This window comes from Vibrio mangrovi (assembly GCF_024346955.1).
Taxonomy (GTDB): domain Bacteria; phylum Pseudomonadota; class Gammaproteobacteria; order Enterobacterales; family Vibrionaceae; genus Vibrio; species Vibrio mangrovi.
Genome location: NZ_AP024883.1, coordinates 634,388 through 749,730 on the forward strand (window position 1 = coordinate 634,388; position 115,343 = coordinate 749,730).

The 115,343-nt window shown below is 44.5% G+C and carries 114 protein-coding genes, 1 tRNA gene and 1 pseudogene (2 of these 116 running past the window's edge); 58 read left to right on the plus strand and 58 right to left on the minus strand.

Annotated features, from left to right (window positions below; genetic code table 11):
• Positions 1-320, minus strand: the 5' portion of a protein-coding gene (locus tag OCU74_RS02755; protein ID WP_087480144.1) for a LysE/ArgO family amino acid transporter. It extends 295 nt beyond the left edge of the window; only the first 320 of its 615 coding nucleotides appear in the window; the start codon lies at positions 318-320; its stop codon lies beyond the left edge, outside the window.
• A gap of 111 nt (positions 321-431) precedes the next feature.
• Here OCU74_RS02755 and OCU74_RS02760 point away from each other — a divergent pair, with 111 nt between their 5' ends.
• Both OCU74_RS02760 and OCU74_RS02765 read left to right on the plus strand, forming a co-directional pair.
• Entirely contained in the window at positions 432-1,328 is an 897-nt protein-coding gene (locus OCU74_RS02760; RefSeq protein WP_087480145.1) for a LysR family transcriptional regulator ArgP, read from the plus strand.
• Positions 1,329-1,430: 102 nt separating this feature from the next.
• Positions 1,431-2,111, plus strand: coding sequence for an oxidative stress defense protein (locus OCU74_RS02765; protein WP_234993554.1), 681 nt, complete (start codon positions 1,431-1,433; stop codon positions 2,109-2,111).
• A 408-nt stretch (positions 2,112-2,519) separates the two neighbouring features.
• Here the strand turns inward: OCU74_RS02765 and pykF are convergent, their stop codons facing one another.
• On the minus strand, positions 2,520-3,932 hold the full coding sequence (gene pykF, locus OCU74_RS02770) for a pyruvate kinase PykF (protein WP_087480147.1): 1,413 nt from the start codon (positions 3,930-3,932) through the stop codon (positions 2,520-2,522).
• Between the two features lie 438 nt (positions 3,933-4,370).
• On the opposite strand from pykF, the gene OCU74_RS02775 reads away from it, so the two are divergent.
• Together OCU74_RS02775 and glmS are read left to right on the plus strand one after the other, a co-directional pair.
• Entirely contained in the window at positions 4,371-5,141 is a 771-nt protein-coding gene (locus OCU74_RS02775) for a DeoR/GlpR family DNA-binding transcription regulator (RefSeq protein WP_087480148.1), read from the plus strand.
• Between the two features lie 82 nt (positions 5,142-5,223).
• Positions 5,224-7,056: a glutamine--fructose-6-phosphate transaminase (isomerizing) gene (gene glmS / locus OCU74_RS02780; protein ID WP_087480149.1), complete on the plus strand. Its 1,833-nt coding sequence runs from the start codon at positions 5,224-5,226 to the stop codon at positions 7,054-7,056.
• A gap of 226 nt (positions 7,057-7,282) precedes the next feature.
• On the opposite strand, the gene OCU74_RS02785 is transcribed toward glmS, so the two are convergent.
• Positions 7,283-8,242, minus strand: coding sequence for an NmrA family NAD(P)-binding protein (locus tag OCU74_RS02785; protein ID WP_087480150.1), 960 nt, complete (start codon positions 8,240-8,242; stop codon positions 7,283-7,285).
• Positions 8,243-8,787: 545 nt separating this feature from the next.
• A complete protein-coding gene (locus OCU74_RS02790; RefSeq protein ID WP_087480151.1) occupies positions 8,788-9,747 on the minus strand; it encodes an NmrA family NAD(P)-binding protein in 960 nt (319 codons plus the stop codon).
• Positions 9,748-10,036: 289 nt separating this feature from the next.
• Here OCU74_RS02790 and OCU74_RS02795 point away from each other — a divergent pair, with 289 nt between their 5' ends.
• Positions 10,037-10,216, plus strand: coding sequence for a hypothetical protein (locus OCU74_RS02795; protein ID WP_143693150.1), 180 nt, complete (start codon positions 10,037-10,039; stop codon positions 10,214-10,216).
• Between the two features lie 53 nt (positions 10,217-10,269).
• Here the strand turns inward: OCU74_RS02795 and OCU74_RS02800 are convergent, their stop codons facing one another.
• Together OCU74_RS02800 and OCU74_RS02805 are read right to left on the minus strand one after the other, a co-directional pair.
• A complete protein-coding gene (locus tag OCU74_RS02800) occupies positions 10,270-10,743 on the minus strand; it encodes an ankyrin repeat domain-containing protein (protein WP_087480152.1) in 474 nt (157 codons plus the stop codon).
• Positions 10,744-10,910: 167 nt separating this feature from the next.
• The gene (locus tag OCU74_RS02805) at positions 10,911-12,425 is read right to left on the minus strand and encodes a catalase (protein ID WP_087480153.1); all 1,515 of its coding nucleotides are present in this window, start codon (positions 12,423-12,425) and stop codon (positions 10,911-10,913) included.
• Positions 12,426-12,898: 473 nt separating this feature from the next.
• Here OCU74_RS02805 and OCU74_RS02810 point away from each other — a divergent pair, with 473 nt between their 5' ends.
• The 11 genes from OCU74_RS02810 to OCU74_RS02860 all read left to right on the plus strand — a co-directional run bounded on the left by OCU74_RS02810 (position 12,899) and on the right by OCU74_RS02860 (position 17,491).
• On the plus strand, positions 12,899-14,077 hold the full coding sequence (locus OCU74_RS02810) for an AraC family transcriptional regulator (protein WP_159457396.1): 1,179 nt from the start codon (positions 12,899-12,901) through the stop codon (positions 14,075-14,077).
• Between the two features lie 104 nt (positions 14,078-14,181).
• A complete protein-coding gene (locus tag OCU74_RS02815) occupies positions 14,182-14,388 on the plus strand; it encodes a RebB family R body protein (protein WP_087480155.1) in 207 nt (68 codons plus the stop codon).
• A gap of 52 nt (positions 14,389-14,440) precedes the next feature.
• Complete coding sequence (locus OCU74_RS02820) at positions 14,441-14,710, plus strand: RebB family R body protein (protein ID WP_087480156.1); 270 nt, start codon at positions 14,441-14,443, stop codon at positions 14,708-14,710.
• Between the two features lie 22 nt (positions 14,711-14,732).
• Positions 14,733-14,993, plus strand: a complete 261-nt coding sequence (locus OCU74_RS02825; RefSeq protein ID WP_006960109.1) for a RebB family R body protein — start codon at positions 14,733-14,735, stop codon at positions 14,991-14,993.
• A 137-nt stretch (positions 14,994-15,130) separates the two neighbouring features.
• On the plus strand, positions 15,131-15,391 hold the full coding sequence (locus tag OCU74_RS02830) for a RebB family R body protein (RefSeq protein ID WP_021019359.1): 261 nt from the start codon (positions 15,131-15,133) through the stop codon (positions 15,389-15,391).
• Between the two features lie 63 nt (positions 15,392-15,454).
• Positions 15,455-15,748 carry a RebB family R body protein gene (locus tag OCU74_RS02835; RefSeq protein WP_087480157.1) on the plus strand — a complete coding sequence of 98 codons (294 nt, stop codon included), beginning with the start codon at positions 15,455-15,457 and terminating at the stop codon, positions 15,746-15,748.
• A gap of 147 nt (positions 15,749-15,895) precedes the next feature.
• Positions 15,896-16,318, plus strand: a complete 423-nt coding sequence (locus OCU74_RS02840) for a RebB family R body protein (RefSeq protein ID WP_087480158.1) — start codon at positions 15,896-15,898, stop codon at positions 16,316-16,318.
• Complete coding sequence (locus OCU74_RS02845) at positions 16,315-16,578, plus strand: hypothetical protein (protein ID WP_087480159.1); 264 nt, start codon at positions 16,315-16,317, stop codon at positions 16,576-16,578. The genes OCU74_RS02840 and OCU74_RS02845 overlap by 4 nt, the downstream gene beginning before the upstream one ends.
• Positions 16,579-16,589: 11 nt before the next feature.
• Positions 16,590-16,856, plus strand: a complete 267-nt coding sequence (locus OCU74_RS02850) for a RebB family R body protein (protein WP_087480160.1) — start codon at positions 16,590-16,592, stop codon at positions 16,854-16,856.
• A 104-nt stretch (positions 16,857-16,960) separates the two neighbouring features.
• On the plus strand, positions 16,961-17,149 hold the full coding sequence (locus OCU74_RS02855; RefSeq protein WP_234993555.1) for a RebB family R body protein: 189 nt from the start codon (positions 16,961-16,963) through the stop codon (positions 17,147-17,149).
• A 75-nt stretch (positions 17,150-17,224) separates the two neighbouring features.
• Positions 17,225-17,491 carry a hypothetical protein gene (locus OCU74_RS02860; protein WP_087480162.1) on the plus strand — a complete coding sequence of 89 codons (267 nt, stop codon included), beginning with the start codon at positions 17,225-17,227 and terminating at the stop codon, positions 17,489-17,491.
• Between the two features lie 135 nt (positions 17,492-17,626).
• Here the strand turns inward: OCU74_RS02860 and OCU74_RS02865 are convergent, their stop codons facing one another.
• Positions 17,627-18,229 carry a hypothetical protein gene (locus tag OCU74_RS02865; protein ID WP_087480163.1) on the minus strand — a complete coding sequence of 201 codons (603 nt, stop codon included), beginning with the start codon at positions 18,227-18,229 and terminating at the stop codon, positions 17,627-17,629.
• Between the two features lie 263 nt (positions 18,230-18,492).
• On the opposite strand from OCU74_RS02865, the gene OCU74_RS02870 reads away from it, so the two are divergent.
• The 5 genes from OCU74_RS02870 (at position 18,493) to OCU74_RS02890 (ending at position 24,565) form a co-directional block, all read left to right on the plus strand.
• Positions 18,493-19,557, plus strand: a complete 1,065-nt coding sequence (locus tag OCU74_RS02870) for an NAD(P)-dependent oxidoreductase (RefSeq protein WP_087480164.1) — start codon at positions 18,493-18,495, stop codon at positions 19,555-19,557.
• Positions 19,554-20,201, plus strand: coding sequence for an HD domain-containing protein (locus tag OCU74_RS02875; RefSeq protein WP_087480165.1), 648 nt, complete (start codon positions 19,554-19,556; stop codon positions 20,199-20,201). Before OCU74_RS02870 ends, OCU74_RS02875 begins: the two co-directional genes overlap by 4 nt.
• A gap of 845 nt (positions 20,202-21,046) precedes the next feature.
• Entirely contained in the window at positions 21,047-22,669 is a 1,623-nt protein-coding gene (locus OCU74_RS02880; RefSeq protein WP_159457397.1) for an NAD(P)/FAD-dependent oxidoreductase, read from the plus strand.
• Positions 22,670-22,683: 14 nt separating this feature from the next.
• Positions 22,684-23,481: a TauD/TfdA family dioxygenase gene (locus OCU74_RS02885; RefSeq protein WP_087480167.1), complete on the plus strand. Its 798-nt coding sequence runs from the start codon at positions 22,684-22,686 to the stop codon at positions 23,479-23,481.
• A 124-nt stretch (positions 23,482-23,605) separates the two neighbouring features.
• Positions 23,606-24,565 carry a sulfite exporter TauE/SafE family protein gene (locus tag OCU74_RS02890; RefSeq protein ID WP_087480168.1) on the plus strand — a complete coding sequence of 320 codons (960 nt, stop codon included), beginning with the start codon at positions 23,606-23,608 and terminating at the stop codon, positions 24,563-24,565.
• 329 nt (positions 24,566-24,894) lie between these two features.
• On the opposite strand, the gene OCU74_RS02895 is transcribed toward OCU74_RS02890, so the two are convergent.
• The 4 genes from OCU74_RS02895 to OCU74_RS02910 are packed head-to-tail and all read right to left on the minus strand — an operon-like array spanning position 24,895 to position 28,249.
• The gene (locus tag OCU74_RS02895) at positions 24,895-25,812 is read right to left on the minus strand and encodes a hypothetical protein (RefSeq protein ID WP_087480169.1); all 918 of its coding nucleotides are present in this window, start codon (positions 25,810-25,812) and stop codon (positions 24,895-24,897) included.
• Positions 25,813-25,826: 14 nt separating this feature from the next.
• Positions 25,827-27,440: a hypothetical protein gene (locus OCU74_RS02900; protein ID WP_234993556.1), complete on the minus strand. Its 1,614-nt coding sequence runs from the start codon at positions 27,438-27,440 to the stop codon at positions 25,827-25,829.
• Between the two features lie 43 nt (positions 27,441-27,483).
• Positions 27,484-27,783, minus strand: coding sequence for a hypothetical protein (locus tag OCU74_RS02905; protein ID WP_087480170.1), 300 nt, complete (start codon positions 27,781-27,783; stop codon positions 27,484-27,486).
• 31 nt (positions 27,784-27,814) lie between these two features.
• Positions 27,815-28,249 carry a hypothetical protein gene (locus tag OCU74_RS02910; protein ID WP_087480171.1) on the minus strand — a complete coding sequence of 145 codons (435 nt, stop codon included), beginning with the start codon at positions 28,247-28,249 and terminating at the stop codon, positions 27,815-27,817.
• 152 nt (positions 28,250-28,401) lie between these two features.
• Here OCU74_RS02910 and OCU74_RS02915 point away from each other — a divergent pair, with 152 nt between their 5' ends.
• A complete protein-coding gene (locus OCU74_RS02915) occupies positions 28,402-28,767 on the plus strand; it encodes a hypothetical protein (RefSeq protein WP_087480172.1) in 366 nt (121 codons plus the stop codon).
• A 250-nt stretch (positions 28,768-29,017) separates the two neighbouring features.
• A complete protein-coding gene (locus OCU74_RS02920; RefSeq protein WP_087480173.1) occupies positions 29,018-30,139 on the plus strand; it encodes an NAD(P)-dependent oxidoreductase in 1,122 nt (373 codons plus the stop codon).
• A 549-nt stretch (positions 30,140-30,688) separates the two neighbouring features.
• Here OCU74_RS02920 and OCU74_RS02925 read toward each other — a convergent pair.
• The 3 genes from OCU74_RS02925 to OCU74_RS02935 all read right to left on the minus strand — a co-directional run bounded on the left by OCU74_RS02925 (position 30,689) and on the right by OCU74_RS02935 (position 32,976).
• Positions 30,689-31,300 (minus strand): HNH endonuclease, encoded by a 612-nt coding sequence (locus OCU74_RS02925; RefSeq protein ID WP_087480715.1) that lies wholly within the window; start codon positions 31,298-31,300, stop codon positions 30,689-30,691.
• Between the two features lie 123 nt (positions 31,301-31,423).
• Entirely contained in the window at positions 31,424-32,146 is a 723-nt protein-coding gene (locus OCU74_RS02930) for a hypothetical protein (RefSeq protein ID WP_087480174.1), read from the minus strand.
• A gap of 206 nt (positions 32,147-32,352) precedes the next feature.
• Positions 32,353-32,976, minus strand: a complete 624-nt coding sequence (locus tag OCU74_RS02935; RefSeq protein WP_087480175.1) for a hypothetical protein — start codon at positions 32,974-32,976, stop codon at positions 32,353-32,355.
• 572 nt (positions 32,977-33,548) lie between these two features.
• Between OCU74_RS02935 and tssI the strand changes: the two genes are divergently transcribed.
• The 3 genes from tssI (at position 33,549) to OCU74_RS02950 (ending at position 37,829) form a co-directional block, all read left to right on the plus strand.
• Positions 33,549-36,377 (plus strand): type VI secretion system Vgr family protein, encoded by a 2,829-nt coding sequence (tssI, locus tag OCU74_RS02940; RefSeq protein WP_087480716.1) that lies wholly within the window; start codon positions 33,549-33,551, stop codon positions 36,375-36,377.
• Positions 36,374-36,817, plus strand: coding sequence for a DUF1240 domain-containing protein (locus OCU74_RS02945; protein ID WP_087480176.1), 444 nt, complete (start codon positions 36,374-36,376; stop codon positions 36,815-36,817). The genes tssI and OCU74_RS02945 overlap by 4 nt, the downstream gene beginning before the upstream one ends.
• Positions 36,818-36,908: 91 nt before the next feature.
• A complete protein-coding gene (locus tag OCU74_RS02950) occupies positions 36,909-37,829 on the plus strand; it encodes a HEPN domain-containing protein (RefSeq protein WP_087480177.1) in 921 nt (306 codons plus the stop codon).
• Between the two features lie 128 nt (positions 37,830-37,957).
• Here the strand turns inward: OCU74_RS02950 and OCU74_RS02955 are convergent, their stop codons facing one another.
• A complete protein-coding gene (locus OCU74_RS02955) occupies positions 37,958-38,422 on the minus strand; it encodes a MarR family winged helix-turn-helix transcriptional regulator (RefSeq protein ID WP_087480178.1) in 465 nt (154 codons plus the stop codon).
• The gene (locus OCU74_RS02960; protein WP_087480179.1) at positions 38,409-38,834 is read right to left on the minus strand and encodes an SRPBCC family protein; all 426 of its coding nucleotides are present in this window, start codon (positions 38,832-38,834) and stop codon (positions 38,409-38,411) included. Before OCU74_RS02960 ends, OCU74_RS02955 begins: the two co-directional genes overlap by 14 nt.
• 176 nt (positions 38,835-39,010) lie before the next feature.
• On the opposite strand from OCU74_RS02960, the pseudogene OCU74_RS02965 reads away from it, so the two are divergent.
• A pseudogene (locus OCU74_RS02965) lies at positions 39,011-39,154 on the plus strand (type II toxin-antitoxin system mRNA interferase toxin, RelE/StbE family); the annotation flags it as partial.
• Between the two features lie 37 nt (positions 39,155-39,191).
• Here the strand turns inward: OCU74_RS02965 and OCU74_RS02970 are convergent.
• From OCU74_RS02970 to OCU74_RS02990, 5 genes are all read right to left on the minus strand, one after another.
• Positions 39,192-40,211, minus strand: a complete 1,020-nt coding sequence (locus OCU74_RS02970; RefSeq protein ID WP_234993557.1) for a hypothetical protein — start codon at positions 40,209-40,211, stop codon at positions 39,192-39,194.
• A 12-nt stretch (positions 40,212-40,223) separates the two neighbouring features.
• Positions 40,224-40,979 carry a lamin tail domain-containing protein gene (locus OCU74_RS02975; RefSeq protein ID WP_087480180.1) on the minus strand — a complete coding sequence of 252 codons (756 nt, stop codon included), beginning with the start codon at positions 40,977-40,979 and terminating at the stop codon, positions 40,224-40,226.
• A 166-nt stretch (positions 40,980-41,145) separates the two neighbouring features.
• Positions 41,146-42,036: an N-acetylmuramidase family protein gene (locus tag OCU74_RS02980; protein ID WP_087480181.1), complete on the minus strand. Its 891-nt coding sequence runs from the start codon at positions 42,034-42,036 to the stop codon at positions 41,146-41,148.
• 168 nt (positions 42,037-42,204) lie between these two features.
• Positions 42,205-42,597 (minus strand): hypothetical protein, encoded by a 393-nt coding sequence (locus OCU74_RS02985; protein ID WP_087480182.1) that lies wholly within the window; start codon positions 42,595-42,597, stop codon positions 42,205-42,207.
• A 106-nt stretch (positions 42,598-42,703) separates the two neighbouring features.
• Complete coding sequence (locus OCU74_RS02990) at positions 42,704-43,807, minus strand: hypothetical protein (protein ID WP_087480183.1); 1,104 nt, start codon at positions 43,805-43,807, stop codon at positions 42,704-42,706.
• Positions 43,808-43,825: 18 nt separating this feature from the next.
• Here OCU74_RS02990 and OCU74_RS02995 point away from each other — a divergent pair, with 18 nt between their 5' ends.
• The 5 genes from OCU74_RS02995 to OCU74_RS03015 all read left to right on the plus strand — a co-directional run bounded on the left by OCU74_RS02995 (position 43,826) and on the right by OCU74_RS03015 (position 46,318).
• Entirely contained in the window at positions 43,826-43,978 is a 153-nt protein-coding gene (locus OCU74_RS02995) for a hypothetical protein (protein WP_159457398.1), read from the plus strand.
• Between the two features lie 78 nt (positions 43,979-44,056).
• Entirely contained in the window at positions 44,057-44,674 is a 618-nt protein-coding gene (locus tag OCU74_RS03000; RefSeq protein WP_087480184.1) for a DUF2589 domain-containing protein, read from the plus strand.
• Between the two features lie 166 nt (positions 44,675-44,840).
• The gene (locus tag OCU74_RS03005) at positions 44,841-45,542 is read left to right on the plus strand and encodes a DUF2589 domain-containing protein (RefSeq protein ID WP_200807682.1); all 702 of its coding nucleotides are present in this window, start codon (positions 44,841-44,843) and stop codon (positions 45,540-45,542) included.
• A gap of 94 nt (positions 45,543-45,636) precedes the next feature.
• On the plus strand, positions 45,637-45,879 hold the full coding sequence (locus OCU74_RS03010; protein WP_143693153.1) for a hypothetical protein: 243 nt from the start codon (positions 45,637-45,639) through the stop codon (positions 45,877-45,879).
• 4 nt (positions 45,880-45,883) lie between these two features.
• Positions 45,884-46,318, plus strand: coding sequence for a hypothetical protein (locus tag OCU74_RS03015; RefSeq protein ID WP_087480186.1), 435 nt, complete (start codon positions 45,884-45,886; stop codon positions 46,316-46,318).
• A gap of 43 nt (positions 46,319-46,361) precedes the next feature.
• Here the strand turns inward: OCU74_RS03015 and OCU74_RS03020 are convergent, their stop codons facing one another.
• From OCU74_RS03020 to OCU74_RS03100, 17 genes are read right to left on the minus strand one after another with little or no spacing between them, the layout of a single operon-like run.
• On the minus strand, positions 46,362-47,588 hold the full coding sequence (locus OCU74_RS03020) for a beta-ketoacyl-ACP synthase (protein ID WP_087480187.1): 1,227 nt from the start codon (positions 47,586-47,588) through the stop codon (positions 46,362-46,364).
• On the minus strand, positions 47,585-48,310 hold the full coding sequence (locus OCU74_RS03025) for a 3-ketoacyl-ACP reductase FabG2 (RefSeq protein ID WP_087480188.1): 726 nt from the start codon (positions 48,308-48,310) through the stop codon (positions 47,585-47,587). The genes OCU74_RS03020 and OCU74_RS03025 overlap by 4 nt, the downstream gene beginning before the upstream one ends.
• On the minus strand, positions 48,307-48,777 hold the full coding sequence (locus OCU74_RS03030; RefSeq protein ID WP_087480189.1) for a hotdog family protein: 471 nt from the start codon (positions 48,775-48,777) through the stop codon (positions 48,307-48,309). Before OCU74_RS03030 ends, OCU74_RS03025 begins: the two co-directional genes overlap by 4 nt.
• A complete protein-coding gene (locus OCU74_RS03035; RefSeq protein ID WP_087480190.1) occupies positions 48,770-49,957 on the minus strand; it encodes a beta-ketoacyl-[acyl-carrier-protein] synthase family protein in 1,188 nt (395 codons plus the stop codon). The genes OCU74_RS03030 and OCU74_RS03035 overlap by 8 nt, the downstream gene beginning before the upstream one ends.
• Before the next feature lie 32 nt (positions 49,958-49,989).
• Positions 49,990-50,661 (minus strand): DUF3261 domain-containing protein, encoded by a 672-nt coding sequence (locus tag OCU74_RS03040; protein ID WP_087480191.1) that lies wholly within the window; start codon positions 50,659-50,661, stop codon positions 49,990-49,992.
• A complete protein-coding gene (locus tag OCU74_RS03045) occupies positions 50,661-53,009 on the minus strand; it encodes an MMPL family transporter (protein WP_087480192.1) in 2,349 nt (782 codons plus the stop codon). Before OCU74_RS03045 ends, OCU74_RS03040 begins: the two co-directional genes overlap by 1 nt.
• Positions 52,981-53,586 (minus strand): LolA family protein, encoded by a 606-nt coding sequence (locus tag OCU74_RS03050; RefSeq protein WP_087480193.1) that lies wholly within the window; start codon positions 53,584-53,586, stop codon positions 52,981-52,983. Before OCU74_RS03050 ends, OCU74_RS03045 begins: the two co-directional genes overlap by 29 nt.
• Positions 53,583-54,029, minus strand: a complete 447-nt coding sequence (locus tag OCU74_RS03055; protein ID WP_087480194.1) for an acyl-CoA thioesterase — start codon at positions 54,027-54,029, stop codon at positions 53,583-53,585. The genes OCU74_RS03050 and OCU74_RS03055 overlap by 4 nt, the downstream gene beginning before the upstream one ends.
• Positions 54,026-55,570: an HAL/PAL/TAL family ammonia-lyase gene (locus tag OCU74_RS03060; RefSeq protein WP_390623638.1), complete on the minus strand. Its 1,545-nt coding sequence runs from the start codon at positions 55,568-55,570 to the stop codon at positions 54,026-54,028. Before OCU74_RS03060 ends, OCU74_RS03055 begins: the two co-directional genes overlap by 4 nt.
• Positions 55,563-57,290 carry a glycosyltransferase family 2 protein gene (locus tag OCU74_RS03065; RefSeq protein ID WP_087480196.1) on the minus strand — a complete coding sequence of 576 codons (1,728 nt, stop codon included), beginning with the start codon at positions 57,288-57,290 and terminating at the stop codon, positions 55,563-55,565. Before OCU74_RS03065 ends, OCU74_RS03060 begins: the two co-directional genes overlap by 8 nt.
• On the minus strand, positions 57,287-57,658 hold the full coding sequence (locus tag OCU74_RS03070) for an ApeI family dehydratase (protein WP_087480197.1): 372 nt from the start codon (positions 57,656-57,658) through the stop codon (positions 57,287-57,289). The genes OCU74_RS03065 and OCU74_RS03070 overlap by 4 nt, the downstream gene beginning before the upstream one ends.
• Positions 57,655-59,067 (minus strand): AMP-binding protein, encoded by a 1,413-nt coding sequence (locus OCU74_RS03075; protein ID WP_234993558.1) that lies wholly within the window; start codon positions 59,065-59,067, stop codon positions 57,655-57,657. The genes OCU74_RS03070 and OCU74_RS03075 overlap by 4 nt, the downstream gene beginning before the upstream one ends.
• 4 nt (positions 59,068-59,071) lie before the next feature.
• Positions 59,072-59,632 (minus strand): COG4648 family protein, encoded by a 561-nt coding sequence (locus tag OCU74_RS03080; protein ID WP_087480198.1) that lies wholly within the window; start codon positions 59,630-59,632, stop codon positions 59,072-59,074.
• Entirely contained in the window at positions 59,632-59,889 is a 258-nt protein-coding gene (locus OCU74_RS03085) for an acyl carrier protein (protein ID WP_087480199.1), read from the minus strand. Before OCU74_RS03085 ends, OCU74_RS03080 begins: the two co-directional genes overlap by 1 nt.
• An 18-nt stretch (positions 59,890-59,907) precedes the next feature.
• Positions 59,908-60,165 carry a phosphopantetheine-binding protein gene (locus OCU74_RS03090; RefSeq protein ID WP_087480200.1) on the minus strand — a complete coding sequence of 86 codons (258 nt, stop codon included), beginning with the start codon at positions 60,163-60,165 and terminating at the stop codon, positions 59,908-59,910.
• Between the two features lie 16 nt (positions 60,166-60,181).
• Positions 60,182-60,949, minus strand: coding sequence for a lysophospholipid acyltransferase family protein (locus OCU74_RS03095; protein WP_234993559.1), 768 nt, complete (start codon positions 60,947-60,949; stop codon positions 60,182-60,184).
• The gene (locus tag OCU74_RS03100; protein WP_087480202.1) at positions 60,937-61,677 is read right to left on the minus strand and encodes a beta-ketoacyl synthase chain length factor; all 741 of its coding nucleotides are present in this window, start codon (positions 61,675-61,677) and stop codon (positions 60,937-60,939) included. Before OCU74_RS03100 ends, OCU74_RS03095 begins: the two co-directional genes overlap by 13 nt.
• Positions 61,678-61,750: 73 nt before the next feature.
• On the opposite strand from OCU74_RS03100, the gene OCU74_RS03105 reads away from it, so the two are divergent.
• Both OCU74_RS03105 and OCU74_RS03110 read left to right on the plus strand, forming a co-directional pair.
• Positions 61,751-62,143, plus strand: a complete 393-nt coding sequence (locus OCU74_RS03105) for a hypothetical protein (protein ID WP_087480203.1) — start codon at positions 61,751-61,753, stop codon at positions 62,141-62,143.
• 30 nt (positions 62,144-62,173) lie between these two features.
• Positions 62,174-63,238 carry a methyltransferase gene (locus tag OCU74_RS03110; RefSeq protein ID WP_200807683.1) on the plus strand — a complete coding sequence of 355 codons (1,065 nt, stop codon included), beginning with the start codon at positions 62,174-62,176 and terminating at the stop codon, positions 63,236-63,238.
• A 120-nt stretch (positions 63,239-63,358) separates the two neighbouring features.
• On the opposite strand, the gene OCU74_RS03115 is transcribed toward OCU74_RS03110, so the two are convergent.
• Positions 63,359-65,116 (minus strand): lysophospholipid acyltransferase family protein, encoded by a 1,758-nt coding sequence (locus OCU74_RS03115; protein WP_087480205.1) that lies wholly within the window; start codon positions 65,114-65,116, stop codon positions 63,359-63,361.
• A 294-nt stretch (positions 65,117-65,410) separates the two neighbouring features.
• Between OCU74_RS03115 and acuI the strand changes: the two genes are divergently transcribed.
• Positions 65,411-66,400, plus strand: coding sequence for an acrylyl-CoA reductase (NADPH) (acuI, locus tag OCU74_RS03120; RefSeq protein WP_087480206.1), 990 nt, complete (start codon positions 65,411-65,413; stop codon positions 66,398-66,400).
• Positions 66,401-66,522: 122 nt separating this feature from the next.
• Here the strand turns inward: acuI and acuR are convergent, their stop codons facing one another.
• Complete coding sequence (gene acuR / locus OCU74_RS03125) at positions 66,523-67,164, minus strand: acrylate utilization transcriptional regulator AcuR (protein WP_234993560.1); 642 nt, start codon at positions 67,162-67,164, stop codon at positions 66,523-66,525.
• Between the two features lie 385 nt (positions 67,165-67,549).
• Here acuR and OCU74_RS03130 point away from each other — a divergent pair, with 385 nt between their 5' ends.
• Positions 67,550-68,002 (plus strand): HPP family protein, encoded by a 453-nt coding sequence (locus tag OCU74_RS03130; protein WP_087480208.1) that lies wholly within the window; start codon positions 67,550-67,552, stop codon positions 68,000-68,002.
• 409 nt (positions 68,003-68,411) lie between these two features.
• A complete protein-coding gene (locus tag OCU74_RS03135; protein ID WP_200807684.1) occupies positions 68,412-70,382 on the plus strand; it encodes an LTA synthase family protein in 1,971 nt (656 codons plus the stop codon).
• Between the two features lie 97 nt (positions 70,383-70,479).
• Here OCU74_RS03135 and OCU74_RS03140 read toward each other — a convergent pair whose 3' ends face one another.
• Positions 70,480-71,397: a LysR family transcriptional regulator gene (locus OCU74_RS03140; protein WP_087480210.1), complete on the minus strand. Its 918-nt coding sequence runs from the start codon at positions 71,395-71,397 to the stop codon at positions 70,480-70,482.
• 169 nt (positions 71,398-71,566) lie between these two features.
• On the opposite strand from OCU74_RS03140, the gene OCU74_RS03145 reads away from it, so the two are divergent.
• Positions 71,567-72,397: a TSUP family transporter gene (locus OCU74_RS03145; protein WP_087480211.1), complete on the plus strand. Its 831-nt coding sequence runs from the start codon at positions 71,567-71,569 to the stop codon at positions 72,395-72,397.
• On the opposite strand, the gene OCU74_RS03150 is transcribed toward OCU74_RS03145, so the two are convergent.
• The gene (locus OCU74_RS03150) at positions 72,383-73,306 is read right to left on the minus strand and encodes a DMT family transporter (RefSeq protein WP_087480212.1); all 924 of its coding nucleotides are present in this window, start codon (positions 73,304-73,306) and stop codon (positions 72,383-72,385) included. The genes OCU74_RS03145 and OCU74_RS03150 overlap by 15 nt on opposite strands.
• A gap of 101 nt (positions 73,307-73,407) precedes the next feature.
• Here OCU74_RS03150 and OCU74_RS03155 point away from each other — a divergent pair, with 101 nt between their 5' ends.
• Entirely contained in the window at positions 73,408-74,340 is a 933-nt protein-coding gene (locus tag OCU74_RS03155; RefSeq protein ID WP_087480213.1) for a LysR family transcriptional regulator, read from the plus strand.
• Positions 74,341-74,401: 61 nt separating this feature from the next.
• Here the strand turns inward: OCU74_RS03155 and OCU74_RS03160 are convergent, their stop codons facing one another.
• Positions 74,402-74,761: a cyclophilin-like fold protein gene (locus OCU74_RS03160; protein ID WP_087480214.1), complete on the minus strand. Its 360-nt coding sequence runs from the start codon at positions 74,759-74,761 to the stop codon at positions 74,402-74,404.
• A 175-nt stretch (positions 74,762-74,936) separates the two neighbouring features.
• Positions 74,937-76,142, minus strand: a complete 1,206-nt coding sequence (locus OCU74_RS03165) for an MFS transporter (protein ID WP_087480215.1) — start codon at positions 76,140-76,142, stop codon at positions 74,937-74,939.
• A gap of 514 nt (positions 76,143-76,656) precedes the next feature.
• Here OCU74_RS03165 and OCU74_RS03170 point away from each other — a divergent pair.
• Complete coding sequence (locus OCU74_RS03170; protein WP_087480216.1) at positions 76,657-77,136, plus strand: hypothetical protein; 480 nt, start codon at positions 76,657-76,659, stop codon at positions 77,134-77,136.
• A gap of 60 nt (positions 77,137-77,196) precedes the next feature.
• Here OCU74_RS03170 and OCU74_RS03175 read toward each other — a convergent pair whose 3' ends face one another.
• Entirely contained in the window at positions 77,197-77,835 is a 639-nt protein-coding gene (locus OCU74_RS03175) for a VOC family protein (RefSeq protein WP_200807685.1), read from the minus strand.
• A gap of 239 nt (positions 77,836-78,074) precedes the next feature.
• Between OCU74_RS03175 and OCU74_RS03180 the strand changes: the two genes are divergently transcribed.
• The gene (locus tag OCU74_RS03180; RefSeq protein ID WP_087480217.1) at positions 78,075-78,383 is read left to right on the plus strand and encodes a hypothetical protein; all 309 of its coding nucleotides are present in this window, start codon (positions 78,075-78,077) and stop codon (positions 78,381-78,383) included.
• Positions 78,384-78,662: 279 nt separating this feature from the next.
• Positions 78,663-80,315: a sensor domain-containing diguanylate cyclase gene (locus OCU74_RS03185; RefSeq protein ID WP_087480219.1), complete on the plus strand. Its 1,653-nt coding sequence runs from the start codon at positions 78,663-78,665 to the stop codon at positions 80,313-80,315.
• A gap of 161 nt (positions 80,316-80,476) precedes the next feature.
• Here OCU74_RS03185 and OCU74_RS03190 read toward each other — a convergent pair whose 3' ends face one another.
• Positions 80,477-82,813, minus strand: coding sequence for a glycoside hydrolase family 9 protein (locus OCU74_RS03190; RefSeq protein WP_200807686.1), 2,337 nt, complete (start codon positions 82,811-82,813; stop codon positions 80,477-80,479).
• Positions 82,814-83,835: 1,022 nt separating this feature from the next.
• Between OCU74_RS03190 and OCU74_RS03195 the strand changes: the two genes are divergently transcribed.
• Positions 83,836-85,656 carry an RICIN domain-containing protein gene (locus OCU74_RS03195; RefSeq protein ID WP_200807687.1) on the plus strand — a complete coding sequence of 607 codons (1,821 nt, stop codon included), beginning with the start codon at positions 83,836-83,838 and terminating at the stop codon, positions 85,654-85,656.
• 252 nt (positions 85,657-85,908) lie between these two features.
• Here OCU74_RS03195 and OCU74_RS03200 read toward each other — a convergent pair.
• The 5 genes from OCU74_RS03200 to rpsU form a co-directional block, all read right to left on the minus strand.
• Positions 85,909-85,985, minus strand: a tRNA-Ile gene (locus OCU74_RS03200).
• A 145-nt stretch (positions 85,986-86,130) separates the two neighbouring features.
• Positions 86,131-88,026 carry an RNA polymerase sigma factor RpoD gene (gene rpoD, locus OCU74_RS03205; protein WP_087480220.1) on the minus strand — a complete coding sequence of 632 codons (1,896 nt, stop codon included), beginning with the start codon at positions 88,024-88,026 and terminating at the stop codon, positions 86,131-86,133.
• A 100-nt stretch (positions 88,027-88,126) separates the two neighbouring features.
• A complete protein-coding gene (dnaG, locus tag OCU74_RS03210) occupies positions 88,127-89,893 on the minus strand; it encodes a DNA primase (RefSeq protein ID WP_087480221.1) in 1,767 nt (588 codons plus the stop codon).
• An 89-nt stretch (positions 89,894-89,982) separates the two neighbouring features.
• The gene (locus tag OCU74_RS03215) at positions 89,983-90,426 is read right to left on the minus strand and encodes a GatB/YqeY domain-containing protein (RefSeq protein WP_087480222.1); all 444 of its coding nucleotides are present in this window, start codon (positions 90,424-90,426) and stop codon (positions 89,983-89,985) included.
• A gap of 25 nt (positions 90,427-90,451) precedes the next feature.
• Positions 90,452-90,667, minus strand: coding sequence for a 30S ribosomal protein S21 (gene rpsU / locus OCU74_RS03220; protein WP_001145625.1), 216 nt, complete (start codon positions 90,665-90,667; stop codon positions 90,452-90,454).
• 223 nt (positions 90,668-90,890) lie between these two features.
• On the opposite strand from rpsU, the gene tsaD reads away from it, so the two are divergent.
• Positions 90,891-91,913, plus strand: coding sequence for a tRNA (adenosine(37)-N6)-threonylcarbamoyltransferase complex transferase subunit TsaD (gene tsaD, locus OCU74_RS03225; RefSeq protein WP_087480722.1), 1,023 nt, complete (start codon positions 90,891-90,893; stop codon positions 91,911-91,913).
• 117 nt (positions 91,914-92,030) lie between these two features.
• Entirely contained in the window at positions 92,031-92,852 is an 822-nt protein-coding gene (locus tag OCU74_RS03230; RefSeq protein ID WP_087480723.1) for an alpha/beta fold hydrolase, read from the plus strand.
• A 50-nt stretch (positions 92,853-92,902) separates the two neighbouring features.
• Here the strand turns inward: OCU74_RS03230 and plsY are convergent, their stop codons facing one another.
• On the minus strand, positions 92,903-93,502 hold the full coding sequence (plsY, locus tag OCU74_RS03235; RefSeq protein ID WP_087480223.1) for a glycerol-3-phosphate 1-O-acyltransferase PlsY: 600 nt from the start codon (positions 93,500-93,502) through the stop codon (positions 92,903-92,905).
• A gap of 168 nt (positions 93,503-93,670) precedes the next feature.
• On the opposite strand from plsY, the gene folB reads away from it, so the two are divergent.
• The 11 genes from folB (at position 93,671) to rpoS (ending at position 101,369) form a co-directional block, all read left to right on the plus strand.
• The gene (gene folB / locus OCU74_RS03240) at positions 93,671-94,024 is read left to right on the plus strand and encodes a bifunctional dihydroneopterin aldolase/7,8-dihydroneopterin epimerase (RefSeq protein ID WP_087480224.1); all 354 of its coding nucleotides are present in this window, start codon (positions 93,671-93,673) and stop codon (positions 94,022-94,024) included.
• A complete protein-coding gene (gene folK, locus OCU74_RS03245; protein ID WP_087480225.1) occupies positions 94,021-94,512 on the plus strand; it encodes a 2-amino-4-hydroxy-6-hydroxymethyldihydropteridine diphosphokinase in 492 nt (163 codons plus the stop codon). The genes folB and folK overlap by 4 nt, the downstream gene beginning before the upstream one ends.
• Before the next feature lie 13 nt (positions 94,513-94,525).
• A complete protein-coding gene (locus OCU74_RS03250) occupies positions 94,526-95,299 on the plus strand; it encodes an undecaprenyl-diphosphate phosphatase (protein WP_087480226.1) in 774 nt (257 codons plus the stop codon).
• Between the two features lie 139 nt (positions 95,300-95,438).
• Positions 95,439-95,720 (plus strand): cell division protein FtsB, encoded by a 282-nt coding sequence (gene ftsB / locus OCU74_RS03255; protein ID WP_087480227.1) that lies wholly within the window; start codon positions 95,439-95,441, stop codon positions 95,718-95,720.
• Positions 95,721-96,416: a 2-C-methyl-D-erythritol 4-phosphate cytidylyltransferase gene (ispD, locus tag OCU74_RS03260; RefSeq protein ID WP_087480228.1), complete on the plus strand. Its 696-nt coding sequence runs from the start codon at positions 95,721-95,723 to the stop codon at positions 96,414-96,416.
• A 16-nt stretch (positions 96,417-96,432) separates the two neighbouring features.
• Positions 96,433-96,906: a 2-C-methyl-D-erythritol 2,4-cyclodiphosphate synthase gene (gene ispF / locus OCU74_RS03265; RefSeq protein WP_087480229.1), complete on the plus strand. Its 474-nt coding sequence runs from the start codon at positions 96,433-96,435 to the stop codon at positions 96,904-96,906.
• A gap of 48 nt (positions 96,907-96,954) precedes the next feature.
• The gene (gene truD, locus OCU74_RS03270; RefSeq protein ID WP_087480230.1) at positions 96,955-98,001 is read left to right on the plus strand and encodes a tRNA pseudouridine(13) synthase TruD; all 1,047 of its coding nucleotides are present in this window, start codon (positions 96,955-96,957) and stop codon (positions 97,999-98,001) included.
• Between the two features lie 3 nt (positions 98,002-98,004).
• The gene (surE, locus tag OCU74_RS03275; protein WP_087480231.1) at positions 98,005-98,745 is read left to right on the plus strand and encodes a 5'/3'-nucleotidase SurE; all 741 of its coding nucleotides are present in this window, start codon (positions 98,005-98,007) and stop codon (positions 98,743-98,745) included.
• A 5-nt stretch (positions 98,746-98,750) separates the two neighbouring features.
• Positions 98,751-99,377, plus strand: a complete 627-nt coding sequence (locus tag OCU74_RS03280; RefSeq protein WP_087480232.1) for a protein-L-isoaspartate(D-aspartate) O-methyltransferase — start codon at positions 98,751-98,753, stop codon at positions 99,375-99,377.
• Between the two features lie 2 nt (positions 99,378-99,379).
• Positions 99,380-100,300 (plus strand): peptidoglycan DD-metalloendopeptidase family protein, encoded by a 921-nt coding sequence (locus OCU74_RS03285; protein WP_087480233.1) that lies wholly within the window; start codon positions 99,380-99,382, stop codon positions 100,298-100,300.
• A gap of 82 nt (positions 100,301-100,382) precedes the next feature.
• Positions 100,383-101,369: an RNA polymerase sigma factor RpoS gene (gene rpoS / locus OCU74_RS03290; protein ID WP_087480234.1), complete on the plus strand. Its 987-nt coding sequence runs from the start codon at positions 100,383-100,385 to the stop codon at positions 101,367-101,369.
• Positions 101,370-101,468: 99 nt separating this feature from the next.
• Here the strand turns inward: rpoS and OCU74_RS03295 are convergent, their stop codons facing one another.
• The gene (locus OCU74_RS03295) at positions 101,469-102,521 is read right to left on the minus strand and encodes a pectate lyase (RefSeq protein ID WP_087480235.1); all 1,053 of its coding nucleotides are present in this window, start codon (positions 102,519-102,521) and stop codon (positions 101,469-101,471) included.
• Between the two features lie 513 nt (positions 102,522-103,034).
• Here OCU74_RS03295 and hpxO point away from each other — a divergent pair.
• Positions 103,035-104,189 carry an FAD-dependent urate hydroxylase HpxO gene (hpxO, locus tag OCU74_RS03300; RefSeq protein WP_087480236.1) on the plus strand — a complete coding sequence of 385 codons (1,155 nt, stop codon included), beginning with the start codon at positions 103,035-103,037 and terminating at the stop codon, positions 104,187-104,189.
• Positions 104,190-104,297: 108 nt separating this feature from the next.
• Here the strand turns inward: hpxO and OCU74_RS03305 are convergent, their stop codons facing one another.
• On the minus strand, positions 104,298-106,313 hold the full coding sequence (locus OCU74_RS03305; protein ID WP_087480237.1) for a HAMP domain-containing sensor histidine kinase: 2,016 nt from the start codon (positions 106,311-106,313) through the stop codon (positions 104,298-104,300).
• Positions 106,314-106,491: 178 nt separating this feature from the next.
• Between OCU74_RS03305 and OCU74_RS03310 the strand changes: the two genes are divergently transcribed.
• A complete protein-coding gene (locus OCU74_RS03310) occupies positions 106,492-108,057 on the plus strand; it encodes an HD domain-containing phosphohydrolase (RefSeq protein WP_087480238.1) in 1,566 nt (521 codons plus the stop codon).
• Positions 108,058-108,122: 65 nt separating this feature from the next.
• On the opposite strand, the gene mutS is transcribed toward OCU74_RS03310, so the two are convergent.
• The 4 genes from mutS to OCU74_RS03330 form a co-directional block, all read right to left on the minus strand.
• Positions 108,123-110,714, minus strand: a complete 2,592-nt coding sequence (gene mutS / locus OCU74_RS03315; RefSeq protein WP_087480239.1) for a DNA mismatch repair protein MutS — start codon at positions 110,712-110,714, stop codon at positions 108,123-108,125.
• A 261-nt stretch (positions 110,715-110,975) separates the two neighbouring features.
• Positions 110,976-112,139 carry an oligogalacturonate lyase family protein gene (locus tag OCU74_RS03320; protein WP_087480240.1) on the minus strand — a complete coding sequence of 388 codons (1,164 nt, stop codon included), beginning with the start codon at positions 112,137-112,139 and terminating at the stop codon, positions 110,976-110,978.
• Between the two features lie 62 nt (positions 112,140-112,201).
• Entirely contained in the window at positions 112,202-113,971 is a 1,770-nt protein-coding gene (locus OCU74_RS03325; protein WP_087480241.1) for a sodium:solute symporter family protein, read from the minus strand.
• A 326-nt stretch (positions 113,972-114,297) separates the two neighbouring features.
• A protein-coding gene (locus OCU74_RS03330) for a right-handed parallel beta-helix repeat-containing protein (protein WP_087480242.1) crosses the window boundary here: on the minus strand, positions 114,298-115,343 show its end. Its footprint extends 1,192 nt past the window's final position; the window shows 1,046 of its 2,238 coding nt (coding positions 1,193-2,238); its start codon lies beyond the right edge, outside the window; the stop codon is at positions 114,298-114,300.

A 115,343-nucleotide genomic window follows, 5' to 3' on the forward strand; every position in this document is an offset into this window, starting at 1 on the left:
TAGGATGTGTCGGGTAGATGACTATCATCGTTTTGCGAGGACAATGCACTCTTCAAACTGCTGCATCCATAGATAGTCAGAAAGCAGATACCACCCAGAGTAATGATGGACAAAAGCTGGGGATGACCTGAGAAAAAAATGCCACCGCCGAACACACCAACAGAAATAAAGATCATGTCGAGTATCGTGCAAATGCTTGCTGTCAGATAATGGTGTTGCCGCTGAATTCCCTGATTCAGTACATAAGCATTTTGAGCACCGATAGGAATGATAATGCTGGCGCCGAGGCTGAATCCTTGTAATACGATCCAGAAATTCATGTCTTACTCCGATCTGTGATGATGATGGGAAGACAAGATAAGGAGAATATTGAAATAAGTATAATTAATGATTTTAATAGATTATTAGTATAACTAATCAAAAAGGTTTGTATGAGAGGATTGGATTATCGGTGGATTGAAGCATTAGATCGGGTCATTCTTCAGGGAAGTTTTGAACGGGCTGCGGATGATCTGTGTATTTCTCAATCGGCTGTATCACAACGGATCAAACAACTGGAACGCTTTCTGGCCCAGCCAGTTTTAGTCCGGGAACAGCCCTTGAGGCTAACCGTGACTGGAACAAAACTCATTGGTTTGTATCGCAAAGTGTGTTTACTGGAACAAGAACTGATCCCGGATTTTATTGATGAAATCCGGCCGGTATCTGTTTCCATTGCTTCCAATGCAGATAGCCTGGCGACTTGGTTATTACCGGCACTCATTCCCGTGATGCAGGCCGGACAGGTAGAACTTAATATTCAGGTTACACTGGAATCCCGGACAATTGATAAGCTGAAAAGTGGTGAAGTGGCCGGGGCGATAAGCCTGGAATCGGAACCACTGAATGGATGTATTGCTGAATATTTAGGACGGGTTGATTACTTATGTGTTGCGACTCCGGCTTTTCACCAACAATATTTCTCATCAGGGGTTTGTGCCGGGACATTAAAAAAAGCACCGGCGATCTGTTTTGATCAACACGATCAGATGCATCAGGAATTCTTAAAGAGACATTTTGGAATCTCAACACATGCCATTATTCATCATACGATTGCGAGCTCTGAAGCTTTCGTGAAGTTGGCTTTGTCCGGGACTGCTTACTGCCTTATTTCTGAGATTCAGATTCAGGATGAGCTGGCCCGTGGTACTTTAATCAATATAACCCCGGATTATGTGTTTACGAATGAAATGTACTGGCATCACTGGCAGTTAGAAACGGGTGTAATGCGGCAGATTTCTCATGCGGTTTTAAATTATGCCCGGCTACATCTGCCTCAGTCTGTTTGAGCTTGCAGTTAGTGTTCTGTAATTTTTGTCACAACCCGATCTAATTACATGGAAACTATCCTATGATTGTATATCCAAATGACTTCGAATGAGGTGAAGATAATGCGGTTTATGATCCTGAGTTTAATGATGTTTTGCTTGCACACTTATGCAGCGGAAGTGAACTTTCCGCATATCTCGGTGACTGGGTTCGGAGAAGTTACAGTGGTGCCGGATAGTGCGGTTTTTTCCGTTCAGGTTGAACAGTCGACTCTGAACGCCGAGCAGGCGAAAGAAAGTGTTGATACAGTTGTTCGCAAATTTTCTGAACGGCTACAGGAACTGGGGGCTGAAGATGAACAAATTTCTAGCTCTAATCTATCGCTTGCTCCTCAATATCACTACCCGGATGAAGGAAAGCCTGAATTAGTTGGCTATCGGGCTAGTCGGAGCGTCACTGTTTCAGTTAAACATCTGGAGAAGCTGAATGAGTTTCTTGATGTTGCTCTGGAGTCTGGAATTAACCGCATTGACCGGATTACGCTTCAGGTGAAGGATCATCGGAAATATCAGGCACAGGCAAGAGATAAAGCGATTCAGGATGCTTCAATGAAGGCGCTTTCCATCGCGAAAGGTTTTAAGCGTTCATTAGGTCCGGTATGGCGTGTGGATTACCACTCACAGCAGTCGAAGCCGATGATGATGCGCTCTGTTTCGATGAATCAGAAAGAGAGCTTTCAGGATTATCAGGATAAAACCATCGTGATCAGTGATAGTGTCGATGTGTTGTACAGGCTGAATTAATCTGACTGGGATATTCTGTGTATATTCGACGAAAGTTCAAATTTGATTAAATCTTGAGCAATCTCTCAAAATAAGTATACTACACACCTGAGATTAACTGCGTCCCAGCGTTGACCGGAACAACAATTTTACCAATCCAAAGAGAAGTAAAAGAAAAACTATAAGGAGATCAGAATACTGGGCAAATGAGGCAAAGTGGTATGGTGAATCATTTTCTGGTGAGATTAACAATTGGCTCTTTAGTAATACTCGGTATCAAGTTGAGTGCACTTTATTTTTTACCGATGGTATTACTGCTAAATACACATAACAAAGAGTTTTTTGGTTGGTAGGTTTGACTTTAGTCGAAAAAAAACGGGGCGATTCAGCCCCGTTTTTGTATTCTGCCGATGGCAAATTGTCCGTAGATTAAAGGACGTGTACTGATGCTGTGTTTGTTGTTCCTGATGCAACTAAGGCACCGGAAACCATCACAACGATATCTCCTTTACGGCCCAGTTCTGTTTCAAGAGCCAGTTTTTTACCTGAGATGTAGAAATCATCAGTACTGTCGATTGAATCAACAACAATCGGAGTTACACCTTTAGTCAACACCAGTTGAGCAGCTGTTTTCTTATTTGTTGTCAACGCAATGATATGAGCTGTCGGGAAATATTTTCTGACAGAGCGGGCTGACTTACCACCTTCAGTTGCAACAATAATCAGAGGTGCTGCAAGTTTCTCTGCTGTGTCTACCGCACCTTTACATACGGCTTCGGTAATTCTCAGACGAGGACTGTCAAGACGAGAACCAAGCTCAGCTTTCAGTGCGCCATCGGTACGACCGGCGATCTGAGCCATGATAGTCACTGCTTCTACCGGATATTTACCTTTTGCAGTTTCACCGGAAAGCATGACGGCATCTGTGCCATCCATAATTGCGTTAGCAACGTCACCTGCTTCTGCGCGGGTTGGACGAGGATTTTTAATCATGGAATCCAGCATCTGAGTTGCAGTGATAACAACTTTTCTTGCCCGGTTACATTTTTCGATCATCATCTTCTGAGCGAAGATAACTTCTTCTGCCGGGATTTCTACACCCAGGTCACCACGGGCAACCATGATACCGTCAGACAGTTCGAGGATTTCATCGAAATTATCAACCCCTTCCTGGTTTTCAATTTTCGAGATAATCTGGATGCTTTCGCCACCGTTTGCATTGAGCAATTCACGGATTTCACGAACATCGTCTGCTTTACGGATAAATGAAGCAGCAACAAAATCAACGCCTTGTTCGCAACCAAATTTCAGATCAGACTTATCTTTTTCTGAAAGCGCTGGCAGTTTGACTGAAACACCTGGTAGGTTTACACCTTTGTTTTCACCCAGAGCACCATTGTTTAGTACCTGACAAGTTACTTCAGTTGCTGTTTTTTCAACGACTTTCATTTCGATCAGGCCGTCATCAACCAGAATTGTATTACCAATTTCCAAATCCTGAGCAAAACCGGAATAAGTGACAGCAACACGGTCTTTATTGCCAATTACAGAAGTGTCAGTTGTAAAAGTAAAAGTTTGTCCTGCAACCAGATCAACGTCTTCACCGTTTTCCAGTTTAATGGTGCGGATTTCCGGTCCTTTGGTATCCAGAAGAATCGCTAATGTTCTGTCGAGGTTTTTCATCACCTGACGGAAGTTTGCAATACGAGTTCCATGCTCTTCGTAATCACCATGAGAGAAGTTGAGACGCATGACGTTCATGCCAGCGTTTACAAGTTCTGTTAGCTTCTCTACGGATTCAGTTTTAGGGCCAATCGTACAAACGATTTTGGTCTTCTTCATGGAAAATACTCTCCGATAATAGTATCAATTTGAAAGATAATGAGTGCCGTAAAGTGTTGTCAGCGGCCCTTGTCTTTTCTCTTGAAGCGCCGGATTTTTTGTCTCTGTCAAATACACTTTAAAGCTGAAACTCTTTCAACAGAACAGTCATTTTATAACTACACATGACGATCTGTTTTGGATAAAAACCGCGCAACATGCCGGTATTTTAGGAGCTGCGAGGTGGTGTTTTAGTAAGTAAACATTCAATTCTGTAATTTTCTTACTTTTACCGGGTGGGATTCTAACACCGAATGAACGGAATATCACGGCCTAAGAATTGTCTTAGGACAATGTTTTAGCATGAAAGATTAATTTTTATTATCGAAATAAATAGACAGGGATGTTTCGAATTGATTATCATGTGTTTCATAACGAAACTTAATTGTTTTTATATTTATGTTGAAACGAAATACACAAGTCAGACGTCACGAAATTGTTCAACTCGTCAATCAGATGGGCGAGGTGAGTGTTGAGCTGCTTTCTGAACGATTTCATACTTCAGAGGTCACGATTAGAAAGGATCTGTCCTCTTTAGAAAAAAACGGGTTGTTGCTCAGACGTTATGGCGGTGCGATCTCTCTTCCGAAAGAAGTTGTTGCAGATGAGTTCGATAAAAATGTTTCGATTCAAAAGGTATCTCTCGCCCGGGAGGCAGCAAAACTGATTCGTGATCATAACCGTATTGTGATTGATAGCGGAGGTACAACCACTGCGTTGATCCAACAGTTAAATGAAAAACGCGGACTGGTTGTGATGACCAACACTCTTCAGATTGCCAATGCACTTCATGAACTGGAAAACGAACCCACATTATTGATGACCGGTGGAACCTGGGATCCTCACTCAGAGTCATTTCAGGGGCAGGTTGCCGAGTCGGTATTACGCTCCTATGATTTTGATCAGTTGTTCATCGGATGTGATGGGATTGACTTGGCTCGGGGAACGACGACATTCAATGAGTTAACCGGTCTGAGCCGGGTGATGGCTGAAGTTTCCCGCGAGGTTATCGTGATGGCTGAATCAGACAAGATTGGCCGGAAGATTCCTAATCTGGAGCTGGATTGGAGCATGATTGATATCTTGGTGACTGATAGCCATATTTCAGATGAGCAGGTTGAGGTGATCGAGTCACATCAGGTCAGAGTCATTCGAAGCAAAGAGAATTAAATCTGTCCGGAGAGGGGGGATTTTAACGGAATACCTCTCTATCAGGTCAGTACATTGTAAGATTTTAGCGGAGTAATAAATTATGTGTGGAATCGTCGGTGCTGTGGCACAGCGTGATATTGCGGAAATCCTGGTTGAAGGACTACGTCGTCTGGAATACCGTGGTTATGATTCAGCAGGCGTAGCCATTGTTGATGCGCAGAATCATTTAACCCGGATTCGCCGTCTCGGTAAGGTTCAGGAACTGGCTGATGCTGTGGACGATGCCAATGTTATCGGTGGCACCGGGATTGCACATACGCGCTGGGCGACTCATGGCGAACCTTCGGAAAGAAATGCCCACCCACATGTCTCAGGTGATATTGCTGTTGTTCACAACGGGATCATCGAAAACCATGAAACATTGCGGGAATTACTCCAGAGCCGGGGGTATGTATTCGAATCTCAGACCGATACCGAAGTCATTGCTCATTTGGTTGAGTGGGAACTACGTCAGAGCGCATCTCTGGTTGAAGCTGTTCAGAAAACAGCAAAGCAGCTTGAAGGGGCATATGGAACGGTTGTGCTTGACCGTCGTGATCCGAGCCGTCTGGTTGTTGCCCGTTCAGGAAGCCCGATAGTGATCGGCTTTGGGGTTGGTGAAAACTTCCTGGCTTCTGATCAACTGGCTTTATTAAGTGTCACGCGTCGTTTCATGTACCTTGAAGAAGGTGATGTCGCAGAAATCACCCGTAGAAGCGTCACCGTTTTTGATGTGCAGGGTAATCAGGTTGAGCGTGACATTACCGAATCGAATGCGGAACATGATGCCGGAGATAAAGGTCAGTACCGGCACTTTATGCAGAAAGAAATTTTTGAACAGCCGAACTCGCTGAAACAGACGATGGAAGGACGGGTAACACATAACTCGGTCATTATTGACAGTATTGGCGGCAATGCAAAAGAGATCCTGAGTAAAGTTGAGCATGTTCAGATCATTGCCTGTGGCACATCATACAACTCTGGTATGGCGGCCCGTTACTGGTTTGAATCTCTGGCCGGCGTCAGTTGTGATGTCGAGATTGCCTCTGAATTCAGATACCGTAACTTCGTTGTTCGTCCGAATAGCTTACTGATTACCTTATCCCAGTCCGGAGAAACCGCAGATACGCTGGCTGCTCTACGCATTGCCAAAGAAAAAGGCTACATGGCCGCTATGACTATCTGTAACGTTTCCGGTTCTTCTCTGGTGCGTGAATCGGATTTTGCCTTCATGACTCGTGCCGGAACTGAGATTGGTGTGGCATCGACGAAAGCCTTCACTACTCAGCTTGCGGCGATGCTGATGCTTGTTGCTGCACTGGGACGTCAGAAAGGCAATATTGATGCAGAAAAAGAAGCCGATATTGTTCAGGCCATTCATGAACTGCCGGTACAGATTGAAAGTGCTTTAGCATTTGATAAAGAAATTGAAGCACTGGCTGAAGACTTCGCCGATAAGCATCATACGCTGTTCCTGGGACGTGGTGAGTATTATCCGATTGCGATGGAAGCGGCCTTAAAGCTAAAAGAAATTTCTTACATTCATGCAGAAGCGTATGCCGCCGGTGAACTGAAGCATGGACCTCTGGCTCTGATTGATGCTGATATGCCTGTCGTGGTGATTGCTCCGAATAATGATCTGCTGGAAAAACTGAAATCCAACGTTGAAGAAGTTCGGGCCCGTGGCGGATTACTCTACGTCTTTGCTGATGAGAAAGCCGGCTTTGAAGCAACGGAAGGCATGAAAATCATCAAGATGCCACATGTACACGAAATCACAGCGCCGATTTTCTACACCGTACCGATGCAGTTGCTCTCGTATCACGTCGCTTTGATCAAAGGAACGGACGTCGATCAGCCACGGAATCTGGCAAAAGCCGTTACGGTGGAGTAATAAAGTATCATATCAAAATGGCAGCGATCGGATCGGGACGCTGCCATTTTTAACACGAAAATAGCTATTTATGTAACCATCCCTGAAAAGTCATCGCTCGGTATAGAAATACTGAAAAATAGCAATAGCTCAGGTTGGATTAATGCATTTTTCATCTTAAATAAAAAATACGTTATTCTAATATATAAATATTTTTATATAGTGCAACGTGTTAATTATGTGTCTATTAACGCATGTTATTCCAGTTAGAGATTTTATCTTCCCAGACATATGCAGAGTTCATCACAATATCTCTGGCAGTTTTAGGTTTTTTACCGGTTAATATTTCAAAGTCATTTGAAGGTCTGTCTAAAAGTCCATCTCTGATTGATGTATCATTGCTCACAAGATCATCGCCGGAAAACGGAACCGGAGATTTCGAAAAGTCTCCTGTAATACGGCGGGGAACGTAAAGGTTTTCCAGATATTGATAGAATGATTCATCATCAAGACCTTGATAAATAAAGTTCCTTCCGGAAACTTCATTAACCAGTTCACACAGTTCCCGAATCGAAACGGATTCCCGGCCGAAAATGTTGTAAGACCTGAAACTTTCGCCTTTACCTAATAATGAAGCTGTTGCAGCAGTAGCAGCGTCGTCTTTTGCGATTAAGGTTGCTTTGCCTTCCTGCGCTGAACTGGCCCAGATATTGTCAGACATCATGGCAAACATAGGATACATGGTTAAATAGTTTTCAAGGTATAAGCTATTTCTCACGGCGGTATAAGGGTGACCTGTACTCTGCAAATATAGCTCGGTTCCGGTATGGTCTGGTGTCACGTCTAAATGCTCATATCCGGGTTCAGTCGCACCGACAAAAGAGCTATACGTGATGTGTTCGACACCCTGATTGATCGCGGCATTGATTGCATTGGTATGCTGTTGAATTCTTTTCCCAATGTCCAGACCCGAAATAATATAAATTCGGTCTCCACCCTTAAATGCTCTATTTAATGAATCAACGTCATCATAGTTTGCTTCAAATACAGAAACACCAGCTTTTTTCCAACGTTCCAGTTTTTCTTTGGGAACATAATTTAGATTCAAACAAGTGAAAGTTAAATTCTCACCACCGACTTCGTTTATCATATTTTCTGCAACACGACCGGATAGTTTTCCATCAGCACCTGTAACAATGTAACGCATAAAAACTCCTTTATTTAAAAGTGATAATTATTAATTATCCGCATATGATTATTGTATCTTATCGGGCGGCGCAGTAAAAATAGAAATATATGATGTTTGCAGTGAAACACTATCCCTGTAATTATTACATCTGATGGTTCAATATTTCGGGAAGGATATATTCTAAAGAGTTAATATTTTCGAAAGTTTGTAGAAATTGAATTTATCGATCTGATTAAAGACTGGTGGCGACTTCAAATTTCTGCCTGAAAGTAATTCTAGAAAATAGTCATGATTGATTAAATATTTATAATTCTATACATATAATTTGTTATTAATGCCTATGGAGTCGAAGAAAGAGAAAGTATTCTGAGGTTATTTGGGGACAAACTCCATTCTGGAAAGCCATCTCAAATATGACACCTGTTGAAAACAGCATATAGGAGACGGCTTAGATTGAACTAGGTTTGTGCATGTTTATGCAAAATACATTACAATTAATATACCGCATTGATATATAACCATTTGATTTTATATCATATGTAATATTTTAAAATTGGTATTTATTAACGCATTTGTTTCCAGTTTGTAACTTTGTTTTCCCAAACGTACGCAGAATCCATAACAATATCTCTGGCTGTCTGTGGTTTTCTTCCGGTTAAAATTTCAAAATCATCAGAAGCGACGTCTAACAGTCCATCCCTGATCGATGCATCGTTACTCACGATGTCATCTCCTGAGAAAGGAATCGGAGATCTGGAAAAATCGCCGGTAATATGACGAGGGACATGCAATTTTTCCAGATACTGGAAGTATGCCTCTTCATCAATACCCTGATATGTGAAGTTCATACCTGAGACTTCATTCACTAGTTCACAAAGTTCTCGGATAGAGACAGATTCCCGGCCAAAGATATTATAAGCCCTGAAATCTTCACCTTTACCCAATAATGATGCAGTTGCGGCGGCGGCGGCATCATCCTTTGCGATTAAAGTTGCTCGGCCTTCCATCGCTGAACTTGCCCAGATATTATCAGCCATCATGGCAAACATAGGATACATCGTCAGGTAGTTTTCAATATATAAGCTATTTCTCACCGCGGTATAAGGGTGGCCTGTACTTTGTAAATATAGCTCTGTCCCTGTGTGGTCAGGCGTCACATCTAAATGGGCATATTCAGGCTGCGTTGCACCGATAAATGAGCTATATGTGATATGTTCGACTCCCTGATTGATGGCTGCATTGATTGCATTGGTATGCTGTTGAATCCTCTTACCAACTTCGAGACCAGAGACAATATAGATTCGGTTTCCACCCTTAAAAGCGGTATTTAATGAGTCGATATCATCATAGTTGGCTTCAAATACTTCTACTCCTGATTTTTTCCATCGTTCCAGCTTTTCTTTTGGAACAAAATTCAAATTCCAGCAGGTAAATATTAAATTTTCTCCACCAACTTCTTGAATCATATTTTCCGCAATACGACCGGCTAATTTGCCATCAGCACCTGTAACAATATAACGCATAAATGCTCCTTGATATCAAAATAATTATTCTAAGTCTATTTGTGCATATGAATACTGTATCAAAGCTTTATTTTCAATAAAAATATAAATTTATTATATGTCTCATGAAATATTTTTGTGATAGCTGTTGCGTTGTTATGCGTAATGTGTGAATTTATATTCTTTAATGGGAAGGGGTAAATGATGGAATACACCAGTTTGATTGCATTTACATTTGCGGCGGTTCTTCTGAATCTCAGTCCCGGACCTGATTCTTTCTGCCGGATATTCAGTCTGGGAAGCATTGCTGGTGAGTCTGATTGTGCCGGCGACCGCATTACCGATTGATATGACGGCTGGTTTGTCTGGCGGGATGCTGGCGACTATGTCTCAGAATAATCGCCGATTAACTGTGAGCCTGAATTATCTATCTGGGCTGGCCTTGTTATTGATAGGTTTATCTCTGATCTATAGTCACCTGTGGGAATAAACTTTCACCGGTTCTCAGAACAAAATCCAACCATAAAAGATCAACACATCCTGCTATGGATGTAAGACCTCTGGCATTCCACCCTGAGTATATTTTTCGGCAAATGCTTCAAGCGTCAGTCCGGCATTGTTGCGGATATTCGCATCGCAGCTTGCCTGATAGAGCTTTCTGGCAATCTGAAATTCTCCTTTGATAATGGCACCCATAATCGCCGTATTACCCCGTTTATCCTGAATACAGGCATTTGCACCCCGTTCAAGTAATAGCTCCGTTGCATCCTTCTGGCCGTTATAGGCAGCAACCATGAGTGCAGTATAGCTTTGAGGATTACGCTGATTAATCGGAAAACCGGCATCAAGGAACGTATTGAGTACTTCGGTTTCACCAATTCTGGCAGCGGCAAAGAAAAGCCGGATGAGTTCATCCGAATCAGTATGCTTTGATGTTGATGGCTGATCTGGTTGTGGACCGGCTGCAAAGCACCAGCAGGGCAGCAGGAGTAAAAAAAGTGATAACAGTTGTTTCATTTTTGGCCTCATATTATCTATATTGATTAATCTGATTCGGATGGAAACATCAATAGAAAGCAATGTGCCGTACACTTGCGCTGAAATGGTATAAGACGGAAATTGGCCCACGAGACTGCTTCTTATTCGGGCAGAAAAGAGCTGTGTTGTCTCGTGGGCCAAACTGATTACATTTGAGTGAGTTTGATTACATCAGCAAGCTTGGCATCTACTGCCTGCGTCAGTCGGGTACCGTAATCCTGATCGGCCCGGTAGAAGTAACTCAGCATCGTGTTCTTGATTTTCTGGTCTTTCACTTTGCCGAGATCTGCTGCCATATTGACGATCAGATCCTGCTGGTCCTGATCGCTGAGGCTGCGGTAAAACACTCCCGCCTGATAGAAATTACGGGGTTTGCTGATCGGCGCCTGCTGTACTGTTCCGTTGAGTTTTGTATTCACAAAACGGTATTGTGTATCTTCAGACCAGTCCAGATTTGAGCTGGGCTCATAATTTACGTCTGATGCTGTGGCGTTGATATTAGTGGCTCCATCCTGATTATGGTTCCTGACCTGTACAAGAGGACGATTGATCGGTAGCTGTGACACATTGGCGCCGACACGATAGAGCTGAGTATCCGCATAGGCGAACAAGCGTCCCTGTAGAAGCCGGTCTTCCGATGGCTCTACTCCCGGAATCAGATTTGAAGGCGCAAAAGCTGCCTGTTCAGTTTCCTGAAAGAAGTTATCCGGAACCCGGTTGAGTGTCATCGTACCGACTTTGGTTTCCGGCACACCCAGCCACTCTTTGGTTGCATCCAGTCCGTTGTAATCCAGTTTGAAGAGTTCCTGCGGCGTCAGTGTCTGAACATAAAGATCCCATTTCGGATAGTTGCCGGCACCGATCTGCTGATACAGATCATTGGTCAGGTGGTTAAAATCTTTCCCCTGAACCTCGGCAACTTCCTGCGGACGCAGGCTCTTTATCCCTTGTTGGCTTTTCCAGTGAAATTTAACGTAGTTGACATCGCCACTGGCGTTAATCCATTTATAAGCGTGGACTCCGAAACCGTCCATTGTGCGATAGCTGGCTGGTGTGCCGAGATTTGAATAAACCCAGGTCAGCATGTTGGTAGAACCAGGTTCATGGCTGAAGAAGTCGAAGAATCGGTTGGGATCCTGAACATTCGTCACCGGAGATGGTTTCAGAGAGTGAACCATATCAGCAAACTTAATGGCATCCCGGATAAAGAAGATAGGTAAGTTATTACCGACCAGATCCCAGTTACCCTGATCCGTATAAAATTTGGTGGCAAATCCGCGGGGATCTCGTAGCGTTTCCGGAGAACCTTTCGGATGGATGACCGTTGAAAAACGGACAAATACCGGGGTTGTTTTGCCTGATTTGGTAAAAGGTGCCGCTGTGGTCAGCGAACTGAAATCGCCACTGGAGACAAATTCACCATGTGCTCCGGTGCCACGGGCATGAACAACACGTTCAGGGATCCGTTCTCTGGCAAACCGTTGTAATTTTTGTATCAGGTGAACATCCTGCAGTAAGACACTGCCATTGCTCCCTGCTGTCAGAGAATTCTGGTTATCACCGACCGGAGCACCATTGTCCCGTGTCAGTGTCTGAGCCTGACTTGTCAGAGTCAGCCCCAATCCCATCGCTATGATTAAAAAGCCTTTTGACGTACGCATAATTGTTTCCTTCGTGTATGACAAAAGCCCTTTTCTGCCCGAAACTGAGTATACACTTATGAAAGTTTATGAATAAAACGAATATTAACGATTAATTTGATGCAAAAAATCGATTAAAAATATGATGAGATCGAGGTGTTATTTCATTTGTTACATTGGGAATGACATTATTTTTAATACGGGATTCATAAAGGGAATATTAGCAGATTGACTTTATTGTATTGATTGGTGTAGGTATTTTTATTGATATTTTCATATGTTATCCATACTGATAAATTAATTTATATAGTAATGAAAAATATTAATGAATTTGATGTTATTCATGATAATTGTCAATTAGGAGAAATATATCTTACATAAATGCTATTAGCATCAATTAAACCGTAAAGATCATTGCAAATCCCAATATAAACCAGATTGACCCGTCTAGCATAAAACGCTCGACGTCAATGGTAAATAAAAGGAATTACACAATGATAAAAGAGCCTAATCATCTATGCTACCCATCAGAATCGCGTGATCCGGCGACATTGAATATTGGCAAAGATTTTTTCTATCCAATTCTTGGGGACTCCAATCCGATGAAGCGGATTAAGCAGCAAATCCGCTTTGCATCAGAAGTCAGCTTTCCGGTATTTATTTCTGGTGAATCGGGTTGTGAGAAAAAGGACGTGGCTTACAATATTCATTATCACAGTCAGCGTTGCCGGGAACCATTTGTCTGTGTCCCGGCCAATATTCACGATGCCAGGGCTTACCGGGAGCACCTCTGTCGTTGTATTGATCAGGCATGTGGTGGCTCGGTTTATCTTGAGGAGGTTGACAGCCTGGAACCACTGTTTAAAGATGAGCTGATTTTTTTATTTACACTGGATGCATTTCAGGAAAAATTAAGAAAAAACAGAGTCCGGCTGATTATTTCGTGTACTGAACCTTTTTATACTTTACCTACCGAGCAACAGTTTATCGCCAAAATATTAGGTTCATCTGTCCCTCAGTTTAACTTTCACTTACCACCACTCCGAGAAAGAAAACAAGATATTGAACAGCATATTAAATTTATTTTTAGTCGCCTTGACCGACAGGTTTTATTTTCTGTTGACGCAATGGAAATGCTGAAAAAATATGAATGGCCGGGCAATATCAGTCAGTTACAAAATATATTATTGTCAATAATTGCATTAGCCAAAACTGAAATTACCGCAGATGATCTGGATGATTTAGGTATTTGTCAGAGAATGGAAGAGAAAGAGGATCTGATCGAACATCTGATTCACCATGATCAGGCATTCTGGTCGAATATGCATCCGGCTCTGTCAAAGGCACTGCTGTTTTTAAGCCAGCATTTTCAGGAAGATATTTCACTCAATCAGATTGCCGGAGCCAGCTATACCAGTGCTTCCCACCTCTCTTATCTGTTCCGGGAACACCTGGGAAGTTCATTTAAATCACTTCTTTGTCAGCTTCGAGTTCGTGAAGCACAACATCTGATGACGACCAACCCACTGCTCAAAATCACGGATGTATGTATGAGTGCCGGGTTTGGAGACTTAAGTCATTTTGAAAAAATGTTCAAACGTTATGTCGGGTGCACCCCCAGACAGTTTCGTCAGGAGCAGCGCCAGGAAAGCGATTATTCCATGGCCTGCTGAATTGCTTGATAACCCATGATTATTCATTGATTGGGCCAAGTTATTCAAAGCCCCTGCTTCTAATATGAAACTAAGTCACAGGATGACGTCAGGGAAGCCGGAAGATGGAAATCGATGTACAGAAGTTGTTAAGTGAATTGACACCCAAGGTTTCACGAAATACGCAGTTGAATCTGGTCGCTGCCTCACTTGGTCGGGCTGCTGAAAATGCGACGCAGGTTCAGCAGCAGATCCAAACTATTGTCGTAACCAACAGTGCATTGAGTTCAAGTCTGATTTATTCCATTGCACTGAAAAGTACGTCGTCCTGAGCCGGCTTTGAAAGGTGAATCGTCACCTTTCATGACTAAGAGGAGCATATCTATGCCAGTAAATGATGCGGTTACCGATTCTGTAACCCAGGTCAACACAGAAGCCGTTGGAAGTACTCCAGCAGTGGCCGGCGGGAATCTGTTGATGTCCACCAGCCATGCAATGGGACTTACTGCTCTCAGTAGTGTGAGTGCGAACCAGCAGGCAACTTTGGTCCACCAGACCTCGACGGTACAGGGAGTCAATTCACTGTTGAGTACAGGCAGTGCAATTGTCGGTCGTAGTGTCGAGCTTATCCTTGAACCTAGCAAGAAAAGCTAATTAGTGAACTCAGGAGAATATTATGCCAGTAAATGAACAAGTTACCGATTCAGTAACTCAGGTGAATACGAAAGTTGTCGGGGAAACTCCCGCGATGGCAATGGGCAACCTGTTGATGTCGACCAGCCATGCGTTAAGTAATGCTGCACATAACGCAACTGCGGCACAGCAACAGGCACAGATCACCATGCAGGCCGCGACCGTGCAGGGTGTCAATTCTCTGATGGCCATTGGTTCTTCCGTCATTGGACGGGGTGCTGAAGGCATCATTGAAAAAGGTTAATCCTGTTGGCGTTAACCTGAATCCTGTCAAACACCGCATGCTGGTGTGAGCAGGCAAACTTTAGTTAATCGATGTTTATTAACCAAAGGTTTATTCAATCAACGTTTTATTCAATCAAATAGCAAAAGGAAATCACAATGCCAGTGAATGAACAGGTGACAGATTCGGTCACACAAGTGAATACAAAAGTTGTCGGTGAGACGCCAGCAATGGCAATGGGTAACTTACTGATGTCAACCGGTCAGGCTTTGGGTACAGCTGCTCATAATGCGACGGCTGCTCAGCAGCAGGCTCAAATTACGATGCAGGCTGCGACAGTGCAGGGCGTGAACTCGCTAATGTCTATCGGTGGCTCGGTTGTTGGACGTAGTGCTGAAGGCATCATTGAGAAAGACTAATCAATCAGTGCTTTCATTACCTTTGCCGGTTATGCCGGCAAAGGTATTTAAAAGGAGCATAGGATGAAAGATACCGTACTTCCTCCTGAACCGGATCAGAGTGCTTTCAACTCTGCTTTTCAGTCAGTTGCCCAGTCAACCGCGCTGGCGTTATCAGATGCGACAGACAACCTGCGCAACCTGAATACGATCAGTACGACAGCAATTGGTACTGCATTGAGTCAGATGCTGGAAACCGGAGATCTGAGATATGCCCACATTATTGAGCAGGCTCAAAAGGTCGTGACCAATGGTGCGGATAACTTTGGCGTCGTCGGGGAAAAAGTTGCCACAGTGTTGTACGACTCTTCCAAATAATCTTCGTGGCTGGCACGGACCAGCCCGGTTCTGAAGAGAAATTGAGGCCACAGATCCTGATTCAATCGACTCAGTTATTTCCGGATTTCTTCATCGAAAATCAGGTTCATCAGGAAAACGTTCATCAGGAACAAGCAAGGAGTGACGATGCAAGAGCAGAAACCCCGATATGAAAATGAATCCGGACAGGAGTTGCCGCGGCAGACGATTGAACATTTCAATACATTGCAGGCATATACTGCCCAACCCACCAGTCTGTTGGAAACCACATTGGCTGATACATTAGGACTGTCGATGCATAATGCCATCACCAACCAGCAGCAGTCGCAAATGACAACCGCAGCTTCGATTACCAATGCTTGTGCCCGGCTACTGCAAACCCAGACCAGAACGATGGCATCTTCAACGAAAAAAGCTGAGAGTGTGGAGCCTGCCATCTTTGTGGATGGTTCTGATCGTCTGTCCCCTGATACGAGTGATGCGGAGAGTGATGGATTGGAAGAACAGCAAACCAAGCGATTTAATTTATTCAGGTTTTTAAAACGGAATAAAAAAGAGGCAGAGGAATGAGTAGTCAACCATCGTTCAGTGCAGATGTCGGGCAACAACTGAACCAGATTCAGGAAGCTACGGAAAGCCGGATGCAAGAGATCCGGCAGATGGTCCGTCAGAGTCAGGATAAGTTTGAGACAGTGCAGATGGACGAAAATGTACAGAAGGTTCATCAGGAAGTGAATCAGATGTTTGAAGACGTTCACACCCAGATTGAGCAGGAAATGCAAAAAATCAATCAGCAACTTCAGCAGGTGTTGCCTGATCAGCACGCATAAACGAGGAAATTATGGCTAAGAAAGTGAATGAACAAATTACAGATGCAATTACTCAGACCAATACCCAGGTACTGGCGAGTTCTCCGGCGAATGCGATGGGAAACTTCTATACCGCAATGAGTCTGGCGATGTCTAATCTGAATCATAATGCGACTTCGGCGCAGCAGCAGGCTGGCATTACGATGCAATCGGCTACCGTGCAGGGAATTAACTCGCTGACAGCTATCGGTACCGCGGTTCTGGGACGGGCTGCGGAAGATATTGTCGAGAAAGGTTAGGAGTTGCTGATCATCGAACTGAGAATCAAAAAGGGGATTCACCGATTATTGTTATTATGACAGGTAATATGGAGAATCCCCTTTAGACAGATGGAGAGCCGATTATGGCAAAGCAGGAAAGCGCTGATCTGGAGCAGGTCAATGAAATGATCGACCAACTGACAGAGTCTGCCATGTCAGACACGATGGGACTGCACATGCAAAATGCAGTGACTATCCAACAAGGCATGCAGGCAATCAGTAATGCTGCTACTTCAACAGCCTGTGCACTGATATTGCAGCAGGGCGGTTAATTTCTACCTTGATGAAGCACTATACTTTGGTGAGGAAGTATGTCTTGGTGAGAAAACATGTCTTGGTGAGGAACAATGTCGAAAGGATCAACCACTGAAAAGGCAAAACAGTCCGTTGCACAGTCAACGGCAATTGCCGTTCAGGATGCTGCCGACAATCTGCGTAATCTCAATACTATCAGCACGACAGCCATCGGGGTTGCTCTGGCACAATTGCTGGCGACCGGCGATGAAAAATATGTCAAGGTGATCGAACAGGCTCAGCAGATCATGGAGAAAGGGACGGCAAATTTCTCTGAGCTGGGTAATAAGGCGGCGGAGGTCGCTAAGAAATTTGATTAGACAAGACCTGACTAGTGCAATGCCATCGATTGTTATCTCTCATTTCTGCTGCACATTTTACTCGTTCCGGCAGACCCGGTTTTCCTGAATCTGCCTGTTATTTGAGTAAATAAACCGCTTTGGGTATATGAACCTCTATTTGGGCATGTAAACAGTCAGAATCAGCCGCGGGCCTGCTTTTTTATCGATCTGGCATAACCGGGATATTTGACCGCTTCCCTGACGGGCTGAGTCTAATGCATAAGTACATTGAGACTCGTTATCGAACTCTGCCAACAGAGCAGAATCCTGAGTACCGAATGTCCCCCACAATGCACTGATCAGACAGACTTTCTCTCGTTTTAAATAATGCTGAAAAGCATCAACACGTGCCATGTTCATTGCCATCTTCTGCCGTTCTCGCCGCTGACGAAACTGTTCCTGGTGAATCGAAAAAATTTCACACCAGAGTGGTGATGATGCCTGCCGGATACTGAAATCCGCATAAGAAGCGGTCCGTTTGTTACATGCTTCTACCCGATCATCTTTCTCCCGGTAGTGCAGGTATTGTTCATCAAGAAGATAACGAGGTGCGAACTCATGTTGTGCATCCGGATAATGCTGTATCAGAAGTTGCCCCAGCTCGACCACCAGCCAGGATTTTGCAAAAAACCGAACTTCCGGGTCAGCAAGATACTGACTAGCCCGCTCAAAGTCATAATGATCGGCAAAAAAGCGGAGAAGTTGTTGGGCGTTCATAGGCGCTCCTTATGTGATGGTTTTCTCCACTGTAAGCAACTGAGCATGGCAAATCTCGGCGTTTTCCCCTGAATTTTCCGAGAATAATGATGTGCATCAATTGGCATATTTAAGTTCCTTGGTAGATTTTCTGGTTAGGAAAAGTTTGATCACAAAGGGAAATATAAATATGAAGGAAATTGATAGTACCTTGTCTAGTAGAGCTGTTCATGATGATAGCCATCGATATTTTTATCCTCTATCTTTAGAGGAAAGTTTTTTTTTTGAAACTCATTAATGAATTGAATTTTAAAAACAACAATTTAATTATTGTCTGTCATGCAATTAAAAGTTTAATCCCATATATTTCTATATTGTCAAAACATAATTCATTACAGAAGGTACTTATAAAACCAAACTCTGTAGATAAAGATATAATTAGATATTTAGAAAATAATGAATATAATTTTGAATTATTAGATCGGAATGAGTTTTCTTCCAAAAGTAAAGTGGTATCTAAATTAAATTCCTTTACTGAAAATAAAGAATGTATACTGTTTGATATTGGTGGATATTTCTCATCTATATTTGACGATAGTGCAGTGATTAACAATATCATTGGTATCATAGAAGATACAGAAAATGGTCAGCAAAAATACGAAAACAAGAATTTATTGAATTCAAACATTCCATTATTTTCTATTGCTAGGAGTTTTCCTAAAGAAACTGAAGATTGGTGGGTAGGCCTGGCAATTTTATTTTCTGCAGAAAAGCAATTAAGGACTTTAGGTAAGACTTTTAATGGAAAGAGAATACTTGTCATAGGTTTTGGAAAAATAGGGAGAAGTATTGCACAGAGTTTGCAAAAATACGGTTACTCTGTAACTGTATATGATAAGGATTCAAGAAGACTGGTGCATGCATCATGTTTAAATTTAAATATAATAAAAGATAGATCTGAATTTGGAAAGTTCAATGTTATATTTTCTGCAACAGGAAATAAATCTATATCCGAATCCGACTTTCCATTATTTAAGAAAGTATGTTATTTTTTCTCAGTGACATCATCTGATGATGAGTTCGATATAGATTTTGATGATTTTAATTTAATCAAAGGAATGTTTTTCTCTAGTAATAAAAATGGAAATATTTACTTTTGCAATAAAGGGAATGCAGTGAATTTTCTAGATGGTGGGGAAATTGGATATTTTGCGCATATGGTTCAGGGTGCTATTGTATGTGCAGCTCAACGAATAATTGATAAGAATTATAAGTTAAACGTAATTAATGAACTTGAAAGTAAAGATGAAGTTTTATTATCAGATATATATTTGGAGACATTTTTGTGAATAGTACACTTGAAACGAAATTAAAGTCAATTGCTACCAATTCAATGAAGGATGCAGATCCTTCACATGATATGATGCATGTAGACAGAGTAGTTAAGAATTGTAAATATCTCAGTCAGTTCTGTCAGAATGTTGATATGGACGTTTTGATAACCGCAGCCTATTTGCATGATGTTATTAGTTACCCCAAAGATAGTAGTAAGAATAAGGATGCTTCACGACATTCTGCAGAATATGCAAGCCAATTGATGCGTGATATTCCAGAGTTTCCCGAAGAGAAAATGAAGCAACTGGAGCATGTTATACAAGCGCATAGCTATTCTAGTCAGATTGAAGCAGAGTCTATCGAAGCTCAAATCTTACAAGATGCGGATAGACTCGATGCTTTGGGTGCTATTGGTATTGCCAGATGCTTCATTGTCGGAGGAAAGTTTGCTTCTGCTATTAGTCATCCATCGGAGCCAAATCCTACAATAAACCAACGACCTCTTGATGATAAGAATTATATTGTTGACCATTTTTACAATAAGCTTCTGAAGTTGGAGCAGAAACTGAATACATCGGCGGCAAAAGAAATTGCTAGAAAACGTGGTCAGTTTATGCAGGATTTTCTGAATCATCTTTATGAAGAAATAGCAATTTAATCAATATACCCAAATGACCTCAAGATACAGTTTTAGCAGGAGTCACTGAGCTATGAATCGTACTGATTAAGTCAGTCTGAATCTTGCATCTTGAGGTTACCTGAGTATAAGCAATTGTATTGATGAGTATGATAAATACAAACTGTCCCCTGATTATCAGGGACAGAAGTTATAGAAAGGGGCACTTTTTTATCAAGGTATTTTTTGGATGAATCGATTTAAATCAATATTTAGACGAATGTAACTATTATTAATTTTCAAATATAAATAATATGAATGATTCTGCAATAAAGACTTTCTCTTGAAACCCCTTGATCAAGCTACATATATTCGTTTTCACCATTCTGAATTTTCTATCGTCATTTCTTTATTATCTTTTACTTAAAATGTGCAACCAATTTCAATTAGTGATTCCGATCCTCTTGAACTTACCGTGCTCATTATACCGTTACATTTATTATGACGGGTTTTGGTACGATCATTTTCATGTGGAATAGTCAATTAAAAACTGGTCGAACAACTTGCGAGGTAAATGAAAATTTTACAAATAATCAACCAAAATAATTAATAGAATACTATAAATAACACAAAATTGACTTATTTGTAGATAAATGATTATCGAATGATAATTCCTTGTAAAACAAATGGATAAGAATTAATTAAAGAAAATTATAAATAAAAATTCAAATTTTAATTTGACTCTTAAATATTCTATTTGATATAGATATTTACATAGTATTAACATATCAGCTATGTATTTTAAATTTAAATCAATCAATAGTGTTAATCCGATTATTAATCAATAAATCATTACTAACAACAGAAGTGAATATTAGGCTATGGATATGGAAAATAGAGATGTTATCATCATTGGTGGCTCGAAAGCCGGCGCTTGCCTTGCGAGACAATTAAAGTTATCGAATCCAGAATTAGATATTACGATTATTGAAAGAAAAAACCAGTTTAATAGTTGGGTCGGAGAGTCTACCCTTGAATCATTCTGGGATTATATGAACAAAGACTTACAACTTGGTCATTATCTTGATAGTAAGTTTATTTATAAACATGGACTGCGTTTCTTTTTCGATAATAATGATCATTCACTCCCAGTGAATCAAATGAGTGAAGTTGGCCGAAGTTGGTACCACTCGATTCCTGCTGTACAAATTGACAGGCAAGTATTTGATAACGATATGGTCACGTTTAATCGTGAAATCGGAGTTGAAGTGCGTATGGGAGAGTCTGTCTCAGATCTTGAAATCGATGGAGAGCAGGGTCATACGGTTATTACCTCTAAAGGAACTTACAAATGTCGTTACCTTGTTGATGCCAGTGGTTTCTCGTCACCTCTTGGTAAAAAATTGGGACTGATTGAACCCCAAGACATCAAATACTCTGTCAGTTCTATGTGGGGACGATTCAAGTTTACCAATGCCATCGATCAACTTGGTGGGACGAGTTGGCATGAAAGAACAAATTTCACAACTCGCCAGTTATCGACCAACCATTTTATGTACAAAAATTACTGGTTTTGGTTAATTCCCCTCGATGAACAAACCGTCAGTATTGGTTTAACGTCAAAAGACTCTCAACCAGATTTGGGGATAAAGAATCAGGCTGCTTTCATTGAATTTCTTCAGTCTCATCAGTGCATGAAAGAAATTCTGGGTGATCAGTTTGAAATTCAGGATTTCCAGCTGATGAAACGCTTGTCTCGCCGGGCAACAGTATCTTTCTCTAAAGATCGGTGGTTTCTCACTGGAATGTCGTCTGGATTCTTAGATCCGATGATTTCTCCCGGATCGGCTTATCTGACAGATGCAAATCGTATGATTGGAGAAATCATTCAGGCGGATTTAGCCAATGATACAACAACGTTTGAGGGAAAAATCAAGGCTTATAATGGCTATTTATATCGTTGGTATGAAAGCTTTAAACGTCACATCACCGGTAATTATCATGGTAGTTATGAAGTTCACCGTACTAATATCAATGCCTCACTAATTCATTGGTATGGCTCAATTTTACCCAAATCATTCGCGAAGAAATATGGTTATACCGAAAGTATCAATAGCATGACTCAGGAAGAAATTTATCAACAGATTGATAAAGAAGTCATGATGTCTGGTATTTATCGCGTGCATCAGCTTGCACAAGAATTCGAAGACGTTATCAAAGGGCATGAATACCGTCTCAATCAGGGAGAGTTTTTCGATATTGTCTTAAAAGAAGATCAAATGATGCATTCTTTTACCCGAGGAAAATATTTCAATATGTCGTGTGAAGAAATTATCGATCACGACATGCTTCGTGCCGTCTATCGTAACTTCATATATAGCATCCATGATTTCAATAATACCCAGCTTAATGCCAGTGAAGAAAAGCTGTCTCATGCAATTGAATGTGCTATTTCAGATCAACTTTCTCTCGCTGAGACGATGAAGTTACTTCTGAAAGAAGCAGCTTAAAGAAGGATAAGAGTATGAATATGAAGACTCAACCATTAGACAATATTGGTGTGATCATTCAAGCTCAGGATCAACAAATAAGCGATATTCATCAATTGCCTATCCAGGATCTGGAAGAGGAAATACTGAGATCGGGTCTTGTGTTGCTGAGAGGGTTTAATCCAACGAATGATAAAGAAATGGAAAGCTTTGCTCAAAAGCTTGGCCCTCTGCTGGCATGGGATTTTGGCTATGTTTTAGATCTCAAAATACAGCAAGATCCGGCAAACCATATTTTTAGTCGGGGACGGGTCGAGCTCCACTGGGATGGGGCGTTTGCAAATGAGACGCCTCGTTACAACTTTTTCCAGTGCTTAGAGAGTAGCGCGTCATCTGGTGGCGGGGAAACCATTTTCCTCAATACCACGAGATTACTTGATTCTCTTCCTCAGGATACTTTCGAGGAGCTGCAATCAAAATCTGTAAGCTATTCAACAAAAAAAGTCGCGCACTATGGTGGAGATATTCATGTGCCGTTATTGAGTCAGCATCCGGCCACGCAGCAGATGAGAATACAATTTGTCGAGCCATTTAACGAAGATAATCAAGATGTGAACCCGGTTCAGGCCTTGGTTTCGGGGCTAGAAAAATCAAAGAGCGATGAATTCCTCCACCAGATGATCCAGCTCTGCTATCAATCCCAATATATCTATAATCATGTCTGGGAAAAAGGCGACTATCTCCTTGTGGATAATCACACCATGCTACATGGGCGAAGACGATTTCAAAGTGAAGGGTTATCCAGACACCTGAAGCGTGTTCATATTTTGTAAGAACCACGCTATACCTGCTCCCAATAAATTAAGTGCACTCTTTATTGGGAACAGGTGTTTTATTTCTCGGGTATAACTATTGATGAAATTTTCATGAATAGTGATTTCTCATGAGTTGAGTACTATGTTATTTAAACGAAAAAATACCTATGTTTTTTTTCTGGCTTTATTTTATTGTGTCTGGAGCATTCAGTTTTCTTACGGGTACACCTGGCAAGATCTTTGGGATCATTGGATGACAAGCGCCACAATGGTCGTCGGCTCGTTGGTTGCGGGCTCAACGCCACTTGGCGGGGGCGCTGTTGCTTTTCCTGTACTGACCAAAGTGCTTCATTATTCCTCTCAGGATGCGCGGGATTTTTCAATTTTAATTCAATCTGTAGGGATGACTTTCGCCACGCTCTTTTTTATTGCCAGAAATGTATCTATTGATTGGAAAGTTATTATATTTTTATTGCCATTTACAGTGATAGGGCAATTTCTGGGGTATTTTATTTCTGTTGATGAATCGAGCGTCAAAGTTATTTTCAGTATCTTCTTAATTTTATTTTCTTTAATTTTTCTTTCTCATAAGAAATTTATCATTCAGAATGCTCTGTATTTCCACATTGGTTTAATGCCTGTGGGGATTATATGTGGTGCACTTTGTGCTTTCATTGGGTGTGGGTCAGACACTTTACTCTTTTTTTATTTGATTCTTTTCAGCAAAAGGCAAACGCTGGAGACCATTCCAACGTCTGTTTGCTTTATGGCCATCAATTCATTACTCAGTATTTGTGTTCAATCTATGCTGTCGGGAGGTTCATCCGTCCATATCAATGTTTATGATGCATGGTTTTTCGCTGCGCCAATTGTTGCTGTTGGTGCGCCTCTGGGCGGGAGAATACTGACACAAATCAACCCTTATTTCCTGTATCTGCTGATTTATGTTCTGATCGCTGTTGAAGTGATTTCAACCATTATTCTGGTTGATTTCGAGTTCCTTTATAAATCTGCGATGTTCGTTGTGATGTCTTATTCAATACTAAAATTCATGCAATATGCCATCAACAGACCGGTACTGATAGAAGAAAGCCAGAGCTGATATTTAGCCACATTACCTATGAAGACCTCACTGAATCGTGCCAGTATCGGCGTTTTCCCCTGAATTTTCCGAGAATTCCCGCAGCCAGTGTGGGTGGAAAAGCGGATGATCCTGATGAGGCCAATCCGGCTTGGGCAGATTGATGGGAGAAGAATATGCGTCTGTTAGATATTGTTATTTTAGCCTGGTTAGGTGTACTAACCTGTATAGCATTGGGGCTGATACCGATGTGACCTGAGTTCTGTACAGAACCCAAACCAGCTCAGAGTATGCGCTTGTCGCATACTCAAAAGGTGTGAGGATAAGGGAAGTGGGCCGGATCCCGAAGACTATTCAGCCCAGAACCATTGGAGAGCTGATTGCAGAGCCGGCTGGTTGATCGTGTCCCGGAAGCTTTTGTCTGTGATTTCTGAGCCTTCATGAGTTTCCCGGTAAACAATCCCCAGTTCCAGACACTGAGCCTGAAGGATTGGAGGAAGCTGACCCAGTTGCATCATCACTTGTCGCAATGCGGTTTCCGGACTGTAAGGCAGCGGGTTATTCAGAAACTCCGAGACGATCCGGTACATCGGATTCCGGCTTTGCCGGACTTCGGTGTTAGTGGCGAAGTCTCTGCTCCACTGCATACGGGTGCCATACAGATAACAGCGGATCGAATGCATGATCAGCCAGTAATTTTCCCGGACAGAGCCAGGATCCGGCCATTGGTGATGACACAGGCAGGCGAATAAGGCTACGGCGAATTTACTCCGGGCATCCGGATCGGACTGGACCAGCGCCCGCATAATCGCATCATTGAGCCGGGTAAAAATACGGTGTTCATCCGGTGGTGAAATCATGATTGAGTGTTCGTGGACGGATGATGCTCTTTTCAGCGGCTGAAAACCGACTGAGAACTTCTGTTGTTTCAGCCAGCGTTCATTCAATCGGCCTCCGCCAAGCCAGTCGACGTGATTGAGAGGATTAATTGGCCAGCGCCGGGGCTGTTCCTTAGATGTTCTGTGCGGGGAGGTTATCGGATAGGTATTTTCAGTGCCGGAGGACTTTGTATGCACAGCTTCTGTGTTGAATGCTCCGGAGCCTGAATGACCGGAATCACTCAGGTCTGGCGGCATCATGTAACCCAGCCGTTCAGGGATGAAGGCCAGATAAGCGAGTTGGTAGGCCAGTTGCTGTGCCAGTGCCGGTTCGGCTTTTGCCATTAATGCGGCACTAAAGGCCGCATAATACAGTTGTACCGCTTTCATACCACCTCCGGCATTTATTCTGTCTGTGGCGCATTCAACGCTTTGACGGAACTGTTGTATTGCGGGAGCGCTTCGACAAATCGATTGATAACCTGTTCGGCAACCGCAGCTTCGACCGGTGGTTCTCCGACATAAGTATCGACTTCTGTCCGGATATGACCGCCGGTCAGGGCATCTTTTTCCTGTTGAACCACGATGGCATGGATGGCCTGGCAAAAAGCAAATGCATCGGTTTTACAGTAGATCCGGTGCTGGCTGCTGGTATTGCCTCCGTTTTTATAACGGGGAGCAGCGTAAGAGACCATATAAGGTTGTGTGGTTGGATCATTACCGATCAGTTCTTCACAGGAAAAGAGAACAAAGTCGGTCGAACGGTATGTTTCCATCATGTCGTTACAGATCGGCAGATCAGCTTCGATAGCCAGATTGTAATCACAGAAGAAGATATCAATCCCCGGGATCAGGTTGCGGATCATGGTGTTAAATGCGTTCTGTACACCTTCCGGCAACTCATCCTGCTCCGGGAGTTGCTGATAAGGTACCGATTTTACCGAGTAGGCTTTTTTCCAGCGGGCCAGCATTCCGTCACCGGTACTTTTATCCTTGTCTTTATAGGCAACTTTATAACCGCTGTCGAATAAGTCCTCAACATCCGGTTGATCGGTGAGGAAAGCAAAGTGACGGCCATCAGTGGCTTCACATAAGCGAAATAGCAATTGTCTCATTCTCTTTCTCCAGGTTGAGTCATGACAAGATGATCGTATGAGGTCTTGCGTGGGAAAACTTGGCTGAATAGATGAGTTATGGCTGCTTTTTGATGAACTCATCCGGTGTGGTGCCAGCAGTGAGTGGCAAATCCCCGTGAGTTCGCGAAGATGTGGTTTGAGCTGACGTGTTTTGATTCGATGTGTTGTCTGCTGAGCAGGACTACTGCTGGTGTGGTTCGGTGCCGTTGGCTGTCGTGGTGACCGGATTGACTGCTGCGGCTGATGAATCGTTAAAGGGACAGTGAATTCCATTTCAGGAACTGTGTGAGGTTTTTCATCATCATCTTCATCATCCGGAACGCTATCTGATGCGGGGAATGAATGTGAATGGACTTCTCTTGGCCGCTCCATCTGTGTGTGAGTCTCTGAGGCTGTTCCCTCCGGTTGCGGATAAGTGACAAACGTTTCTGACGGCATATCGTTCAGGTAGTGAGGGAGATTCTGTAAGAAGTACTGATAGGGATTGCATTGATCCGGAAAAGAAGCGACCTGATCAGTGGGCTGTCGCGCAGAGGCCGGTGCTTTAGTTGTCCGTTTCCCCTTCAGTTGTGAGGCCTCAGACAGAGCATTCTCATGACCCGGTTGTTGAGGCTGATATTGACTCTGTGATAACGGGGACGACTGTTCAGAGACAGATTGTTCTAAGGTAGATTGCTCTGAGACAGGCGATTTTAAGACCGATGATTTTAAGACGGTTTGTTCTGAGTCTGCCTGTTCTGAGACGGCCGGTTTTGAGACAACCGGTTTTGAGACAACCGGTTTAGAGGTCGTGTGTTTCCGGGCTGCATGTTTCGTGGTACGGCGGACGACGCGATAACCGGATGGGACCCAGATAACTCGTGTAATTCGGATTCGCCTCATGATATCTCCTTCCGTACCCGATGGTTCAACAACCAGATGTGCATTATTTCAGCTGGCTGGCGATCGCCTGAAATATCTGGTTCACCACTTTCTGCACTTCCGCTTTGGCCATAATTTGCAGTGTTTCCATCTCAGCGGTGAGCAGTCCTTTTTCCCGCTCAAGCTCGATCTGAAACTCTTCCTGTGTGAGTTCTCCCTCTTGCAAGGCCGTGGTCAGGGCCTCGAATTCTCCCTGCTTCTGGTTCAGGCAGTTTTTTACGGTGTTTTCTATAGTAGATTTCAGTGGTGACTGTTCAAACTGTGCTGCGACCTGCTCAACGACAGTATCAATGGAAAAGGACATAGTGCCTCCTTAAAGAGTTGTGATCATTGGGTTAAGGATTGGCGGTCTTTTTCGCCAGTTCACCCTGAGCAATGGTGTTGATGAGTCTCTGATACTGCTCCCGGTGGCGTTTGAGCAGAAAATCTGAGAGTTTGCCGTTTTTCTGATGTTGCTGCATATCCTGCTGCCATAACTTAGCCAGGATCTGAGCCTGTTTGTAAGTTTCTTCATTCATTGTGCGCCACTCCTGAAGCCGGACAAATCCACGAATGGATACATCCACATCCAGATATTGAGTCTGAAATTTATCGTAACGACGTTGCGTTGCAGGCAATGCAGCCATTTGAAGATAAAGCCGGTCAATCTGTCGGTTAATTTGCTGAAGCTGGGTCAGTGTCTGCGGATCAAAATCAGCGACCAGCTGAACTGAACACCCGGAGAGCAGAATGATAAGGCAGAAAAGCCAGCGGGAATAAGCCTTGAGCATAAAGAGATTCCTGATAATGAATGTCTTTTGATCATGCCGCTTCTGAGGAAAAATACCCGGTCAAAATGGCGAAGATACCCGTTGTTTCACCGATATTTATCCGCTAAAAACACGATAAAATCTGAAGTGTGGTGTTGCAGAGAGGATGTCAGATGACCGATATCATCAAACTCCTGAAAGCGATAGAGAAAGCTTTAAAGCCGAAACCTCCGAAACAGAAGCAAAAGCTGACCCCGAAGCAGTTTGCTCAGATGGCGAAGGTGAAATCATCCATTCATCTGTTTATGCTGCAACTGGCGACGCTTGATCGGGTAAAGGATGAATCGGATAAGCTGGTTCAGGATCTGGTTAAAACCTTTGTTCAGCAAATCCCACAGAAAATTAAAGAGGCTGAATCCGGACTTGATAAGGATTCGGAGCAGCAGGATTCAGCTAAGAGCTCCGCCGAAGAGCAGACTGATAATAAGAACGAGAAAAGTGATGGAGAGTCCGGCCACACTCACCATTCTGACGGCTGATTCCGGATAGTAGCTCTGCAGCCCGGGAAACAGAAAAGAGATATAAGACATCGCCGGAATTCCCAGATAGAAACTGCCGAGATAAGGAGATATTGGTTGTTGATAGAGGGTTGTCAGAACAATGGCATAAAGCAAATAGTAAGCCGTAAATTGCCATTGTCGTATTTCGAATGATTTCCATTGGAAAAGTACAATCATCAGCGGTAAAAATACCCATATCATGATTAACACACCCTAAAGGAAAGAACACATGAGTTTTGCTCAGGACTTAAACTGGATTCGCCGTAATATGCAAAGAACTGCTTATACTGTAGCACAGTTTGGTGACTGCCGGGACAAGAAAGTTGCGGTATGTACCCATCTGGATATGAAGATGGTGCCACTGTATGAAGGCTTTTTACAGCAAGGCGGTTCGCTGTTTGTGACCACTTGTAACCCGACCACTGTCCGTAATGAAGTTGTTGAATATCTGGCGGATTTGGGGGCAGTAACGCAGGCTGAACTCAATATGAGTGAGCAGGCATGGGAAGATTCTATTCAGCAGGCAATTGACTGGCAGCCGGATTATGTGTGTGAATTCGGCGCGGAAATCATGTCGAGAATCCAGCAGCGGGGAAATCAGAAAATAATTGCCGGGCTGGAAGGGACAGGTTCGGGGGTTGCCCGCCTGCAAGATGAAGCACTGACATTTCCTGTGTACAACTGGGATGATCTGGATGCTAAAGAAGGGCTGCATAATCGGCACATGGTTGGTCTGACCGCCTGGCAGGCGTTCTGTGAACGAACGCACCTGACGTTACATGAGAAAACGGTTCTGGTAATTGGTTACGGCTTGGTCGGGCAGGGTGTCGCCTTCTCTGCCAGAGCATATGGTGGTGCCGTTGTTGTGGCTGAACGGGATCCGGCCCGGCGTTTGATGGCCCAGTATGATGGCTGGCAGGTTGCAGACCCGGATGAAATGATCGGGCAGGCGGATGTGGTGGTGACGGCAACCGGAGCCAGAAATGTTGTCACACAGACACACTTACGCCAGTTGAAGAATGGGGCGTTTGTGATGAATGTCGGACACGTCAGTGATGAGATTGATACCAGCGGTCTGGACATGAGCCGGGCAGAAGAAGTGATGCCGTATGTGTTCGAGTATCAGCAGCAGGGCAAACATTTCTTCCTGCTGGCAAACGGTGCAATGTTTAATCTGACAGCCGGGTTTGGCGATAGTATCAATGCTTTTGATGTCACGCTGGCGATTATGGCCGCTGGTATGCAGCATATGATGGGCGAAGGTGCCAAAGCCGAGCCCGGTTTTTATCTGCTGCCTGATGAGGTATGGAAACCAGCGTTGAGCGCGGGTGCTGAAGCGGAAGCGGAATAGGAATGCGTTTGGCTCCGAAATATGACGCACAATTAGTTTTTGTGGCTTCGGAAACATGGGTGCTCTGTGCGCCAGTTACTCTTGCAGAGATGCAAGAGTAACCAGAAAATCTTTTTTGTTCGGCTTGGTTACACGTGGTTCAGAACCAGCTTTTACGGGCGTCCTGCCCGCTATTTTATTAGAGAAAGGCTAATCATTCATCCTTGAATGATTTTCTTAGTTGGGTAGTTAATTTGTATTCGGTGAAATATTGCAAAAGCCCAAATTAGACGATGAACTCAGGGGAAAAATCAGGGATGATTTTCAGGATTGCATGAGCAGGAGCGAATCAATCCGTCCCTGATAATGTGTGATGAAGCTGAATGAAAAATGCTTTTGGATACTCTTGTCGTACAAGAGTATCTGGGGTGCTTATGGGCATATCATTGAAATTGAGAATGTTTGAGCGCACCAAACCCATCAGAGCTGGCTTGTACTTTGCTCGTTTGTACCAACTTCTATGAACCCGATTAGAAAAGAACCTTGAAGTATTAATCGTTTGTTAACTGCCTATTTTACGATGATTTTTTGTAGCTCCGATATGGTATATGGTGGAACTTTTCGGTGAAGCATTGCGTGACAATTAGGACATACCGGGACAAGGTCTTTTACTGGGTCGACAGTATACCCCTGCTTAATCTCACTCAATGGAGTAACGTGATGCACATGAATAAAACCTGCACCGATATCTCCATAAGCCTCGCTAAAGTTGATATTACACACCTTACAAGTTACACCGTGATGAGCAATACATGCGAGCCTAGCTTGAAGGTTTCGCTCAAAGCGATTTACTTTTACACTTACCGATGCTCCCTCAATATGAGTGTTAGATTCCTCGGGAAAGAGCTTCTCAGTATATATAACCTTATTCAAAAATTTTAAATATGCACGCATTGCAACATCGCAATTACTTATTGAGCGTTCTGGCATACCAGTAAAACGCAACCCAAAAACTAAATTTTTTATGTCATCCAAACACTTAATATCTGTATGAAAATCTATGCTGAATAACTGTTTATCAACTCTTTTTAAGTAACTGACATAGCTACGAGCCGTATCCAACGTTACAGCATTACGCCTATTGGTAAGGTAGTTTATAAACTCAGTTTCAAATTTTATCATCGAATCCTCATTGGCACTTAACGCCTGCAATAAGGAGCCCCACACCGAACCACCCAAGTACATCGAACTTCATACCAAAACCGCCGAATGTAACTGGTCACCTTGATTGCTTTGTTAGCCCTCTTACTCAGGTAAGCTAAATGTCATCGTATCGCAGTCAGGTTCTGATGTAATTGATGGAGCTACCGAACCAAACAAGTCGAGGAATGATGTCGCCTCTACAGATTGTGGCGTTACATGTGCTTCAATATAACTGTGTAGTTTGATACCAGCATTCATAGCCAATGGAACGAAGTTAATAAAAATATCGTTCTCACCAACCCCTGCTTCCTCGGCAGAAGACTCAATTAAATCAGCGTTGACATAATTGCGAATGATGTCTGAAGCTGACGCGCGAAGCCTTGACTCCGCTCTTGGGAGTTCTAAAAGCTCTTTTATATCTCCCCATGAGATCGGAATGTCAAAGAAGTTGCCCCCTTCTTCCTCTGGGTTAGCAAGAAAGTTAGCATAATAATACGTATGTTCAGTATTAGGTGTCGCTGCAGTTTGAACATGATAATTGTATATGCTTCTTATTCTGTTTGCTTTGTTGTGATGGCGAGCATTCCTGATTGCTAATATCACACAAAGCTCCGGTGTGTCATACCAATCAACTGGAGCATCAAGCTCTTGTTGCATTAAATCGTACAAATTGTGAAACGCATTTAGCATTGCATTTACTGCTGTTTCCACGTTCCCAACAGCTTCTGGACGATCAATGGAAATAAGCTGCTTGTAACGAAAATCAGCTTCAACTAATACTCTAAATGTTTGAGTAAGATCTTCAAAAGAATGACTTAAAGGCATGTTTATTCTCCAGTGAATAAATTTGTCCAAAAATAACAAACTATTTGCTTATTGGATTTGTACCCCATCAACTTATGGTGCATTGAGGGCTAACGCCAAATTAAGTAGTGAGCAACGCTACCACCTACCTAAAGTATTGTGCCGTAAACACTAAAGCGGATTCAAACCGAAAGTACCAAGCGTTGCGAATCTGCTTAAATTTATTGTTAGAGCTCGTATTTCTTGTAGTACGATCTAAAGGTTGAGATTTTTTTTGACACCTCTGCTGATAGGTCTTGTGTCTTAAAGTATTCGTCAAGAGCTTCCAAGTTTGGTGCATGCTCAAATGAAAAAACTCCAACGATATCTTTTAGGCTACCCTTACAGCTACAAACAATATCCTCAGCCATATCCCAAGCATGTATGTTTACATACTGCTTCTTTAGTAACTCAAGTTTTTCATTTGATAACTTATTGGCTTCAATCAATTGGCACAAATCATCAAACAGGTCATGATTCATTGAAAATGCATCATTTTCTTCTCGTGTAATACGAACTCCGTCAGACCAACGATTTCCTTTAGTCATTGCTTGCAAGCTTGAAATAGCTAATGGGGTGGCAACTGATCTTAGTTGTTCAATCGATGCATTCGCTTCCTGAACGACCGATTTTAACTCGGCTTCAAAACCCGCCCCCTTAAACCTTGTAAACTTATCTAGATTCGCAAACGCTAAAAATATGGCACTTGCAGCTACAGCTATTCCCATTTCTATACTTTGACCATTTAGGCCAAATAGAAAGACGGACACTATTAATAATCCGAAACCGCACAAATTTAATAATTTATTCATATCGAAATTTCCACGAAAGAGTTCTAACAGTGTTTTTTAACTAAACTCCGTCTGTATAAACCCGGCAGAAAATACAGAGTCACATTTGATATCAATTTGTTTTCAATAACAATTCCGTATAGCTAATATAGCAATTACAGACCGTATCTGCCTAAGACGCGATACAAAGCTAATTACATAATTAGCCATTAACAAAAATAGGTCAATAAATGGCAAGAGAAACGTATCAAACATTTATGGCCAAATGACTTTAACGCAAAACCGTGTGCGATCAATTCACCTCCGGTAGTCATTACACCCTTTAAAACCATGATGAGTTTATCTTCACAAAATAGACCGGTTTTCAATTCCCACCAGACGGTCACTGAATCAGCAGATATCAACGATTCAATCACTCTGTAAGCTTCCCGTACACTCGGAGCTTGTTTCTGCCATCAATTTTACCTTCATTCCAAAAATTGTTGCTGAACAAGAGAAAAGTGAATTTCTCGTATATTTACCTTGTTCAAATGAATATTATATCTGACTCATATGAAAGTATTTTTATCAATAAGCAACGCAGTCAGGCTTTTATGACAACATTAAAATTTCGCCTTACCATCGATGGGATCGATGATGAGACATTGGTGGTCCGCGACTATCAGGGCATGGAGTCCATTTCAGACTCGGTCGATCAGCAAGGTCATCCGGTTCATGGCTATCGCTATACCATTGATATTGCCAGCCGCAATAGTGATTTAACTTTTGAGCAGATGGTGGATACAACCGCATTGCTTGAAGTTCTCCGAGACAACGAAGTGGTGCAGCGGGTTCACGGTGTGATCCGCAGTTTCAGCCGGGGCGATACCGGTCATCATCATACCTTTTATTCATTAACGCTGGTGCCTTCGCTTGAAAGACTTTCCTTGCGCCATAACAGCCGCATCTTCCAGCAGTTAGATGTGCCGGAAATCTTCTCCATTCTGTTTCAGGAAATGAATATCGGTGATTTTGCTTTCTCGGTGAAGCGTGAATGTACCAAACGGGAATACTGCGTCCAATACCGCGAGACAGATTTAGAATTTTTCCACCGTCTGGCTGCTGAAGAAGGGTTAATGTACCGGTTTGAGCATCATCAGGATAAACACATCCTGGTCATCACCGACAGCCCCGAAGGATTCGGACGTCTGGCAACGCCAGTGCCTTATAATGCGTTGTCCGGAGGTGTATTTGAAACCCCATATGTCTCGACTCTGACCGAGAATAAACGAACCGAAGTCAGCGATGCCTGTCTGAGTGATCGCAGTTTTAAAAAGCCGTCATACAAGATTTCTCATGCCGCCACTGCTCAGAATATGAGTTATCAGCGCGGTGACTACGAACATTTTGACCATCCGGGCCGGTTTAAAGACGATGCCAGCGGTAAAGCCTTTACTCAGGTTCGCCTTGAAGCGCTACGCAGAAAAGCCCATACCTTTGAGGGCAAAAGTAACGAGGCAAGGCTTCAGGCTGGCTATCGATTTGATTTGATGGAACACCCAGACAGAGAAATGAACCGCAACTATCTGTTGGTCCAGATTGCGTATCAGGGCAGTCAGCCACAGGCGCTGGAAGAATCCGGCGGCAGCGGTGCCACGACTTACGCGAATCAGTTTGCAGCCGTTCCCGGTGAACAGGTGTGGCGTATGGCACCACACACCAAACCGATTCTGAAATTCCCGACACTGGCAAAAGTGGTCGGCCCGGAAGGGGAAGAAATCTACTGTGACGAATATGGCCGGGTGAAAGTTCAGTTTCCGTGGGATCGTTATGGCAACTCCGATGATCAAAGCTCTTGCTGGCTGCGTGTTTCCCAAGGCTTGGCGGGGGCGCAGTACGGCATGATGGCCATTCCACGTATCGGCCATGAAGTGGTGGTTCATTTTCTCAATGGCGATCCGGATCAGCCGCTCATCACCGGGCGGACTTACAATGCCAACAATGTTGCGCCGTATCCGTTGCCGGACAACAAAACCAAGACTGTGCTCCGCACCGAAACTCATCAGGGTGAAGGCTATAACGAACTGAGTTTTGAAGACCAGTCGGGCAGCGAAAAAATCTATCTCCATGCGCAGAAAGACACCGATATGCTGATTGAAAACGATTCAACTACGTATATTAAACATAACCAGAGTTCTACCATCGATAATGACCGCTACAGCCATATTAAGGCGAATGATCATCATACGGTGAGCGGTGAAGCGAGAACCAAAATCGCTCAGAGCCAGACGTTGATGATTGAAGGTGAACTGCATGTCAAAGCCGGAAGAGTCTGGGTCAATGAATCCGGGACGGAAATCCATATTAAGGCTGGTGAACATGTTGTGATTGAAGCTGGTAATGAAATCACTCTCAAGGCTGGTGGTAGCTTTGTTAAAGTCGATCCATCGGGTGTATCGCTGGTTGGCCCCGGCGTGAATCTGAATTCTGGTGGCAGTGCCGGAAATGGCAGTGGGTTTGGTGGGGAAGCCGCAATCCTTCCGCAAATATCAGCCAAGGCAACTGCTATTGAAGCTTCTGCTTATTCTCCAAAACAGGCAACGTTAACGGCGCTTGATGCTGAAGTGAAAAACCAATTGCCGGATATGGAAAAAGAAAGTCGTCCAACGAAGATAGCCGGGAGCAGCGCTGATATCCAAGAGACTGGTTCAGACACCCCAATCAAGGTTGATCCGGAGAATATGTATTGGCCCAACTATGACTTTATCAACCATCGGGAAATTGCGGTGGAATATACTCGGAAGGCGGTAGATTTAGCGGTGCTGTCGCTTGAAGATGCTGAAGAATTTGCCAATAACCTGTGGCTGGAATACAACGGTAAAGAGACGCTGGACAATACCAAGAAAGTCTGGGATGGTGCTGCCAATGCGCACGATGCTTACCGACTGGCAAAAGGGCTCGGCGGCATGGGCGTGGTTGTTTATACCAAAGAAGCAAACGGCCGGGATTACGTGATTATCAAAGGGTATAAACAGCATCTGAAAACCCTGATGAAAGGCAACCGCTGGCGGGCCAACAATCCGCAGGTAGTTCAGCTTGGTTTGGGCACCCAAAATATGGCGAGAAATATGCTCAGAGTTGGCTTGGTGGTCGATATTATTTTTGCTATTGCGATTAACGCGGTTGACGTGTTTGTTCATGATGAGAAAACCATGGCAGATCTGGTTGGACGCTCTGGGACTGATATTGCCAAAGGGATTATTTCGACGGGAGCAGGAACTGTCGCAGCGGTTGTTGCGAGTTCTTTCAGCTTACCATTGATAGTCGTTGGTTGCACTTTTGCCGGTGTTGGTTTTATCGTTAGTGTTGGACTTGATTGGGCTGATAATGCATGGGGTGTTTCCGATACTCTTGTAGAGAAGTTAAAAGAGGTTAATGAATGATAGTGAGAATTGCTGGGATTGTGTTTTTTGCATTGATTCTAGGTGGTGATTTATTGTTGGCGCCAAATTTGTTACTCCCATTTCAGCCTCTTGGTGAAAGAATTCGGTTGCTGGCGTATACGAATTTTGCTGCTATTGCTGCGGTTATCCCATTGTTAGGTGGGGGAATATTGGTTGGTATTCATCAAATATTCCATCCCAGAAAAAATGCGGGTGAATATGCGAAAGCTTATCACAGCGTTGGTATGAAAATTTTCTGGATTACGCTTGCAGTCGTCATCCTTGCTATTTTTTCCCGCTTCTACCTCGGCTACAAAGTCGATCAGGCCGGATATGTAAAATGTGTGAACGAATCTCGGACCTCAGCCAAAAGTAGCTGGCGGGTGTATGCCAAGTCAGAGAGTTTATGCAAAGACTCTTCAGGGATTTATGGCGGATAAGCCGATGCTACCGCTTTGAATCCCATCGCATTTTTCTTAGCAACAATCGTAAAATAGTCGGTGGCGGTATTTTTTACCGACACCTTCTTTTATGCTGTCTGTATTCATCCGCTATCAACCTCATTTCATGATTATGAAAACATCTCTCGACCATCTTCCCGAATATAAACAGCGTGAGCTGGCAACGATTTCGGGCATCCTGCGCGATACGCTGGAAGATTATCTCCGGGGCAAAACCGGGAGTAAAAGTGAGTTCCGTATCCTGAAAATCATCCTGTTCGGCAGTCATGCCAAAGGCAGTTGGGTCAATGATCCGGTCAATGGTTATATCAGCGACTACGATATTCTGGTGATTGTGAATAAACCGGCACTGGTCGAAGATGATGTGGTGTGGCAACGGGCCGAAGAGCAGATCGACCGCAAAGTGAAATCCGCACCGCTCGGTTTGATTGTGCATGATCTTCAGGAAGTGAACGAACGGCTGCAACAAGGGCATTATTTTTTTAAAGATATTCGGGAAGAAGGGATTGAGCTGTTTGCCGCAACGCCGAAACCATTGGTGATGCCAGGAGATCTGACAGAAACAGAACAACGGGATATTGCCCGGAAGCATTATGAGCAGTGGTTTGAACGTGCAGCCAGTGGATTAGAAATATTTGATTTTGCTTTTAAAAAATCCATGATTTACGATGCCGCTTTTGCTCTTCATCAAGTCACAGAAAAACTTTTTGCCTGTACTTTACTTGTTTGTACCAACTATTTACCCAAATCCCATAATATTGAAAAACTGGGTAAGTTTTGTGCACAAATCGATCCGGCCTTTGCTGAGATTTTTCCGATGAAGAACAAGTTCCATCGCCGCAGTTTCCGGCGTCTGCAACGGGCTTATATCGATGCCCGCTATTCGGAACACTACGAAATCACAGAGGAAGAACTGGATTATCTGGCAACGGAAGTGCAGCGATTACGGGATTTAACGGCAAGGGTTTGTGGTGAATGGATAGGTCAGTAAGCGGCTAAAAAACGACGAGAAATGTTGGTAGATTGTTAACGTTAAAATTTGTTTTTATAAATCAATTGGCTACAATTAGAGTGTTCCCCGTATGCACGGGGATGGTTACAACATGATCAACTCGTAAGTTACAATAAATCGTTTTTAATAATAATTTCAGAAGTGAGTTTTTTATACATATTTAGATCGTCATTATCTAAAATGCCAAAAAAATTTTCGTCTGCACTTTCAACCGCTTGAATTGCTTTTTCGATGGTTAAACTACCTTTAGCTGTTAAATACACATTTAGTAAGCGTTTGTCATGTTCATCCTGCTTTCGGGTGACTAACCCTGCTGACTCTAGCTGTCGAATGGCTTTTGACATTGTCATTTTCTCTATTTTCGTATGAGAAACAAGGCTCGCTTGTGTTGATAATTGGTCTTGTTTTTTAAACCAACGCAGAGACGCAAGGATAGCGTACTGTGTCTGAGTTATTTCATACTCTGAAAGTACTTGAGATAATTTAGTGTGCCAGAGTCCTGTAAGCTTCCATAATAAAAAGCCAGGACTAGCATCTGCCACATCATATTTAAATGGGTTATTTTCGGACATTACGCACTTTATTGATTAAATTTTCAGTTTGAACAGGCAAACTATTGACGATGTTGGTTGCTATAATTTGCCGCCATAAAAAAGCTAATGGACCACAAATACTAATAGTAGATTTTAGTTCTAGCCCATCAGCATGACGTATAATTTCATGTTTATCATACATTTTAGCTAGTGGAAGTTTTGTTAAGTCAGTGAACATGGTGTTTTTTACTGCTTCAGTGATTTCAAGCGTAAAAGTTGGTGCTCCTTTAGGTTTAAATTTAAACACTTCTCCAACTTTAAACTCTGATGTTAGTTGAGCAAATTCGATATCATCTTGCCATGTGTACCACTCATTAACGTTTGTCCAGACATTCCATATTTCTTCAGCTGTCATATCAGAGACTTTAACACTATAACTTTGTTCCCACATTATTCATTCCTTGTACAACATACAAATAGTAAACCGATTTACCATTTAAATAGTAAACTAGTTTACAATGTGGGGCAAGTGTCAATTGTTGTTACTCAAAACTTAACTGAAATGAACCGCGACTATCTACAGGTACAGATTATGCGCCCATTGATGAGGAGTGATACCTCAAGTCATTAATAGGAGTCCAACGTAATGGAATGAGAGGACGATTGCTCATTATTCCTGAAGTATCAATGATCGTTTCCTATTTTGTCGACGGTTCCAGTATTCGTGTTATGCGAGTACTTCATCAGAAACAGAAATTCCCAATTGAGTAGTCGAGGTCGGTTGAGCTAAAACCACCACCAATTTCACCTAAGGCGGCGTTGAATCTTTCGCTTCCGGTGCTTTTTTGCGAATACTGTCGATGGCCCGGTCTAGTGCGCTGAACAGCACTTCGATGCTGTAACCGGCAATGAACGCCAGCGCCATCGGGGAAAGTGTCATTGCACCCATTTCCGGTTTCAGCAGCCAGCCGGTAATCAGTCCGGCCAGACAGCCGAGCGTGAGCCGCAGGCGGTAGCCAATTTCGCGACTGGCGGTGTAGGTTAGGGTTCTGACTTGTTGCAGCAGGCTGCGCAGGACAAAAATAAAAGCGCCCAGCAAACCGTACATTAAAGGCAGGATATAGTTTTGCAGCATTTGCAGAACGGATTGAGCGGCGATCAGATGAGTCGCAAAGTGGATGGTTGCTTCTTCCTTGCCGGGAGGAATCTTACGGTCTGTCGGTGCCAGTTCGAAATCATGGCCCAGCATCCAGACCTGATTCCAGCCCTGCAACAGCCGATAGCTGGCCCGGAGGTTATTCTCTGCAAACTTGGTCAGTTGTGGGCTGTTCTGAGCCGATGTGACCGAGGTGGTATACTGCAACAGACTTTGAGTTAACCCGTAACCAAACAGATAATAGACCTGAACAATAAGCAGAATAATCAGTGTGAATACAGTATAGCGCCGATACCAGATGATAGTGCGGTTGGCTCGTGGGGATTCGATCTGCCCGTTCACCGCATTGGGGACAACAGCTTTAATACTTTCTACCGTGACCGGCCAGACCTGACTGGCGAGCTTGTCATAGCAGCTCAGTAAGCGGGTTTCATCTTCTTCACCCCAGTGGCGGCTGTTCAGATTGCTTTGAGCATTGATGATACCTGCTGCGATCTCCGGATCAATATTCAGATCTCCGGAACGGGCAACATAATGTAGCAGCCGGATGCCATCGTCGATCAGGGTTTGTGTCTCAGTCGGGTGATGCGCCGATCTGGACTGCTCTGAACCTGATGGTGGAGATGGTGCCGCACTCCCCGAAGAGAGGCGGCTGAATGCGTTCGTTCCCATACATTTATGTTGTTAACCGTATGTATAAGTCGCAACTTCGTTGCCGGAGTCATCCAGCAGAAGACACTGGCCACCGGCATTATTCCAGATAGCGGTCGGGCTGTTGAAGCTATACTCGTTGGCGGCTCCCGGCGCACGATTGGTATAGACCCGGACAGCGTTGTGTGGCTCAAGAACCGCTCCCGGCGGAAAGCTGAATGTATGATCGTTGCTCATCGCTTTGAGTTGCCAGCGGCTGAGATCAACAAGGTGTTCCGAAATATTCTGCAATTCAACATATTCATCGCCTTCGGTTCTGAACTCTTCTCCGTCATAGTGTACGTTTGCGATCACCACACATGCATGGGCATCTTTGCCGAATACCCAGCTAGAGACCGTTTCACCCACCTCATTGAGTAGTGTTCCGGTATCTCCGTGGTTATTCCAGATCGGTCGGTTTGAATTAAAGCTATGCTGGCTTCCGGGCTGAGTATAAATTTCAATAGTTTCTCCGGCATGAATCAGCGTATTCTCCGGGAAGATATAGTTCTGATTGGGTGTTCCGGCGTTGATACGCCAGTGACCGATATTCCAGTTGCCATGCCCCTGATTGGTAATTCTGATGCTTTCATTACCATCCGGTTCACCGCGAAAGTCGAGTGCGGAAATACCGATCTGGGACTTCATCTGCAAATCATTCAGAGCTGTCCAGTAGGTATTCATCTCTGTCTGTTCGAGTGGATGGGCTGATGCAATTTCCTGACATAGCTGCTGTATTTTCTGAATCATGTCTGACACGGGCGCTCTCCTTTTCTGTAAAGTCCGTGATGAAAGTGAGTTGTCTTTTGCCGGGATTCGCTGAATCGACGACCAATAGTTCAGTATCATCGCGGATGTCCGGCGGTATCCTGATATAAAATGAGGGCAGCACAGCGCGAAACCATGCCGTCTCCTCTTATCCCTGATGACGTTCATAAGCTTGTTGCAGCCTCTCATCATAGTGATTTTCGGCATAACCCGGACCATTGTAGTAACGGGCGAATGTAGCCCAGTCGAGGGACTGAATCGAACTCAGTAGTTTCGGGTTTGACTTAATGAAATTGACGAAGGCCATCAGATGATGCCGCTCCGCCAGAAACATATCCCGGACAAAGCTTTCGACATCATCATAACCAGCAGTTTGATGGTTAAATCCCATGATCTGATAGCGTCCGTAAGAGGCGGATTTCAGAGCGGCTTCCCGATCAAGTGTAATCGCTTCCTGCAGGCGTTGATACTCTTTTTCTCCCCCGACGTAGAGTGAACGATCCCATTTGGGGGAGGAAATAGCAGGATGTGACTCATCGAACTGATGGTCGCTGTATTTGGAGAACTGATGCGCTTCAAATAATACGCAAGGTGCACCGGAAGGGAAGAAGCCACTGCCGGATGATTCAACATCGGACACCGCTTTAATCGCAGCAACGTCACACGCCAGAGCTTCGCTGGCATCCTGATAATCCTGTTCACTTAACCCTCTGTGCGGCGCTGAGTCCGGAAGGTTCAGATCCGGAACATATTCCGGAGTTGGTTGCAGCGCTTGTCGGAGTGCCTGTTCACTTTTTCCGCCGCAGTCGATCCGGCCATCCGGATGACGGTATCCCAATAGCGTCGTCTGCAACAGCCCAATCGCCTGACAGGTAGGAGATTGATCGTGGGCATCGATAATCTGTCCGTCTTCTTCTAAGGGCGTTGAAAGGCCAATTTTTCCGGCAATCCGATTGAGCGCCTTCTGGATGTTTAATACATCTTCTGGGGTGTTTTCTGCACCGCTGCCAACCGATGCCGTCAGTTCCAGATCTTGCATGTTCCGCTCCTTATATAAGCTGATAAATACAAGACCACAGTAATGAACTGGCACCGGAAATTATCGGGGAAGCAGAGGAATGAATTGGAGGAAATAATGATATTACTGGAAAAAGAATAAGCAGGCTTAAGCCTGCTTATTTTGAGATGAACTCACATAACGAGTGATTTATTCAACTTTGGTAGCGTACCAACCGTACTTTGCCGATGGAGTATTTTGAGGCGTCATATTCTGTAGCTCTCCTGCCATTGTATTTGCTGCTCCACTTTTCAGGAAAATATATCCGACGTAGTTTTGTGGTGTTTCATGCAACGGTGAAATATCTCTGGAGAACATAATCGTATTTCCAGCAACAGATCCGACAATTTTACTATTTGGTTCGTTGGCATTGGTGCTGACCATTGTACCTTCAACAAGTCGGTTGTTTTGTGTGATATCAACGTCGTAGGTAAAACCATTAACATTAAATTTCCATGAGCCGGAAAAATCAGTGGTTGCTGCACTGACCATACTGGAAAAGCCAACGGTTATTCCGAGTAACACTGCACTAATTTTTTTCATCTTTATTCCTTACTTTTTAATTTCATTATGATGATATATAACTTTATTTGAAGATTAAATGTTTGTTTTATATCGTGAATGATAATTGTGACAATTCGGTTGTTTATTAAAAATACCCGGCGGCTTTCTTCAGTTTATCGACCATGACTTTCTGGTTCTGATTATCGGCAAAGGCGATCGTATCTGAGGCGTAAATATGTTCGCTGGTATCCAGCGTCAGAATTCTGGCCAGACCGGTACTTCCCCAGAAGGTATTGACCAGGGTGCGATCGTCATTGGGCATGTGGTTTAATTCCGCAGAGCGATAATGCAGGACTTTGGTTGATGCCGGCGGCAGTTCCGCATTGTCCTGATAATCTTCCATCAGCAGGCGGACATCGACATAGTTATTATCACTGATCTGAATCCGCATCAGTGCGACTGGACGCAGAGAAGTACTGGCACGGCCCGAATTGCTGGCAACAACGTCGAGAGTGAAATAACTGTACTGGTGGTATTTTTCTGCTTTTAATTTAGTTAACTGTGCCTCGATACCACGAATATTATCCCGGAGCTGTTCCAGCCGCTGATTATTCTGTTCGACAACTTCGCTCAGATCATCTCTGACATCGGAAAGCAGGAACTTAAGTGCCGGAAGGTTAAATTGCGGGGTTTGTTTGCCGGTGAATTTTAACTCGGCATAATTTCGGGTGATGGTTAAAACCTGTTGTTCGTAATAGTGGGCTTCTGAGTCATCCATATAATTACTGAGTGCCCACTGTTTCATTTCGCTGACCCGGAACTCACTGAGCAGGTGCTCGTGGTCTTTGGGATCCAGATAAGCATTGATAGTCGCAATGTATTGCTCTAATTTGGCCCGGGTCTCAGCAATATTCTTCAGATCCTGCCGGGCACTGTCATACGCGCTGGTCAGGGTTGAAACGGTAAATTCGGGATAGTCGATTTTATCTCCCCGTTCACCCTGAACATTGTATTCATACCTCAGTTTCTCCGGAATATAAGGTTCAAGCAGTCTGAGTTCGTCAGTATCGAGGGAGACTTTCAGATGGTCCGATTCGATCCGTTGAATTCCGGTTATTTCCAGTGTGACATCCGACGTTTCGACAAAATAAATCTGCCAGATTGGGATCACGGATGCAGACACAATTCCGGCCAGCCCTAACAGAATAGGCCGGCTTTTCGCTTTTAATTTTTCCAGTAACCGTTCCATTGATGTTCTCCGCTTAGCATGTCCATTAATCAAATCGCATTCCTGACGGAAGGGCTTGGCGGAAATCGCTTTTTTGACGGTGACGATGACGGAGAAACGAATGACTACCGTTGGAAATGCAATAACAGAGATCTGGGGGGAAATCCGGTGGTATTCATTGATTTCACCTGAAAGTCCCCGGTTTTTGCCGATAATTTTCCGGCATGGTTGCTGATACTGAGAACATGAGAATTATCGGAACTGAGATGTATGATCAACTTAGAAGAGTTTGTCCATTCGATTCATGTCGCGACGGCTTCGGCCGGAGAAGCTCTGATCCAGAAAAATCTGGATCTGCTGGAACGTTTTTTTGAACCGGCAGATGAAGATGATGAAGACATCGCACATATGGCAGAGATCGGTCGTTCTGATGCACAAGTTGAGGGTAGAACTCCGAAACGCGGAGAAAAGAATCCACCACCGTCGGATAGGACCGCGAAACGGTTTATGAGCGGAGAATCTGGGGGAGATATTCCGATTCTCAAACCGAAAATGGTTGCCATGCAGTATCCGACAGTGACCCGGAATGGGCCGACCGTACAAACCGTCAATGTGCCGTTGATTACGCTGATCCCGTTGTCTCAGGTTGAACTGCGGGAAATGAGTTTTTCAACAGAGCTGGATCTCAGTGTCAGCGGTGATGCGTTGCAGGTCTCTTTCCCGAAACGGACACTCAAAGCCAAAGAGATGGCCGAAGAAGGAGCAAATCAGGGCAATGGCGGCAAAGCAAAACTGGAAGTAAAAATCGCCGCAATGGAGACGCCGGACGGACTGAAATATATCGTTGACGGTTACGAAAGGGCGCTGAGAGCGCAGGTTCCGGGCTAATTTTTCATAGAACAGTTTTTTCCAGAGCCGTTTTTCCCAGAACAGTTTTTCACAGAACAAGCAGTGGCAGGAAAATTCAGTCACTGACAGTCATCGTGGTGCGAACGCCTAAGCATTATGCCTGATGACTGAAAATCAGACTTTCACACACAGATAAGGAGTCATTATGGCAGTCACTTCAGGGCCGGGTTTAGTATCAATGGCGCAACAGTTTAGTGGACTTCCGATGGGTGATTTGATCGGAGGACCTTTGATGGCTGCGGCAGAAGCCAATAATAAAATGGCGATGACTCAGGTTAAATTTATGCTCGATACCTGTTTCAGTAAACAACCTGTACAGGGTGGCAGTAACAGTGATAGCTCACAAAGCTCGGAATATCAGCCGGTAATGGTTGATCTGAAGCTCAAGCGCCCAGTGATTACGACTACTAAAGGTCAGAATGAAGGAGCATCGACAGTGAGTACCGATACTGCTGAATCATCGATCTCGATTCCGTTGCTGACCTTATTACCGCTGAATGCACTGGCGGTGGATGATGTCAGTATTGAGTTCAATATGGAAGTGAAGTCCAGTTTCTCTAATGAACAGAGCCAGCAGGAAAAAGAGAATATGAGTGCTCAGGGCAGCTTCGAAGCGAAGATCGGTTATGGCCCTTTTTCAGCCAGTGTCAGTGGCAGTGTGGCGAAATCTTCTGAGAAAAGCAGCTCTAATACCGAAAAATATGAGAAAAGCAATAAAGCAACCTATGACGTGAAAGTTCACGCTGGTCAACTACCGTTGCCGGAAGGGGTTGGTGTGATTATTCAGGCTTACACGGACAACATCGCTCCGATCATGGTGACTCAGGGAGAAGACGGCACACATTAATTCATCACTCTACCCTGTTTGGCCAGTCTGTAAAGTCAACATACCCCGGGACTGGCCGTTTTTTTTGCTTTGATTCTGAGTGAGAGGAATCCGTATGAGTACGCAATTACCCTGTCCGACCTGCCTTGAGCACGGTAAAAGGAACATGATTTTCATCGAACCTGAGCTGCTGCTTTCCGGGGCTCATTTTTCCTGTCCGGTTTGTCATAGCTCAGTGGCTCTGGCTGTCAGCAGTTATCCGGTTTATCGTCAGGGGCTGGATAAGTACCACCAGTATCAGATGGTGACTGGTGGTCTCAAAACTGAAGGCGAACACCCCAAACTGAACCGCAGGTGAGTCGATGTCTGAAAGAACTGAATCAAACTACGAGCTGGCAGAATGGCTGATGCGGGATGTACTCCGGGCAAAGGCTCGTACGGAAGAAGAAAAATTCTCACCGTTGCAGGATTATTTCCCTGTCGGAGATGATGCCACCATGACGGCAAAACCGGTCGGGATAAAAATGCCGTATCTGACCGATGAAGGAATCCGCTATCAGATTCAGTGGATCCCGCTATACATGTTGTGTCCCTGCCGTTTTTTCAGGATTGAGAAGCTATCGCTGGAACTGGACGCTTATCTTGAACATCAGGATTCGGAACAGGAACCGAAGGTGACGCTGGCAAAAAAATCGCGCTGGTGGTCTGCTAATCATCCGGTCAGGATTTCAGTGCAGTTTTCTGAGGCGGCGGGAGAGTCGGATCTGGAAATTGAACTCCGGAAAAGAGAAATATAAGGGATGGCGCATGCCAATCCCTTATTGCTGAATAACCGCTGGATTATCGGTATCTTTTGAAAATCAGTGAAGTGTTGATACCACCGAAAGCAAAGTTATTACTCATGATGTACTCGACATCTAATGTCCGGCCATTACCCACGATATAATCCAGATTGGCGCAAAGCGGATCCAGATTGTCTAAATTGATCGTCGGGCAAAACCAGCCGGAATTCATCATCTCAATACTCAGCCAGGCTTCGACTGAACCACAGGCACCCAGAGTATGACCGAAATAGCTTTTCAGTGAGCTGATTGGCTTATATCCCAATGCATTCTCTGTTGCATGGCTTTCTGCAATATCTCCCCGATCGGTTGCGGTGCCGTGCGCTGAGATATAGCCGATTTGGTCGGGGGATAAATGGGCATTTTGCAGGGCCATTTCCATACAGATTTGCATGGTTGACATCTGAGGCTGGGTAACATGAGCCGCATCGCAGTTACTGGCAAAACCGACCAGCTCTGCGTAGATGGTGGCACCACGGCGAACGGCGTGCTCATATTCTTCGAGAATCAGTGTTCCGGCACCTTCGCCAATCACCAGACCGTCCCGGTCTCTGTCATACGGGCGTGGTGTCAGATGTGGTGTGTCGTTTTTCAGGCTGGTGGCAAATAAGGTATCAAATACAGCTGATTCAGTCGGGCATAGCTCTTCAGCACCACCGGCGACCATGATTGTCTGATAGCCATGTTTAATCGCTTCATAAGCATAACCGATAGCCTGACTACCGGATGTACAGGCACTACTGGTCGGGATCACTCGCCCTTTGATACCGAAGAACAACCCGACATTGACGGCTGCCGTATGAGGCATCATTTGTACATAGGTTGTTGCTGTAATAGCCCGGGTACTATTTTCGTTGAGCATGACGCCAAAGGCTCCGACGGCATCGGTGCTGCCGGTTGATGAACCGTAAGCAATACCTGTCTGACCATTGGTGAGCATTTCATGACCGATAAGACCAGCCTGCGTTAAGGCATTTTCCGTCGCAACGGTTGCCAACCGGGAAACCCGGCCCATACCACGGACCTGTTTTCGTTTGTAATGCTTCGGTAATTCGAAATCCTCAATCGGGGCTGCAAGTTTGGTGTTTAATCCGTCATACTGCTCGTAAGATGGCATATGCCGGGTTGCATTCCGACCTGCCCGTAATTTGGGTTCGATGCTGGCCCAGTCATTGCCGAACGCAGTGACACCGGACATTCCGGTAATGACGACTCTGCGATTCATGCCAAACCTCCATTCACTGAAATGACCTGACGGGTGATGTATCCTGCTGAATCGGACATCAGATAGCTGACTAAACTGGCAATCTCTTCAGGCTGCCCCAGACGGCGCATGGGGATATGAGGAAGTGTATGTTCTCTCACTTCATCTTCGACAATACCGGTTTCGATGAGTCCCGGAGCAACACAGTTGACAGTAATGTTACGTTTCGCCAGTTCAAGTGCCAGTGATTTGGTCGCACCAATAATACCGGCTTTTGCGGCACTATAGTTTGTCTGTCCCCGGTTCCCCATCAAACCGGATACTGAGGAAAGGGTAACGATCCGTCCACCCTGACGCAGACGTATCATCGGCATGACACAAGGATGTAATACATTATAAAAACTGTCTAAATTGGTGTGGATAACGCCATCCCATTCCTGTTCAGTCATGGCCGGGAAAGCTGTATCCCGGGTAATCCCGGCATTATTGACAACCCCGTAAAAAGCGCCGTGTTGTTCAATATAGGATTCGAGAGTGTGGCGGCATGCTTCCCGGTCACTGATGTCAAACTGAATCAGGCGACCTTCTCCACCGTGTTGTTGGATTTCTGCCAGCGTATCGCGGGCACCCTGTTCATCACTCATATAGTGAACGATCACTGTAAATCCATCTTTTGCCAGAGCAATGGCAATCGCCTGACCGATTCCTTTACTGGCGCCGGTAACGAGTATTTGCCGGGTCATCGTTGACTCCTGAGTTTCATCTGTTGCAGTGTTGCGGTTGAGGGGAGATAAACATTTAACTGACACTGTGCCAGTTGTTCTCCCCGATTTTCTATCTGAGCGGAAAATACAGCCATTCCCATGGCATGATCTTCCATAACTTTCTGGGCATAGATATCCAGCAGTTGCCCTTGAGCGAAAGTGTCACAGCTTGCCTGATAACGGCGGCTTCCCAGTAAAAAACCGATGGATGGTTTTTCTCCGGACTGTAAAGCGCGAAATCCTGACCAGGCTGCAATAGTCTGAGCCATGAATTCGAGTCCGACATAAGCCGGAAGCGTTCCGGATATGGTGTCGAAGAAAGGGTTGTTCTCACCAATAGTGACCTGGCAGTGAACCGACTCATCCTGAATATCGATTGCATGATCGATAAATATCATCGGAGAGTCATGTGGGATCAACTGCTCGATTGCGGGAATATTAGACATACATTTTACCAAAAACCAGACTGACATTATTGCCGCCAAAAGCAAATGAATTACTGAGAATTGCTTTTCCTTTTAGCGTCATTTCGGTTTCTACAAGCTGAATTTGAATTTCCGGATCCTGATCCTGACAATGTTGTACCGGCAGAGGCAGGCCATCTGTCAGGATATACCATGCGATTGCAGCTTCGGTTGCACTTGCAGCTCCCAGTGTATGACCGGTCAGGTGTTTGGTCGAACTGACCGGAACCTGATCGCCGAATATCCGGTGGATTGCCAGACTTTCCATCTTGTCATTCAGTGGGGTTGCAGTGCCGTGAGCGTTGATGTAGCCGATATCTTCCGGAGACAGGTTCGCATCCTGTAAGGCTTTTCTCATTGCCTGTTCTGCACCGGTGCCTTCCGGATGTGGTGCTGAAATATGGTAAGCATCGGAACTGTCACCAGCTCCCAGCAGGGCAATTTCTGCCGGTTCACGGCTGAGTAGCATCAATGCCGCAGACTCACCGATATTGATTCCCCGGCGTGAACGGCTAAATGGCTGGCACAATGTAGAAGAAAGTGCTTCCAGTCCGTTAAAACCATTCAGTGTTAGCCGGCAGATCGTATCACATCCTCCGACAATTACCGCATCAACAAGGTTTGCATTCAGCATTCGTTTGGCTGTGAGAAAAGCCCGCCCGCTGGATGAACAGGCTGTTGAGACGGTGTAGCATGGACCTGTGATCTGAAAATAGTCGGCAATAAACTGACTACAATTGCCCATTTCTTGTTTGCGGTAATGGTAGTCTGCCGGAAACTGCCCCTCGCTTAAATACCGGGAATAGGCTTCTTCACCATCGGCAATACCCGATGTACTGGTGCCGATCAGTACGGCAATCCGATCCGGACCATATGTGTTGAGTGCTTTTTGGACAGCCGACTCTATTTGCCTGAGTACCGAAAGAGCCAGACGATTGTTACGCGAATCATATCTGGTGAGATGGGGCGGGATTTCAGGCAGTTGTTGTTCAACCCGACCGATCACTGTTGGTGTCCCTGAGTTGAGAATGGTCTCGTCAGAAAGCATATGAGTGCAGACCCCGCTCCGGAGAGTGTGGTGAATCTGTCCGGCAGTCTGTCCCATCGCAGAATGAAAACCACAGGCCTGAATGAAAATAGGGTTCGGTACTTTTGTAAACATATAGAGATAATACTTACTGCTTTAGTTGGTTCTTAATCTTTACCGTTTGAACTTTGCTGTTTCGATCCGTTACGCCCTTGTATTTGATACTGAACGGTTTTTATCCGAATCTCATAACCTATTTTCAGATTGGTAAACTGTATATTGCCATCTAATGGCTGGGGTTGATCATAATTGATAATAATAATTTTATTGCCTTGATTATCTGTGATTATACGTTGCTTGTCATGATCAATCATATGCCAGTGGATCGGCTGTAACGATTTTTCCCAGGCTTCCTGCGGCCAGAGCGTTAACATCAGGTTCAATAATATCTGCTTTGGATCAGGCAACTGTCCCTGAAGACCGGGCAGTGTCTGGGTCTGAATCTCAACTTTTCCGGCGTCGTCGACCTGATATTTCAGTGAAGTCAGACGGGTTCCCCAGGATGAAAAACCTGCAACAGCAATCTGGCCGGGACTGACCTGCAACCGGACCGGCAACTGATTACTCTGCTTTTCTCCTTGTTTTGTGGTCCAGTTTGCCTGAATTAACTGACTGGCTGTTAACTGGCTTCCGAGGCTTTCTGGCAAAGGCAGCCGGACCGTTATTCCGGGGCTGATTTCAACCTGACCTGCGGCGTCCCGGCTCAGAGAACTACATCCGTTCAGCGAAAACAGGATGAAGAAAATCAGTATAGACGGGATGAGAGATATCGTTTTCATTAATGCTCCGGATTTGAGGATGTCGCCAGTGGTGAAAGTAACCAGACAACGAAAATACCGCATAGCAGTGTCAGACCGAAACCATGAATTGCCTGTGTCTGACTGAGTGCCAGCAGACCAAAGGAGAGCAGGGTCGTGACGGCTGACAGGGTAATGGCCAGTAGTGTTCCGGGGGCGTGTTTCTGTTCGGCAAAAAATAGCGTGTAATCAATACCGATGCCCAGAATTAATATTAAGGCGAGTAGATGAAACAGGTTCAGAGGCTCACCGACAATCACCGAGACTGAGAGTCCGGCAAGGCAGGCAATGAAAGTCGGTAAAATAATCAGGGTGGTGCGTCTGAATCCGTAGCGTGTTATCAGCAGGGCTGTAATCAGCACAATGGCAACGGCAAGCAGCTCCATAACTTTGAGCCGGTACTGGTTAAAGAGGTCAGAAATATCCTGTACTTTATTCAGATAGCGAATCTGTGGTGTCTGCCGGGCGAAGCTACGGATAACTTCAGGCGAAGTGACCTCTTTTAAGAGGACTACAGCAGCACTTTGCTGCTCGATCTTTCCCAGATAGAGAAGGCGAACCGGAGTTGATACTTCCAGCCGGAGAAAATCTGCGAGTGATATGGCCTGAAATTGTTTTTGAGGCAATGACGGCGGTACAGAAAGTTTAAGCTTTTGTGCCAGTTCCGGACCGAAGTTCCGGTAAAGCTGGCGGATGAGACGGAAATCTTCCTGTTGACGTTGAATCGAATGAATCGCCTGAGTCAGACTCTGGTAGCCTTGAATCTGATGATCTTTTTTCCACTGTGCTAACTGTTCGTCGAGTGTTTCCAGACGTTGCATCAGCGCTTCATCGTTTTCTGCACTGACTATCAGCGATTGCTGTGATGCCTGCATTCCCGTGAGGCTGGCGATCCGGGTTTCCTGTTGTTTCAGCTCCGGTGGGAGAGTCTGCAACTGACGAATGTCATCATCGTAACGCAGATGAGGCAGGAGTATCAGACTGCCGGTCAGGATCAGAGCGGGCATGCCCCAGCGGAATCCGTTTTTTTGCCACAATGAGAGCCAGCCGGATAATAGTGCCTGTCCTGGCAATGCTACGTTTCGTGCCGGAGATTTGGTCAGACCCGGATACCAGAGGACAACGGTCAGATAAGCTGCGGTAAGCCCCGTGGTTGAAAACAGAGCCAGTTGTTTCAGGCCGGGGAACGGTGTCATCAGAAGACCGATATAGCTGATCAGGCTGGTGATTAGTCCGAGTGTGATAGCAACCCGTATATGCTGAATTCCTTGCTTACTGTTCCACTGTGCTCCCATCTCTAGCCTGTGAGTCAGATAATGAAAAGCATAGTCGATCGAAATACCAAGCAGGCTGGTTCCGACTACCAGACTGAACAGATGGATTTTGCCAAAAGTTATAATGACCACAGTCAGAGCGACCAGAATACCGGTAAAAACGGAGAGTAATGCCAGTAACAGTGGCGTCATACTGCGAAATACGGCCAGCAGCAGGACAACAATACCGATGAGAGAAAACATCCCAATTGTACTTATCTCAGATTTTGCACTTCGGGTGCCGGATTCAGCATAAAAGAGGACACCGGTATGGTCGGTATTCACCTGATATGTCTGTTTTATCTGCTGCTCCCAATGATTGATTTGAGCGACGGTTTGCTGGGCTGAGAAGCTATAGGGAGATTGTGCCAGTCGTGCTGTGATCAGAAGATACTGTGTTTCCCCATCCTGAGCTATGAGATAGTTATTTTTGAGTGAAAAACGGGAGTTGAGTGACTGATTCTGGGTCAGAAACTCCCGAAACAGCAGGAATGGATCCTGACTGAGTTCCTGGCCGGTCACTCCGGAGAATGGGTTATACAGGGTTTGAATGACTTGCTGAATCTGTTGCTCCGGATGTTGGGACAGGCGTTCATGCTGCACCGGAGAAAGCTGCTGAAAACGATGACGGAAATAGTACTGTGTCCATTGCTGACGTTGTTGGTCGGAGATTTTCCCTGTGACCTGCGTAAAATCATGGCTTGCCGAAAGAGCTGATTCAAACTGTCGGGCAGCCTGATAGAGGCGGTTCTCATCATGCTGGCTGAGGATAAAAATCAGACGATCACTCATGCGTTCAGAGATTTGACGGAATGCTTTTTCGACCCACGGATCTTGCTGGTTGCCTGGTAAAAGTTTGAGAATGTTGGTTTCAAATGGCTGAGCTGTTGTGAAGAAAATCCGCTGAATAAGAAATGTTGAACACAACAAGACACAGACCAGCCAGAGTATGGCAGGCCAGTTGGTTCTTGATTTCGCGTTGAACCGTTTAGAAATTGAACTGAGCTTTTTCTGCATCGGTCAATGTCTCTGGTTGTGTGCTTTGCTGAGTGAACATCATTTCGGTGACATCGCCACGAACTTCGTGCAGTGAGAGTGTGTCGATATATTGTTGCCCGGACAAAATGATGCTGTCGAATACCTGATCCAATGGTGCTGATTTCGGCGTCAGTGTTAATGTCCAGCGGGCTCCGGGGATCAGAGTCAGTGTAAACTGCCGGGTAAGCTGATCGGTATCGCCATGGAAAACAGCCAGAAAGATATGGCTGAAATAAAAAGCCATGGGATTATCTTGTGCCGTGATGAGCTGAGGAGGCTGATCGGCAAAAGTTTGTTGTAACTTATTTTGGGTCAGGACCAGATGAACCGGGAATGGTTCATCCTGTTGCCATATCAGCCCGTCTGAGTGACTCAGGGTAAATTGTCCTGAAGAGAGTAAGGGCTGCTCAAACAGTGCCATGATACGTTTCTGGTCAAAATGCCCGCGGATCAGCGGGTGTTGTGCTAACTGATGTTGCAGATCCTGAAGTGTGTTTACCGCAGCCAGACTGAGGGGTGAGACAAACAGCAGGCAGAAAAACAGGAAACGTATCATGAGTGAATAACTCCATGTTTGTGCCACTGCTCGACTTTCTCGGTAAAGACTTTTGGTGAAGCTAAACACATTTCCTGGGTTGCCATGGATACGGCAACCTGAGTGGTGTGTGCTTTACACATGCGTTTCCCGGTGACTGTATCGAAGATGGTGTAATCTATCCGCAGACGGTTTTCCCATTCTGTCATTCTGGCATGAATCCGGATGGCGTGATTGAATGGCAGTGCTTTGACATATTTCACTTTTGCTTCGATAACCGGCCATTGATAGCCGGAAGCTGTCATTGCCAGATAACCATACTCGATTTCATCCAGAAGAACCCGGCGGGCTTCTTCAAAATAACGGAAATAATTGCCGTGATAGATGACTCCCATTGGATCTGCATCCTGAAATGAGGTCGTGACTTCGACATCAACTTCCAGATGGTGAATAGATGGATTCATAGCTCTCTCCGGTATAGTTTCCAGTGTCTTTGCTGGATGCGGTCAACAAAATGGCGCAGGTCATGTTCTAAAGGACGATCTTCGGTGACAAATTCAAACTCCCGGCAGACTTCATCCAGCATTTCTTGCAGATTCCGGCTGAGATCCTGAGATGACAACTCCTGATGACGTTGTCGGATATTGATGGCTTGCACTGCGGCCAGTAGCGATGCGGAAGCAACCTGTTCAGTTAACTGCAGAACACGCATACAATCTCGGGCAGCGATGGTTCCCATACTTACTTTGTCCTGATTATGGCACTCTGTAGAGCGGGAGAACACACTGGCCGGCATCGTTAGCTTCAGTGCTTCTGCCGTCCAGGCAGAAATACCGATCTGAACCGCTTTAAAGCCGTGATTCACAGCTTGGCGTGATCCTTCAGCGCCGGTCAGATTATAAGGAAGACCATTGTTGAACTTGTAATCCATCAGTTGTGCCATTTGCCTGTCGAGGAGATCGGCCAGATTGGCAACGGATGTTTTTAAGGTATCCATTGCCATGGCGATATGTCCGCCATAGAAATGCCCGCCGTGCAGGACACGCTCCTGCTCTCCGTCGATGATCGGGTTATCATTGGCACTGTTGAGCTCGTTCTCGATTAACTGGCGTAACCAGGGAAGGGCATCCTGAACCATCGCGATCACATGAGGCGCACAACGCAGTGAATAGCGGTCCTGTAACCGGTCACTGTTTCTGGGCGGGTTATCAGCAGCCAGATCTTCCCGCAGCCAGGCTGCAATCTGTTGTTGGCCCGGATGAGGTTTTACGTTGAATAATGATTCGTCGAAATGAAAGTCGTTCCCTTGCATGGCAACCGAAACCATGGCTGTAATTCTGGTACAGAGGCGGGCCAGATACTCGGCCCGTTGATAGGCAAGGCAGGCCAGTGCTGTCATCACGGCAGTGCCGTTCATCAACGCCAGACCTTCTTTCGGTTTCAGACGAACTGGCGGTAAATTCAGTGCCTCAAGGACTTCAGCCGTTGGCCGGATTTCTCCCTGATGAATCACTTCCCGTTCACCGATCAGTGTTGCAGCCAGATAGGAAAGCGGGGTCAGATCGCCACTGGCTCCGACGGAACCTTCTTCGGGGATTCTGGGCGTAATATCGTGATTAATAAATGTGACGAGTTGGTTCAGCAAGTCCAGAGAGACGCCGGAATATCCCTGAGATAGTGAGCAGAGTCTGGTAGCCAGGACTGCTCTTGCCTGTTCTCTGGAGAGAATCTGTCCCAAACCACAGCCATGAAAGCGGGTCAGATGGAGTGGCAGTGTTTCGACCAGCTCCGGTGGAATCGCCACAGTACAGGAATCACCGTAACCGGTTGTGACACCGTAGATAGCGCCATCTTCTGCCAGCAGACGTTCGAGAAAAGCAACGCTGCGATTAATTTTTCCGGTAAATTCAGATGAAGTATTTAAGGCAGCATCAGCCCCCTGAGCGATGGCTACAATATCTTCAATTGTCAGGCGCCGGGCACCGAAAGTAATGGTTTCATTCATGGATCGATTCATTCTGCTCAGTTGTTAAGGTCCAGAAATTAAAAAAGTTATACCACTGGAGTGGGTTTCTTATCGCATGGTATTCCAAGCGTTCCGCATATTGTTGAACGGCCTGAGTTAACGCGGCTTTTCTTTGTTTACGGGGTAAGGTCAGTGCGTCGCTGAAATGTTCAAAGTAAACATCGAAATGCAGGTTGTTCTGTCGTTCATCTCTGAAGCCGAACAGGGTATAGATCGGGACATTCAGGAGTGAGGCCAGAATAAACGGGCCCTGGGGGAAAGGTGCTGGTTTTCCCAGAAAATCAGCCCAGATGACCCGATCTTCTTTACTGGTTGACGTTCGGTCTCCGACAATAACAACCCATTCTCCCTGATCCAGTTTTTGTTTCAGCAAGATAGCCAGTTCGGCTCCGACGGAAGTCACTTGTATCAGGTTCAGATCGGAAGTCGGATTAACAGCTTTCATCACGCTGTTAAATCGTTCGGCATGTTGTGTGAATACCAGTGCATTGATTGTCAGATGGGTATAATGCTGACTGAGAGCCCGGCACAGTTCGATGTTTCCCAGATGAGATCCCAGAACCAGAACGCCATGGCGGGCATCAATTATTTGTTGAAAATTCTGTTGACCATGAATTGTCAGATGTTCGGAAGAGTAATCGCCATGCCAGGCTGCCAGTTTATCGAGCATGGTATAGCCGAAAGAAAGCAGGTGTCGGTAGCTGGACAATTTTTCCGGCACGGGTAAGTGCTTCTGGTGGGCATAGTCGCGTAAATTGTGCAGATAAAGTTCTGATGCCTCTTTTGCCTGCTGGCTGGTCTGGTGGTAGTAATAAATGACGATCTTAAGAATCGCGCTGAATACTTTCCTTCCCAGTAACCGATAGATAAAGAGAAGGGTCTTAATTCCCAGCACGGTGCCGGCTTCCTGCCGTCTTGACCAGTGTGCGTTTTTCTGAACACCGGAATGGTGAAAACGACGGGCCAGCAGACGGGGAATTCTGGGTAGCATCCCCATAAATAAACGCGTGTGCATCCAACTGATTCTGAGATTATCTTTCAGTGCATTAAAATGAGAAATGCCGCCTTCCGGGTAAATGACCTGAGTTGGAATAAAATCAATCTCAACACCTTTCCAGTACATTCTGACCAGAATTTCAATGTCGAAATCCATGCGGGTGCCGATTGAATTTTGGGCGATAACTTCTGCTGTTGTACGAAGAGGATATACGCGAAAACCACACATACTGTCTTTGATAGCCAGTGATAATGTTTCTATCCATACCCAGACATGAGTGACATAGCGCCCGTATAACCGGGATTTCGGCACACTGTCATCGTACATCGGCTGACCGGAAATCAGATGTTCCGGATGCATCTGCGAAGCAGTAATTAGCTTAGGGAGAGCGTTGACATCGTGCTGACCATCGGCATCCAACTGGATTGCATGAGTAAAACCAAGTTGACTCGCATGATGTATCCCGGCCATTACTGCACCGCCTTTACCCTGATTATGAGGTAAAGTGAGCAGCTCAATATGAGGTTGTCCGGCAACTTCTTCCAGCACTATTTTGGTTGCCTCATGACTTCCGTCATCAACCAGAAGGATAGGATAGTTAAAGCCTGATAATGACGATATCACCTGTGACACGGTATCACCGTGGTTATAGCAGGGAATCAGAAAGCAGGGACGATAATTATCCTGAAAATTGTTCCTCACGTCGCTGACCTCAATTTTATTTTTCCTGAGGCGTGAACTTTCGGGGAGCTCTCATGCTCATGAGCTGAAGTATAGCGGAAGGTTAATTTTTCTTTACTTTCATCCCACTCCAGAGTCAGAATAACCTGAGTGTTTGGATATATAGGCTCTTGAAATTTAACGACTTCAATTCCCTGAAACAGCCCGGATAAGTTGAGATATTCTCTGGCATAGTGAACGGCCCAGTCAATCTGGGTGACACCCGGTAGTAGTGGGAATTGTGTGAAATGGCCGGAGAAATAGACAATATCTGCATCCAGAGACAAAGCTAAAGTTACACTATCGGACTGGATATCTGTTGTCAGGAGTGTTGGTTTGGTTTTCATCATATGTCCTGATTTCCCGGTGTTGTCTCAAAATGTTTTCTGATTTCAGAAAGTTGCTTTTTCCCCTGGCTATTTACCGGGATTTCATGAACGACTCTGAATCGTTTAGGAATGACGACCGGCTCAAGCCATTGACGTAATTCCTGACGGAGCTGAATCCAGAATCGGCCTTTTCCCTGAGATAAAAGCTGTTGTTCTCCCTGAGGACTTAGTACGAGCATTGCAGCCAGAATAAGCCGTTTTTCTTCCTGAAGAGAAATCACCGTACTTTCCTGAATCCACTTGAGATTGTCGATGCATTGTTCGACTTCGCTTAACGAGACTCGTTTTTCTTCAATCTTCACGATACGGTCTGTGCGTCCTTTGAGCTCAAACTGACGCTGAGAATGGAACTGACAGATATCAGAACTCTGATACCACAGGTCAGGTGTAACGTGTGGGGAAAGCAGACAGAGGCATCCTTCATGATTGGTATGAGCCTGAATGTCCGGGAAGAGTGTCCAGAGTTGACCGTCCTGATACTGTTGACGGTAGGCGATTCCTCCGGTTTCCGTACTGCCGAATATTTCCACCGGATAATGACCTAACAGCCGATTGATTTGAACTGCGGTAGCAAAAGAAAGCGGGCCACCGGAAGAAAACACGGCTCTGGCTGATGCTGAAGATATTCCATCCGGAAAACGTTTTAGCATCGCTGGGCTGCTAATCAGTGTTGTATCTGCCGATAGCCTGTTGATGATCTGTTCCGGATATTCCAGATTTCTGGCTGAAAAGGCTCTGCCAGAGCAGAGCGGCCACAGAATCCGGAACAGCAACCCATAGATATGCTGGTGAGAGACCGTACTTTCTATCACACTCCCGGCAATGTGTTCGCCCCATAACCGTTCCAGTGTTGCCACTTCAGTTTCAAGCTGATGGAGTGTTTTCGCGATGGCTTTGGGTGTCCCGCTTGAACCTGAAGTAAACATCGTAATAGCAGTTTCTTCCGGTTTTATTTCCGGAAGCTGGAAAGCACTATGAAATGATGTTGGCGTCGTTTGAGTCGTGATTCGCTGGTGGACAAGGTTTTCCGGAGGATGGAAAAGATCGTCACAAAGGAGCAGATCAAACTGGTCAGAAAGCGCCGAAAGTGCTTCGGGCTGATAGTTTCCCGGTAAAATGAGATGCTTACCGGCCAGACAAGCGGCACTGAAACCGACGGTGAAAAAGTAGCTATCAATACAGCATATGGCGATACGCTTAGCCGGAGTCTGTTTCAATTGCTGATAGGTATATACAACATTGTCGGTAAATGTTTGCCAGTCATACCGGAGTTCGGGGCCATCATATGAGACGATATGGTCCGCAGTACGGCAGACATTTGAGCATTGATTATCGAATAACCGACTGAGTGGACGGAAGGCAGCATTCATGATGTTATGAATTCCTGAGAATGAATTGTCGTATGACCCACTCACCCAAAAGCAGGCTTCCCATTAAAAAATAGCTCACTAAGCCATTGTATAAAGTCCATACAGAAATAGGCTGAAAGCATGTATACAGGGCAATACTCCCGTTCAGCACAAAGAAACCACACCATATTGTCGTGACTCTGCTTGTGTAACGGACTCCTGCCGGTGGCAGTTGCGGATCTTTCAGACGGGCTAATCGCTCAATGATTGTGGGTGGACGAATGATGCTGCTTAAAAATAGAATCAGCATACAAAAATTCACTGCAACCGGATAAAATTTCAGCCACCCCTGATTTCTGAATATTGCACTCAGTAATATTAATATAATACCAATCATTGCACTGCCCAAAGCGAGTATCCGGAGCTCTCTTACCTTTGTCTGGCGGCTGGTAAATATTCTGAACAGAAAAAGAAAAATCAGTAGTCCACTGATTATTTTCAGTTTCTGTTCATTTAGCCCTAAATAGATAATAAACGGATAAGCAAGCAGGCAAATTGCAGACAGAATTGCCAGCAATCGGTACATTATTTACTCTCTAATAAATGCTCGACAGCCACGACAATATCATTGACGGTTCTTACTGTTTTAAATTCATCTGGCTGAATTTTCTTTCCGGTAACTTTTTGCAAATGAACGACTAAGTCAACAGCATCAATACTGTCCAGATCCAAATCTTCATATAAATGTGCATCTGGTTTTATTTCATCTTCATTCAGTTCAAATAGCTCAACCAATGCATTTTTAATTTGAGTGAAAATCTGCTCTTTGTTTACGGTTGTCATACTCGGCACTACTTACGATTAATTTGATTGAGAACTGATATAATTTGCCAGATTGGCTACTGATGCAAAATACTGTCTTGCATTCGTATCATCTGCATCAATTAGAATATTAAATTTCTTCTTAATAGCTAGCCCTAATTCCAGAGCATCGATAGAATCAAGCCCAAGTCCATCACCAAATAAAGGTGCATCTGTATCGATGTCCGAAATGGTGAGATCTTCTAAGTTTAATGCATCGATAATAAGTTGTTTAATTTCGTTATGTAGTACTTCCACTGCGACCTACTTACCGTCATTGATGATTTGGAAAAATAACTTCAGCCAGATAGTTATTCAATCGTCTGGCTGAAAGGGTTGGATTATCCGTTTCTTGGATAAAGTTCCGGACTTCGATTTTATCTTTTACTTCGATATGGAAAACCGGTTTCTCCCGGGGCACTTTATACCACATTTTTTCTTTGGTGAGAAAACTTGGAGATACACTAATATGAATAATTCTGAGATCTGTTTGTGTACGAATGGCAACCTGAGCTGCGCCTCTGCGTAAGGTTGGGGATTTTCCCTGTGTGGTCCGTGTACCTTCCGGGAATATTAGCAGAACATTTCCCTTATTCAGGCGTGTTTCGCAGGCTTTTATCAAATCATCCGGAGTTTTATTCGGAATATATCCGGCAGCATTGACAATGTGTTTGATAAATGGATTTGACCAGATATCGGATTTAACCAAACAGTCACACTGTTTTAACTGTGATGTGATCAGCACATAGTCGATTAATGTCGGATGATTGGCAATGAGCAGACAGTGGCGATCATTGGTCAGTTTCTCGATACCGGAAAATTTGTAATCCATGGCGCCGGAAAACTTCATAATCTTACAAAAAAGAGAGAATGCCAGACGGATGAGCGCCTGTACCCGATATTCGCGCTTCTCCTGAGTTGGACAAGATATACGAATGAGGGGAATCAGGATAAAGCTGATAATCAGTCCTCCGAGACCGAAGATACCGAAACAGACGGCAGTTGCGAGTAATCGCCAGAATCGATTGATCACGAGCCACATCGCTGCCATCTCCACTGCTGATTACTGCCATTGATACACCAGCTTGATTCGTTATTAAGATAATGGCAGAGAAACGTTAATCCTTGCGGCAGATGAAGCGGTTTACCAGGTGATGAGCTCTGTTTCTGTGATGTGAGTTCCCAGTCTTTTCCTGATGAGAGGAGTAAGCCTAATGCATATCCCCGATATTCATCTTCTTCATAAATGTGATAGGGCTCAGGGAGTGGTTCGTCAAAGTCAACCACGAGGACCTGATGTTCAGGCTCTTGCTGCAGATATATCCACGCTTCCTGAATCGCGCTGTGAAACGTGTTATCCATGGCTGATATTGAAGTCAGAGGTATCGGTTGCTGGCATGCAATGGTTGATAATCCGGCTGCTGAATTATGAACTGACTGTGAAAACGCCATCGGAGATGCATCTTCCCCCCGGAGTATATCCTCAATGATCTTTGCACTTCTGGTCAGCTCGCCATGACGGCTGGAAAACACCAGATAATGGATAGAGTGATTCTGCATGAAGTGCAATGCTGTTTGTACCGCCAATTTACTTAAATGACTCATTCTTCTCCGCATCATCGGGGGAATCAGATGGGTTTGAAGCGGAGTACTTTCCGGCCATTGTAAAGATTGAGACCAGGTATACCAGTCCTGTAACTGGCTGAAACCTTCAGAGTTTGCTGCCCAGGAATTTATATTGAATGAGAGTAACGGAGAATATTTCGACATAACATATTGATTTATTATTTTTAAAAAGAAATACTAAAACAACTTTTCTTGTATTAAATAAAGGCGGTTATACATGAATTTTTATAAGTTTACTATCTCGCTTGTTTTAGCGCTAGTTATTGTTGGTTGCAGTCGTGTTCAGCCGATTATGGATATTAATGATGAACCGGTTGCATATAATCTTACACTCAAACAAGTTAAAACAGCTATCGTTAATTCAGCAATGCAACGAGGCTGGACAATTAAAGAAGATGGAAAAGGAAAATTATCGGCATCTATATTTGTTCGTTCTCATTTCGCGGAGATAGAAATTCCATATGATCAAAAACATTATTCAATTATCTATGTGAAATCGAATAATCTGAAAGCTAAAGATGGGAACATCCACAGAAACTATAACCGTTGGATCAGTTATTTAAACGATGATATTAAGAAACAATTAATGTATATCGCTTCGAAGAAATAGTCGTATTATCTATAACTAATTGGATTTCCTGTGTTAAATACAAATATTGATCCTTACAATGCTTTAGAAGCGAAAACAGAAGCTCAGAAACTTTCTTTTTCACCGGTTGTGTTCCAGACTGCCCGGTCTCTCAGAGAATTAGGTATTCTTGCTGTTTTAGATGAAGCGGGAAACGGAGGTTTATCTGCAAAAGAAATTGCCCAATCAACCGGAGTTTCTGAATACGGAATCAAAGTGTTACTTGATATGGCAGTGAGTGCACATATCGCGCTTTGGAATAAGCCGAATTACTCACTGGCAAATATGGGTTTCTTTCTGCTCCATGATGGTATGACTCAGGCAAACATGGATTTCACCGCTGATGTTTGCTACGACGCGATGAGTCATCTGACCGAAGCGATACAACAGGGCAAACCATCGGGATTGAAAGTTTTTGGTGATTGGGAAACGATCTATCAGGGGCTTCCTTCATTGCCGGAAAAAGCAAAGGAAAGCTGGTTTAAATTTGACCATTTTTATTCTGACCGCTCTTTCCCTGTTTTGCTACAGGAAGTTTTTGCCGGACAGCCGAAACATATTGTCGATATCGGTGGAAATACCGGGAAATGGGCGATCCAATGCTGTCGGCATAATCCGGATGTACAGGTGACAATCGTTGATTTACCTCAACAGCTGCAAGTTGCACAGCAGAATGCCGAAGAGAATGGTTTTGCCAACCGGATTCATCCGTTTGCTGCCAACATGCTGGATAAGAGCCAACAACTTCCTGAGCATGCTGATGTCTGGTGGATGAGCCAGTTTCTGGACTGTTTTTCTCCGATGGAAATTCTGAGTATCTTAAAGCGGGTGCGGGAAAAGTTAACTCCGGGTTCCACTGTATATATTTTAGAATTGTTCTGGGATGCCCAGAAGTATGAAGTGGCTTCTTACAGCCTGAATGCGACTTCATTGTATTTTACCTGTCTGGCAAATGGGAACAGTCGTTTCTACCGAAGCGATGATTTTCTTGAGATTGTGGCTGAAGCGGGCCTGAATGTTATTGAGAAAATCGATCATATCGGTTTAGGGCATACACTGCTGAAACTGAAGATATAAAAATATCACTAAATAAACGAAACGGCCTTCATGACAGGATAATCATGAAGGCCGTTATTTTTTGTATTCTGTCACCTGATAAAGATTTCAGGTGATAACCGTTATTTTAAATGAAAACAGTTAGATGGCGTGATGCGCCAGATAGGCTTTGGCTGGAGCACTGCCCATATAGCGTGTCAGGGTTTTTTCGGCAACCTGACGGAGATCGACAACAATCAGACCATCCAGCGAATCATGAAAATCCGGGTCGACATTGAAGCAGGCAAATTTGCCATTCAGTCCCAGATACTGGCGTAGCAGGACAGGAACGCCTTTGCCTTCGTCTATCCGGGCAATCACTTTCGACAGCAGTTGCAAATCAGCCAGTGCACTGAGCAAATGAATATTCCAGTCATGGTGTTTGCGTTTTGGCAGTGGGTTGGTTGGTTTGACCAACTGAGCCTGCTCAGGATCGTAGTAATTTAGAGTCATGGTCTGGGCCAGCAGTTGACGGGCATCGTCACTATATTCATTGCTGATGCTAACCGGACCAAACAGGTGGGTGTACTGAGGATTCCGGGTCACAAAGGTTGCGATCCCTTTCCACAGCAGAAGCAGTGAAGCCATGCTTTTCTGATAGGGTTGCGCGACGACTGAGCGTCCCATTTCTATCGCTTTACCCATCTGATGGATAAAACGGGGATCGTAATCAAACAAAGTGCTGGAATAGAGTCCGGCCAGACCATGGGTTGCCATCAGTTGATCCACAAGCCCCAGACGGTACGCACCGACTAGTTGATCTGCTTCACGATCCCAGATAAACAGATGCAGATAAGAGCGATCGAATTTATCGATATCTAAAGCCAGCCCTGTTCCTTCACCAACCTGACGGAAGTTCATTTCCCTGACCCGGCCGATTTCATGCATGATGCAGGGAATCGATTCGGCTTTGGCACAATACACATCAAATTCGTTGTATTGCAGCATCAGCTCTGTAGCGGATAACCGGGCAAGATCACTTTTGAGTTCTTCAAGTGGGAGTCGCGGGGCAATCGGTGGCAGGGTGAGATCGCCTTCTTGCTTATTACGTTGTTTTTGTGTGGCCGGATTGAGCAGATAAGTATTAAAACGCAGGTAATGAACTAACTGCTCGTCATTCAGCGGTGTTATTTCTTTATACTGAATGGGTTGGCCGATGGCGATCTCAATTGCGCGGGATTTTTTATTGAGTAATTCCCGCCCTAGCATCAGCGTTCTCAACAGCGGGTGGATTTTCCCGGCCATATAAAAACGCCTGGAGTTTTGCCCGTTAATAAAAATGGGCACTGACGTTGCGTGATGTTTTTTTATCAGGCGGCTGACGGAGTTACTCCACGTCTTATCCTGAAGCCGCTGCTGTTTAATATCGACCAGATGAGACACTTCTCCGGCAGGGAAAATCAAGAGTAAGCCGCCCTGTTCCAGGTGCCGGTGAGCTGCGCGCATTGCTGTTCGGTTTGCCCGCTGTGCCTGACTGGTATTGAAAACATCAACTCCAATAAACAGGGAGTCGAGTTCCGGAACTGTTTTCAGATAATGATTAGCAAGAATTTGTACATCTGAACGGATTTGTAGCAGCATCTCGGCGAGAATTACGCCTTCGACACAGCCGAGTGGGTGGTTGGCAACCACAACCGTCGGCCCAGAAGCAGGAACCTGACTCAGAGAACCTTTGATAATCTGATAATCGATACCCAGAATTTCGAGTGTGAATCTCAGAAATTTCTGGGTATCACATCCTGCCGGACGCTGCGCATAAAACTTATCCAGTTTCGTTAAGCCTGTTGCCCATTCTGCAATGTGTTCTCCGACCCCAAATGGCGTCTTTTTAGGAAGCTTAAAAGGACTGTTCGCTAGCATATCAACCTCGAATCATTATTCTGATCATCATGCTATAGGGGCTTTGTTGCAAAGGTGCTTCAGTTTTATGAGGCTTTCATGTCATGACGGTGACGTTCTGATGACGGCTTGCTCTGGTAAGCGGAAGGTTGAATTCAGTTTGATATATATCAAATATGGTGCACTCATTTTTCGCTGTACAGCCTTTTATCTTGCAGTTACCGACTGAACATTTTATGGTCTTCTTATATTTGTAGACGATCGGTCTATAATTGTCTTTCAACCGAATCAACAGAGATTAACCAGAGGGAAATTATGTTTCAGGCTATTTATATCGACAAGCAAGGCGATGACTACCAATGTTCTCTGAAAACCTTACAGGACCAGGACTTTCCTGAACATGGCGATGTCACGGTGCGAGTGGAATATTCCACTCTGAACTTTAAAGACGGGCTGGCAATTACCGGGAGTTCTCCGGTTGTCCGGACATTTCCTCTGGTTCCCGGAATCGATTTTTCCGGTGTTGTTGAATCGAGCCGGAATCCTGATTTCTCTGCGGGCCAGCGGGTATTCATCAATGGCTGGGGATTGGGTGAAAAATACTGGGGCGGTCTGGCGCAGAAAGCGAAAGTCCCGGGAGAATGGTTACTATCGGTTCCGCAGACACTGAGCACCTATGATGTTATGGCGATTGGAACCGCAGGTTATACAGCGATGCTGGCAGTGATGGCGTTGGAGAAGCATGGTGTGTTGCCGGAGAGCGGTCCGGTTCTGGTGACCGGGGCAAATGGCGGTGTCGGTGGGTTTGCTATCGCATTTCTGGCGAAGCTGGGCTATCAGGTGGTTGCATCGACCGGTCGTCCGGAAGAGACAGAGCGACTGCACAAGTTGGGTGCATCAGAGATCATCGACCGGCAGAGTCTGTCTCAACCGGGAAAACCACTGGCGAAAGAACGTTGGGCCGGAGCCATTGATTCTGTCGGCAGTCATACGCTGGCGAATGTCTGTGCTTCAACGGTCTATGGTGGTGTGGTTGCTGCCTGTGGGTTGGCTCAGGGGATGGATTTCCCGGCCACTGTTGCACCATTCATTCTCCGGGGTGTGACACTGGCTGGAATCGACAGCGTGATGTGTCCGATGGAAACAAGACGTCTGGCATGGGAGAAAATTGCTGGTCTGATTGATTCAGACCTGATTGCTCAGGCCAGTACGACGATCGGTATGTCGGATGTGATTGAAACCGCCCAGTCTTTACTGGAAGGAAAAGTAAAAGGCCGGGTTGTTGTCGATGTCAATCAGGAGTAATTGAGTGCACCGGGGACATTTGTCCCCGGTTGTGTTTCTTTTATACAGACGAATAGACTACCTTTTGACCCGACAGTTTTAGCTCAGATTATTTCCCGATACTGATCATTTCCCGACACAGATTATTTTCGAATACAGATAGTTGACTGAAAATAGGTCCAGAATTCATCCAAAGGTTTTACGCTCTGAAAGAGCTTTGAACGCATAACGGCACCTTCCCAGCCAGACCAGAAAATGACGGCTAGCTGTTGTTCATCGGCGGTGTCCGGAATTTCACCACTTGTCTTTGCCTGACTCAGACAGTTTGCCAGCCGGGTCTGCCAGTCCATCAGAATCGATTGTAAATGCTGGGAGAATTCTTCAGAAAGCTGAGGAACTTCCTGCATCATATTTCCGACCAGACAGCCGCGTTTGAAATCATATCTTGCCATTCCGGCTTTGGCATCGGTGACAAAGCTTTCGATACGGGACAGTGGAGAAAGTGTTTCATTTTGCAGATGTTTATCCAGTTTCCTGGCGAAATAGCAGCCATAGGATTCTAATACCGCATGACCGAATGCTTCTTTGTTCTGAAAATAATGGTAAAACGACCCTTTGGGAACCTGAACACTTTTCACGATCGAATCAATTCCGGCTGACATAAATCCGTTCTGAGTAATAAGTGCCAGTCCGCTACGGATAAGCTCATCCCGGGTGTCACCGTACCCCCGTTTTATTTTGGGCGGGCGGCCACGGCCACGTTTTTCTTTTTGTTCCTGTACCACAATGCCTCTGAACTGTTGAAGTAAACCAAATAAGCCTGAAGTCTCTGTTCTTCCGATCCTCGTGAGAGCATAACGTAAAATGCGACACAGGCAAAAATGATCATGAGATAAATGGGCGGGTTGCATGGTTATAAGAATACTAACGATTGTATTCTAAACCGGAGATTGCAATCGCGTTGTTTGCTGCTTGCTGAACTTTGATGAACTAACGCCGGTTACGTTGGTAAACACCGGAAACAGAATGGTGTTGAAGCGTGGGCTTATCACATTTCTGTCACCTAAATTCCCCTGATGAGCTATTTATGTCTATATCAATAATAAGGGTGTGGGCTTCTGCATCATTTACTGTGTAACACCATCAGGTGATTCTGGTGACTGAGGAGCAATGGAAAAACTGATATTTCCTCTGATAGCCGGATTGGGGGCAACCGCGACGATTAGTATCCTGGTCTGGATAAATACTATGGATGAAGATTGTATGTGGGTGATTGCACCATTCGGGGCGACAACGGTTCTGGTATTCGGTGCTCCTTATAATCCGATGGCTCAGCCAAAGAATGTGATTCTTGGTCATTTACTGACGGCTTTTATCGGCTTGGTTACCCTGAAATTTTTTGGGGTGACACCAACTTCTCTTGCTGTATCCGTCGGCATATCACTTGCGGCGATGCTCATCACTCAGACGATGCATCCGCCGGCTGGCGGAAATCCACTGATTATCATGCTCACCGGTCAGGACTGGCAGTTTATGATTACTCCGATATTGATCGGTGTTTGTGTGATTGTCCTGTTTGGCCGGATCGTCCGATGGTGCCGTGAAAAATACCGGTATGTGTGACTGAACCCGGCCAGTCGATGTCCTCCCGAATTATTTCAATAATCCAGTTGTAGTGAGAATTATCAAAATAAAAACAGTGACTTGAGTCATCGTGATGCTACTGCGAAAATCGATCACATATTCTGATAATATATTTGTGTTTTCAGAAGGCTATTCTATATTTAAAAGTTATCTGTACGTTAAGTGGGTGCTGTGTCGCCAATGTCGGCTTTGTCTCCGGATCAAACCTGAGGGTTTCGTTGTATGGATTAGGAAGTACTGACTGAATTTATTTCTGATTTTTTGGTCGAATAAGAACAAGGTGTTTGGGTTTGGTTGTTAACTAACTGATTTGTATTGTTATATGCATATTTATTGTTATCAGTTGCCGCCAAACGACAAAGCGAATATATCTTTGAGGAAGTTTACATTGTATAGAATAAAAGCCCTGCTTGGTCCTTTATATCCAATTATTAGTGCTGCAATTGTTTTTATCATCCTTTTTACTTTATCCCGGTTTGGTCTTTCTCTATGGCAGATTGAACGTGTGAACGATACTCATGGATGGGTGAATATCTTCTGGGGCGGGTTACGGGTTGATGTCGCATCGGTCTGCTATTTATTGGTTTTACCTGCACTGCTTTCATCCATTTTTTCAGGTGACCACGTTATCGGACGTTTCTGGCATGTGATTCTGCGTATTTGGATTACCGCTGGGTTATGGTTGGTTGTGTACATGGAAGTGGCAACCGTCCCGTTTATTCAGGAGTATGATCTTCGTCCTAACCGACTGTTTGTCGAGTACCTGATTTACCCGAAAGAAGTCTTCGGTATGCTCTGGACCGGATACAAACTGGAACTCTTTATCGGTCTGGTGACTTCTGTACTGACGGTTTTTATTGGCTGGCGCTGGTCTGAAAAGCTGGTTACCAATCTTTCGTTTCCCCGCTGGTACTGGCGTCCGGTGATTGCAGTTGTGGCTGTTGCTTTGGGTGTGATGGGGGCAAGATCGAGTTTTGAACACCGCCCGATGAATCCGGCAATGGTGGCTTTTTCCAGTGATCCACTGATGAACGATTTCGCTCTGAACTCTTCTTACTCGGTGATTTTTGCTGCAAAACAGATGGGCTCTGAAGCGAGTGCTTTTCAGTTTTACCCTAAAATGGCAAAAGAAAAAATTATCGAAGAAGTGAAAGATTCGATGAATGTTGATCCTAAAGATTTTGTCATGGAATCTTCTACCGAAACGAGTATGCCGACATTAGCTCGTCATCAGGCTCAGTATCAGGGAAAACCTAAGAATATTGTTATTCTGCTGTTAGAAAGTCATGGTGCTCAGTTTGTGAAAAGTCTGGGAGGAATTGATGCTTCGCCGAATCTGGATCGTCTGATCAACGAAGGGTGGGCTTTTACCCGGATGTATGCGACGGGAACCCGTTCGGTACGTGGAATCGAAGCTGTCACAACCGGGTTTACCCCGACACCGGCTCGTGCGGTTGTTAAACTGGGTAAAAGCCAGACTAACTTCTTCACTATTGCTGATCTGTTGAAAAAGCGCGGTTACCACACTCAGTTTATTTATGGTGGTGAGAGCCACTTTGATAATATGAAGAGCTTTTTCCTCGGTAACGGCTTTGTTGATATGCAGGATTTTCCGACATTTGAGTCTCCTGAATTTGTGGGGTCGTGGGGTGCTTCCGATAGCGATCTGTATAAAAAAGCAGACCAACAGTTTACCCGGTTAGATGCTCAGAATAAGCCGTTTTTCAGCCTGGTTTTCTCATCTTCAAACCATACGCCGTTTGAATTCCCGGATAGACCGTTTGAACTGTATAACCAGCCGAAAAATACCCTTGAAAATGCAGTGAAGTACGCTGACTATGCTTTGGGGGAATTTGTGAAAAAAGCCAGACAGTCGGCTTACTGGAATGACACCATATTTGTTGTGGTTGCTGACCATGATGCCCGTACCAGCGGTAACTTACCGGTTCCTATCGGTCATTTTAAAATCCCGGCAATTATCTTTGGCGGAGGCATTGAACCCAGAAAAGATGATCGTTTGGTGAGTCAGATCGATTTGCCGCCGACCTTGCTGTCTCTGGCTGGTATCAATAGTATCAATCCTATGGTCGGGAATGATATGACGAAAGAAGTACCGGCAGATAAACAGCGGGCATTGATGCAGCGTGATAAGAACTTTGGCTGGATGACTGCCGATAATCAGGTTGTTGTGATCCGTCCTGAGCAGGGGATTACAACTTACGAGTATGATCCGAAGAATGATACCTTAACGGATCATCCGGTCAGTGAGCAGATTGTCGATAGAGCCCATGCTTATGCGATGTGGGGAAGTCTGGCTTTCAAAGACAATTACTATCAGGCTCAGGATCATTACCAGTAGGATTCGGTTTTTCTGATTGCTTCGGGGCTCTGTTACAACAGAGCCCCGTTTGGTATTTCTGTGTCAGAACCAGATCTGGATTTAAGTCTGTGTGAATCTACAGCTCAACTCTGAACTGGTCTTCAGAGATATGTTCTTTCAGAAAATCGATAAACGTATTGATTTTTTTGCTTCTTCTTTTTCTTTCCACCGAGACCAGAGCAACGATATCCGCATCTGGCAGTGTATATTCCGGCAGTAATACCCGGAGTTTTTCCTGAGCCAGTTCATGGACGACATCCCATTCGGAACGTTGAATGATCCCACATCCTTCGAGTGCCCAGCTTTTGGTTACCTGCCCCACATTACTGGAAAAGAGCGGATTGATTCGGATATGAGTTGTTTCTCCTGAAGATGATTGCTGAAATTTCCACATCGTCACATCTTCATTGTTTTCCCGTAAAACGATGCAGTGATGATGTTCCAGATCCTGCGGTATGGTTAGCGGTGGTGCATCTTGCAGATATTCAGGAGATGCAAGCAGGAAGCGTCTGTTTCTGGCTAACCGGATTCGCGTTAATGACGAATCTTTCAGTTCTCCGATATAAATCATGACATCGGGACTATCATGATGATTCCATCGTGGCGTATCTGATAGTTCTAAATCGATTGAAATCTGTGGGTAGAGACTCTGGAATTCTGCCATGAGCGGTGCGACAATTTTTACTCCGAACCCCAGTGGTGCAACAACCTTTACCCTACCCGAAATTTTCTGTTTACGATGCAGAACCTGCTCCTGAATGGATTCCAGTTCAAGTATGAGTTGTTTGCCTTTTTCAGCCAGAACTTCCCCTTCAGCAGTTAATGCAATCCTCCGGGGGCTTCGTTCGACCAGCTTTACATCCAGTTTTCTTTCCAGATACTGCAATCGTTGTGAAACACTTGGGGGTGTGACATTGAGTTTTCGGGCGGCAGCAGCCAGAGATGAACTGGATGCAACCATAACAAAAAACTCGATTTCCTGTGAATTCAGCATAAAGTTTTACCTTAATATATGAATAGGAAAGCGTTAATTTTTCTTCATGATCAATGATGTTACTTATATTTTCAGGTCTCCTCAAGGTTCAGGGCTTACAACATTTCTGTTCTTGAGGTGTTTTAAATGCATGTGAGCCCAAAACCTGGGTATAGAGAGTATGAGTTGTATGAATGAATTGCTTTGGAATCTGTCTGATCATCTGTATCTGTGGTTATTTGTTGTCGCAATGGTTGCAGGAGTTATTGACTCGATTGCCGGTGGTGGCGGTCTGCTGACTGTACCGGCATTGCTTCTGGGCGGAATGTCGCCGGTGATGGCTTTAGGTACCAACCGTTTTCAGGCTGTGATCGGCGAGACAACGGCATTTCTGACTTTCTGGCGCTACCGACAGATCCAGATGACAGGATTAATGCTGGGCGTGACTTTCACTGCTGGTGGCGCTGTACTGGGATCTTATACGGTGCGTTGGATTGATAAATCATTACTGGAGATGTTGATTCCGGTACTGATGGTTGCGATCTCAATCTATTCGGTTTTTTCCGGGCGACTGAAGCAATCTGTCGTCTCTGAACCCAGAATCAGCCGATACAGTTTTATGTTGCTCTGCGGTGTTGTGATCGGTTTCTATAATGGTTTTTTCGGCCCGGGTACTGGTTCGATCTGGATCATTGCTTTTATTACATTGCTTGGGCTGACGATAAAGCAGGCATCTGTGATGACAAAACCTCTTAATCTGACCGGAAATGCTGTCTCTCTCTGCCTGTTCATCAGTTTTGGGTATGTTGATTATATGGCCGGGATCGTGATGGGGTTCGGGCAGGTTTTCGGAGCGATTATCGGTAGTAAAATCGTGATCAGTAATGGCGATAGAATTGTCCGGCCGGTGTTTATCTCTGTCACTTTACTGATGACCTGCAAACTGGTTTATGAGCAGGTTTCAGCCGATTCTTTATCGGGTCTGTGGACTGCATTCATACACTTTTCAGGTCTGAGCTGATGTCTGATTTCCCTTTACAGATGTCATGATGACGCTGAACAGTATCATTATGCCACCGAGCCATTGTGACCATGACAGAGATTCCTGTAGCCAGAAAATGGCAAAGAGGGCGCCAAATAAAGGTTCACTTCCCATGAGCAGTGCCACTCGTGTCGGGGATATTTTGCGTAGCGCGTCATTTTGAACGTAGAACGCGAATAAAGTACAGCATAAAACCAGATAGACCACTGTCAGCCAGAATTCAGGCTCTGTCGGTAATTTCAGCGCTGAAACCGGCATAGATAGTAAGGATGTGACTATTGCCATCAGTGCAACGATTCCGGACTGTAATGCTGTCAGCGTTGCGGTGGTGATAATTTTTCCTTTGGTCAGTTGTCTGGTGAGCGTGGTCATCAATGCCCGCAGTATGGCTGCACTGAGAATCAGGTAATCTCCTGAGTTGAATGAAAAACTGACTCCCTGATAACCGGTCAGCAGCAGGACACCTAAAACACTACACACGGTCAGCATTACTAAAACACGGCTGACTCGCTGTTTGTTGATCCCGGCTTCAGCAATGGCAGTGAGTACGACTGTCAGACTGATCAGGAAGGCAGCTTTAGCAGCTGAGGTATAGAAGACACCAAAAACTTCGCAGAAAAAGATCGCGGACAGAACCAGTCCGGTCGGGATGGATACTTTCCAGTCCCGATTCATTCCCCGGCGAAAGTCTCTGATGACCACAGGAAGCAAACACAGTGTCGTCATAGAAAAACGAACCGCGATGAATGGCAACACTGCGCTATAAAGCAGAGCACTCTGGGTCAGTCCGTAACTTGTTCCCCAGCAGAGTGCGACCAGCAGTAGCAATATTTCTGTAAACGGGAATTCCAGCGTTTTTTTTCGCAATGGCCGGGTAATGGTTAGCATGTTATTACTCCGCGATGTTTGTTCATCTCAATTGACGTCATGAGTATCTGTCAGTAACTTAAGTGGAACAATATGGTGGTTATGCATAGGATAATTGCGTCATGGACACAAATAAGCTCATTCCATTGCTTTCTGAGATGGCGATTTTCGTCAATGTTGTTGAGTCCGGAAGTTTTTCTAAAGCTGCACATAAGCTTGGCATTGCACCTTCTTCTGTGAGCCGTTCAGTCAGCCGGTTAGAGAATGCATTGCAGGAGAAATTACTGGAAAGAACAACCCGGCAGATGCGACTGAGTCTGACCGGGCAGGAAGTTTTCAGCTTTTGTCGTGAGATGCTGACATCAGCCCAGATGGCCGTCCATGCAGCTCAGGCAGATCGTGATGATGTTTCCGGCTCTTTGCGTATTGCAGCCCCGAAAGCTTTGGCGAAAACATTACTGACACCGATTGTGTTGGATTTTATTCGTGATTATCCCCGCGTTTCTCTACAACTCAAAGTTGCCGACCATTATATTGATCCGATTAGTGATGAAGTGGATGTATTAATTCAGATTACCGATAGTCCGGTGGAAGGATTAGTCGCCAGAACACTAGGGAATTGTCGGCTAATCGTATGCGCCAGCCCGGATTATCTCGAAAAGTATGGAATGCCCGGACATCCGGAAGATTTACGTGATCACAGTTGTCTGTATCTGGGGGAAAATCCCCGGGATCGTTTCTGGGAATTCAGTCGTGCTCAAGATAAATCGGTTGTGAGTGTCAGTGGCCCGTTTGCTGTAAATCACAGTGAAATCAGGCGCGAAGCTGTTTTGCAGGGACTCGGCATTTCGATTTTTCCTGAATTCATGATAACTCCTTATCTGCGATCCCGGCAGGTTGTTGAAGTCCTGCCGGACTGGAAGATCAGAGGAAACTATCAGGGAAAAATTATTGCGCAGTATGCTCAGTCCAGATTTATTCCCAACCAGATTAAAGTTTTTGTTGAATATATCAGAACGAGATTCATATCCGATTCAGGTGTTCAGACTGAGTAGGCGCGGGTGTTAATGGTTCACACACCTATTCTTCCCTGAATGAGCTAACTGCCCTGAGCCGTTAACCTTCAAATGATCTGATAGTTACTTTCAGCGGACCTGATTTACGCATCAATTCGATACCGGTATTTTCCATTGAACCCAGTTTTACCAATCCGCTGGCTCGATGGAAGTTTTCAGTAAAAATCGCGAGATTTCCCCACGGCGCGTAATAAGTCAGATCACCAGCTTTAGCTGCGGTACCTGAAGGTTCTCCCTGAGTTGAAAGGCGTTTGGGCAGATCGCTGATTTTTTCAATCGATGCGTAATCCGTTAAGGTCAGGGTCAGGGGAAGCAGTTCTGCAAAGTCTCGTGCTGCGGCACTGTTATCTAACAGTGTTGCTGTGATGGTTGTGCTTTCAATATCAATACTAATTTTCATTATTTATTCCTTGTGGTGAAGCTGAAGAAAATGATGACTGGATTATATTCTGGCTTCTTCGATACAGGACTGAATATCCCACAAAGCTTCCGTTTGAGAAAGAGAATCACAGACATGTTCTGTCATGTCTGGATTCCCTGTAAATATCATCATTCTTATAAAATGTAGCGTGAAATCATTTATTAACCAGTATGGCACGGTTTTGCGACTGTATTCTGAGTCGCACTGATATCAGCACAAACAGACATCCGACAGCAGCCAGAATGCCATAAGCACAGGCAACCTGTAACAGACTGAATACCTGTGACAGTTGCCCGGCAATCAGGGTTGGAATTGCAGCTCCGGTATAGGATGTTGCGTAAACGACGGACAGTACATTTGCCCTTTCTTCCGGTGCCAGATCGGAAACCATTGACTGGATACTTCCGGTCAGGACAATTCCCTGTGCCAGCCCTGCCAGTGCACTGGTTATCAGAAAAATAACCAGAACGCCGAATTTGAGCGAAAGTAGCAAGCCTCCTAATGAAGCTGTGAACATCAGCATACCGAAAATCTGGGCCTGAACCGGACGAAACCTGCTGGCAATTGATGCTCCCAGAACGCTGGGTGCCATAATTGAAGCAAAGACCAGAGCGGCTGCAACCGCACTGGATGAATGAAGCTGTTCATGAGCCATTGCCGGACCAAAGGCCTGAAAAAAACCACCGACAGCCCAGGTACAGACAAATGTACAGGCTGCGGCGGGGTAGGCTTGACGTGCCGATGGCGGTAACGCCAAGCGAGGAAGGATCGATTTGAGCACTCCGGGCTGGCGAGTCATCGTTTCCCGTCCTTTGGTAATGATCAGAATACAGATCACCAGTAGCGCCAGAACCGCGATATAAGGTAATATCCGGGGATAAGGGCCATATTCGACCAGCGTTCCAGAGCCAATACCACCAAAAGTCAGCCCGGTCATCGGTCCGCAACTGATGACTGCCGGTGCAAGCCATTTCGCTACACCGGAAGAGCTGTCAACAATCCAGGCTGCAATAGCCGTAGAAGCCAGACCGCAGGATAGACCCTGCATGAATCGTCCGGTTAGCAGAGGCATTGGATCGTGGACGAATATGAGTGTAATACATCCAATGGCGGCGATCAGCAAGCTGAGCATTGAGACCATTTTTCTGCCCCAGAAATTCGATAACCGCCCAAACAGAAGCAGAGATATCAATGCTCCGGCAAAATAAACCACAGCGCTTAACGATAGATCACCATAAGTCAGACCATCGACTGAGCGATAAGTCCCGTAGAGAGGAATTGGGGTAGCAGAGGCAGTAAATATAATTACCAGTGATAAGCTACTGCCGAGAAAGGAAACAATGTCTCTTGTAGACTTCATAAACGGTCATTCCTGAGTTTATCAATTCAATGAAGTAATGATTGCAACGAAGTCGAAATGGCATTTCATGTCATAACAAAAAGCCAATACGCTGATATAAAAGTCGTCTGTTGAAAGCAATCTGAGTGTCAGAAAGGTGTTGAATCAGATATTTTACGTTTGGATTAAATTAAAAAAATCAATTATATAGTTAAGATTCTAGTGTTCGCTATTACTGTCTTGAGCGGAAATTACTGCATTGCAGCATTCACAGTAAACAACATGCCTAGTTTATAAACTAAAGCTCCTGAAACAAGAACAATAAAACACTAACAGTTATGAATTTTATTCATCAATACCGATAATTTGACATGTTCCGGAGTTATCCCTGACAGAATTTTCACTTTTCTGTATAGGAGAAGATAAGTATGGAAGTAAAGTCACATTTTCTTTCTTCACCTTTCTTCATATCTTCGCCTTCCCTCTGAACACGGTATGATATGCATACATTCCAAGGCAGAGAATAACAACGTTCATGGGCTATAGCATAATTCAAATCGATCATCTGATGGCTTATGAGTTTGGTCAGGTTGAAGGTGATTTTCTATCTTTGTGTGAATCAGATTTAAAATCGGTCATACCAGCCAGAATGCTGTTTCAGGTTTTTCAGGAGCAGTTAATCAATGGTTATCAGGCTCTGCTGACGGATATGCCGTCATTGCCCTTATTGATACGGGATAAAGATGACACAGGCAACCGATACTGGCGGGTGAATCCTGATGCTGAAGCTAATCTTGCGCCGCTGGCCCGTAAAGCGTATACAGCCAGAGTTGAACTGGTTAATCATGAGCTCAGCTCACCAGTATCAGGGAGTACGTTAAATGCCTCCGCCTCTATTGAATCTTATATCGATCGGGAAGCAGTCAGACTCACTCTGAAAGAGCGGTTACAGAAACAGCGCTTTGAAAACCATATGTTGAATGAACAGGCCTGGGAGATGCTGCTCAAGCAATAGGGTTGTTATATGCTCAATTATTCGCTCTTACGATTAACGCCAATCTGTTGAATGTATTTGTCAACTGATAACAATTTCCAAGTGGTCAATCAAATCAGAAATAACGGTACTTTTTCCGGTACGTGATTCAAAAATGAGTTGATTTTTATTACCGGAATATATTGGAAATTGATTGGCTAAATGGTCAGGGATGTCATAGTTGATAGATAGGGACTTGAACGGTCCGATATGGAACTTTCCCCCTCGATAGTCGGAAAACTCTTTCTTCAGACGATTTGTCCAGCCACTGGTTTCAAAGTGATATTTCACCAGAAAGAAGGTTGGAAAGATCAGATCTTCTTCTATGGGGATCGTTGTGTATGCTGGTGTCGTTTCCCCGATACGGTGCTTAAGTTCAGAGATGTTCAGTTTCTCGATACTCTGTTCTAAAGAATCGTCTACTTTAAAGGCTATACCACTAAATCCTTCAAATGCAGTTCCCTGAATCCCAAAACGGACCTTGAAATTTATGAATTCAAGGTTAATGTCTCCAAAGTTTACACCAACGGAGATGTATTCATCTTTCTCTACCAAAGGCCACGCAAGGGGTAATCCGAGTCTTTCGGCAACTTGATTTGCAACATCTGCAGGATTATCCACCTCAATCATAAGATGATCTATTTCAAACATGCTCTGTTTCTCCTCTTTTTCCTTTTCCATGAAGGAATTGAATCTCATGACTTTAGAATCCATCGACGGTTTACCGATTTGCTAAACGATCAACGTTAATTCAGGCTCGTATGATTGTGAATATGCAACAGGGAAAGGTCAACTAGTCTGAGTAGACACAACAGCAAGCTGATCCTTTTCACATCCTTCGGTGCAAATGGGTCTTCTTTGCCTGTAAATCTAAAAGTTTCGCCTACACTTTAATCATGTGAGTTCATTTGGATATCTTGATGACAGATCAAAACATTGGGCAAATACTTCAGGCCTTCAACAATATTGAATCCAAGATCCAAGAGCAGAATGGCATGTTGCGGGAGCTGACTTCAAAGGTAAAATCACTTGAAGCGCAAAACAAGCAATTGGTTCAAATGGTTCATCGGCTACAAACTCCTTCAACACCTCCGGAGCAGTTTGGGCAGAGCAAAGCTGAGTTTCAGGAAACGGTAACCCGGAGTCTGCGCTCTCTTGAAGATAAGTCGAAGAAAGCGATTGAACTGATTAAAGCCAATGGCGGAGGTAAAAAACGTGCCTGGCCGTAATTATCATTCGACGAGACTGGATAGTTCTGGTTTGAGTTGTCAGTGTGTCGATATGTTATAAACCCAGAGATGACAGTTGTGAAAGGCGGTATTGTTTTGCTCATATCTGAGTCGTTATCTTTTATGTTTCATTTATCTATCAGGTTCCCTGATTCCAGTAAAATAGCACCGTTTTTTATAAATTTTGATGTGTATCAAAATTCATCAGGCTTGGCTCTGAAGAACTGTGATTCTGCTATTTTTGATATAGATGATCTGATCATGTATGGGTTGTAGATAATGGATAATCTGACACTGCTTGAAACATTAGTCATAATCATGAGTATTAATGTTATTTTCACTTTCATTACTTCAGCTCGTGTTAATCGAACTGTTTCAATCGGGTGGCGAATATCCTCTGTGATGGTCTTTACTGGATGTGCACTTCTGGTTATGCAACAGTTGTTGTCTTCATTTTTTTCTATAATTTTATCTAATTATATATTGTTGCTGGGGTTTTATTTTCAGATATATACATCTATTCTCATTGATTTTGGTTATAATGTTTTAAAGAAGAAGTTTATATTTTTCATAAGTTTAGTTTATGCGGCTTCATTCTTGTATTTTACCTATGTGGATTTTAATACAACGGCTAGGATTATTTCTATATCATCTATACTACTTGGATTGTATCTATATGCGATAATAATCCTTTACAAAAAGAATAGTATAAAAATAAAAGAATTATACTATGCTTACATATTTGCATCTGTATTTTATGTCTATAGAATACTATCTACGTTTGATGGTGTTGGGGATGTCAGCTCTTTATTTGATAAAAACATTGTAACTACGCTATCATTTTTATTTTTGATTGTATTTAATCTGTTTTATCTAATCGGTGTTTTTAACTGTATAAATAGAGAAAAAGAGAATGAATTACTTCTGGAAAAAAATAAATTTAAATATTTTCTTGATTTCATTAATGATGCCGCTAAAAATCTGGAGTTATCAGAACTGTATCCTGCTATCGAAAAGGTATTGAGGCTATCATTTGGTGTGGGGACAGCTGCAATTTTTTTAAGAAATGAAGGGGAAAGTGAATATTCTCATTCAGTTGTATATGACTTTAATGATCTAGAACTTCCTATCCAAAAATTGAGTAAGACGATCAAATTAGGAGAAGGAATGTCAGGAAAAGCTGTACAAAAAGATAAAGTGCTAAGAATTGACATTGAACAATACCCTAATAGAGAAATTGCGATCGAGTGTCAATTAAAGGGTGCAACGCAAATGGTTGCTATTCCTCTTAAAATATCAGGAGATATTATTGGTGCGATAACGATGATTTATTCTAATGGACATCAGAGAGTATACACATTAGATAATAAATTCTGTTATACACTTGGTGAACAAATTGCATTATTAATACAAAATGCATTAAATTATAAAAAAATACAATCGTTGGCAAATTCTGATCCTATGACTCATCTTTTTAACCGAAGAAAAGGTGTGGAAATTTTTTCATTAGAATTAAAACGATTAAGCAGAAATGATAATAAGCTAACAGTAGCTATGTTGGATTTAGATAATTTTAAAAAGATTAATGATACATTTGGGCATGAATGTGGTGATTCTGTTATCAAAAATGCAGCAAACATGTTTAAAGAAATATGCCGGGAGACTGATTATATTTTTCGCTGGGGAGGAGAAGAATTTCTCATCTTATTTATTGATACCGATATTTCCGGAGCTTATTCCATAGCAGAACACATGCGCAGCCGTATTGAGAGAAATTCAATTCCCTGCATTGATTCTTTTCCCTCAACTATCAGTATCGGACTTGCAGAAACGTCGGGTGATGAAACGATGGATCAGGTACTCAGTCGGGCAGATAAGGCGCTGTACAGTGCTAAAGATAAGGGAAGGAACAGAGTAGAGGCTTCCTATTGATGAGAGTTATGACAAATAAAAAATTATCCGCAGGTAGTCTTTCCTCTGGTTATTGTTTTAAGTGAGCTGATGTATAGTGGTTCTGCGACCTCTATACATCAGCAGTCACGTTAAGAGCTACATATTTATCCTGAAAATAAACCTATCGAAGAGATGGCTCTTTACCAGGATGCATGCTCATCCAGGAAACTGGCCACCCAGAAGAAAGGCGCATTCCAGTTCACTGTAACTTCATTCATCGTCCAGGCACCGATATCATCAATCCAACAGGTTTGCCCGGTACAATTTCCTTTCAACTTGGTTGCAACCGGATCACTGAAGTCAATTGAATTTGGTCCGCCTGAGATGACACCCGGTGGGACAATGGGCAGAGCAGGATTTCCAGAATGTCCCCAGAACCGATGGTGAGGATTCATCAGCGGATTAGTGCCGTACCCTGAAACATAAGAATGATCCATTGGGTTACGTCCTAAAATATAATCCATCGAATCAGACATAGCCTGTAAATATTTTTGTGTCCTTGTCCAGTCAAAAGCAAGCCCGAGGAAGATACTGCGGTTCATCAGATTAGAGTTTGAACCCCATGGGTATTGATTTTCCTGATAAGGAATTAAATACCCCTGCGTCTTAACACTGGCTTCATAGGCATCCGCTGTCTTGAGAAGATTTGAGCGGGCTTTCTCTATGGTACTTTTATCAAGTTTATTCGGTACGAGTGCTAACGAAACCGTGCCGGCACTGCCCATCTCTGCCCATGACAGATCACTGCTTGTTGTTGGAGTGGTTAAGTAATAAGGCGATTGTTCAATTGCTGTTTTGTATTCGTCTTTACCTGTTGTGACAAACAATTCAGCGGCTGCCCAGTAGAATTCATCCCCCAGATTCGTATCACCGTAAGGGCCAGAGCCGTTAAAGTTATCGTATGCATACACATCTTTGTGAGCATTTGCTGCCAGCCATGCGCTTTCAGCTGCCGATAAACATTTGTCTGCATAAGTGGGATTCAGCGGACGCCAGATACGGGCACATTGTGCCGCTGTGGCAGCCAGATTCAGTGTTGCCGCAGTACTTGGATAACTCAGAAAGCGGGGTTGGGGATCTTCATAAGGAGGAAGAGGAACACCTGTCCATGCTGCATCGGCAATTTTATGGAAAACCATGCCGCCGGCATCGATTTCTGTCAGTTTTAAATCATACAGATGACCTGACTGATCGCCGACAGGCACCGATACTTTTTTATGTGCCGGTACTTGCATTGCCAGCATAAAGTCCATCATCCATTTGGCTTCATCAAGTAAATCGTTGTATTGGTTAGACTGCTCTGGGATCTGAACCATTCCGTCAGAAAATGCACTGATATGATTGGTTTTGTAGAGATTCTCACGTTCGTAATAATTCATCAGCGTCCAGACGGAAATTCCGCCATTTACCACATATTTTCCGTGGTCGCCGGCGTCATACCAGCCTCCGGTTACATCCAGAGAAAAATCACATCCCGGCCAGTCATTTCCCTTAGCATCGGTTTGGTTAAAACAGGTTACGATTTCCTGTGGATGACCTGCGGGGCGGGCTAAATCAGCGCGCTGAACATAGGCATCTTCAATATCAATCCCGCTGCGCTGCTGGTAGAAGAAAGACAAAGCATCATATTTCATCGTCTGGTAAATATCATGACTGATATTAAACGGATGACTTTTCTGGCCGTCTACTTCAAGGATGAGGTGTTCTTTCGGGGTTTGTACCTGACTGAAATCAGCAATCTGAACCTGTTCTCCCGAAGCACTGTTAAGACCGAAGGGGATGGTGTTACCTTCTGCAATGGTCACTCCCTGAGCATCTAACAAATGCCATTGTAACGGTGTCTGAGTTTCCGTATGAATGGTTGCCCGTTTTTTTGCATTCAACAGATAGCCTACCTGATTGAGGCGCACTGCTGAGCGCAAATCTTCTTCTTCGTGTTTCGGACCATATAAGGCGACATCACTCAGACACACGGTATTCGGCTGTTGTTTCCCGATTTGAAAAGCCAACTGTACTTTTTTATCATCGGCAGACGGTTTAATCTGAAATTCAAATGACTGAACGGTGTTATTTAGGGACAGCATCTGATCCAGATAGTTGGTGTAGGGCTGACCATCGTGCTGAATAACAGCTTTCAGACTGGCTGCATTTTGGGACATCGCATTAAATTGCAGGGTATAAGTCTCATCTTTAAGTAATTTCAGGTTCGCCTGACCTAAAGTAACATCCCACAGATTTTCCCCGCCATCGGTGAATGTGATACATCCCATCTGTTTCTGAGTACTGAAGGTGCCTCCATCTACCCACCAGCCACTGTCTCCTCCCTGAAAGTCACCATTAACCAGAATGTTTTCTACTGAATTTTCTAGATTCTGTATGCTTTTCAGATCTGGTGAATTTTGTGCTGCATAGCTTTCATTCACACCAATCAGGCTGCAAATAATTGCAGCTAATATAGTTAGTTGAGTTTTTTTCATCTAAGCCTCTAATATATCAATGCTACTGTAAACATAACTTTGTCAGTTAATAATTGTTCTTAATATTTGAAACAATTTTAAATCAGATACAATGAATTATTTTAGCTCAACCTGTTCAAGATGAATTTTTGATATTTATGAACAAGGTTCAATATATAAATATCTTGATTATCTCTAATATCAATAAAAATACATTTGGGTAAGGTTGCTTCTGCAATCACCGAAGGGAGGTCTAACTATGTATCTGCCTTAGCAGACCTTGATAGTGTCACTATTAATGTCACTTTAAATTGTGGATTTCATGAGATGATACACAAGATAGTAAAGCCTACAACAACAATTCCTACAATTAGAAATATCTGATTTGTTAACCTCATTTTTACACATCGATATAAAAATGATTAACTTGTTTAGGCTGTGTTTATTGTCTTAAGTTTTTAATGTTTTATAAATTTTCAAAATACATTTGTTCATGATCTGTTGCGATACAAAACTATTGACTGTGGCAATATTTTTAGATTATAGAGTAATTTGACATACTGAAAGTCTGCCTGGCTTCACTCTAAGTTAGGTTTTTATTGGTTGGTGTTTTTTAATTTATTGAAATATATCATTGATATTTATCTTGCCTGTAACTTGTTGAAATATAAATAATATTCTGATTTTCTATAGGAGGTTTTAAGTCTTAAGTTATTTCTATTAGTCAGTATTCTTGCGAATATTTAATAGACTAGCTACCTTAAATTATTTTACAAAAGTGAGATACTCTTCAAAAAATCATGCTGTAATTATCTTGGTGACATATTAGATATAATAAATATGTGACAATTTCTATATTTTTAAAGTTAAAAGTAAAACGCTATTTCATTTTTGTTGATCATCTGGTTCTTATGTGCTTATTATCTCAATGGGAAATGATTTTGAGATATTAGTCTGCATCAGTAGCAGGCAGTTTTGTTGTCGTTACTGATGGACATACCGAAAGCTTTACATCATGTGTTAACTGAAAAGGAACCATAACTGTGAAAGTTTACAATGTTAGAAATAAGCATATTTTGCTTGCTGGTGTGATGGGCTCTATGATGATCAGCGGACAGATATATGCAGCAGATTACTGTACGGATCAACCAGTAAGTGGGATTGTGTATAAAATTGTCAGTGCTGGGGTTGATAAGCTAGTAGCAGCGGAATCAACTGCCAAAAAAGCCAATGTAGTATCCCAAAAAAATACTGGTAGTGACTCTCAACGATTTATATTGAATCAGCAAAGCAATGGCTATTGGGCGATTCAGGCTTCCAATACGTCTTATGCTGCAACAGTGGAAGGCGGCTCAAAAAGTAACGGCGCTACTGTTCAACAAAAGCCCTACAGCAGCTCGTTAAGTCAGGAGTGGCAACTGGTTCAGATTACATCCGGTACTTATCAGGGAACTTATAAGATTATCAATGCTAATTCGGCGTTGCTGCTGACCGTCGCCGGTTCCGCGGAAGGGGCTGATATTTATCAAAACAAAGATGCGGGTGGCAGTTCTCAACGTTGGTGGCTTGAGCCTGTGACAAGAACCTGTGGTTCTTCAGGTTCAGGTTCTGGCAGCTCTTCATCTGCTGATATTTCAAGTTCTTCGGCTGCTCCTACCGCTGCTGCAGCCAGGAGTGCGGGAGCAAACACTGAACCATTAACGAATGGTTATCCTTCGTTTATTAAGCATGTTAATTCTAATGCAACGGTTGTTTCCACTCTGGCTGGTTTACTTGCTGCTATCGACGATGCAAGTGCTGGGGATGTTATCTATATTCGAGGAGGCACATACTATCCTTCAGAGACAATAAAGATCCAACATAGTGGTAGCTCGTCGAAAGCGATTGTGCTGAGTGCTTACCCAGGTGATGCACGGCCTGTTTTTGATTTCTCTGCAATGTCAGAAAAAAGCTCAAACCGCGGTTTCCAGCTGAATGCGAACTATTGGCACCTATATGGCTTCGATATCAAAAAAGCGGGTGATAATGGTATGTACCTGACAGGGTCACACAATACCATCGAGTTCATGAAGTTTTATGAGAACTCAGATACCGGTCTGCAAATCAGTAGCGGGGCCGCTTACAACTTCATCAAGAACTCTGATTCTTACTACAATGCGGACTCAACACTCGAGAACGCGGATGGGTTTGCTGCGAAGCTAACTGTGGGAACCGGAAACTACTTCTATGGTTGTCGGGCATGGAACAATCTGGATGATGGTTTTGATGGTTACCTACGTGATAACGGTAGCTCCATTACCACAACCCTGGAATACACTTGGATGATTAGAAATGGTTATCAGAAGAATGGTGTGAAAGGGGCTGGTGATGGTAACGGCTTTAAAACTGGCGGTAGTGATGGCAAAGATTTAGCCCATAACGGTCTTTATATTAATACTATTTCTGCTGGTAATACCGCGGATGGTTATGACCAAAACAGTAATCGGGGAACCGTCACAATCTACAATGCGATTGCTTTTGGTAATGATCGAAACTTTGGTTTAGGCGATGGCAGCTCACGTCAACTGAAAAAGCTGACTGTCAAAAACAGTATCTCTCTGGATAGCGGTAAGAGCGATAAATTTGGTGCCAGTTCAACCAGCATCAGCAACAATAGCTGGCAGAACGGTATTTCGTTTTCATCGTCTGACTTCTCAAGTGTCAACATCAATGATCTACTGGCAGACCGTCAAAGTGATGGTAGCTTACCTGTTGTTAAGTTCTTCCATCTAAAATCAGGTAGTAAACTAATTGATGCAGGGACAGATGTTGGTCTCGATTACAATGGCAGAGCGCCTGATTTAGGTTCGTTTGAATCAAAATAAGCTAAGCGTCACAACTGTATGATATGCTGTTTAATCCGGGTATCGTTGATATCCGGATTGTTTTTTGTGAAGCAAGCTTGATGTTGTTCCATAAACATCCACAAGTGTATTGATAGGTCAGTGTTACTATTAATGTTGCTTTAAATTGTGGATTTTAGGAAACTCCTAAGACGCTAGGGTTTCATAATTTATTGATATTTAATGAATTGTATAAATAAAAAAGACCGCAGTATATTACTGCGGTCTTGAATATGGTGGGCCTTCCGGGACTTGAACCCAGGACCTGCCGATTATGAGTCGGATGCTCTAACCAACTGAGCTAAAGGCCCCTTGAGACGGACGATTATAGGGGATACGCCCGGTGGTGTCTAGCCTCAATGATGGCTAAATATGCTTATATTTTATTCACTTAAATCGTTGATAATAAAAAAGGTGAGCTAATGCTCACCTTTTGTACGACTGATTTGAATCTTATTACTCATCCAGGAAGCTACGTAGTGTTTCTGAGCGGCTTGGATGGCGCAGTTTACGTAGTGCTTTCGCTTCGATCTGACGGATCCGTTCACGAGTTACATCAAACTGTTTACCGACTTCTTCCAGAGTGTGGTCTGTGTTCATGTCGATACCAAAACGCATCCGCAGTACTTTTGCTTCACGTGGCGTCAGACCTGCCAGAACATCACGGGTTGCTGCTTTCAGACTGGTCGCAGTCGCTGAGTCGATTGGAAGATCCAATGTGGTATCTTCGATGAAATCGCCCAGATGAGAATCTTCATCATCGCCGATTGGTGTCTCCATGGAGATCGGCTCTTTGGCGATTTTCAGCACCTTGCGAATTTTGTCTTCAGGCATCTGCATCCGTTCTGCCAATTCTTCCGGAAGTGGCTCCCGACCCATTTCCTGAAGCATCTGACGTGAGATACGGTTCAGTTTATTGATTGTTTCGATCATGTGCACAGGGATACGAATCGTTCTGGCCTGATCTGCAATAGAACGGGTAATCGCCTGACGAATCCACCATGTAGCATAAGTCGAGAACTTATAACCACGACGGTATTCGAATTTATCTACCGCTTTCATCAGACCGATATTCCCTTCCTGAATCAGGTCAAGGAACTGCAAACCACGGTTGGTATATTTCTTCGCAATCGAGATAACCAGACGCAGGTTAGCTTCAACCATTTCTTTTTTCGCCCGGCGCGCTTTCGCTTCACCGATAGACATCCTGCGGCTGATATCTTTGATACGAACAACCGTGAGAGAAGTTTCATCTTCAATCGCTTTCAGCTTTTGGATGGAACGACGAATATCTTCTTCGCTTCTGCGGATTTTATCAACATAAGGTTTGTCTGATGCGAGAACGTTGTCCAGCCAGTTTTCATCAGATTCATGTCCGGTAAACACAGCAATAAATGCTTTTTTCGGCATTTTTGCATGTTCGACAACATGTTTCATGATCAGGCGTTCTTGCGTCTTGACCCGATCCATTGAGCCGCGAAGTGTTTCGACCAGATTATCAAACTGTTTTGGCGTCAGGCGGAACTCACGGAACGCATCCAGAACAAGCTCAGAAGCTTGTGATGTTTGCTCATTCGCTTCGCCAAACTCATTCAGTGCTAACTGGTAATCACGATATTTGTTGCGAAGATTGTTGAACTTCTCTTGTGCGAGCTCCGGATCGATACCGACATCTTCGTCGCTATCATCGTTATCATCATCGCTATCGCCATCTTCGTCTTCATCCTCTTCATCTTCATCATTGTTTTTAGAAGAGAGAGGCATGTCTTCGTCTTCCAGATCGACACCGGTCAGTTCCGAGCCAATGTGGGTTGCAGTTGGCGATGCTGTCTCATCGGCATCTGGATCGACAAAGCCTGAAATCAGATCGGTCAGTCTTAACTCTTCAGTTTCAACTTTATCGAATTGTTCCAGGATATAAGGAATTGTCCCTGGGTATTCGGCAACAGCGCTTTGAACTTGGTTAATCCCTTCTTCAATGCGCTTTGCAATATCGATTTCACCTTCACGAGTGAGAAGTTCGACGGTTCCCATTTCACGCATATACATACGTACAGGGTCTGTCGTACGACCAATTTCACTTTCAACACTGGACAGAGCTGCTGCGGCTGCTTCTGCAACATCTTCATCCGTAATGGTCGTGTCGTCGTTCAGAGCCAGATCATCGGCGTCAGGTGCGGTTTCTACCACCTTGATGCCCATGTCGTTAATCATCTGAATAATATCTTCTACCTGCTCAGAATCTACGATTTCTGCAGGGAGGTGGTCATTGACTTCGGCGTAGGTCAGATAGCCTTGTTCTTTGCCCTTAAGGACAAGTGATTTAAGCTGTGACTGCGGATTTTGATCCATAGACGGTATCCAACTTCATTTCTGGTGACGGAATTAGTATGCGAAATGCAAACCACGTATTTTAACAAATTAATCATTTGTTGGCTATTAAATATAAGGGTTACGCTTTTAAATCTAGCATCAATGCCAGCAGCTCCCGCTTTTCGTCAGTTGATAAACCAACGCTTCGTTCTTTCGCCTGCAGATTTTCAATTTGTTTTTCAACGCACTGGGTAAATATTTTATCCAATGAGTCTAAAAATATTTCTTCTTGGTTGTCTTCTACCAGGGGAATATCCCAGCTAGCAAGACGTGACAGAAGCGATTCATTTTGATGGCCCCGCCAGTTTTCAAGTAACTGACCAGTAGTAACATTGGGGTAATTTCGACATTTTTCAAGTACCTCCACAAATAAGCTCAGACCAGGAATATCAAGCGATTCGATACTTGAAAGATCCGGTACACTATGAGCATAGTTCGGATTCTGCAGAAGCAAAGCGATAACTTCCCTCATCGGTGTTCGCTTCATTTCTGTTTGTGGGCGGATTGATGGTTTTTGTTCCGAAATTTGCTTTTTATTCAATGCAGCCTGAATCACACTCGCGTTCAGCCCAGTACGCAACGACAATTCTTCCCACAGATAAATTTTCAGCGCATCATCCTGAACCTGATTAATCAACGGTTCCGCCAGATGAACAACGCGAAATCTTCCTTCCCGGCTACTGTTGTCAACCACCCGTTCCATTAAACCCTGAAAAAGAAAATCAGAGAAAGCCATCGCCTGCTGGACCTGTTGTTCAAATGCTTCGGTTCCGTTCTGACGGATATATGAATCCGGATCTTCTTTGTCCGGTAAAAACATAAACTTCAGCGTTTTATTACCGCTGAGCAGTGGCAGAGCATTCTCTAACGCCCGCCAGGCTGCCTGACGTCCTGCATTGTCACCATCGTAGCAGCAGATGACTGCATTGGTTTGACGGAAAAGAATCTGTAAATGGTCGTTAGTTGTTGATGTGCCCAGTGAAGCTACCGCATAGTCCACACCATACTGCGCAAGAGCAACCACATCCATGTAACCTTCTGTGACCAGAATTTTCGATGGTTCCCGGTGTGCCTGAAGAACTTCATATAAACCGTATAGCTCTTTTCCTTTATGGAAAATATCGGTTTCCGGTGAATTCAGGTATTTCGGGGTGCTATCACCTAAAACCCGGCCACCGAAGCCGATGACTCGCCCTCTGCGATCCCGGATGGGGAACATTACTCGCCCCCGGAAACGGTCATAGCGGCGTCCGTTATCGTTTTCAACTAACATTCCCGCAGCACTGAGCATTTGCTCCGATTCGGGGAATTGTGCAAAATTTTTATGGATGAGATCCCATTCGTCAGCCACATAACCGATACCGAATTTCTGGACGATATCTTTAGAAAGTCCCCGTTTTTTCAAATAATCGATGGCAACTTTGCTGGTTGGTTTTCTGAGTTGATGACGATAGAAATGGGAAATTTGTTCCATCAGATCGTATAACGTACGTTTCTGTTCTTTCCGTTCCTGAGATTTTTTTGCATCAAACGGCGTCGCCCCTTTTTCTCTTGGGACTTCCAATCCAAGTAAGCTGGCAAGTTCTTCAATCGCTTCAACAAACTCGAGACGTTCATATTCCATCATAAAATCGATGGCATTACCGTGTGCACCACAACCGAAACAGTGATAGAACTGTTTGTCTTGGCTGACACTGAAAGATGGGGTTTTCTCGTTATGAAAAGGACAACAGGCGGTGTAGTTTTTGCCCTTTTTTTTAAGTTTTACGCGAGCGTCAATAACATCGACAACATCCAGCCGAGCAAGCAGATCATTGATGAAATTTCGAGGAATATACCCAGCCATAAAACCTGATAGCTAATTTACATGTTAGCGTGTATACAAACAAGCCGTGCTCCATAGGATAGCACGGCTTGCTGTTTAGGAGGACAGGATTAAGTGAGCTTGGATTTTACCAATCCGCTGACTTTTCCCATATCTGCACGCCCTTGAATTTGCGGTCTCAGGATGGCCATTACTTTACCCATATCCTGCATGCTTTGAGCACCGGAAGCAGTAACAGCATCATCGATGAGCTGTTGGACTTCGTCATCAGTGAGCGGCTGAGGCATAAACTCCTCTAACACGGTGATCTCACCGCTTTCCGCATCTGCTAAGTCCTGACGTCCCGCTGATTCATATTGAGCGACAGAGTCGCGACGTTGTTTCACCATCTTTGTCAGAACTGCAACAATGTCATCGTCGTTTAGCGTAATTCGCTCATCGACTTCACGTTGTTTGATTTCTGACAAGGCCAAACGAATAGTGCCAAGGCGCGCTTTGTCCTTGGCTTTCATCGCAAGTTTTTGCTCTTCTTTGAGTCTGTCAATCAGAGCCATAACTCATTCCTTTCTGGAGGAGTTATTAGTACAGGCGAACGCGACGAGCGTTTTCGCGAGCTAGCTTTTTAGCGTGACGCTTCTGAGCAGCTGCTTTAGCGCGTTTGCGAACTGTAGTTGGTTTTTCATAGTGCTCACGACGACGCACTTCAGAAAGAATACCTGCTTTTTCGCAAGAGCGCTTAAAACGACGCAGAGCTACGTCGAACGGTTCGTTTTCACGTACTTTAACTACTGGCATATGCCTTTCACCTCAGGGGATATTCGTTAAGTCTGGTCTTTCTTGTCCGGAGTTTTTCCGGTACTTACCAGCACAATCAAAAATGGTGCGGAATTTTAATCCGAATGGAAAGACTTTGTAAAGTACTTTATGGGTGAATCTCTGTACAAAGTTTGTGTGTCACCCGAAGGCAGGGTAACATGACGCCAATTTTGATGTCGAGATGGAAGTTTTCCGGAAAATTATGCGCGTATTAGGTATTGAAACCTCTTGTGATGAGACGGGTATTGCAATTTACGATGACGAAAAAGGCTTGCTGGCTCACCAGTTGTACAGCCAGATTAAACTTCATGCTGATTATGGCGGTGTTGTTCCGGAGCTGGCCTCAAGGGATCATGTAAAAAAAACGATACCGCTGATTCAGGCTGCGATGGTTCAGGCGGAGTGCAAACCAGAAGATATTGATGGTGTTGCTTATACTTCCGGGCCCGGGTTGGTCGGAGCGCTGCTGGTCGGTGCGACAATCGGGCGTAGTCTGGCTTATGCCTGGAATGTCGCTGCTGTGCCGGTCCATCATATGGAAGGCCATCTGCTTGCTCCGATGCTGGAAGAGAATCCTCCTGAATTTCCTTTTGTTGCGGTATTGGTCTCTGGCGGACATACCATGATTGTTGAAGTTAAAGGCATTGGTGAATACCGTATTCTCGGTGAGTCGATTGATGATGCAGCCGGAGAAGCTTTTGATAAGACGGCGAAACTGATGGGGCTGGATTATCCGGGTGGTCCTTTATTGGCTCGTCTGGCTGAAAAAGGGACTCAGGGGCGGTTTCGTTTCCCTCGACCGATGACTGACCGGCCAGGACTGGATATGAGTTTTTCCGGGCTGAAAACTTTTGCGGCCAACACGATTGCTGCACATGGGGATGATGAACAGACACGAGCTGATATTGCATATGCTTTTCAGGAAGCGGTTTGTGACACTCTGGTCATTAAATGTCGGCGGGCTCTGGAGCAAACCGGTCTGAAACGAATCGTGATTGCCGGAGGTGTCAGTGCCAATCAGCGTTTGAGAGAGGATTTGGCACAACTGGCTCAAAAAGTGGGTGGTGCTGTTTATTATCCGCGAACTGAGTTTTGTACCGACAATGGTGCAATGATTGCGTATGCCGGTATGCAAAGGCTTAAAAATGGTGAAGTGTCGGGGCTTGCTGTTCAGGCGACACCTCGCTGGCCTATCGATCAGCTTCAGGCTGTTCGGTCATCATAGTTGAATGAAAGAACAATTCGCTAATCATCTGAATGTTTTCGCTGAAATTGTATTTTTAGATGAGCGGGGCATAGTTAGTCAGCAGCATAAACAATAACAAGAAGGTAAGGGGAGATGATGCAGTCATTTACACTCGGTGGTAAAAGCATGTGTTACAGTGATGTCGGAACGGGTGAAGTGTTGGTGTTTGGCCATAGTTATTTATGGGATAGCCAGATGTGGCAGCCACAGATTGAAGCATTGTGCCAGAATTATCGATGCATCATTCCTGATTTATGGGCGCATGGTCAATCAGACTCTGCACCCGAATCAATGCATACACTCCGGGATTATGCCGGACACATTCTGGCTTTGATGGATCATCTGGGCATTGAATCATTTTCTGTGATCGGACTTTCTGTCGGTGGTATGTGGGGAGCCGAACTGGCATTGCTTGCTCCGGAGCGAATGAAAGCTCTGGTTATGATGGATACTTTTATCGGGCTGGAGCCCGAGATCACCCATGCGAAGTATTTTGCAATGCTGGATGCAGTGATTGCAACTCAGTCTTTTCCTAAACCGATTATTGAACAGGTCGTGCCGATGTTCTTTTCTGATCGTACTTTGCAGCGGTCACCGGAAGAGGACTTTGTTGCCGCTTTTCGGACTTTCCTGACTGAAACCGGGGGACAGCAAGCGGCAGACATCGGGCAGATAGGCAGGATCGTTTTTGATCGCCGCGATCTGTTTGATGATGTTGAAAAACTAAACTTGCCTGTTTTGATCATGGTCGGAGAAGATGATAAACCTCGTCCGGTTCTGGAATCACAGCTGATGTTGGATGCAATTTCCGGTAGTCGGCTGGTTGTTGTGCCTCAGGCCGGTCATATCAGTAATCTGGAACAGCCTGGATTTGTGACTCAGGCATTGAGTGATTTTCTTTGCTCTTTAAATTGTTAAAAGGGCAGTACGGGACACATGACTTTGAAAAGTGATGTGTCTTTTTACTTTTATTGCGAAGATTCTTTCTCACCGACTTTGGGCTCAGTTCCATTGAACAGACGTTTTATATTTTCCTGATGCCGGAAGACGATCAGACAGCACAGCATAGCAACAGGCAACGTGTAATGTGGCTTGACCATCCAGGTGTAAAATGGAGTCAACAATACCGTTACCAATGCAGCCAGAGACGAATAACGGGAAATCACAATTGTCGCCAGCCAGGTAGCGATGATAAAACCCGTCAAATCCAGCCCTATCGGTGCGATTGCTCCCAGTGCAGTTGCGACGCCTTTTCCACCTTTAAAATGAAAGAAAATCGGATAGATGTGCCCAAGGCATGCAGCAATGGCTATAATTCCGAGAAGAAATGGTTCAATGCCCAGAAAATAACTCCCCCATACAGGAATCATCCCTTTGAGCATATCGCACAACAGGACAATCACTGCGGCTTTTTTTCCGCCGACTCGTAAAACGTTGGTGGCACCCGGATTATGGGAGCCGGCGTTTCTTGGATCGGGGAGCCGGAATATACGACACACGAGCACTGCACTTGAAATAGAACCAAGTAAGTAAGCTGAAATAATGATAACAAGTGTCAATGGAGTCATTTGAGCCCTGAGTGTGTGCGGGTGAAAGAGCGTAGTTATAACTATAAAAAATCTATATTAATTTCACATATTAAGATCATTTAAGTATATGATAACCATTATGACATAATACGATTTTTTATCTCAATTGGGTATCCGGTCCGCGATAGAAAAATGATGAGAAGATTTATGGATAAAGTGTTTATAGAACAGTTGGTTGTTGTGACTACGATCGGTGTTTACGATTGGGAACAGCAAATAAAGCAGAAATTAGTTTTTGATATTGAAATGGCTCATGATAATCGCCCGGCCGGAAAGAGCGATGATGTATCGGATGCTCTGGATTATGCCCAGGTGAGTCAACAAGTGATTCAACATGTTGAAAATGGAAGTTTTTTATTGATTGAGCGTGTGGCTGAAGAAGTTGCAGACTTAATTATGACGACTTTCTCCGTTCCGTGGCTCAGGATTCGCCTGACGAAGCCGGGGGCTGTTCCTCAGGCCGGAGGTGTTGGAGTCGTGATTGAAAGAGGTCAGTTATGATTCCGGTTTATGTCGGTATCGGTTCGAATATTGACCGGCATAAGCATGTAGAAGCCGCTGTGAGTGAACTGGAGAAGATGGGAGAAGATTTGCGTCTTTCGACTATTTATGAGTCTCCGTCTCAAGGGTTTCAGGGCGGAGCATTTTTCAATCTGGTGATTGAACTGAAGACCTCACTGTCTCTGGAAACATTTGCTTCAATGTTAAAGGACATTGAGATACGTTGGGGACGAAAACCCGATGCACGTAAGTTCCAGGACCGAACTCTGGATTTGGATATCATTCTGTTTGGTGATGTGGTGAGTTCCGAATCTCCTCAGTTACCCCGTCAGGATATCTATAAGTATCCGTTTGTTATTCAGCCACTTTTTGAACTATGTCCGGATCTTCTTCTGCCGGGGGATGGGCGAAGCGTTCGGCAAATTTGGCTTAAGGCTGACAATTTGGAAGTTCTGAAGCCTGTAAAATCTTGGTTTATCGAAAAATAATAAAGAGTAAATAATGGATTTGATTCAAAGTGTAGTTCTTGGCTTAGTTGAAGGTATTACAGAGTTCTTACCTATCTCGTCAACCGGGCATTTGATCATTGTCAGTGATTGGCTCGGCTTACCTCAGAGCGATAGCAATAAAGCTTTTGAGGTGATTATCCAGCTCTCAGCCATTCTGGCTGTTCTGACAAATTATAAAGAGCGTTTCCATCCCCGCTATATTGAACTCTGGCTTAAAGTTTTCATTGCTTTTCTACCCATTGCTGCAATCGGGTTTCTGTTTCAGAACCAGGTGAAAGAGCTATTCACGATTCAGGTTGTTCCAATCATGTTTATTGTCGGTGGTATTATTTTCCTGATCGTGGAACGGTTTCTGAAAAATCATACACCGACGGCAGAGACATTGGATCAGATCAGTTACCGGCAAGCGATTTGGATCGGTATTGCTCAGATATTTGCTTTGATTCCGGGAACCAGCCGGGCAGGCTCTACCATTATTGGTGCTTTGCTGGTGAGAGTGAGTCGTAAAGCTAGTGCTGAGTTTTCGTTTCTTCTGGCTTTGCCGGTGATGCTTGCTGCGAGTGGGCTGGATTTAGTGAAGCACTATCAGGATTTTCAGGGAGAGAGTGCGCTGACTCTGATTGTCGGGTTTATTACTTCTTATCTGTCAGCCTGGATTGTAATGAAAGTATTTCTGGCATTCCTGAATCGTTTTACATTCAATGCATTCGGCATTTATCGTATTATTTTTGGTGGTATCTTACTCTTCTGGGCGGCCTATTATTAGTCAATAGTATGAGTGAATGGCAATACCGACATGTCATTCACTCAGTTGTCTTAAGGTGCTGATGATATAAGAGGAGGTTCTTTCTTAGCAGTTTTGGTAGACTTCCTGATTATTCTGTTTGAAGTAACAAGTGAGCGTCATGCGGGTATTTGCTTTAACACTGACACTACTTTTTATTCTGTTCCAGTATTCGCTTTGGTTCGGCAAAAACGGCGTATCTGATCTTCATCGAATTTCTGAAGAGATCGGAACCCAGCAGTCAGTGAATGCCAATTTACAAAAGCGAAATAAAGAAATGTATGCAGAAATAGATGATTTACGTCAGGGATCTGACTCGATTGAAGAAAGAGCAAGGCATGAACTGGGAATGGTAAAAGAAGGGGAAACCTTCTACCGGGTTATCAATGAGGACCATCCCTAAATGATAAATGAACTTATTTCTGTTGTGATACCGGCTGCCGGCGTTGGGCGCCGCATGTTAGCTGACAAACCAAAACAATATCTGAAAATTCATGGTAAGACTGTACTGGAACATACAGTTGAGAAGTTACTTTCTCATCCTCGGGTCGGTCAGCTCGTCATTGCCATTAGTGATGATGATCCTTATTTCAGTCAGTTATCGCTCTCTTCTCATCCGGACATTATTCGGGTCTCCGGTGGTCAGGAACGCTCGGATTCTGTATTTTACGCACTCGATTATCTGGTCAGAAATTCTCCTACAACTTGGGTCATGGTGCATGACGCCGCTCGTCCATGTGTCCGTCTGAGTGATATTGATAAGTTAATAGAAGAGGTGTTGCACCATGATGTCGGCGGCATACTGGCGTCTCTGGTTCGCGATACGATGAAAAGGTCGGATAATGCACAGAACATTGTCCATACCGTGGAACGGGAGAACCTCTGGCATGCGCTGACACCGCAGATGTTTCGGACCGCCCGGTTGCATCAGGTTTTATCCCGGGCGATTGCCCAACATGTGCCGCTCACTGATGAAGCATCGGTCATGGAGTGGGATGGTGAAAAGCCACGCCTTGTCGCAGGACATGCCGATAATATTAAAATAACGCAACCGGAAGATTTAGCGTTGGCAGAATTTTATCTCAGCCGTGAGAGCTGAGTGCTAAGGAATCGTTATGTTTAGAATAGGTCATGGTTTTGATGTTCATAAATTTGGTGGTGAAGGGCCGGTTGTGATTGGTGGTGTATCGATCCCTTATGAACAGGGGTTGTTAGCTCATTCGGATGGTGATGTGGCTTTACATGCACTAACTGATGCCCTTTTGGGAGCAATTGCAGCCGGAGATATCGGACGTCATTTCCCTGATACGGATGAACAGTGGCAAGGTGCTGACAGCCGGAACTTATTACGGGATGTTTACCGGCGGGTTAAAGCACAGGGTTACCGGTTGGGAAATGCGGATATTACAATTATTGCTCAGGCGCCGAAAATGGCACCTTATATCGGGCAGATGTGTGCTTTGATTGCAGAAGATCTGGAGACAGAGATTGGCAATGTGAATGTGAAAGCAACGACTACGGAACGATTGGGATTCACAGGCCGTAAAGAAGGTATTGCCTGTGAAGCCGTTGTCTTATTAACGAAGTGAGTTTTTATATCTGAGTGATGGTTTGGCTATCCTCAAGAGGGAGTCCGGATGGATGATATTTTAGCTGGTTTGGCTTATTTATACGGAAAACCAGCGGTAAAAGCGAAAATCAAAGTAAAACCTGAAGATTTTATTGTCACTGAGAATTTAGGATTTTCACTGGATGGCTTTGGTGAGCATTTGATGGTCCGTATTCGCAAAACTGGGGAAAATACCAGCTTTGTTGCGAATGAATTGGCTAAAGCTTGTGGTGTAAAGTCGAAGGACGTGAGCTGGGCAGGCTTAAAAGACCGTCATGCCGTCACAGAACAGTGGTTGAGTGTTCACTTACCAAAAGGTGGAACTCCGGATTTCTCTGCATTTCTGGCTCGGTATCCACAAATTGAGATTCTGGAAACAACCCGGCATCAGCGGAAATTAAGACCGGGAGATCTTCTGGGCAACCACTTTCAGATTACTTTAACAGAAGTGTCGGATACTAAAGAAGTTGAGCAGCGTCTGGAGATGATTCGCGAACATGCGGTTCCGAACTATTTTGGCGCACAGCGCTTTGGCAATCAGGGAAACAACTTAAACGAAGCTCGGCGCTGGGGACGAGAGAATGTCCGGACCCGTAACCAGAATCAGCGGAGTCTCTATCTCTCAACAGCACGTTCCTGGATTTTTAATCAGATTGTCTCGGAACGAATTGCACAGGATTGTTTTCATCATTTAATTGATGGGGATATCGCTCTAAAGGGTGATGAACAGTTTCTAATCGAAGGGGAAGAGGCGCTGGCATTGTGGAACCAACATGTATCCCAACATGAAGCGGGGATTTCGGCAGCTTTAGCCGGGGACAATGCACTACCGACGAATCATGATGCTTTGGCGCTTGAACAGGAGTTCCTTGATCGTGAGCCTGATTTAATGAAATTGATTCGTGGTAACCGAATGAAACATGAAAGGCGGAATATTGCTCTCAAACCTCAGCAGCTCCAATGGAAGCTGGAAGAAAATGAGGTTATATTGAATTTTTCGCTTGATGCGGGATGCTTTGCAACCTCTCTGTTACGGGAGTTGATTGAAGTGATCCCTGTCGAAAGGGAGTTCTGATTCATGAAAATTTTGTTGAGCAACGATGACGGTGTCTATGCTCAGGGAATTAATACATTAGCTGAAATACTCTCTGATTTGGCTGAAGTGGTCATTGTTGCCCCGGACCGGAATCGTTCTGGGGCTTCTAATTCTCTGACTCTGGAGCGACCTCTGCGTGTTCATCAGATAGCTCCGGCTGTTTATTCGGTTCAGGGAACTCCGACAGATTGCGTTCATTTTGCTTTGAATGAACTAATGAAAGATTCATTACCGGATCTTGTTTTGAGCGGCATTAACCATGGTGCTAATTTAGGCGATGATGTTTTTTATTCCGGGACAGTTGCTGCGGCAATGGAAGGGCATTTCTTAGGCGTTCAGTCGATAGCATTTTCTCTGGTTGGAGAGACACATTTTGAGACTGCCGCCCATGTCGCCCGTCAGCTTGTAAAGCAACACCTTCAGGCACCGATTCCGACGAATCGGCTATTGAATGTAAATATCCCTGATTTACCACTGGAACAGCTTGCTGGTATGAATGTGACTCGTCTGGGTGCCCGTCATCATGCGGAAAGCATGATACGGCAGAAAGATCCCCGCGGACATGATATTTATTGGCTGGGACCTCCGGGTAAAGAGCAGGATGCCGGGGAAGGGACCGATTTTTATACGATTGATCATGGATTTGTTTCGATTTCACCATTGCATGTCGATTTGACGGCACATGAATCGATAAACTCAATGAAAGATTGGCTGGAAAGGTAATTGGCATGTCAAATCCACTCGCTGATAAGTTAAGCGACTTTCTTGTCAGAAGCGGTATTGAAGATTCTCGGGTGCTGGAGATCATCCGTGAGTTACCGAGAGAACATTTCGTTTCACAGGCAATGGTTCATCAGGCTTATGAGAATAATGCATTACCGATAGGACAGGGGCAGACAATATCTCAGCCCTATATCGTTGCCAAAATGACACAGTTATTGGCGTTGAAGCCAGATAGTCGGGTTTTGGAAGTCGGAACAGGATCCGGATATCAGACCGCAGTTCTGGCTCGTTTAGTCGAGCACGTATTTTCTATTGAACGGATCAAAACCTTGCAATGGGAGGCAAAGCGTCGTTTGAGACAACTGGATATCTATAATGTGTCCATGAAGCATGGTGACGGCTGGCAGGGATGGAGTACAAAAGCACCTTTTGACGCAATTATTGTGACTGCTGCTGCTTCTGAAACACCTCCAGCGCTATTAGATCAGTTAGCTGACGGCGGACGTTTGGTGATTCCCGTCGGCCATGAAGAACAACAGTTGTTGAAGATAACCCGGAATGGCGAATCATTTCATTCGGAAATCATTGAGATGGTTCGGTTTGTTCCTTTAGTTGCAGGTGATTTAGCCTAACGATGAGAAACAGCATCAGACTCTTAATTCTGGCAATATTATCAACATATTTGATGGGATGTGTCGCAACATCACCTGCGCCTGTGTCTGACGTAAAAAAGGCTTCCCGAGGGAGTTACCGGGGGAGTTATTACGAAGTTAAAAAAGGAGATACGCTTTATTTTATTGCTTATCTTACCGATAAAAATGTAGAAGATTTAATAAATTACAACCATCTGTCTCCTCCCTATACGATCTATCCCGGTCAGAAAATACACCTGTGGAAACCAGCATATACACCACCAGCTTACGGGCAGTCTCAGTCTGTAGCACAAGCTGGCCCGGCCAGTGAAAGTGGGACAGGGATCAAAGGTTCGGCTGAAGCGTTAACTAATGTCTCATTAAAAAATTCTAAGAATGAGCAAAACGCAAACAATTTAGAAAATAAATATGACAAAGTTAAAAAAGCGTCAGGCAAAAGTATTGAATCTTCACAATCAAAGGGGTATGGTGAATCGACAGGTAAAGAAAATGTTAACTCTAATTTACCAATTACTAATTTAGACCAGGCCAAAAAAATTGATAGATGGCTCTGGCCCACCAGAGGGAGGATTGTCCAGAAATTTTCAGCTGTTGATCAGGGAAATAAAGGGATTGATATTGCAGGGCAGCGAGGTCAGTCCGTCGTATCTTCCGCTGCAGGGACCGTTGTTTATTCAGGTAACGCTCTGCGAGGATACGGGAATCTTGTGATCATTAAGCATAATGATAATTATCTCAGCGCATACGCGCATAATGATCGGTTGCTAGTGAGTGAGGGACAAAATGTAAAAGCTGGCCAGAAAATCGCAACAATGGGCAGTTCAGGGACCAGTAGTGTTCGTTTACATTTTGAAATCCGCTATCAGGGTAAGCCAGTGAATCCAAAGCGCTACTTACCATAGTATTATGAATTGATAAGCGTAAGCATCATATAGCGACATTAAAATGTAGTAGTGTCTTGCTAGCTCGCCAGGGGGAGGCATCATGAGTAAAAGCAATTCAGTAACTAAGGTCGATCAGTTTGATTTTGATTCAGAAGCATTTGATCTCAATACATTGGATAGTGAGGTCAGTTCTGAAAGTACTTCTGTTGAAACTCGGGAAGATTATGAAGTTACTTCTAAGAGTCTAGACGCAACTCAACTTTATTTAGGCGAAATCGGTTTCTCTCCTTTATTAACTGCAGAAGAAGAAATCTTGTATGCTCGTCGGGCTCTCAGAGGTGATGAGGCTGCTCGTAAGCGGATGATTGAGAGTAACTTACGTCTCGTTGTCAAAATATCTCGCCGATATAGTAACCGTGGTCTGGCTTTGCTGGATCTGATCGAAGAAGGTAATCTCGGGTTGATTCGGGCCGTTGAAAAGTTTGATCCTGAAAGAGGATTCCGTTTTTCAACGTATGCAACCTGGTGGATCCGGCAAACGATCGAACGGGCGTTGATGAATCAAACCAGAACGATTCGTTTACCTATTCACGTTGTCAAAGAACTTAATATTTATTTGCGTACAGCTCGGGAGTTGTCACAAAAGCTAGACCATGAACCTACGGCGGAAGAGATTGCTCTTGAGCTGGATAAACCGGTTGATGATGTCAGTAAAATGCTTCGTCTGAATGAGCGCATTAGTTCTGTTGATACGCCGATTGGTGGTGATGGTGATAAAGCATTGTTGGATATCATTCCTGATGCCAAACACTATGATCCCGAATATTCAACAGAAGATGATGATATCAAGTCTTCACTTCTGCACTGGTTAGATGAACTGAATCCGAAACAAAAAGAAGTGTTGGCAAGACGCTTTGGTTTGCTCGGGTATGAACCATCTACTTTGGAAGAAGTCGGAAAAGAGATCAATTTGACGCGTGAACGCGTTCGTCAAATTCAGGTTGAAGGTCTGCGCCGTTTAAGAGAAATTTTGCTGAAACAAGGCCTGAATATGGAATCTTTATTCGACGTTGAAAGTGAAGAATAAGGCGTAATTTTTTTATTTAAAAATAAACTGTAACCGATCATATATGAAGAAACCCCGGTTTGTCCGGGGTTTTGTTTTTTGTCAGTCAGATCCAAAGGATTATAGCTTTTTAACATCTGATTGAGAGACGTTACACAGTCTTGTATTCCATTGATCATTTTTACTTACTTTTTTAGATTCACCCTGACCTTTCTGTACGCCGACATACTCGAGGCAGACTTTGGGTTTACCAGATTTATAGTTCTTGATTTTCAGATTTCTGATTGTTGCAGCATCCCCATAGTTTCCGTTCACACCGACAATCGAACCAATTTTGGCATCCACTTTTACACCGTTAATTGACAGGTATCTTGGGCCACCATTGTTGGTACAGTTACCACATGAGCGGTAGAGTTTTCCGTGCTCGCCTGTCAGTGTAAAGTTACCGCGAATCTCAGTGGTACTATTTTTAGAGTTGTGTTGGAACACTTTGTCTGGTTTACCGCCAGGGCCGTTTTTGCTGTTATAGGCAACACCACCGATGATGGTCATTTTCTTACCATTGTTGGTCGCTGCATCTTCACAGATATCTTCCCAGATAACGTTTTGCAGTGTGCAATTTCCGGATTCACAATGGATACCATCAGCGCCACCATTTTTCGAAATACGAACATTTTTAACTGTTGCATTCTTTAGAGTCAGGACTGCTTTCTGGCCTTCTTTATCTCCATTACAATTTAATCCGATAGTTTTCCCGCCGCAATCCACGGTTTTATTTTGGATCACTGCACCAGCGTAACATTCCGATGATTTAGCGGCGACCAGACTGGATGTCAGATATTGATCTTCGCTGGCATTGGTACTGGAATCATTGGAAGAAAATACCTGATCATGGTCGTCAACAGCTTTGACCTGATAATAATAATCGGTGTAGCCATCGGCGCTTGTATCTTCAAAAGTCCGTTCATCTGAGTTGAGAACGGCAATTCTTTCTCCTTCATCTGACAGTGTTGATTTCCGGTAGACTTCCTGACGAACAATATTGTCTTGATCGGCAGACCAGCTCAGAATGGTTTGTGCGTCGTGCTTGTATAGCATTAATGTCATGTCATTTGCGATTGCATACTGACATGAAAGAAACGAGAGTAAAACTACTGCAGCTCTATTTATCATAATATGCTCCCTTCTTGCATTTTATGGGTACAGTAAATAAGTATTTATTGCAGACGCCTGCTTAATAAAACGTCTATTTGTATTATTAATATCTTTTAGATAAAAAATCTAAAACTATGTTTCACTATTTGGCGTTGTTGAATAATTGGTCATCTTATTCTGAAATTCTCATCTTTATCATTTACAGAATTTATGAATTTAAGTTTGTATAGAACAGAAGAATAGTAGCTTTTGGTTATATGCCTGAATTGACCTCAGTCAGAATGAATGAAATATATTCAGAGTTCAGAAGTGAGTATCGCAGGGAAACAGTAGTTTCATTACTGCACCAAAGTGAAACGTTTGTTTCTTTTGATGCACAAGTTTTGAACAGAAAATATATAGCTTAAAGATGATTTGTATTTTAATTAATAAAAACAGTAAATTAACTACATTACCAAGGGTGCCTGTCATGGGAATAAATTATGCTTCCAGCTTCTGATATGAGAATAATTACAGAGAAAAGGTGAAGTCATGAAAGCAATCATTATCGGTGCCGGGATCGGTGGAATGTCTGCTGCAGCGGCGCTCAGAAAAAACGGAATCACTTGTGAAATATATGAAGCAGTCAAAGACATCAAACCTGTCGGTGCAGCTATTTCCGTGTGGTCCAATGGTGTGAAATGTATGAATCATCTGGGCATGGGCAGTATTATGGATGAGCTGGGTGGTCCGATGCACTATATGTCTTATCAGGATGGTTTCTCCGGTGCAACGATGACTCGTTTCAGTTTAATGCCGTTGGTTGAATCTGTCGGAGAAAGGCCTTGTCCTGTTTCGCGGGCTGATCTGCAAGGAAAAATGCTGGACTGGTGGGGAAGAGAAGAGATTCATTTTGGTAAGCGGGTTGAACGGGTCGAACAGAACGGGGAAGAAGTTATTGCCTGGTTTACTGATGGTACTGTTGCAAGTGCTGATTTCATGATTGCCGCGGACGGCACACACTCGGTAATTCGTCCACTAGTTTTAGGCCATACGGTCGAGCGAAGATATGCCGGTTATGTGAACTGGAATGGTTTAGTTGAAATTGATACATCTATCGCTCCGGCAGACCAGTGGACGACTTTTGTTGCTGAAGGAAAGCGTGTCTCAGTAATGCCAATTGCCGGAAATCGGTTCTATTTCTTTTTTGATGTGCCCTTGCCGAAAGGGTTACCGGAAGATCGTTCAACATTAACAATGGATTTACGCCGTTATTTTCAGGACTGGTCTCCGGCTGTTCAGAAACTGATTGATCAGATTGATCCCGAAACGACCAACCGGATTGAGATTCATGATATAGAGCCATTCGAGACGCTGGTTAAAGGCCGGATTGCGCTGCTTGGTGATGCCGGGCATAGTACAACGCCGGATATCGGTCAGGGCGGGTGTGCTGCAATGGAAGATGCTGTCGTATTAGGTCAGTCTTTTGCGCAGTACGATAATATTGAAACAGCGTTGCTGGATTATCAGAATAAGCGGAAAGATCGGGTAAAATCGCTGGTGTTGAAAGCCCGGAAGCGCTGTGATGTTACCCATGGTAAGCAGATGGAACAAACGCTGGCCTGGTATAAATCACTGAAAGCGGAAACTGGGGAGCATATTATTGATGGACTCAGAGAAACAATTATTGGTGGCCCGTTAGGATAAATATCAGCAATAGCGATTTATTTCCCAATAACTCTGAAGCACCTGCCGGTTTGAATCGGTCGGTGCTTTTTTTACAGAAAAACTATCGGAGAAAAGCCACCGGAGAAATTATGCTGGCTTCTCAGGAAGTGTAATGATAAAGGTTGTTCCTTGTCCTAACTGACTCTCGCAGCGAATTTTACCGTGTAGTATGTCTTTCACAATATTGTGTGCAATGCTCAGTCCTAAACCGCTACCTCCTTCTCCCCTGCGAGTGGTAAAGAAAGGGTCGAACAGCTTGGGAAGATTTTCAGGAGAAATACCTGTCCCGTTATCAGCAACGAGGATTAAGCTCGTTTCATTGTCTCTTTGAGCTGAAATAGTGACTTGTCCGTTTGCTATGTCTGAGTGATGAAAAGCATGAGTCAGACAGTTGGTGATCAGGATGGTCAGTACCTGCGCTAATGCGCCAGGGCAAGTGATAAGATAAAGATCCTGCTCAATATCGACGGATATACTGTGTGGCGTCTTCTTAAAGTTAGGTTGCATTGTCGCAACAATTTTCGACAGATACTCCTTCACAGAAATCGTCCGGTAATCCGGATTTGACTGATCAACGGCAATTTCTTTAAAGTTAGATATCAACATTGAAGCTTGTCTGAGTTGTGTACTCATTAAATCAGTCGTCTGGTTGGCATCTTCGATAAAGTCGGCTAATTCATTGCGGGTTAGCTTACCCGAACTGGTTTTTTGATGAATCTCCTGTACATACTCATTGAGGTGACTGGTTCCGGTCACGGCAATTCCCAATGGCGTATTAATTTCGTGAGCAACTCCTGCGACCAGCCCACCCAAAGCAGCCATTTTTTCCGATTCGACCAATTCATTCTGTGTTCTGCGGAGATCTTCGAGGGTTTCCTGTATTTCCCTGTTTGCCCGTTGTAAATCAAAGGTCCTTGCTGTGACACGTTGCTCCAGAGTCTCATTGAGCTCCTGAAGTTCCTGCGTTCTTTCGGCAACTTTTTCTTCCAGCTCGTTATTTGTTGTAAGCAGGTTTTCAGCCAGATTATTAAAGCTACGGGCTAGCTCATTGAGCTCTTTTGCCTGAGCCGGGCAAACTTTTGCTCTGAGTTGATGTTCTCCCAGACGAATTCTCTGGCTGTCGGCTGCAAGCCGGACGATTGGTGAGGATATTGCCCGGGCAAGAGCCAGACCAATAACGATTGCAATCATACCGAGGATGAATGCAGCAATAACCAGCAGACGCTGGTAATGCCTCATTGGCAGCATGACTTCATCCTGATCGACTTTGACAATAATAGTCCAGTTCAGAGCTTCCAGATAACGGGATGTTGCCATGACATCAGTATCTCGGTAATCGCTCAGGCGGATAATTTCTTCGCTATGATGCTCAGCAGCCTTGGCGAGCAAGCTTCCGTTGGTCAGCGGAAAAGTGTCTGTTTCCGGTTTTTTTTTCGAATGCTCAGGGTAACGCAATGGCGTGATGTAGACCGTTTGTCCTGCCTGATTGGTAGTCAGGAGCAAGGTTTCTCCTGATATTCCCATACCGGTATAGTTTTGCGTGCTATGGAGTAGCTCGTCTGCTGACAGCGTGACAACCATGACTCCGATTTGCTCTCCTGCCAGTATCATCGGAGCATCGATATGGATATACAAACCGCCATTTAGGTCACGGGTAATCATTTTTAATAAAATATCGGTTTGACTTTTGTCCGTGAGCGGGAGTTCTGCTGAAATTTTGCTTGCCTGATTCGGGGCCGTTTGAGTGATGAATCTGCCACCAATTTCTTTTAATTGAATCGACTGGACTTTTGTTACGGAGTTTACAGCGTCCCGGATGATACTGTTTATCTTCTGTAACGAGTCCGGATCTTTGTGGATGATATAACTCTTCAGGCTAAGGCGGAGCTGGGTTCTGCTTGCTATCAGAGCTACCCGGTCTTTCCATGCATGGATCACGGATATGATCCTGTCTTGCTGGTTTGTCGCGACAGCATTCAAGTGTTTATCAACGGATTGATCAAGCATTCTTTCACCGGCCTGATTCGAAATATAACCGAATGCCCCCATGGATAAGAAGACAAGGAGTAAGCAGGCAATCGTAATTCTGTAATAGATAGACATTCACTATCTCCGGTGACTGCAACTGAAAAAGAGGGGGAAAGAATCGAGTTGCCTGTCATCAAGGTGTGTAAAAGTTAATTCATATACTAAAATTGATTAACAAAGCAGCAAAAATCAAGTTTCATATCGCGTGTTATCGCATAAAAACGATCAGGTCAGGCTGGCTAGGGAGGGCGAAATGTCAGAACAGGACATGTTGGTGTTTGATGATGCAGGTAACCTGAATCATTCAGCCGAGTCTTCCTCGGTTGACTATTCTCCTTCAACCTGGAAGGTTTTAATTGTCGATGATGAGGACGGTGTTCACACCATCACTAAACTGGCCTTAAACCGGGTTTCATTTGCACATAAAGGGCTGACTTTTCTCAGTGCATATAATGTTGCTCAGGCAAAGGAAATACTGTCATCAGAAGATGACATTGCTGTGGTTCTACTGGATGTGGTAATGGAGACCGAAGAAGCGGGTCTGGAAGTGGCCGAGTATATTCGTGATGTGCTGAATAACCACCGAATCCGAATCATTCTGCGTACCGGACAACCGGGAACCGTTCCGGAAAAAGAAATTATCGAACAATATGATATTAATGATTATCGGGAGAAAACCGAGCTGACTAAGCGCAAGCTTTATTCGACAGTCTATACGGCATTACGTTCTTACCGGGATATCATGGCGTTGGAAACCCATCGGATAGGGTTGGAAAAAGTCATTGCAGCAACCGCCAGTATTCTGAAGAAAAAATCAATGGAGAGCTTTGCTCAGGGAGTTCTGGAGCAGATTTCATCATTATTGTATATGAAAGGCGGCATGATGCTGTCTGAAATCGAAGGAGTTTTGGCTGAAAAAAGTGCCGATGATGTTCATGTATTGGCTCAGGTTGGTGATATTTCAGAAAAGGCTTACAAGGAGGCAATGACTCAGGGAGGTGTCCATACTGTTCGGGACAGTGATCAGGAACTTCGCTACCAAGAGGAAAATATCTGTCATATTTCCAATATTAATGGTGTTGAAACAATTCTTAACATTACCGGCAAGCAAGAGTTTAAAGATGTTGATATGCACTTGGTTGAGCTTTTCTGCAACAATATGGCGATCGCTCTGGATAATTTACGTCTGAACGATAGCCTGAGAAGTACTCAGAAAGAGATTGTTTATGCGATTTGTGGATTGGCAGAGAGCCGCTCCAAAGAAACTGGTAATCATGTCCGCAGAGTTGCTCATTATTCCCGCCTGATGGCTGAAGATATTGGCCTGAGTCCTGCTCAGTGTGAAGAGGTTTTCTATGCTGCGCCACTCCATGATGTCGGAAAAATTAGTATCCCGGATTCTGTGCTGAATAAACCGGGTAAGCTGACCGATGAAGAATGGACGTTAATGAAAACTCATACAACGCTGGGAGAAAACTGTCTGAAGTGTTCCCATCAGCCAGTGATGCAGGCGGGGGCGATTATTGCCAGTCAGCATCATGAGAACTGGGATGGCAGTGGCTATCCACAGGGATTATCCGGAACGGATATTCATATTTATGGGCGGATTGTTGCGCTGGCCGATGTGTTTGATGCTTTGGCAAGCAAGCGTTGCTATAAAGAGCCGTGGCATATGAACGATATTGTTACCTATATTCGAGAGCAGTCCGGAGCGAAATTTGATCCTCAGTTGGTTGAAGTCTTCGAACGGCGCAGAGAGGATTTTATCCGGATTCTTGAAGAGTATGACGATAGTCTGTCTTATTTGTCGGCGGTATAGAATCAAATTGTAGCCAGACATTGAAACAAAGGCGCAGTCAGGTGGCTGCGCCTTTGTATGACTTTCTATAGATAATTTTTAAGCTGATAGAGTTGCTCCAGAGCCTGTCTGGGAGTGAGACTGTCCGGATCAATGTCGGCGAGTCGTTTCTCTACTTCTGAGGGTTCCGGAATCAGACTTAACTGATTGGCAATATCAACCGCCGATGAACCATTGGTGCGGTTTCCTTCCAGAAGATGACTTTGCTCCAACTGGGATAACTTCATCCGGGCATTTTTTATGACCGGTTTGGGTACACCAGCCAGTCCGGCAACTGCCAGCCCGTATGATTTGCTTGCTGCTCCTTCCTGCACTGCGTGCATAAAAGCAATACTTTCGCCGTGTTCGACTGCATCAAGGTGGACATTAGCCAGATGTGGCAATTGATGTGGCAGTTCGGTGAGCTCAAAGTAGTGTGTGGCAAACAGCGTCAGGGCTCCGATTTCTGTTGCCAGCCATTCAGCACTTGCCCAGGCCAGAGAAAGTCCATCATAGGTACTGGTGCCTCGTCCGATTTCGTCCATCAGAACCAAACTATGCTGGGTTGCGTTGTGCAAAATATTGGCTGTTTCCGTCATTTCAACCATGAAAGTTGAACGTCCGGACGCCAGATCATCGGAAGCTCCGATTCGGGTAAATATCCGATCAATCAGACCGATCCGGGCCGATTCGGCAGGAACGTAGCAGCCAATATGTGCCATCAGAGCAATGAGTGCTGTCTGACGCATGTAAGTCGATTTACCGCCCATATTCGGGCCGGTAATGATGAGCATTTTTCGTTCGGTATACAGCTCAACAGGGTTGGCAATAAACGGTTCCTGCATCACCTGCTCGACAACCGGATGACGACCTGACTGGATGTGTATTCCCGGCTCGGCAGCCAGTTCAGGACGACAATAATCAAGTGTTTCTGCCCGTTCAGCCAGATTTTGCAGCACATCGAGCTGTGAAACCGCAGCAGAAAGTTCCTGAAGTTGCTCGAGATAGGGAAGTAACTGATCAAACAGTGCGTCCCAGAGCTGTTTTTCTAATGCCAGCGCTTTTGATTTTGAATTTAAGACTTTATCTTCGTGCTCTTTCAACTCGGGAATGATGTAACGTTCAGCATTTTTCAGAGTTTGGCGACGAATATAGTAAGGTGGTACTAAATGACTTTGTCCCCGGCTTACCTGAATGTAGAAGCCGTGTACATTGTTGTAGCCGACTTTGAGTGTATCAATGCCATGGCGTTCCCGTTCATCCTGCTCCAGTTTTTCCAGATATTCGGTAGCTCCGTTAGCCAGATCCCGCCATTCATCCAGTTCAGCATGATAGCCGGGGGCAATGACGCCACCATCACGGATGACAACCGGTGGATTTTCGACAATCGCTTGGTCGAGCAGTGCCGCAACAGCTTCGACCGGCAGGCAGTGCTGAGCGAGTTGTTGTAAATGCGGGTGAACCAGCGGAGACAGATAAGTTTGCAGTTCCGGTAACTGATGAAGTGCATGGCGGAGGCGTGCCAGATCCCGGGGGCGGGCAGAGCGGATTGCTAACCGGGCCAGAATCCGCTCAATATCACCAATTTGTTTCAATGTCGGCTGAAGCTCACTGAAAACTCCCTGCTCTTTTAGCTCGCCAATTGCATCAAGACGGTGATTGAGGACTTCAATCTGACGCATCGGCTGGTGTAACCAGCGTTTGAGCATCCGGCTTCCCATCGGTGTTGCACAATAATCTAATACTTCGGCCAGCGTATTTTCTGTTCCACCGGAGAGATTCTGGGTGAGTTCAAGATTGCGTCGGGTGGCTGCATCCATAATTACGGTTGCATCCTGACGGTCATAAATCAGTGAACGGATGTGAGGCAGAGCGGTTCTCTGAGTATCTTTTACATACTGAATCAGACAACCGGCAGCGCACAGGCCTTTCTCTGCTGTTTCTACCCCGAAACCGGTTAAATCTTTGGTGCCAAATTGTTGGTTGAGTTGTTGTCTGGCGGTTTCCAGTTCAAACTCCCATATAGGACGACGGCGATTCCCTTTACGGCTTGCCATCAGGCCGACTGCCTGAAAGTCCTCAGGAAAAAGCAGTTCTTTCGGTGCCGTTCTCTGCAATTCAGCAGCCATTGCTTCTTCACTGTCCAGCTCACAAAGCTGGAAGCGGCCGGAGGTAATATCCAGAGTGGCATAACCGAACTGCTGATCTTGCTGGTAAATGGCAGCGATCAGGTTATCCAGTCGTTCCGGTAACAGTGCTTCATCGGTAATCGTGCCCGGAGTAACGATCCGGACAACTTTGCGTTCGACCGGGCCTTTACTGGTTGCGGGATCACCAATCTGTTCACAGATAGCAACAGATTCACCTAACTGGACCAGTTTGGCAAGGTAGCCTTCAACAGCATGGAAGGGAACACCAGCCATCGGAATCGGCTCTCCGGCTGAAGCACCGCGCTTGGTTAGTGAGATATCAAGTAGCTGAGAAGCACGTCTGGCGTCATCATAAAACAATTCGTAGAAGTCACCCATTCGATAAAACAACAGAATGTCAGGGTTTTCCGCCTTGAGTTTCAGATACTGCTGCATCATAGGCGTATGTTTACTTTCTTGCGTTTTGCTTTTGGTGGGATTGTCGATCATTTTTATATTTCAATGCCAAAATAGGTAGTGATAAACGGCCCGCAGAGAGATTCCATGCCGGATGCGCTGGTGGCCCTGATGATGAATACTTTGCTCCCGGATAAATTACCGGTGAGTGCTGAGCAATGGTTGAAAAGAATACCAAACCTGTGATGAAAAGCGCAACAAACGCTTCAGATCCGGGGGGAGATACAGAAGCGTTTGTTATGGGGGAAATAAACTAAAAAGAGAGGGAATCCCTCTCTTGCATACAGATGACTGCTATTTGAACTCTGCCGGCAGGTCGGCGATATAAATAGCCGGAACACCTTCAAAATCACTGGTAAACAAGACACCCTTATCATCTGGCGTAAATGACGGATGAGGGTGGGTTATCTGACGGTCACCGTCGAGAACCTTCCAGGAGGTGCTATGTTTGACCAGCTTGGCAAATGTTTTCTTTTGGGTATTGAGGATATAGAGGAACGGATCATTCTCAATATTGTAGCTGGCCGTGTCGTTCACATCGGGCGGTGTATCACATCCGTCCCCAACCATGAGCGAGCCGTCGAAGTTACTCATCAAATGAGAACATGGCGGCATTTCCATCACAATTTTGTTTTCCAGTGTTTTGGGATCGACCTTACAGATAATCCGTTCGGTTTGCCCTTTCAGGTAAGAAACATAGGCCATAGCACTACCATCGGGAACCCAGAACTCGTGTGTACAGGATTCTCCGGGAGCATGCGATTTGACTTTCCGGACGTTGCTTCCGTCACCATCCACCAGCCACATCCGTGCATCAACCAGATCATGAGGTCCTTCATGACAGAAGCCGATCGTATTGTCATCAAACGGACGATAAATCGGATGACCGAGCCAGGCATCTTCCTGATGGATGACTTTTACATCACCGGTATTGATGTCGACCTGAATCAGGCGGCATGTCGGGTTGGTATGATAAAACTCGGCAAATTTTTCCCATGAAGTGAGTGGCTGCCAACTGTCTTTATGGATTTCAATACCGACTAATTTGGTACATTCTGAATTGGCAACCCATGTACCGTAACCTTTCCATTCTTCGTCAACGGCATAAACCAGCTTTTCTTCAAGCGTGCTGAAATCGACTCTCATCAGATTCCGTTCATTTTTCACGTAGAAGAAACTCTGTTCGTCCGATGAAATAAATCCACCAAACGTGTTATCACCATGACCTTCGGTCAGTTGTGTTGCCTGCCTGGTGGTTAAATCGAGCAAATAGTAGTTGCGGTTAGTATCGAAATCACCGGCGAACAACAGCTTTTGACCATCCTGAGTGAAACATTTCTGATAGAAATAGTTCCGGTGGCATATCACATCTTTCGGCGTCAGCCGTGTTACTCTGACCTGAGTATCAGAGTCGACGAAACTTTCAAAATCAAGGTTGATTACATCACCTTTTGCCATGAATGTTCTCCTGTAGACGTTGGGCTGCCTGAATCAGGCAGCCCTTATTAATTTATGAGTGATTAACGGACAGAAACAGTTTTGCCCTGAATCTCTTCCACTTTGGCACTTTTCTTCAGTGCGAAACCGACGGCAAAAATAGTTGCCGCACAGGCAAGGAACAGCAGGCGTCCCCATAGTGGGTTCGGGATCAGAACCATCAGTGTCAGGCCACATGCCATATAGATAACCAATGTCCCCAGTTTTGCACGTTGGAGACGGTCGAACTGATCTTGCTCTTTATCTGTAACCACGCATTCGCGTTCCACATCTGCGAAGAATTTCTCTGTTTCTTCTTTGTATGTGTCGTTGGACTCTTTGTAGAACAGTGTAGTCAGACAGAAGAAACCGGCAGTCAGGAACAGGTGAGCTGCAATAGTAATCATTGTCCGGAGTTCACTGATTTCTCTGCCTGTCAGCGTTTCGATTCCAAACCAACTGGCAACAAATTGTGGTGTGAAGATCTCAACAACCATCCAGGAAACAAACATACCGAAGACTACGGTTGCCCAAGGTGTCCATTTCGGTGTTTTACGGATCAGGATACCAAGGAACAGTGGAACAAGAACCGGTGATTGCAGCAATGTTGCTACTTGCATCATCAGATCAAACAAGCTCAGAGTTTTCAGTGAGTTGAAGAACTGGGCCATTAAGATCACCAGAATGCCGTTTACCAGACAAGCCAGTTGACCGACCCGAAGCAGTTCTTTGTCTTTCGCTTTACCGTGGCGGACAATATTAGAGTAGAAACTACGGACAAAAATACCTGAGTTGCGGTTCAGCGCTGAATCCATAGATGACATGGTAGCTGCAAAGAGACCGGCCATTAATAGCCCAACCGTTCCTAACGGCATGGTTTCTCTGGCAAATACTAAGTACACAGCATCTCTGGCTTTTGCTCCAAGCTGTGGATAGGCGGCGGCTGCATCCGGATAAAGAATGGCAGATGCCCATGGCGGAATAAACCAGATAACGGCACCGAACATCATCAGGATGAGTGCCATCAGTGCTGCTTTACTTGCATTACGTGAATCTTTGGCGTTAAGGAAACGATAAGATTCCTGCATGTTATTGATACTCTGTAACTGTTTCACAATGAAGAATATGAATGTACAGACCAGCAACAGTGGATAATTCATGTCCGGACCGGACACAAAGCCGCCGGGGAATTCACGAATAATTTCACCCGGTCCGCCGACAAAATAGAGTGCGACAGCGGCGCAGGCTACAGATACGACGGCGACAACCAGTGTCTGAATAAAGTCCGATGCAACCACACCCCAGGCACCACTCAACAATGAGACAAGCAGAACTGCTGCACCGGTTATATAGATTGTGGCGATGATGTCGGTATTGAACACTGCTGAAGCAAAGACACCGAGTCCGTTCAGCCAGACACCGGCGTTGATTACGCTGAGCGGAATGATTACCCAGGTAAAGAACTGTTCGTTACCGTTACCGAATCGACGTTTGATCCCTTCGGTTGGTGTATCTACACGCATTTGGCGGAAACGACGGGCAAAATAGAAATGAGCAAAGACATAAGCCACCATGTTACCGATGAACACGGCAAGTACGGCGAAACCATCATTAAACGCTTTACCGGCGGCTCCGGTAAAAGTCCAGGCAGAGAATTGGGTCATAAACGCCGTTGCTCCCACCATCCACCATAGCATCTTACCGCCGCCTCTGAAGTAATCACTGGTACTGGCGCTGGCCATTTTTTTAAACAGCAGACTGATTGCAATCATCAGCACGAAGTAACCTGCAATCACAAGATAATCATATTGCATTGCTTATTCCTTTATGAGCATTTGAACAGATATCATTTTTAAACAAAATAATAAAAAGGTGTGTGATTAATATCAAAACGATGGTTCATTTTTTATTTGAAGAGAGCTAAATGTGACTTGCGTCTCGATTATGCGACATCAAAATTGTATTGAGGCTGTGATACAGAATAAAGAAAATAAAACAACTGACTGCCTGATCATAATTTTTAACCAGTCTAGATCATTTCTGATATGTAGAGATCAAATGATAGATAAATCAAATAGTTCTGATGATAGATTCGTGAAGGGTGTCAGGTTTCGGAGGCCGAAACCTGACAATAAACATATTAATGAGCTTGCGTTAGCAATGCTTTGATATGCTGAACTTCAGTTTGGCCGGGAATCTGATCATGAGATGAAATTCTGGCGGCCTTCTTCAGTTTGGAAAGAAGGGCTACGGTAGGTTGTTTTCCATTGGCATCGGTTGAGTGACCATCGACAATCAATGTGTTATTTCGTTTGGTTTCTGCGTTCACAACATCATCATATGAACTGGCAGAATAAAAACGATAAGAGCGATTGCCTGTGAATGTTCCCTGCTTCAGTGTGTCGGTGTATGGACTTTTCCTGAGCAGAAAATTGAAGCGGTTATTATCAATTGAAACATTATTCTCCAGAGTCAGCTGGCCCGGATTAAAGTTATCGGTAAAGCCATCCATATTATTTTGATAGGCCAGATTGTTTTTGACGATATGTGCAACGGGAATTCCTTCACCACCAAGCTTGAACCCATTACCACGGCTGCCGCTTCTGGCTTTAACCTGAAGTGTCTGGCCATTTTTATAGGAGATGGAATCCATGATGGTGACGACACCATTCGGACCATCTTCAACTTTATTGAACAGATCCCAGCCGTCATCGATATTGTGATGAGAAACACAGTGGATGAACGTGTTGCCGTTTCCAATCCGCATTTTGGCCGCGAATCCATCAGCATTGATCCGGGATGGATCCATATTGTTATAGCTTTCGCTGTTCTGAACAAGATTATAGCTGGCCCAGAACGGACGGGGTGACTGGGATGGAGATGTAATCTGGAAGCCGGTATCTGAAGCATCGTGGGTGCTGATATGATCAAATACGTTATGGCTACCGTGGACCAGATAACGGGCTCCGGCGACTTCAAGATGAGAAACATACCAGTAGTTTGCTTTGTGGGTGATGTCACCGGTGAAGCGAACATGATTACCACCAGCTCTCAATGTTTTGACTTTTCCTGCCTGCCCACTGGCTGTCAGTGGAATAAGCAACTCACCATAGTCACCGTCTTCAAGTGTAATAGTGCCACCCTGTGGCAGGAGTTCAATGGCTGCTGCCAGTGTGAGTCTGCCAT

What these genes read in the sequence shown, in the direction of transcription:
- OCU74_RS02760 (WP_087480145.1), top strand. Translation starts at nt 432, where the DNA reads ATGAGAGGATTGGATTATCGGTGGATTGAAGCATTAGATCGGGTCATT.
- OCU74_RS02765 (WP_234993554.1), top strand. Translation starts at nt 1,431, where the DNA reads ATGCGGTTTATGATCCTGAGTTTAATGATGTTTTGCTTGCACACTTAT.
- pykF (WP_087480147.1), bottom strand. Translation starts at nt 3,932, where the DNA reads ATGAAGAAGACCAAAATCGTTTGTACGATTGGCCCTAAAACTGAATCC.
- OCU74_RS02775 (WP_087480148.1), top strand. Translation starts at nt 4,371, where the DNA reads ATGTTGAAACGAAATACACAAGTCAGACGTCACGAAATTGTTCAACTC.
- glmS (WP_087480149.1), top strand. Translation starts at nt 5,224, where the DNA reads ATGTGTGGAATCGTCGGTGCTGTGGCACAGCGTGATATTGCGGAAATC.
- OCU74_RS02785 (WP_087480150.1), bottom strand. Translation starts at nt 8,242, where the DNA reads ATGCGTTACATTGTTACAGGTGCTGATGGAAAACTATCCGGTCGTGTT.
- OCU74_RS02790 (WP_087480151.1), bottom strand. Translation starts at nt 9,747, where the DNA reads ATGCGTTATATTGTTACAGGTGCTGATGGCAAATTAGCCGGTCGTATT.
- OCU74_RS02800 (WP_087480152.1), bottom strand. Translation starts at nt 10,743, where the DNA reads ATGAAACAACTGTTATCACTTTTTTTACTCCTGCTGCCCTGCTGGTGC.
- OCU74_RS02805 (WP_087480153.1), bottom strand. Translation starts at nt 12,425, where the DNA reads ATGCGTACGTCAAAAGGCTTTTTAATCATAGCGATGGGATTGGGGCTG.
- OCU74_RS02810 (WP_159457396.1), top strand. Translation starts at nt 12,899, where the DNA reads ATGATAAAAGAGCCTAATCATCTATGCTACCCATCAGAATCGCGTGAT.
- OCU74_RS02815 (WP_087480155.1), top strand. Translation starts at nt 14,182, where the DNA reads ATGGAAATCGATGTACAGAAGTTGTTAAGTGAATTGACACCCAAGGTT.
- OCU74_RS02820 (WP_087480156.1), top strand. Translation starts at nt 14,441, where the DNA reads ATGCCAGTAAATGATGCGGTTACCGATTCTGTAACCCAGGTCAACACA.
- OCU74_RS02825 (WP_006960109.1), top strand. Translation starts at nt 14,733, where the DNA reads ATGCCAGTAAATGAACAAGTTACCGATTCAGTAACTCAGGTGAATACG.
- OCU74_RS02830 (WP_021019359.1), top strand. Translation starts at nt 15,131, where the DNA reads ATGCCAGTGAATGAACAGGTGACAGATTCGGTCACACAAGTGAATACA.
- OCU74_RS02835 (WP_087480157.1), top strand. Translation starts at nt 15,455, where the DNA reads ATGAAAGATACCGTACTTCCTCCTGAACCGGATCAGAGTGCTTTCAAC.
- OCU74_RS02840 (WP_087480158.1), top strand. Translation starts at nt 15,896, where the DNA reads ATGCAAGAGCAGAAACCCCGATATGAAAATGAATCCGGACAGGAGTTG.
- OCU74_RS02845 (WP_087480159.1), top strand. Translation starts at nt 16,315, where the DNA reads ATGAGTAGTCAACCATCGTTCAGTGCAGATGTCGGGCAACAACTGAAC.
- OCU74_RS02850 (WP_087480160.1), top strand. Translation starts at nt 16,590, where the DNA reads ATGGCTAAGAAAGTGAATGAACAAATTACAGATGCAATTACTCAGACC.
- OCU74_RS02855 (WP_234993555.1), top strand. Translation starts at nt 16,961, where the DNA reads ATGGCAAAGCAGGAAAGCGCTGATCTGGAGCAGGTCAATGAAATGATC.
- OCU74_RS02860 (WP_087480162.1), top strand. Translation starts at nt 17,225, where the DNA reads ATGTCGAAAGGATCAACCACTGAAAAGGCAAAACAGTCCGTTGCACAG.
- OCU74_RS02865 (WP_087480163.1), bottom strand. Translation starts at nt 18,229, where the DNA reads ATGAACGCCCAACAACTTCTCCGCTTTTTTGCCGATCATTATGACTTT.
- OCU74_RS02880 (WP_159457397.1), top strand. Translation starts at nt 21,047, where the DNA reads ATGGAAAATAGAGATGTTATCATCATTGGTGGCTCGAAAGCCGGCGCT.
- OCU74_RS02885 (WP_087480167.1), top strand. Translation starts at nt 22,684, where the DNA reads ATGAATATGAAGACTCAACCATTAGACAATATTGGTGTGATCATTCAA.
- OCU74_RS02890 (WP_087480168.1), top strand. Translation starts at nt 23,606, where the DNA reads ATGTTATTTAAACGAAAAAATACCTATGTTTTTTTTCTGGCTTTATTT.
- OCU74_RS02895 (WP_087480169.1), bottom strand. Translation starts at nt 25,812, where the DNA reads ATGAAAGCGGTACAACTGTATTATGCGGCCTTTAGTGCCGCATTAATG.
- OCU74_RS02900 (WP_234993556.1), bottom strand. Translation starts at nt 27,440, where the DNA reads ATGAGGCGAATCCGAATTACACGAGTTATCTGGGTCCCATCCGGTTAT.
- OCU74_RS02905 (WP_087480170.1), bottom strand. Translation starts at nt 27,783, where the DNA reads ATGTCCTTTTCCATTGATACTGTCGTTGAGCAGGTCGCAGCACAGTTT.
- OCU74_RS02910 (WP_087480171.1), bottom strand. Translation starts at nt 28,249, where the DNA reads ATGCTCAAGGCTTATTCCCGCTGGCTTTTCTGCCTTATCATTCTGCTC.
- OCU74_RS02915 (WP_087480172.1), top strand. Translation starts at nt 28,402, where the DNA reads ATGACCGATATCATCAAACTCCTGAAAGCGATAGAGAAAGCTTTAAAG.
- OCU74_RS02920 (WP_087480173.1), top strand. Translation starts at nt 29,018, where the DNA reads ATGAGTTTTGCTCAGGACTTAAACTGGATTCGCCGTAATATGCAAAGA.
- OCU74_RS02925 (WP_087480715.1), bottom strand. Translation starts at nt 31,300, where the DNA reads ATGATAAAATTTGAAACTGAGTTTATAAACTACCTTACCAATAGGCGT.
- OCU74_RS02930 (WP_087480174.1), bottom strand. Translation starts at nt 32,146, where the DNA reads ATGCCTTTAAGTCATTCTTTTGAAGATCTTACTCAAACATTTAGAGTA.
- OCU74_RS02935 (WP_087480175.1), bottom strand. Translation starts at nt 32,976, where the DNA reads ATGAATAAATTATTAAATTTGTGCGGTTTCGGATTATTAATAGTGTCC.
- tssI (WP_087480716.1), top strand. Translation starts at nt 33,549, where the DNA reads ATGACAACATTAAAATTTCGCCTTACCATCGATGGGATCGATGATGAG.
- OCU74_RS02945 (WP_087480176.1), top strand. Translation starts at nt 36,374, where the DNA reads ATGATAGTGAGAATTGCTGGGATTGTGTTTTTTGCATTGATTCTAGGT.
- OCU74_RS02950 (WP_087480177.1), top strand. Translation starts at nt 36,909, where the DNA reads ATGCTGTCTGTATTCATCCGCTATCAACCTCATTTCATGATTATGAAA.
- OCU74_RS02955 (WP_087480178.1), bottom strand. Translation starts at nt 38,422, where the DNA reads ATGTCCGAAAATAACCCATTTAAATATGATGTGGCAGATGCTAGTCCT.
- OCU74_RS02960 (WP_087480179.1), bottom strand. Translation starts at nt 38,834, where the DNA reads ATGTGGGAACAAAGTTATAGTGTTAAAGTCTCTGATATGACAGCTGAA.
- OCU74_RS02970 (WP_234993557.1), bottom strand. Translation starts at nt 40,211, where the DNA reads ATGGGAACGAACGCATTCAGCCGCCTCTCTTCGGGGAGTGCGGCACCA.
- OCU74_RS02975 (WP_087480180.1), bottom strand. Translation starts at nt 40,979, where the DNA reads ATGATTCAGAAAATACAGCAGCTATGTCAGGAAATTGCATCAGCCCAT.
- OCU74_RS02980 (WP_087480181.1), bottom strand. Translation starts at nt 42,036, where the DNA reads ATGCAAGATCTGGAACTGACGGCATCGGTTGGCAGCGGTGCAGAAAAC.
- OCU74_RS02985 (WP_087480182.1), bottom strand. Translation starts at nt 42,597, where the DNA reads ATGAAAAAAATTAGTGCAGTGTTACTCGGAATAACCGTTGGCTTTTCC.
- OCU74_RS02990 (WP_087480183.1), bottom strand. Translation starts at nt 43,807, where the DNA reads ATGGAACGGTTACTGGAAAAATTAAAAGCGAAAAGCCGGCCTATTCTG.
- OCU74_RS02995 (WP_159457398.1), top strand. Translation starts at nt 43,826, where the DNA reads ATGTCCATTAATCAAATCGCATTCCTGACGGAAGGGCTTGGCGGAAAT.
- OCU74_RS03000 (WP_087480184.1), top strand. Translation starts at nt 44,057, where the DNA reads ATGATCAACTTAGAAGAGTTTGTCCATTCGATTCATGTCGCGACGGCT.
- OCU74_RS03005 (WP_200807682.1), top strand. Translation starts at nt 44,841, where the DNA reads ATGGCAGTCACTTCAGGGCCGGGTTTAGTATCAATGGCGCAACAGTTT.
- OCU74_RS03010 (WP_143693153.1), top strand. Translation starts at nt 45,637, where the DNA reads ATGAGTACGCAATTACCCTGTCCGACCTGCCTTGAGCACGGTAAAAGG.
- OCU74_RS03015 (WP_087480186.1), top strand. Translation starts at nt 45,884, where the DNA reads ATGTCTGAAAGAACTGAATCAAACTACGAGCTGGCAGAATGGCTGATG.
- OCU74_RS03020 (WP_087480187.1), bottom strand. Translation starts at nt 47,588, where the DNA reads ATGAATCGCAGAGTCGTCATTACCGGAATGTCCGGTGTCACTGCGTTC.
- OCU74_RS03025 (WP_087480188.1), bottom strand. Translation starts at nt 48,310, where the DNA reads ATGACCCGGCAAATACTCGTTACCGGCGCCAGTAAAGGAATCGGTCAG.
- OCU74_RS03030 (WP_087480189.1), bottom strand. Translation starts at nt 48,777, where the DNA reads ATGTCTAATATTCCCGCAATCGAGCAGTTGATCCCACATGACTCTCCG.
- OCU74_RS03035 (WP_087480190.1), bottom strand. Translation starts at nt 49,957, where the DNA reads ATGTTTACAAAAGTACCGAACCCTATTTTCATTCAGGCCTGTGGTTTT.
- OCU74_RS03040 (WP_087480191.1), bottom strand. Translation starts at nt 50,661, where the DNA reads ATGAAAACGATATCTCTCATCCCGTCTATACTGATTTTCTTCATCCTG.
- OCU74_RS03045 (WP_087480192.1), bottom strand. Translation starts at nt 53,009, where the DNA reads ATGCAGAAAAAGCTCAGTTCAATTTCTAAACGGTTCAACGCGAAATCA.
- OCU74_RS03050 (WP_087480193.1), bottom strand. Translation starts at nt 53,586, where the DNA reads ATGATACGTTTCCTGTTTTTCTGCCTGCTGTTTGTCTCACCCCTCAGT.
- OCU74_RS03055 (WP_087480194.1), bottom strand. Translation starts at nt 54,029, where the DNA reads ATGAATCCATCTATTCACCATCTGGAAGTTGATGTCGAAGTCACGACC.
- OCU74_RS03060 (WP_390623638.1), bottom strand. Translation starts at nt 55,570, where the DNA reads ATGAATGAAACCATTACTTTCGGTGCCCGGCGCCTGACAATTGAAGAT.
- OCU74_RS03070 (WP_087480197.1), bottom strand. Translation starts at nt 57,658, where the DNA reads ATGATGAAAACCAAACCAACACTCCTGACAACAGATATCCAGTCCGAT.
- OCU74_RS03075 (WP_234993558.1), bottom strand. Translation starts at nt 59,067, where the DNA reads ATGAATGCTGCCTTCCGTCCACTCAGTCGGTTATTCGATAATCAATGC.
- OCU74_RS03080 (WP_087480198.1), bottom strand. Translation starts at nt 59,632, where the DNA reads ATGTACCGATTGCTGGCAATTCTGTCTGCAATTTGCCTGCTTGCTTAT.
- OCU74_RS03085 (WP_087480199.1), bottom strand. Translation starts at nt 59,889, where the DNA reads ATGACAACCGTAAACAAAGAGCAGATTTTCACTCAAATTAAAAATGCA.
- OCU74_RS03095 (WP_234993559.1), bottom strand. Translation starts at nt 60,949, where the DNA reads ATGTGGCTCGTGATCAATCGATTCTGGCGATTACTCGCAACTGCCGTC.
- OCU74_RS03100 (WP_087480202.1), bottom strand. Translation starts at nt 61,677, where the DNA reads ATGTCGAAATATTCTCCGTTACTCTCATTCAATATAAATTCCTGGGCA.
- OCU74_RS03105 (WP_087480203.1), top strand. Translation starts at nt 61,751, where the DNA reads ATGAATTTTTATAAGTTTACTATCTCGCTTGTTTTAGCGCTAGTTATT.
- OCU74_RS03115 (WP_087480205.1), bottom strand. Translation starts at nt 65,116, where the DNA reads ATGCTAGCGAACAGTCCTTTTAAGCTTCCTAAAAAGACGCCATTTGGG.
- acuI (WP_087480206.1), top strand. Translation starts at nt 65,411, where the DNA reads ATGTTTCAGGCTATTTATATCGACAAGCAAGGCGATGACTACCAATGT.
- OCU74_RS03130 (WP_087480208.1), top strand. Translation starts at nt 67,550, where the DNA reads ATGGAAAAACTGATATTTCCTCTGATAGCCGGATTGGGGGCAACCGCG.
- OCU74_RS03140 (WP_087480210.1), bottom strand. Translation starts at nt 71,397, where the DNA reads ATGCTGAATTCACAGGAAATCGAGTTTTTTGTTATGGTTGCATCCAGT.
- OCU74_RS03145 (WP_087480211.1), top strand. Translation starts at nt 71,567, where the DNA reads ATGAATGAATTGCTTTGGAATCTGTCTGATCATCTGTATCTGTGGTTA.
- OCU74_RS03150 (WP_087480212.1), bottom strand. Translation starts at nt 73,306, where the DNA reads ATGCTAACCATTACCCGGCCATTGCGAAAAAAAACGCTGGAATTCCCG.
- OCU74_RS03155 (WP_087480213.1), top strand. Translation starts at nt 73,408, where the DNA reads ATGGACACAAATAAGCTCATTCCATTGCTTTCTGAGATGGCGATTTTC.
- OCU74_RS03160 (WP_087480214.1), bottom strand. Translation starts at nt 74,761, where the DNA reads ATGAAAATTAGTATTGATATTGAAAGCACAACCATCACAGCAACACTG.
- OCU74_RS03165 (WP_087480215.1), bottom strand. Translation starts at nt 76,142, where the DNA reads ATGAAGTCTACAAGAGACATTGTTTCCTTTCTCGGCAGTAGCTTATCA.
- OCU74_RS03170 (WP_087480216.1), top strand. Translation starts at nt 76,657, where the DNA reads ATGGGCTATAGCATAATTCAAATCGATCATCTGATGGCTTATGAGTTT.
- OCU74_RS03175 (WP_200807685.1), bottom strand. Translation starts at nt 77,835, where the DNA reads ATGGAAAAGGAAAAAGAGGAGAAACAGAGCATGTTTGAAATAGATCAT.
- OCU74_RS03180 (WP_087480217.1), top strand. Translation starts at nt 78,075, where the DNA reads ATGACAGATCAAAACATTGGGCAAATACTTCAGGCCTTCAACAATATT.
- OCU74_RS03185 (WP_087480219.1), top strand. Translation starts at nt 78,663, where the DNA reads ATGGATAATCTGACACTGCTTGAAACATTAGTCATAATCATGAGTATT.
- OCU74_RS03190 (WP_200807686.1), bottom strand. Translation starts at nt 82,813, where the DNA reads ATGAAAAAAACTCAACTAACTATATTAGCTGCAATTATTTGCAGCCTG.
- rpoD (WP_087480220.1), bottom strand. Translation starts at nt 88,026, where the DNA reads ATGGATCAAAATCCGCAGTCACAGCTTAAATCACTTGTCCTTAAGGGC.
- dnaG (WP_087480221.1), bottom strand. Translation starts at nt 89,893, where the DNA reads ATGGCTGGGTATATTCCTCGAAATTTCATCAATGATCTGCTTGCTCGG.
- OCU74_RS03215 (WP_087480222.1), bottom strand. Translation starts at nt 90,426, where the DNA reads ATGGCTCTGATTGACAGACTCAAAGAAGAGCAAAAACTTGCGATGAAA.
- rpsU (WP_001145625.1), bottom strand. Translation starts at nt 90,667, where the DNA reads ATGCCAGTAGTTAAAGTACGTGAAAACGAACCGTTCGACGTAGCTCTG.
- tsaD (WP_087480722.1), top strand. Translation starts at nt 90,891, where the DNA reads ATGCGCGTATTAGGTATTGAAACCTCTTGTGATGAGACGGGTATTGCA.
- OCU74_RS03230 (WP_087480723.1), top strand. Translation starts at nt 92,031, where the DNA reads ATGCAGTCATTTACACTCGGTGGTAAAAGCATGTGTTACAGTGATGTC.
- plsY (WP_087480223.1), bottom strand. Translation starts at nt 93,502, where the DNA reads ATGACTCCATTGACACTTGTTATCATTATTTCAGCTTACTTACTTGGT.
- folB (WP_087480224.1), top strand. Translation starts at nt 93,671, where the DNA reads ATGGATAAAGTGTTTATAGAACAGTTGGTTGTTGTGACTACGATCGGT.
- folK (WP_087480225.1), top strand. Translation starts at nt 94,021, where the DNA reads ATGATTCCGGTTTATGTCGGTATCGGTTCGAATATTGACCGGCATAAG.
- OCU74_RS03250 (WP_087480226.1), top strand. Translation starts at nt 94,526, where the DNA reads ATGGATTTGATTCAAAGTGTAGTTCTTGGCTTAGTTGAAGGTATTACA.
- ftsB (WP_087480227.1), top strand. Translation starts at nt 95,439, where the DNA reads ATGCGGGTATTTGCTTTAACACTGACACTACTTTTTATTCTGTTCCAG.
- ispD (WP_087480228.1), top strand. Translation starts at nt 95,721, where the DNA reads ATGATAAATGAACTTATTTCTGTTGTGATACCGGCTGCCGGCGTTGGG.
- ispF (WP_087480229.1), top strand. Translation starts at nt 96,433, where the DNA reads ATGTTTAGAATAGGTCATGGTTTTGATGTTCATAAATTTGGTGGTGAA.
- truD (WP_087480230.1), top strand. Translation starts at nt 96,955, where the DNA reads ATGGATGATATTTTAGCTGGTTTGGCTTATTTATACGGAAAACCAGCG.
- surE (WP_087480231.1), top strand. Translation starts at nt 98,005, where the DNA reads ATGAAAATTTTGTTGAGCAACGATGACGGTGTCTATGCTCAGGGAATT.
- OCU74_RS03280 (WP_087480232.1), top strand. Translation starts at nt 98,751, where the DNA reads ATGTCAAATCCACTCGCTGATAAGTTAAGCGACTTTCTTGTCAGAAGC.
- OCU74_RS03285 (WP_087480233.1), top strand. Translation starts at nt 99,380, where the DNA reads ATGAGAAACAGCATCAGACTCTTAATTCTGGCAATATTATCAACATAT.
- rpoS (WP_087480234.1), top strand. Translation starts at nt 100,383, where the DNA reads ATGAGTAAAAGCAATTCAGTAACTAAGGTCGATCAGTTTGATTTTGAT.
- OCU74_RS03295 (WP_087480235.1), bottom strand. Translation starts at nt 102,521, where the DNA reads ATGATAAATAGAGCTGCAGTAGTTTTACTCTCGTTTCTTTCATGTCAG.
- hpxO (WP_087480236.1), top strand. Translation starts at nt 103,035, where the DNA reads ATGAAAGCAATCATTATCGGTGCCGGGATCGGTGGAATGTCTGCTGCA.
- OCU74_RS03305 (WP_087480237.1), bottom strand. Translation starts at nt 106,313, where the DNA reads ATGTCTATCTATTACAGAATTACGATTGCCTGCTTACTCCTTGTCTTC.
- OCU74_RS03310 (WP_087480238.1), top strand. Translation starts at nt 106,492, where the DNA reads ATGTCAGAACAGGACATGTTGGTGTTTGATGATGCAGGTAACCTGAAT.
- mutS (WP_087480239.1), bottom strand. Translation starts at nt 110,714, where the DNA reads ATGATCGACAATCCCACCAAAAGCAAAACGCAAGAAAGTAAACATACG.
- OCU74_RS03320 (WP_087480240.1), bottom strand. Translation starts at nt 112,139, where the DNA reads ATGGCAAAAGGTGATGTAATCAACCTTGATTTTGAAAGTTTCGTCGAC.
- OCU74_RS03325 (WP_087480241.1), bottom strand. Translation starts at nt 113,971, where the DNA reads ATGCAATATGATTATCTTGTGATTGCAGGTTACTTCGTGCTGATGATT.